This is a genomic window from Acinetobacter parvus DSM 16617 = CIP 108168, assembly GCF_000368025.1.
GTDB lineage: Bacteria > Pseudomonadota > Gammaproteobacteria > Pseudomonadales > Moraxellaceae > Acinetobacter > Acinetobacter parvus.
This window is the reverse complement of record NZ_KB849212.1, coordinates 632,649-747,991: the sequence shown is the minus strand read 5'-3', so window position 1 is coordinate 747,991 and position 115,343 is coordinate 632,649. Positions and strand designations below refer to the sequence as shown.

Annotated in this window: 94 protein-coding genes, 1 tRNA gene, 1 other RNA gene and 17 pseudogenes (2 of these 113 cut by a window edge); 59 read left to right on the top strand and 54 right to left on the bottom strand. The window is 41.7% G+C overall.

The annotated features are described in order from the left end of the window. Positions 1-1,465, top strand: the 3' portion of a protein-coding gene (fusA, locus tag F988_RS10095) for an elongation factor G (protein ID WP_004682813.1). The gene continues 674 nt to the left of window position 1, outside the view; 1,465 of the gene's 2,139 nt are visible here — the last part of the coding sequence; its start codon lies beyond the left edge, outside the window; the stop codon is at positions 1,463-1,465. Positions 1,466-1,558: 93 nt separating this feature from the next. Continuing rightward, positions 1,559-2,749: an elongation factor Tu gene (gene tuf / locus F988_RS10090; protein ID WP_004674338.1), complete on the top strand. Its 1,191-nt coding sequence runs from the start codon at positions 1,559-1,561 to the stop codon at positions 2,747-2,749. Between the two features lie 340 nt (positions 2,750-3,089). Here tuf and F988_RS14725 read toward each other — a convergent pair. Further along, a protein-coding gene (locus tag F988_RS14725) for an IS3-like element ISAba14 family transposase (protein ID WP_228127720.1) occupies positions 3,090-4,222 on the bottom strand; the annotation gives its coding sequence in 2 pieces (ribosomal slippage) (positions 3,090-3,970 and positions 3,970-4,222; 1,134 coding nt in all). Between the two features lie 93 nt (positions 4,223-4,315). Between F988_RS14725 and F988_RS10075 the strand changes: the two genes are divergently transcribed. The 3 genes from F988_RS10075 to rimI all read left to right on the top strand — a co-directional run bounded on the left by F988_RS10075 (position 4,316) and on the right by rimI (position 6,863). Then, positions 4,316-5,197, top strand: coding sequence for a metal-dependent hydrolase (locus F988_RS10075; RefSeq protein WP_004682811.1), 882 nt, complete (start codon positions 4,316-4,318; stop codon positions 5,195-5,197). Between the two features lie 221 nt (positions 5,198-5,418). Next, positions 5,419-6,303, top strand: coding sequence for a metal-dependent hydrolase (locus F988_RS10070; RefSeq protein WP_004682810.1), 885 nt, complete (start codon positions 5,419-5,421; stop codon positions 6,301-6,303). A gap of 101 nt (positions 6,304-6,404) precedes the next feature. Continuing rightward, complete coding sequence (rimI, locus tag F988_RS10065; RefSeq protein ID WP_010589318.1) at positions 6,405-6,863, top strand: ribosomal protein S18-alanine N-acetyltransferase; 459 nt, start codon at positions 6,405-6,407, stop codon at positions 6,861-6,863. A gap of 2 nt (positions 6,864-6,865) precedes the next feature. Here rimI and F988_RS10060 read toward each other — a convergent pair whose 3' ends face one another. From F988_RS10060 to trxB, 4 genes are all read right to left on the bottom strand, one after another. Next, complete coding sequence (locus F988_RS10060; RefSeq protein WP_004682808.1) at positions 6,866-7,681, bottom strand: arginyltransferase; 816 nt, start codon at positions 7,679-7,681, stop codon at positions 6,866-6,868. Between the two features lie 28 nt (positions 7,682-7,709). Then, on the bottom strand, positions 7,710-8,441 hold the full coding sequence (aat, locus tag F988_RS10055) for a leucyl/phenylalanyl-tRNA--protein transferase (protein WP_004682807.1): 732 nt from the start codon (positions 8,439-8,441) through the stop codon (positions 7,710-7,712). A 90-nt stretch (positions 8,442-8,531) separates the two neighbouring features. Beyond that, entirely contained in the window at positions 8,532-10,088 is a 1,557-nt protein-coding gene (locus F988_RS10050; protein ID WP_004757377.1) for a methyltransferase regulatory domain-containing protein, read from the bottom strand. Positions 10,089-10,199: 111 nt separating this feature from the next. Further along, entirely contained in the window at positions 10,200-11,150 is a 951-nt protein-coding gene (gene trxB, locus F988_RS10045) for a thioredoxin-disulfide reductase (protein ID WP_004682805.1), read from the bottom strand. Positions 11,151-11,443: 293 nt separating this feature from the next. On the opposite strand from trxB, the gene F988_RS10040 reads away from it, so the two are divergent. After that, the gene (locus tag F988_RS10040; protein WP_004682804.1) at positions 11,444-14,527 is read left to right on the top strand and encodes a DNA translocase FtsK; all 3,084 of its coding nucleotides are present in this window, start codon (positions 11,444-11,446) and stop codon (positions 14,525-14,527) included. 127 nt (positions 14,528-14,654) lie between these two features. Next, entirely contained in the window at positions 14,655-15,275 is a 621-nt protein-coding gene (gene rhtC / locus F988_RS10035) for a threonine export protein RhtC (RefSeq protein ID WP_004682803.1), read from the top strand. 149 nt (positions 15,276-15,424) lie between these two features. Here the strand turns inward: rhtC and F988_RS10030 are convergent, their stop codons facing one another. The 6 genes from F988_RS10030 to F988_RS10005 all read right to left on the bottom strand — a co-directional run bounded on the left by F988_RS10030 (position 15,425) and on the right by F988_RS10005 (position 19,838). Beyond that, the gene (locus F988_RS10030) at positions 15,425-15,712 is read right to left on the bottom strand and encodes a PA4642 family protein (protein WP_004682802.1); all 288 of its coding nucleotides are present in this window, start codon (positions 15,710-15,712) and stop codon (positions 15,425-15,427) included. 123 nt (positions 15,713-15,835) lie between these two features. After that, on the bottom strand, positions 15,836-16,108 hold the full coding sequence (gene minE / locus F988_RS10025; protein WP_004676585.1) for a cell division topological specificity factor MinE: 273 nt from the start codon (positions 16,106-16,108) through the stop codon (positions 15,836-15,838). 2 nt (positions 16,109-16,110) lie between these two features. Next, positions 16,111-16,923 carry a septum site-determining protein MinD gene (gene minD, locus F988_RS10020; protein WP_004682801.1) on the bottom strand — a complete coding sequence of 271 codons (813 nt, stop codon included), beginning with the start codon at positions 16,921-16,923 and terminating at the stop codon, positions 16,111-16,113. A gap of 73 nt (positions 16,924-16,996) precedes the next feature. Then, on the bottom strand, positions 16,997-17,716 hold the full coding sequence (gene minC / locus F988_RS10015; protein ID WP_004682800.1) for a septum site-determining protein MinC: 720 nt from the start codon (positions 17,714-17,716) through the stop codon (positions 16,997-16,999). 119 nt (positions 17,717-17,835) lie between these two features. Continuing rightward, positions 17,836-18,897, bottom strand: coding sequence for a hypothetical protein (locus F988_RS10010; RefSeq protein ID WP_004682799.1), 1,062 nt, complete (start codon positions 18,895-18,897; stop codon positions 17,836-17,838). Between the two features lie 23 nt (positions 18,898-18,920). Then, positions 18,921-19,838: an acyltransferase gene (locus F988_RS10005; RefSeq protein ID WP_004682798.1), complete on the bottom strand. Its 918-nt coding sequence runs from the start codon at positions 19,836-19,838 to the stop codon at positions 18,921-18,923. 383 nt (positions 19,839-20,221) lie between these two features. On the opposite strand from F988_RS10005, the gene F988_RS10000 reads away from it, so the two are divergent. The 10 genes and pseudogenes from F988_RS10000 (at position 20,222) to F988_RS09955 (ending at position 30,291) form a co-directional block, all read left to right on the top strand. Beyond that, positions 20,222-20,875, top strand: coding sequence for a YiaD family glycine zipper/OmpA-like lipoprotein (locus tag F988_RS10000; RefSeq protein WP_004682797.1), 654 nt, complete (start codon positions 20,222-20,224; stop codon positions 20,873-20,875). A 223-nt stretch (positions 20,876-21,098) separates the two neighbouring features. Next, the gene (locus F988_RS09995) at positions 21,099-23,138 is read left to right on the top strand and encodes a UvrD-helicase domain-containing protein (protein WP_004682796.1); all 2,040 of its coding nucleotides are present in this window, start codon (positions 21,099-21,101) and stop codon (positions 23,136-23,138) included. Positions 23,139-23,161: 23 nt separating this feature from the next. Beyond that, complete coding sequence (gene dut / locus F988_RS09990; protein WP_004682795.1) at positions 23,162-23,614, top strand: dUTP diphosphatase; 453 nt, start codon at positions 23,162-23,164, stop codon at positions 23,612-23,614. 193 nt (positions 23,615-23,807) lie between these two features. After that, positions 23,808-25,226 carry a phosphomannomutase/phosphoglucomutase gene (locus tag F988_RS09985; RefSeq protein WP_004682794.1) on the top strand — a complete coding sequence of 473 codons (1,419 nt, stop codon included), beginning with the start codon at positions 23,808-23,810 and terminating at the stop codon, positions 25,224-25,226. Positions 25,227-25,240: 14 nt separating this feature from the next. Then, complete coding sequence (argB, locus tag F988_RS09980) at positions 25,241-26,140, top strand: acetylglutamate kinase (protein ID WP_004682793.1); 900 nt, start codon at positions 25,241-25,243, stop codon at positions 26,138-26,140. A gap of 123 nt (positions 26,141-26,263) precedes the next feature. Further along, positions 26,264-27,040, top strand: a complete 777-nt coding sequence (locus F988_RS09975) for a GNAT family N-acetyltransferase (RefSeq protein ID WP_004682791.1) — start codon at positions 26,264-26,266, stop codon at positions 27,038-27,040. Between the two features lie 98 nt (positions 27,041-27,138). Continuing rightward, complete coding sequence (locus F988_RS09970; RefSeq protein ID WP_004682790.1) at positions 27,139-27,987, top strand: class II glutamine amidotransferase; 849 nt, start codon at positions 27,139-27,141, stop codon at positions 27,985-27,987. A 417-nt stretch (positions 27,988-28,404) separates the two neighbouring features. Further along, positions 28,405-28,695: pseudogene (locus F988_RS09965) on the top strand (bacteriohemerythrin); the annotation flags it as partial. A 193-nt stretch (positions 28,696-28,888) separates the two neighbouring features. Next, on the top strand, positions 28,889-29,971 hold the full coding sequence (locus tag F988_RS09960) for an SLC5/6 family protein (RefSeq protein WP_004682788.1): 1,083 nt from the start codon (positions 28,889-28,891) through the stop codon (positions 29,969-29,971). Further along, positions 29,971-30,291 carry an RnfH family protein gene (locus tag F988_RS09955; protein ID WP_004682787.1) on the top strand — a complete coding sequence of 107 codons (321 nt, stop codon included), beginning with the start codon at positions 29,971-29,973 and terminating at the stop codon, positions 30,289-30,291. The genes F988_RS09960 and F988_RS09955 overlap by 1 nt, the downstream gene beginning before the upstream one ends. A 325-nt stretch (positions 30,292-30,616) precedes the next feature. Here F988_RS09955 and F988_RS09950 read toward each other — a convergent pair whose 3' ends face one another. Continuing rightward, positions 30,617-31,015, bottom strand: coding sequence for an outer membrane protein assembly factor BamE (locus tag F988_RS09950; RefSeq protein WP_004676608.1), 399 nt, complete (start codon positions 31,013-31,015; stop codon positions 30,617-30,619). A 395-nt stretch (positions 31,016-31,410) separates the two neighbouring features. Here F988_RS09950 and fur point away from each other — a divergent pair, with 395 nt between their 5' ends. Beyond that, on the top strand, positions 31,411-31,848 hold the full coding sequence (gene fur, locus F988_RS09945) for a ferric iron uptake transcriptional regulator (protein WP_004682786.1): 438 nt from the start codon (positions 31,411-31,413) through the stop codon (positions 31,846-31,848). A 103-nt stretch (positions 31,849-31,951) separates the two neighbouring features. Here fur and F988_RS09940 read toward each other — a convergent pair whose 3' ends face one another. Then, the gene (locus tag F988_RS09940) at positions 31,952-33,070 is read right to left on the bottom strand and encodes a PilT/PilU family type 4a pilus ATPase (RefSeq protein WP_004682785.1); all 1,119 of its coding nucleotides are present in this window, start codon (positions 33,068-33,070) and stop codon (positions 31,952-31,954) included. A 24-nt stretch (positions 33,071-33,094) separates the two neighbouring features. Beyond that, positions 33,095-34,132, bottom strand: coding sequence for a type IV pilus twitching motility protein PilT (locus F988_RS09935; RefSeq protein WP_004682784.1), 1,038 nt, complete (start codon positions 34,130-34,132; stop codon positions 33,095-33,097). A gap of 126 nt (positions 34,133-34,258) precedes the next feature. On the opposite strand from F988_RS09935, the gene F988_RS09930 reads away from it, so the two are divergent. Beyond that, positions 34,259-34,945: a YggS family pyridoxal phosphate-dependent enzyme gene (locus F988_RS09930; protein ID WP_004682783.1), complete on the top strand. Its 687-nt coding sequence runs from the start codon at positions 34,259-34,261 to the stop codon at positions 34,943-34,945. Here F988_RS09930 and F988_RS09925 read toward each other — a convergent pair. The 3 genes from F988_RS09925 to F988_RS09915 form a co-directional block, all read right to left on the bottom strand. After that, entirely contained in the window at positions 34,942-35,151 is a 210-nt protein-coding gene (locus F988_RS09925) for a hypothetical protein (protein WP_004682782.1), read from the bottom strand. The two genes, F988_RS09930 and F988_RS09925, sit on opposite strands and share 4 nt — an antisense overlap. Before the next feature lie 128 nt (positions 35,152-35,279). Continuing rightward, on the bottom strand, positions 35,280-38,876 hold the full coding sequence (locus F988_RS09920; RefSeq protein WP_004682781.1) for an AAA family ATPase: 3,597 nt from the start codon (positions 38,874-38,876) through the stop codon (positions 35,280-35,282). Between the two features lie 9 nt (positions 38,877-38,885). Beyond that, positions 38,886-40,136 (bottom strand): exonuclease SbcCD subunit D C-terminal domain-containing protein, encoded by a 1,251-nt coding sequence (locus F988_RS09915; RefSeq protein ID WP_004682780.1) that lies wholly within the window; start codon positions 40,134-40,136, stop codon positions 38,886-38,888. Between the two features lie 211 nt (positions 40,137-40,347). Here F988_RS09915 and F988_RS09910 point away from each other — a divergent pair, with 211 nt between their 5' ends. Beyond that, a complete protein-coding gene (locus tag F988_RS09910) occupies positions 40,348-41,814 on the top strand; it encodes a DUF3375 domain-containing protein (RefSeq protein WP_004682779.1) in 1,467 nt (488 codons plus the stop codon). Positions 41,815-41,826: 12 nt separating this feature from the next. After that, positions 41,827-42,435: pseudogene (locus F988_RS09905) on the top strand (DUF4194 domain-containing protein); the annotation flags it as partial. Between the two features lie 14 nt (positions 42,436-42,449). Here F988_RS09905 and F988_RS14715 read toward each other — a convergent pair. Then, positions 42,450-43,201 (bottom strand): annotated as a pseudogene (locus tag F988_RS14715) (IS5 family transposase). 48 nt (positions 43,202-43,249) lie between these two features. Here F988_RS14715 and F988_RS15615 point away from each other — a divergent pair. The 4 genes and pseudogenes from F988_RS15615 to F988_RS09880 all read left to right on the top strand — a co-directional run. Further along, positions 43,250-43,435 (top strand): annotated as a pseudogene (locus F988_RS15615) (DUF4194 domain-containing protein); the annotation flags it as partial. Next, positions 43,435-46,812, top strand: coding sequence for an ATP-binding protein (locus tag F988_RS09890; protein WP_004682777.1), 3,378 nt, complete (start codon positions 43,435-43,437; stop codon positions 46,810-46,812). The pseudogene F988_RS15615 and the gene F988_RS09890, both read left to right, overlap by 1 nt. Beyond that, positions 46,805-48,019: a Wadjet anti-phage system protein JetD domain-containing protein gene (locus tag F988_RS09885; protein WP_004682776.1), complete on the top strand. Its 1,215-nt coding sequence runs from the start codon at positions 46,805-46,807 to the stop codon at positions 48,017-48,019. The genes F988_RS09890 and F988_RS09885 overlap by 8 nt, the downstream gene beginning before the upstream one ends. Before the next feature lie 12 nt (positions 48,020-48,031). After that, positions 48,032-48,814, top strand: a complete 783-nt coding sequence (locus F988_RS09880; protein WP_004682775.1) for a crotonase/enoyl-CoA hydratase family protein — start codon at positions 48,032-48,034, stop codon at positions 48,812-48,814. Between the two features lie 58 nt (positions 48,815-48,872). Here F988_RS09880 and F988_RS09875 read toward each other — a convergent pair whose 3' ends face one another. Next, positions 48,873-49,526, bottom strand: coding sequence for a hypothetical protein (locus tag F988_RS09875; protein ID WP_004682774.1), 654 nt, complete (start codon positions 49,524-49,526; stop codon positions 48,873-48,875). Positions 49,527-49,916: 390 nt separating this feature from the next. On the opposite strand from F988_RS09875, the gene F988_RS09870 reads away from it, so the two are divergent. Next, positions 49,917-50,363, top strand: a complete 447-nt coding sequence (locus F988_RS09870; protein ID WP_004682773.1) for an ABZJ_00895 family protein — start codon at positions 49,917-49,919, stop codon at positions 50,361-50,363. Positions 50,364-50,438: 75 nt separating this feature from the next. After that, positions 50,439-51,344, top strand: coding sequence for a TIGR01777 family oxidoreductase (locus F988_RS09865; RefSeq protein ID WP_004682772.1), 906 nt, complete (start codon positions 50,439-50,441; stop codon positions 51,342-51,344). On the opposite strand, the gene thiO is transcribed toward F988_RS09865, so the two are convergent. Both thiO and hemB read right to left on the bottom strand, forming a co-directional pair. Then, complete coding sequence (gene thiO / locus F988_RS09860) at positions 51,330-52,451, bottom strand: glycine oxidase ThiO (protein ID WP_004682771.1); 1,122 nt, start codon at positions 52,449-52,451, stop codon at positions 51,330-51,332. The genes F988_RS09865 and thiO overlap by 15 nt on opposite strands. Before the next feature lie 391 nt (positions 52,452-52,842). Beyond that, positions 52,843-53,856 (bottom strand): porphobilinogen synthase, encoded by a 1,014-nt coding sequence (gene hemB / locus F988_RS09855; RefSeq protein WP_004682770.1) that lies wholly within the window; start codon positions 53,854-53,856, stop codon positions 52,843-52,845. A gap of 171 nt (positions 53,857-54,027) precedes the next feature. Between hemB and F988_RS09850 the strand changes: the two genes are divergently transcribed. Next, on the top strand, positions 54,028-54,525 hold the full coding sequence (locus F988_RS09850; protein WP_004676633.1) for a thioesterase family protein: 498 nt from the start codon (positions 54,028-54,030) through the stop codon (positions 54,523-54,525). 35 nt (positions 54,526-54,560) lie between these two features. On the opposite strand, the pseudogene F988_RS09845 reads toward F988_RS09850, so the two are convergent. The 3 genes and pseudogenes from F988_RS09845 to F988_RS14705 form a co-directional block, all read right to left on the bottom strand. Continuing rightward, positions 54,561-54,716 (bottom strand): annotated as a pseudogene (locus F988_RS09845) (Arm DNA-binding domain-containing protein); the annotation flags it as partial. Between the two features lie 178 nt (positions 54,717-54,894). Then, positions 54,895-55,254, bottom strand: a transfer-messenger RNA (tmRNA) gene (gene ssrA / locus F988_RS14710). A 172-nt stretch (positions 55,255-55,426) separates the two neighbouring features. Then, a pseudogene (locus F988_RS14705) lies at positions 55,427-55,743 on the bottom strand (integrase core domain-containing protein); the annotation flags it as partial. On the opposite strand from F988_RS14705, the gene F988_RS09840 reads away from it, so the two are divergent. The 6 genes and pseudogenes from F988_RS09840 (at position 55,729) to F988_RS15230 (ending at position 58,923) form a co-directional block, all read left to right on the top strand. Beyond that, positions 55,729-56,052 (top strand): hypothetical protein, encoded by a 324-nt coding sequence (locus F988_RS09840; protein ID WP_004676637.1) that lies wholly within the window; start codon positions 55,729-55,731, stop codon positions 56,050-56,052. The pseudogene F988_RS14705 and the gene F988_RS09840 overlap by 15 nt on opposite strands. A 63-nt stretch (positions 56,053-56,115) precedes the next feature. After that, on the top strand, positions 56,116-57,579 hold the full coding sequence (locus tag F988_RS09835) for an NAD-dependent succinate-semialdehyde dehydrogenase (protein WP_004682769.1): 1,464 nt from the start codon (positions 56,116-56,118) through the stop codon (positions 57,577-57,579). Positions 57,580-57,901: 322 nt separating this feature from the next. Then, positions 57,902-58,222 (top strand): metalloregulator ArsR/SmtB family transcription factor, encoded by a 321-nt coding sequence (locus F988_RS09830; protein WP_004682768.1) that lies wholly within the window; start codon positions 57,902-57,904, stop codon positions 58,220-58,222. A gap of 6 nt (positions 58,223-58,228) precedes the next feature. Next, positions 58,229-58,438: pseudogene (locus F988_RS09825) on the top strand (arsenate reductase/protein-tyrosine-phosphatase family protein); the annotation flags it as partial. Then, a pseudogene (locus F988_RS15470) lies at positions 58,435-58,632 on the top strand (arsenic resistance protein); the annotation flags it as partial. The pseudogenes F988_RS09825 and F988_RS15470, both read left to right, overlap by 4 nt. A 180-nt stretch (positions 58,633-58,812) precedes the next feature. After that, a complete protein-coding gene (locus F988_RS15230) occupies positions 58,813-58,923 on the top strand; it encodes a hypothetical protein (protein WP_004799650.1) in 111 nt (36 codons plus the stop codon). A 132-nt stretch (positions 58,924-59,055) separates the two neighbouring features. Here F988_RS15230 and F988_RS15465 read toward each other — a convergent pair. The 7 genes and pseudogenes from F988_RS15465 to carA form a co-directional block, all read right to left on the bottom strand. Next, a pseudogene (locus tag F988_RS15465) lies at positions 59,056-59,160 on the bottom strand (metalloprotease); the annotation flags it as partial. Positions 59,161-59,250: 90 nt separating this feature from the next. Further along, positions 59,251-59,688 (bottom strand): universal stress protein, encoded by a 438-nt coding sequence (locus tag F988_RS09820; protein WP_004682766.1) that lies wholly within the window; start codon positions 59,686-59,688, stop codon positions 59,251-59,253. 230 nt (positions 59,689-59,918) lie between these two features. Next, positions 59,919-60,542: a CatB-related O-acetyltransferase gene (locus F988_RS09815; RefSeq protein ID WP_004682765.1), complete on the bottom strand. Its 624-nt coding sequence runs from the start codon at positions 60,540-60,542 to the stop codon at positions 59,919-59,921. Positions 60,543-60,602: 60 nt separating this feature from the next. After that, complete coding sequence (locus tag F988_RS09810; RefSeq protein WP_004676644.1) at positions 60,603-60,818, bottom strand: hypothetical protein; 216 nt, start codon at positions 60,816-60,818, stop codon at positions 60,603-60,605. A 100-nt stretch (positions 60,819-60,918) separates the two neighbouring features. After that, positions 60,919-61,395: a transcription elongation factor GreA gene (greA, locus tag F988_RS09805; protein WP_004660795.1), complete on the bottom strand. Its 477-nt coding sequence runs from the start codon at positions 61,393-61,395 to the stop codon at positions 60,919-60,921. 91 nt (positions 61,396-61,486) lie between these two features. Beyond that, positions 61,487-64,720, bottom strand: coding sequence for a carbamoyl-phosphate synthase large subunit (carB, locus tag F988_RS09800; protein WP_004682764.1), 3,234 nt, complete (start codon positions 64,718-64,720; stop codon positions 61,487-61,489). Positions 64,721-64,816: 96 nt separating this feature from the next. Further along, on the bottom strand, positions 64,817-65,971 hold the full coding sequence (carA, locus tag F988_RS09795; protein ID WP_004682763.1) for a glutamine-hydrolyzing carbamoyl-phosphate synthase small subunit: 1,155 nt from the start codon (positions 65,969-65,971) through the stop codon (positions 64,817-64,819). Positions 65,972-66,331: 360 nt separating this feature from the next. Here carA and F988_RS09790 point away from each other — a divergent pair, with 360 nt between their 5' ends. After that, positions 66,332-66,874 carry a hypothetical protein gene (locus F988_RS09790; RefSeq protein WP_004682762.1) on the top strand — a complete coding sequence of 181 codons (543 nt, stop codon included), beginning with the start codon at positions 66,332-66,334 and terminating at the stop codon, positions 66,872-66,874. A gap of 71 nt (positions 66,875-66,945) precedes the next feature. Here the strand turns inward: F988_RS09790 and F988_RS09785 are convergent, their stop codons facing one another. Together F988_RS09785 and yhbY are read right to left on the bottom strand one after the other, a co-directional pair. Then, positions 66,946-67,482, bottom strand: a complete 537-nt coding sequence (locus F988_RS09785) for a DOMON-like domain-containing protein (protein ID WP_004682761.1) — start codon at positions 67,480-67,482, stop codon at positions 66,946-66,948. Positions 67,483-67,485: 3 nt separating this feature from the next. Beyond that, positions 67,486-67,812, bottom strand: a complete 327-nt coding sequence (gene yhbY / locus F988_RS09780; protein ID WP_010589156.1) for a ribosome assembly RNA-binding protein YhbY — start codon at positions 67,810-67,812, stop codon at positions 67,486-67,488. Between the two features lie 227 nt (positions 67,813-68,039). On the opposite strand from yhbY, the gene rlmE reads away from it, so the two are divergent. The 6 genes from rlmE to F988_RS09750 all read left to right on the top strand — a co-directional run bounded on the left by rlmE (position 68,040) and on the right by F988_RS09750 (position 74,736). Further along, positions 68,040-68,690 carry a 23S rRNA (uridine(2552)-2'-O)-methyltransferase RlmE gene (rlmE, locus tag F988_RS09775; protein ID WP_004676658.1) on the top strand — a complete coding sequence of 217 codons (651 nt, stop codon included), beginning with the start codon at positions 68,040-68,042 and terminating at the stop codon, positions 68,688-68,690. 137 nt (positions 68,691-68,827) lie between these two features. Continuing rightward, positions 68,828-70,723, top strand: coding sequence for an ATP-dependent zinc metalloprotease FtsH (ftsH, locus tag F988_RS09770; protein WP_004682760.1), 1,896 nt, complete (start codon positions 68,828-68,830; stop codon positions 70,721-70,723). Positions 70,724-70,862: 139 nt separating this feature from the next. Next, positions 70,863-71,714 carry a dihydropteroate synthase gene (folP, locus tag F988_RS09765; RefSeq protein WP_004682759.1) on the top strand — a complete coding sequence of 284 codons (852 nt, stop codon included), beginning with the start codon at positions 70,863-70,865 and terminating at the stop codon, positions 71,712-71,714. A gap of 76 nt (positions 71,715-71,790) precedes the next feature. Next, on the top strand, positions 71,791-72,549 hold the full coding sequence (locus F988_RS09760) for an SIMPL domain-containing protein (RefSeq protein ID WP_004682758.1): 759 nt from the start codon (positions 71,791-71,793) through the stop codon (positions 72,547-72,549). A 138-nt stretch (positions 72,550-72,687) separates the two neighbouring features. Continuing rightward, positions 72,688-74,310: a vWA domain-containing protein gene (locus F988_RS09755; protein WP_004682757.1), complete on the top strand. Its 1,623-nt coding sequence runs from the start codon at positions 72,688-72,690 to the stop codon at positions 74,308-74,310. Positions 74,311-74,421: 111 nt separating this feature from the next. Then, the gene (locus tag F988_RS09750) at positions 74,422-74,736 is read left to right on the top strand and encodes a DUF5713 family protein (protein ID WP_004682756.1); all 315 of its coding nucleotides are present in this window, start codon (positions 74,422-74,424) and stop codon (positions 74,734-74,736) included. A 38-nt stretch (positions 74,737-74,774) separates the two neighbouring features. Here F988_RS09750 and F988_RS09745 read toward each other — a convergent pair whose 3' ends face one another. After that, positions 74,775-76,370 carry a CocE/NonD family hydrolase gene (locus tag F988_RS09745; protein WP_004682755.1) on the bottom strand — a complete coding sequence of 532 codons (1,596 nt, stop codon included), beginning with the start codon at positions 76,368-76,370 and terminating at the stop codon, positions 74,775-74,777. Between the two features lie 125 nt (positions 76,371-76,495). Further along, a pseudogene (locus F988_RS15460) lies at positions 76,496-76,651 on the bottom strand (DMT family transporter); the annotation flags it as partial. Between the two features lie 120 nt (positions 76,652-76,771). Here F988_RS15460 and F988_RS14685 point away from each other — a divergent pair. Next, positions 76,772-76,964: pseudogene (locus F988_RS14685) on the top strand (nicotinamide mononucleotide transporter); the annotation flags it as partial. A 44-nt stretch (positions 76,965-77,008) separates the two neighbouring features. On the opposite strand, the gene F988_RS09735 reads toward F988_RS14685, so the two are convergent. Continuing rightward, on the bottom strand, positions 77,009-78,622 hold the full coding sequence (locus tag F988_RS09735) for a phosphoethanolamine transferase (protein WP_004682754.1): 1,614 nt from the start codon (positions 78,620-78,622) through the stop codon (positions 77,009-77,011). Positions 78,623-78,947: 325 nt separating this feature from the next. Here F988_RS09735 and F988_RS09725 point away from each other — a divergent pair, with 325 nt between their 5' ends. Both F988_RS09725 and F988_RS09720 read left to right on the top strand, forming a co-directional pair. Beyond that, complete coding sequence (locus F988_RS09725; protein ID WP_004682753.1) at positions 78,948-82,055, top strand: multidrug efflux RND transporter permease subunit; 3,108 nt, start codon at positions 78,948-78,950, stop codon at positions 82,053-82,055. Positions 82,056-82,210: 155 nt separating this feature from the next. Next, positions 82,211-82,801 carry a DUF4112 domain-containing protein gene (locus tag F988_RS09720; RefSeq protein WP_004682752.1) on the top strand — a complete coding sequence of 197 codons (591 nt, stop codon included), beginning with the start codon at positions 82,211-82,213 and terminating at the stop codon, positions 82,799-82,801. Between the two features lie 59 nt (positions 82,802-82,860). On the opposite strand, the gene htpX is transcribed toward F988_RS09720, so the two are convergent. Continuing rightward, the gene (htpX, locus tag F988_RS09715; RefSeq protein ID WP_004682751.1) at positions 82,861-83,766 is read right to left on the bottom strand and encodes a protease HtpX; all 906 of its coding nucleotides are present in this window, start codon (positions 83,764-83,766) and stop codon (positions 82,861-82,863) included. Positions 83,767-83,981: 215 nt separating this feature from the next. Next, positions 83,982-84,863: a lytic transglycosylase domain-containing protein gene (locus F988_RS09710; RefSeq protein ID WP_004682750.1), complete on the bottom strand. Its 882-nt coding sequence runs from the start codon at positions 84,861-84,863 to the stop codon at positions 83,982-83,984. Positions 84,864-85,359: 496 nt separating this feature from the next. Between F988_RS09710 and ttcA the strand changes: the two genes are divergently transcribed. Both ttcA and F988_RS09700 read left to right on the top strand, forming a co-directional pair. Then, entirely contained in the window at positions 85,360-86,265 is a 906-nt protein-coding gene (gene ttcA, locus F988_RS09705) for a tRNA 2-thiocytidine(32) synthetase TtcA (protein WP_004676692.1), read from the top strand. Positions 86,266-86,554: 289 nt separating this feature from the next. Continuing rightward, positions 86,555-86,938, top strand: a complete 384-nt coding sequence (locus F988_RS09700; protein WP_004682749.1) for an SCP2 sterol-binding domain-containing protein — start codon at positions 86,555-86,557, stop codon at positions 86,936-86,938. A gap of 57 nt (positions 86,939-86,995) precedes the next feature. Here F988_RS09700 and F988_RS09695 read toward each other — a convergent pair whose 3' ends face one another. Next, the gene (locus F988_RS09695; RefSeq protein ID WP_004682748.1) at positions 86,996-88,105 is read right to left on the bottom strand and encodes a transglycosylase SLT domain-containing protein; all 1,110 of its coding nucleotides are present in this window, start codon (positions 88,103-88,105) and stop codon (positions 86,996-86,998) included. 371 nt (positions 88,106-88,476) lie between these two features. Between F988_RS09695 and greB the strand changes: the two genes are divergently transcribed. After that, entirely contained in the window at positions 88,477-88,965 is a 489-nt protein-coding gene (greB, locus tag F988_RS09690) for a transcription elongation factor GreB (RefSeq protein ID WP_004682747.1), read from the top strand. 96 nt (positions 88,966-89,061) lie between these two features. Next, positions 89,062-89,151: transfer RNA gene (locus F988_RS09685), tRNA-Ser, on the top strand. A 16-nt stretch (positions 89,152-89,167) separates the two neighbouring features. Here the strand turns inward: F988_RS09685 and F988_RS09680 are convergent. Beyond that, positions 89,168-90,376, bottom strand: coding sequence for a site-specific integrase (locus F988_RS09680; protein ID WP_004682746.1), 1,209 nt, complete (start codon positions 90,374-90,376; stop codon positions 89,168-89,170). 96 nt (positions 90,377-90,472) lie between these two features. On the opposite strand from F988_RS09680, the pseudogene F988_RS09675 reads away from it, so the two are divergent. The 4 genes and pseudogenes from F988_RS09675 to F988_RS15225 all read left to right on the top strand — a co-directional run. Then, positions 90,473-90,670: pseudogene (locus F988_RS09675) on the top strand (transposase); the annotation flags it as partial. Positions 90,671-90,677: 7 nt separating this feature from the next. Next, positions 90,678-90,911 carry a hypothetical protein gene (locus F988_RS15610; RefSeq protein ID WP_314371664.1) on the top strand — a complete coding sequence of 78 codons (234 nt, stop codon included), beginning with the start codon at positions 90,678-90,680 and terminating at the stop codon, positions 90,909-90,911. Between the two features lie 500 nt (positions 90,912-91,411). Beyond that, positions 91,412-91,621, top strand: coding sequence for a hypothetical protein (locus F988_RS09670; protein WP_004682744.1), 210 nt, complete (start codon positions 91,412-91,414; stop codon positions 91,619-91,621). 141 nt (positions 91,622-91,762) lie between these two features. Continuing rightward, a complete protein-coding gene (locus F988_RS15225) occupies positions 91,763-91,903 on the top strand; it encodes a hypothetical protein (RefSeq protein ID WP_004676713.1) in 141 nt (46 codons plus the stop codon). Between the two features lie 67 nt (positions 91,904-91,970). Here F988_RS15225 and F988_RS09665 read toward each other — a convergent pair whose 3' ends face one another. The 3 genes from F988_RS09665 to F988_RS09655 all read right to left on the bottom strand — a co-directional run bounded on the left by F988_RS09665 (position 91,971) and on the right by F988_RS09655 (position 95,462). Then, positions 91,971-94,049 (bottom strand): catalase, encoded by a 2,079-nt coding sequence (locus tag F988_RS09665; protein ID WP_004682743.1) that lies wholly within the window; start codon positions 94,047-94,049, stop codon positions 91,971-91,973. 291 nt (positions 94,050-94,340) lie between these two features. Further along, positions 94,341-95,024, bottom strand: a complete 684-nt coding sequence (locus F988_RS09660; RefSeq protein WP_004682742.1) for a DUF421 domain-containing protein — start codon at positions 95,022-95,024, stop codon at positions 94,341-94,343. A gap of 54 nt (positions 95,025-95,078) precedes the next feature. Further along, positions 95,079-95,462, bottom strand: coding sequence for a hypothetical protein (locus F988_RS09655; RefSeq protein WP_004682741.1), 384 nt, complete (start codon positions 95,460-95,462; stop codon positions 95,079-95,081). Positions 95,463-95,704: 242 nt separating this feature from the next. Between F988_RS09655 and F988_RS09650 the strand changes: the two genes are divergently transcribed. The 4 genes from F988_RS09650 to F988_RS09635 all read left to right on the top strand — a co-directional run bounded on the left by F988_RS09650 (position 95,705) and on the right by F988_RS09635 (position 102,248). Next, positions 95,705-97,273 carry a type I restriction-modification system subunit M gene (locus tag F988_RS09650; protein ID WP_004682740.1) on the top strand — a complete coding sequence of 523 codons (1,569 nt, stop codon included), beginning with the start codon at positions 95,705-95,707 and terminating at the stop codon, positions 97,271-97,273. Then, positions 97,273-98,481 (top strand): restriction endonuclease subunit S, encoded by a 1,209-nt coding sequence (locus F988_RS09645; protein ID WP_004682739.1) that lies wholly within the window; start codon positions 97,273-97,275, stop codon positions 98,479-98,481. Before F988_RS09650 ends, F988_RS09645 begins: the two co-directional genes overlap by 1 nt. A gap of 216 nt (positions 98,482-98,697) precedes the next feature. Beyond that, positions 98,698-99,072, top strand: coding sequence for an endonuclease domain-containing protein (locus F988_RS09640; protein ID WP_004682738.1), 375 nt, complete (start codon positions 98,698-98,700; stop codon positions 99,070-99,072). 137 nt (positions 99,073-99,209) lie between these two features. Then, positions 99,210-102,248: a type I restriction endonuclease subunit R gene (locus F988_RS09635; protein ID WP_004682737.1), complete on the top strand. Its 3,039-nt coding sequence runs from the start codon at positions 99,210-99,212 to the stop codon at positions 102,246-102,248. Positions 102,249-102,279: 31 nt separating this feature from the next. On the opposite strand, the pseudogene F988_RS09630 reads toward F988_RS09635, so the two are convergent. The 11 genes and pseudogenes from F988_RS09630 to F988_RS09575 form a co-directional block, all read right to left on the bottom strand. Beyond that, positions 102,280-102,528 (bottom strand): annotated as a pseudogene (locus tag F988_RS09630) (transposase domain-containing protein); the annotation flags it as partial. Positions 102,529-102,601: 73 nt separating this feature from the next. Then, positions 102,602-103,945, bottom strand: coding sequence for a chromate efflux transporter (gene chrA, locus F988_RS09625; RefSeq protein WP_004682735.1), 1,344 nt, complete (start codon positions 103,943-103,945; stop codon positions 102,602-102,604). 141 nt (positions 103,946-104,086) lie between these two features. Beyond that, positions 104,087-104,371 carry a gamma-butyrobetaine hydroxylase-like domain-containing protein gene (locus F988_RS09620; protein ID WP_004682734.1) on the bottom strand — a complete coding sequence of 95 codons (285 nt, stop codon included), beginning with the start codon at positions 104,369-104,371 and terminating at the stop codon, positions 104,087-104,089. Further along, positions 104,361-105,353, bottom strand: coding sequence for a HEAT repeat domain-containing protein (locus F988_RS09615; RefSeq protein WP_004682733.1), 993 nt, complete (start codon positions 105,351-105,353; stop codon positions 104,361-104,363). The genes F988_RS09620 and F988_RS09615 overlap by 11 nt, the downstream gene beginning before the upstream one ends. An 11-nt stretch (positions 105,354-105,364) precedes the next feature. Continuing rightward, positions 105,365-105,814, bottom strand: a pseudogene (locus tag F988_RS09610) (ABC transporter ATP-binding protein); the annotation flags it as partial. 118 nt (positions 105,815-105,932) lie between these two features. Then, positions 105,933-107,876, bottom strand: a complete 1,944-nt coding sequence (locus F988_RS09605) for a family 2A encapsulin nanocompartment cargo protein cysteine desulfurase (RefSeq protein ID WP_004682732.1) — start codon at positions 107,874-107,876, stop codon at positions 105,933-105,935. Continuing rightward, on the bottom strand, positions 107,851-108,747 hold the full coding sequence (locus F988_RS09600; RefSeq protein WP_026040015.1) for a family 2A encapsulin nanocompartment shell protein: 897 nt from the start codon (positions 108,745-108,747) through the stop codon (positions 107,851-107,853). The genes F988_RS09605 and F988_RS09600 overlap by 26 nt, the downstream gene beginning before the upstream one ends. Next, a pseudogene (gene epsC / locus F988_RS09595) lies at positions 108,731-109,645 on the bottom strand (serine O-acetyltransferase EpsC); the annotation flags it as partial. The pseudogene epsC and the gene F988_RS09600, both read right to left, overlap by 17 nt. A gap of 41 nt (positions 109,646-109,686) precedes the next feature. Beyond that, complete coding sequence (locus F988_RS09590; RefSeq protein WP_010589149.1) at positions 109,687-110,196, bottom strand: rhodanese-like domain-containing protein; 510 nt, start codon at positions 110,194-110,196, stop codon at positions 109,687-109,689. Between the two features lie 333 nt (positions 110,197-110,529). Beyond that, a pseudogene (locus F988_RS14675) lies at positions 110,530-111,312 on the bottom strand (IS3 family transposase). Between the two features lie 91 nt (positions 111,313-111,403). Then, positions 111,404-111,637 (bottom strand): annotated as a pseudogene (locus F988_RS09575) (AraC family transcriptional regulator); the annotation flags it as partial. A 68-nt stretch (positions 111,638-111,705) separates the two neighbouring features. Between F988_RS09575 and F988_RS09570 the strand changes: the two are divergent. The 3 genes in view from F988_RS09570 to F988_RS09560 are tightly spaced (at most 18 nt apart) and all read left to right on the top strand, a layout consistent with a single transcriptional unit that may run on beyond the window. Then, positions 111,706-113,442, top strand: coding sequence for a neutral/alkaline non-lysosomal ceramidase N-terminal domain-containing protein (locus F988_RS09570; protein WP_004682725.1), 1,737 nt, complete (start codon positions 111,706-111,708; stop codon positions 113,440-113,442). After that, positions 113,439-114,731: a D-arabinono-1,4-lactone oxidase gene (locus F988_RS09565; protein ID WP_004682724.1), complete on the top strand. Its 1,293-nt coding sequence runs from the start codon at positions 113,439-113,441 to the stop codon at positions 114,729-114,731. Before F988_RS09570 ends, F988_RS09565 begins: the two co-directional genes overlap by 4 nt. A gap of 18 nt (positions 114,732-114,749) precedes the next feature. Next, a protein-coding gene (locus F988_RS09560; protein WP_004682723.1) for an alanine racemase crosses the window boundary here: on the top strand, positions 114,750-115,343 show its 5' portion. 570 nt of this gene lie beyond the right edge of the window; 594 of the gene's 1,164 nt are visible here — the first part of the coding sequence; its start codon is at positions 114,750-114,752; its stop codon lies off the right edge, out of view.

The window sequence follows — 115,343 nt, the reverse complement described above, 5'->3', positions numbered from 1 at the left end:
TGCGGCTGAAGCTTCAGAAGAGTTGATGGATAAATATCTTGAAGAAAGTGATCTTTCTAAAGAAGATATTGTTGCGGGTCTTCGTACACGCACATTAGCCTCTGAAATTCAACCGATGTTATGTGGTTCAGCATTTAAGAACAAGGGTGTTCAACGTATGTTGGATGCTGTCATTCAATTCTTGCCTTCTCCTACGGAAGTAAAAGCAATTGAAGGTGTGCTTGATGATAAAGCTGAAACTAAAGCTACGCGTGAAGCATCTGATGATGCACCGTTCTCAGCTTTAGCCTTTAAAATCATGAATGACAAGTTTGTAGGTAACCTAACTTTCGTTCGGGTGTACTCAGGTGTACTTAAACAAGGTGATGCTGTTTATAATCCAGTTAAATCTAAACGTGAGCGTATTGGTCGTATTGTACAAATGCATGCCAATGAACGTCAGGACGTAGAAGAAATCCGTGCAGGTGATATTGCAGCATGTGTGGGTCTTAAAGACGTCACCACGGGTGATACACTGTGTGATGAAAAAAATGTCATTACGCTTGAACGTATGGAATTCCCAGAGCCAGTAATTTCATTGGCTGTTGAACCAAAAACTAAAGCTGACCAAGAAAAAATGTCAATTGCTTTAGGTCGTTTGGCGAAAGAAGATCCATCATTCCGCGTTCGTACAGATGAAGAATCTGGCCAAACGATCATTGCTGGTATGGGTGAGCTTCACCTTGACATCATCGTTGACCGTATGAAGCGTGAATTCAGTGTTGAAGCGAACATTGGTAAACCAATGGTTGCTTACCGTGAAACAATCAAAAAGACTGTTGAGCAAGAAGGTAAGTTTGTTCGTCAAACAGGTGGTAAAGGTAAATTCGGTCATGTATATGTTCGTTTAGAGCCTATGGATGTTGAAGAGGCTGGTAAAGAATATCAATTCGCTGAAGAAGTTGTCGGTGGTACTGTACCTAAAGAATTCTTCGGTGCGGTTGATAAAGGTATTCAGGAACGTATGAAGAATGGTGTATTGGCTGGTTACCCTGTTGTGGGTATCAAAGCGACATTATTCGACGGTTCTTACCACGATGTCGACTCTGATGAATTGTCGTTCAAAATGGCAGGTTCTTATGCATTCCGTGATGGTTTCATGAAAGCAGACCCTGTTCTTCTTGAGCCAATCATGAAAGTTGAAGTGGAAACTCCAGAAGACTACATGGGCGATATCATGGGTGACTTAAACCGTCGTCGTGGTATGGTTCAAGGTATGGACGATCTTCCTGGTGGAACTAAAGCAATTAAAGCAGAAGTTCCATTGGCTGAGATGTTTGGTTACGCGACTCAAATGCGTTCTATGTCTCAAGGTCGTGCGACATACTCGATGGAATTTGCTAAATATGCTGAAACTCCACGTAACGTGGCTGAAGGCATCATCGCTAAGTTCCAAGCTGGCGGTAAAAAAGGTGACGACGAGTAATCTTTCGATTACTATATTACCCAACTAAAATTTAGTTAAAAAACCAAGTGCTCATGGGCGACCCTCATGAGCAGTTTATAAAGGAAGATCATCATGGCTAAAGCCAAGTTTGAACGTAATAAACCACACGTAAACGTGGGTACAATTGGTCACGTTGACCATGGTAAAACAACTTTAACTGCTGCGATTGCAACTATCTGTGCAAAAACTTACGGCGGTGAAGCGAAAGATTACTCACAAATCGACTCTGCTCCTGAAGAAAAAGCACGTGGTATTACCATTAATACATCACACGTAGAATACGATTCTCCAATCCGTCACTACGCTCACGTAGACTGCCCAGGCCACGCCGATTATGTTAAAAACATGATCACTGGTGCTGCTCAGATGGATGGCGCGATCCTTGTATGTGCTGCGACTGATGGTCCAATGCCACAAACTCGTGAACACATCCTGCTTTCTCGTCAGGTAGGTGTACCTTACATCATCGTATTCTTGAACAAGTGTGACCTTGTTGATGATGAAGAATTACTTGAATTAGTAGAAATGGAAGTTCGTGAACTTCTTTCTACTTATGACTTCCCAGGTGATGACACTCCAATCATCCGTGGTTCAGCGCTTCAAGCATTGAACGGCAATGATGGCGAATATGGTGAGAAATCAGTTCTTGCACTTGTAGAAGCGCTTGACTCTTACATCCCAGAACCAGAGCGTGCAATCGATAAAGCATTCTTGATGCCAATCGAAGACGTGTTCTCAATTTCTGGTCGTGGTACAGTAGTGACTGGTCGTGTAGAAGCTGGTATCGTTAAAGTTGGTGAATCTGTTGAAATCGTTGGTATCCGTGATACTCAAACGACTACAGTTACTGGCGTTGAAATGTTCCGTAAACTTCTTGACGAAGGTCGTGCGGGCGAGAACTGTGGTGTTCTTCTACGTGGTACCAAGCGTGAAGACGTACAACGTGGTCAGGTACTTGCTAAGCCAGGTACAATCAAGCCACACACCAAATTCGATGCGGAAGTATACGTACTTTCTAAAGAAGAGGGTGGTCGTCACACTCCATTCCTTAACGGTTACCGTCCACAGTTCTACTTCCGTACAACTGACGTAACTGGCGCGATCAAACTACAAGATGGCGTAGAAATGGTTATGCCTGGTGACAACGTAGAAATGTCAGTAGAGTTAATCCACCCGATCGCAATGGACCCAGGTCTACGTTTTGCAATCCGTGAAGGTGGTCGTACTGTAGGTGCTGGTGTTGTTGCGAAAGTAACTGCATAATCGCCTAGAGTGATAAAAAAACACCCCTTTGGGGTGTTTTTTTTATGTCTATTGCTAGACAAAGTTTCCTTGCGTCGAGAAAAATGATTTCACTCATCATCCTTTTTCTCTCTTGCGTCGAAAAATTTAATACTTAATTAAATTTTCCTCCTCATGTCCTAAACTGATACCTTGCTGTCCTAAACTGCACTTAATTCATCGCAATAAAACCGTAATATAAACACAAGAAAATGAACAAAAGTAGTAAATGGAAATTTTCCATTTAAAAGGAGTCAGTAGAGAGGTGGTCCCACTTGTTTGAACAACTAAAAGCGTATTTATAAGTGATATTCCGCTCTAGTTAAGCCACCTTGTTTTGTTGGGGTAGCTGATCATAGTAAAACTCATTTGGTGTCATTTTGTCTAGACTCGAATGAGGTCGTTTCAAATTATAAAACTCAAAATATGCACTTAATTGCTTTTTCGCATCTGTGACACTGCTATAAGCTTTGAGATACACCTCTTCATATTTAACGCTCCGCCATAATCGTTCAACCATCACATTATCTACCCATCGACCTTTACCATCCATACTGATTTGAATGCCATTTGATTTCAATACATCAATAAATGCATCACTGGTGAACTGACTGCCTTGGTCTGTATTCAATATTTCAGGTGATCCATATTTTTCAATCGCTTCATTTAAAACCGAAATACAAAAATCCACCTCCATACTAATCGATACCCTATGCGCAAGTACCTTGCGGCTATGCCAATCAATCACAGCACATAAATAAACAAAACCTTTTGCCATAGGGATATACGTTATATCCGTAGACCACACTTGATTACTGCGCTGAATAGCCAATCCTTTGAGCAGATATGGATATTTACGGTGAGCTTGATTAGCCTGGCTTAAATTTGGTTTGCAATATAACGCCTGAATACCCATTTTCTTCATTAAAGTACGTGTATGACGTCGTCCTATATGATGTCCTTGACGATTCAACAAATCACGCATCATACGACTGCCTGCAAAAGGATATTGCATATGTAATTCATCAATACACCGCATCAGCTTCAGATCTGATGCACTCACAGGTTTTGGGCGATAATAATAACAACCACGGGAGACTTTCAGCAGCTTAGCTTGTTTAGATACTGAAATCTGAAGTGAGTCGTCGATTAACTTTTGTGGTTGAAGCGGCCCAGTTTCTTCAACACACCTTCTAAAAAATCAATTTCTAATGCCTGCTCACCGATTTTTGCATGTAGTTTTTTTAGATCGATGGGTGGTTCTGTTGGAGCTTTTGATTGATCGAAAGCTTGCGAGGAAGCTGAAATCAATTGATTTTTCCAGTCGATAATTTGGTTTTGATGAACATCAAATTCAGCACTCAATTCAGCAAGTGTTTTTTCTGCTTTAATCGCAGCAAGTGCTACCTTAGCTTTAAAATCATTTGAATGATTTCTTCTTGGTCTACGTGCCATAAAATACTCCTTATATCGATGTTTATAACATCATTTGGGGAGCAAAATATCACTTATAGCTGTTGTTCAAATTTACGGATCCATCTCTGTAGCATGAATGCTAAAGTAAATATTTCAAATCGTGCAGGTGCAAGTTTTCCAGTACGTCGTATGAATTTTGATTTTGATCAAGTACCAGAATATTGGATGGATGGTTCGGCTGGCTTAACTCATTTCATGACTGGTTTGTCTACATTATTCCCAGATGGCGAGAAATTATTTATTGATGCTGTACGTGCTGTACGTTATCACCCAACTATTAAAGATAATGCAGAACTACAAAAAGAAATCAGTGCTTTTATTGGTCAAGAAGCAATGCACACTCAAGAGCATGTAAATTTTAATGCTTCTGCACAAAAGTATGGTCATGATGTTAGATCTTTAGAGCAGATTACGGGACGGTATATCCAATTTGCGCTTAAGAATTTTTCAAAAATCGTCAAACCCTTTGGTATGACAAGAGAGATGGTTGATCTAACGGCGACAACAGCGCTAGAACATTTTACTGCAACGATTGCCTCTGAATTATTACGCAATAAACACATCCAAGATTTAATGACAGATGAGACCATGTCATATATGTGGTTCTGGCATGCGGTTGAAGAAAATGAACATAAAGCAGTGGCTTACGATGTCTATGAGTCGGTATTTGGAACTGGATTAAAAGCATATAGTTTACGTACTACAGCACTTGTATTTGCTATGGTTTTAATCTTTATTCTTCAATCTTATTTTACTTTACGGCTACTTCAACAAGACAAAAAACTAAATCTGAAAGAATTAGGCATGATTTACAAATATGCTTATAGTCCATCAAAAGGGATTATTACAGGTATGGCGGGTGAAATGTTGGCTTACTTTAGACCACATTTTCATCCAAATGATTTAGATACCGTACAATTACTTAAAGATTGGAAGGCAAAATTAGGTTTTTAACTTAAAACTTCCATTAGCTAAACCTATGTAAAAAGAGCAATAAAATTGCTCTTTTTAATTTTGAATATTACATTGAATAGACTTTTTTAAATCATACTGACATGTCCTAAGATGATGCTTTTCTGACCTTATCTGCACTTATTTAATACGTTCAAAGAAGCGTATAAATAAACCATAGATAATTTTTAAGCAAATATATCCATTGGGTAGGAGAAGAAAGTATGAATGCTAAAGTCAATATTTCAAACCGCGCTGGCGCTAGTTTTCCTGTACGCCGAATGGATTTTGAATTTGGCGAAGTGCCACGTTATTGGGCAAATGGAGATGCTGCTTTAACTCATTTTATGACTGCACTTTCAGCACTGTTTCCAGAGGGCGAACAATTTTTTGTGAATAGCACCCGTGCAGTTAGAAATGATCCAAAACTTGCTGATCCTCGATTACAAAAAGAAATTAGTGCTTTTATTGGACAAGAAGCAATGCATTCAAAGGAACACTTGGCTTTTAATGCAGCTGCTCAAGCTTATGGTTATGATGTGCGCAAATTGGAGGCACAAACAGGTAAAGTGATTCAGTATGGAGTTGCTATAAGTACTAAATTATTAAAACCATTTGGTTTTACAAAAGAGATGATTGGTTTAACGGGTACTTGTGCCTTGGAACATTTTACATCAACGATTGCTGAAGAATTATTGTCTAACCCAGATATTCAATCCATGTTTATGGATGAGACCATGTACCATTTATGGATGTGGCATGCAGTTGAAGAAAATGAGCATAAAGCGGTGGTATTTGACGTTTATGAAGCAATGTATGGGCAAGGATTTAAAGCTTATTTTATGCGTTCATTAGCTTTAGTGATTGCAATGGGTTTAATTTTTATTACCCAATCATATTTCACTGCAAAACTTTTGAAAACTGATGGCAAGCTCACATGGCGTGACACCAAATATATGCTCAAGTTCATGTATGGCTATAAAGGTTTTATGACGCGCCAGATTCCTACATTGCTTGCTTTTTTAAGACCTAAATTCCATCCAAATGATGATGATACTACTGAACTGTTAAATAAGTGGCGTGCTGAACTGGGTTTTAACCTGAATTAATGATAAATAGAAAATGGGCAAGCAAAATTGCCCATTTTTTTATTCAAATTTTGCATTAAATTGCTGATAATCTGCACCAGCATTTTATAAGGTAACAGTCCGTGATTCGATTGATGCAGGAAAGTGATATAGACCGTGTAGCTGAGATTGAGCGGTTGGTACAAACACATCCCTGGTCCAGACAGCAGTTTCAGGAATCCTTGACCTCCTACCAATGTACTGTTTATGAAAAAGCCAATCAGGTGGTGGGTTTTTGTATTTTGCAGCCTGTTCTAGATGAGGCCAATTTATTACTGATGGCGATTCATCCAAACCAACAGGGCAAAGGTTTTGGATACGAGTTGCTAGATTATTCAATTCAACAGTTAAAGAACAATCCAGTTCAGATTTTTCTGGAAGTGCGTGAAAGTAATATTCCTGCAATTCACCTATATGAAAAAACAGGTTTTCATCAGATTGATCTACGAAAAAATTATTATCCAAATATTGATGGTTCAAAGGAGCATGCCGTGATTATGGTCAAGACATGCACCGATGATTTTGCAGCCTTATTTCAATAAGGCTATTTAATAATCAGGTTATTCCATTCAGATGGAAGTGTGCTCATCAATGAGTTTCCAAGTTGCTGGATTTCGTTGTCAGAGAGTGGGCGGTTAAGTCTGCGCCATTGTCCATCAAGCAGCAACTCAAGCGGGGTATACTGGGATTTGTAATTCATCTTGGATGAATGCGGCACCCAATAGCCGAGGTAGAGATAATCAAGATTCAGCGTTTTAACGTATTCGATTTGCTTAAGAATCGCAAATACGCCCAAGGAGCGACGTTGTTCATCTGGATCGAAGAAAGTATAAACTGCAGATAAACCATCATCCATTAAATCACAGGTTGAAACACCAATTAATTTTTGGTCTTTCCATAATTCGATGAAAAAACTTTCTGTGCAACTGTGAATGAGGAATTTTTCAAACTGATCTAATGTTGCTGGATACATATCGCCATCTGCATGGCGTTCATTGATATAACGCTCATACAAATCATAATGCTGTTGACTGGCTTGCGAAGTTGGCAAAATACTCATTTTTAAATCTTGATTACGTTTCCATGCTTTCTTCTGGCTACTATTCATTTTAAATTCTTGAATCGGAACGCGACAAGATAAACATTGGCGACATAAGTGGCATTCTGGTCGATAGACAAAATCACCACTACGCCTAAAACCGACACGGGAAAGTTCAGATAAGGTGACGACATCAATCCGATGAATCGGGTCCAGAAACACCATGCGCGCGGACTTGTTATCGAGGTAACTACAGTCGTGCGGTGGCGTGATGTAATACTGTAAGTCATTTAAAAGGGACTTGGGTTGGTATGATTTCATGAATCTGTCCCTCCAAGGTGTTCGTCCATTAACCGTCTAATTTTGCATTAACTGCTATTGTTTTACTTGAAAATACACGTTCCTGATAGTTTTTCCAATTGATAGGGGGGGCAATAATTACATCTTGTAACGATTTTAGATATGTCTGGCGAGAAATTGTACTGGCTCCCAGACTCAGGAGATGATCGTTAACCAGTTGGCAGTCAATCCAAGGCAACTGATTTTCCTGTCCAATCAGCATCAGGGTGTAGAAAGCCATCTTGGAAACATCAGTTTCGGTGCTAAACATGGACTCACCAAAACAGCCTTTGCCGATGGTGACTCCATACAAGCCACCAACCAGTTTGTCCTGTTGCCAGACTTCAACACTATAGGCATAACCCGCCTTAAATAGAGAACAATAGCCTTCGATTATATCTTCACTAATCCAGGTTTCATTGGCATAGCTACGGGGCAGCGAGCAGGAACGAATCACATCTTCAAAGGCGTGATTGATGCTAATGCGATAGTCATGCTTTTTCATATTTCGCAGCAAGGATTTGCTAGGTTTATAGGAGTGTGGCTGAATAATGCAGCGTGGTTCAGGACTCCACCAGCAAATGGGTTCGTCTTCATTAAACCAGGGAAATAATCCGTGTGTATAGGCTTCAAATAAAGTCGATGGAGATAGGTCAGCACCAATGCAGATGAAACCATGACCCTCGGGATCAGCTTCAATAGGATCAGGAAAAATATATTGAGAGGGTGGAAGTTGATGCATAATAAAATGAATATGGAAAGGATTCAGATTAAACTAATCTAAGAAAGGTCGAATGGCAAATATAGTACTTCGCCATTCGATCATCAGTATTTAATTAAATAAACGCAATTGTTTCGCGATTTCCAACTTCTTACTTTCTAAAAATATTTGGGCTTTAGATTGGATAATTTCAATGCTTTTAACTTGATCTGAAACCATTTGACCATCTTTATCTAAAACTAACCACCCAAGCTGTTGGATGACATCTTGCACATAGTAAGCAAAATCTGTTGCAGTCGTTAAACCCTCTATAAAGTGAGCGCGATAAAATAATTGATGAAAATGTTCAGTCGGTATACCAATGCCTGTGATTGGACTAATTAAAACACCATAGTTTTGATGAAAACTCGCTTGTTTTAAAATGTAATGATTCAGATTATGGCAATGCTCGAACATTTTTTGAGATGGTTCATTATTTTGACATGGTTGAGCTAGTCCAAGATGGCACAGGATAACGAGCGCATTTAAGATTTTTGCATAGTGAAGCTCGGGAAAACTAGCTTCTAAATCTGCAATAGTGAGCGGTTGATAGTTAACTTCAGCAAATCGATTGCCAATTGGTTGATAAATTTCCTCTATCAAATTGAATGTCCCCAATAGTCCTGTAATGCTACTCGGTAATTGCTCTTTGGCTGTTAGAAGCACAAATGCTGTTTTTCGGAGTTTTGCTTGGACTTGTAATGGGGTTAAATTATTCTTGCCTCGAATAAATAAATCCCGTCTAAATTGTGTGTTGGCAAAATAATCTCGGCACTGTTCTTTGAAAATCGGGTGTTCAATCGCATTTAGAAATTGCTGATGTTCTTCTGAAAAATTAATGTTATCTAGATGCGTTCCTAAGTCTGTAGACCCAGCATAAGATAATTTAATTTCATCTAGGATTCTGACTACTTGCTGAAATGAAAAGCATTGCCAATCTTGATTCAAATATTCATGAATTAAGTAATTTGGATTTTGTTGTTTGAGATCGATTACTTTTTGCAAAGCATTGGGATTTCTTTGAGCAAAGATTGGATTTTGTTTAAGTAGTTCTTCGCTAAAATTTAATGCTTCATTTACTTTTTGCAGTGGGTTTGTACTTTTGCTATTAAATTTAAAATGACTATGAAATAACTCGCGTATAGGCATATTGGCAGCCCAACCTGTCACGCAGTTATAACTGATATAGACAATACCATTGGGTTTTAAATATTTACGAATGAATTTCAAAATGATGTGTTGGTTTTCATAGCTTATCCAGCTCCATATTCCATGTAGGCTAATTGAATCAAACATGGGTAAATCATTTCGATTTAATAATTCTTCAAAGCTATCATCAAAAAAATAAGGCTTAGTTTGGCTATGTTGTGCTAATTGGTTGGCATGAGCTGCATGTGCAGGGTTAAAGTCAGTACCATAAAAATTGGCATCAGTACTTGCTGCATGTATGTTGATGCTGACACCTTGCCCAAAGCCAAGTTCACAATGTGTTTGATTTGTCTGAATATCTGGACTATCTATCCCATTTAAAAGTAAACAGAATTTTTGGAAGTTAGGGCTAAGATCACGATAATATCCATAGGTGTAATTGACTTCAGTTTGGTAGCCATTGGTCCATGTTGTTGTTATGTATTCATCCAAAATATAATTGTTGTTAAATAAAGCCATGTTTTTGATTGTACATATCATTTAACAAAAAAAGCCACCATAAAAATGGTGGCTTTTTAAACTTAATGTAAATTAGTTTAAATTATCAAGATACTTCTCAGCATCTAATGCTGCCATACAGCCTGAACCTGCTGAGGTAATCGCTTGACGATAGATACTATCAGCTACGTCACCAGCAGCAAAGACGCCTTCAATTGATGCTGCCGTTGCATTACCCGAAGTACCACTTTGAACTTGAATATAACCATCACGTAAGTTCAATTGACCTTCAAACATCTCTGTATTTGGTTTGTGTCCAATCGCAACAAATAGACCTTGTACTTGAACATCTTGTGTACTTGAATCCTGGGTAGATTTGATACGTACAGATGTTACACCAGTATTGTCACCGAGTACTTCATCTACCTGATGGTTCCAGATGATACTGATCTTGCCTTCTTTTTCTTTGGCAAATAAATGATCCTGTAAAATCTTCTCGGAACGCAGGCTGTCACGGCGGTGTACCAGTGTTACATGGGCCGCAATGTTTGAAAGATAAAGTGCTTCCTCAACCGCAGTGTTACCGCCACCCACAACCATGACATTCTGGTTTTTATAGAAGAAACCATCACAGGTTGCACAGGCGCTCACCCCTTTACCCATAAACGCAGCCTCAGATTCCAGACCCAGATATTGTGCAGTTGCACCAGTTGCAATAATCAGCGCATCACAGGTGTATTCTTCCATATCGCCTTTCAGCACAAATGGACGGGTTTTTAAATCGACTTCATTGATGTGGTCATAGACAATTTCTGTACCGAAACGTTCAGCGTGAGCTTGCATGCGTTCCATCAATACAGGACCAGTTAATCCCTCTGGGTCGCCTGGCCAGTTATCCACCTCAGTGGTCGTTGTTAACTGACCGCCAAGCTGCAAACCAGCAATCAGCGTTGGTTTGAGGTTGGCGCGTGCCGCATATACCGCCGCACTATAACCTGCAGGACCAGAACCCAAAATAATTAACCGTGAATGACGAGCGCTCATTAAAGAACATCCTTTTTATATTGAAACTGTTAAAATTATACGTGAATCCACAGGGGAGTGGGTTGGATAATATTGATATACTTAATCGAATTGGGCTATATCATCAATGGGGCTGTTGATATTTCGCCAGTGCTTTGCGATAAAGTCAACACGCCCACGATGTTAACAACAACATTAAACAATCGTGCATCTTTTTTGTAAGAACGAGTGCATAATAGAGAGCGTATTGATTGAAGATTCTTGATGAACTTCATTAATTCTAATGATAAATGAATTGGGTTACAGGACTGTATATGACTGCGGTGTCAAGTGTTTATGCACAACGCTTTTTAATGACATTATTTTTGATTTCTTTTGGCATTTACCTATTTCTTGCCACAGTGACTTATACACCATTTGATCCAGGATGGATGCATATCTCCAGTGATACCCAGCAGGTTTCCAACGCCAGTGGGGTGGCAGGTGCCTGGATTGCGGACCTGTTGTTTGGCTTTCTAGGCTGGGCCAGCCTGTTGATTCCATTATTCCTGTTTATGGAAGCGATTCAGGTCTGGTGGCCAAGAAGTTTTCTAAATCGCCCGTTTCGTTATGCGGCCCAGTTTTTCCTGATTTTATCGTTATCAACCCTGTTGTATTTACACTGGAATATGCCAGCCGACACGCTGGAAAATGCGGCGGGTGGCATTATCGGTTATGAGCTGGGACAGAGTTTATCGCAGTTGCTGACGATTTATGGGGCAACCTTATTCTTACTGATATTTGGCATTGTATTGATTACCTTGGCATTTGGAATCCAGTGGGACAAAACCTGGGTGACATTGAAAAATACGCCCGCTTATTTGCAGGACCTGTTTTATAAAAATGTACCACAGACCGAGTCGGCCTATGACCTCACTGAACAATTGACCAAAGAAACACCTGCCATTAAAAATAAAGTGCAAGCAGAAGCTACAGTTACCAGCCCCCCTGAGATGAAAGCAGTTGATCTAGTACAAAATGATAAAACTGCTACAGCTAAAGTGGAGGATTCACATCATCAACAGGTGGCAGAAAGATTATTTGCGGATGTGGTTGCGAAAGAGCAGCAAAGTGTCCAGTCAGACGAAGCCCATGTCATTGAGGATTTTGAACAAACCCTGCAAAAGGCACATCAACTGGAAGCGGAAAGCCAACGCCTGATTCAGACGGGTGAGGTATGGCGTGCGCTGCAAAGCGATGATATCAGCCATAAACAGGAGATTGATGCGTTGTTAAAGGCTGCCGATGATTCTGATCAGCATGTGGCATCCTACAATACCATGCAGTCTCAACGGATTGAACCTGCTTTGCAAAGAGAAAGCGGTAGCAATTTAGACTGGAATGATGACCAAATTTTTGATGAGTTGCTGGCTGCCGTTCCAAATAATAAAACTGCAACGCATACGCCGTTTACGCAAGATGTTCCAGCACATTCAAACTTTCATGAACAAGTGAATGTGGTGGAGTTTGAAGCCGATATAGAGGCATTGATCGCAGAATCGGCACAAACCATTGTAGTCCAGCCACATGCGTCTTCAGTTCAAAATGTTGTTCAGGAAGAGAAGCACAGTTCTACAAGTGAAGCGTTTGATGAGTTTAACGATCTTCTTGTTGATGAAGAGCAGGAAAATATAAGACCTCAAGCTTCAAGTTATGCTCAGTCCTCTGCTTTTGTAAAAGTGCCAATTGAGGTCGCCGCACCAAAAGAGACACTTTCCAAGGAAGCCTTTATTGAGGCCTGGCAGGAGACCGCAGGTAAGGCTGAACCTGATGCAGAACTGAATATTGAAGATGATTTTGATCTGGATGCGCCATTAACCGATTCGTTTGGTCGTCCAATGTCCCGTGCCATGCAGGTGGCGCAGAAACGCCGTGACTTGCCAACCTTACCAGGTCTGGAACTACTGGATGATGTTGATCCAAATAAAAAGGTGAACTTCACTGCTGAACAATTAGCCCGATTGTCAGAGCTTCTGGAAATCAAGCTACAGGAATTTAACGTTAAGGCACAGGTGGTGGAAGCCCAGCCAGGTCCAGTGGTCACACGTTTTGAACTTGATCTTGCACCAGGGGTCAAGGCATCCAAAGTCACCAATATTTCGCGTGACTTGGCGCGTTCTATGTCGATGGCTTCAGTACGTGTAGTTGAGGTGATTCCAGGGAAACCGTATATCGGCATTGAAGTACCGAACAGTAGCCGTGAAATGGTACGTTTGATCGAATTATTGGAAACACCAACGTATCGTGATCCCAATAATTTAATTAGTATGGCGATGGGTAAGGATATTTCTGGTAATCCTGTACTGACCGATTTAGCCAAGGCGCCACATATGCTGGTTGCGGGTACTACAGGTTCGGGTAAATCGGTTGCGGTCAACTCGATGATCCTTTCGATGTTGCTGAAATATACACCTGATCAGTTGCGCCTGATCCTGATTGACCCGAAACAGCTTGAATTGGCCAACTATAATGATATTCCACACTTGTTAACGCCTGTTGTGACTGACATGAAAGATGCTGTCAGTGCATTAAACTGGTGTGTGAATGAAATGGAACGCCGTTACAAACTAATGTCATTCCTAAAAATCCGTAAACTTAATGACTACAACCGCAAGGTGGAAGAGGCGATTGCCAATGGTGAGGACCTGATTGATCCAACCTGGAAAGCAAGTGATTCGGTTGTGGGGGAGCGCGCACCGCGATTGACCCCACTCCCTTCGATCGTCATCGTTGCCGATGAGTTTGCTGATATGATCATGCAGGTCGGTAAAAAAGCTGAAGAGATGATTACCCGTTTGGCACAGAAATCCCGTGCGGCAGGCATTCATTTACTACTTGCGACACAGCGCCCCTCTGTAGATGTGATTACAGGCCTGATTAAGGCCAATATCCCAACCCGTGTGGCACTGCGTGTCAACAGTAAAATTGACTCCCGTACCATTCTGGATGCGGGTGGGGCAGAAGATCTGCTTGGTCATGGTGATATGCTGTTCCTTGGACCTGGGAAGATTGAACCTGAACGTGTACATGGTGCATTTATCAGTGATGATGAGGTCAACCGTATCTGTGATGCTTGGCGTGAACGTGGTGAGCCTGATTATGTTGATGAAATCCTGACCCCATTTGACGAAGAGCCAACATCCCGTGGTTTTGAGGATGGAGAGGGTGATCCAAGTCGGGATGCATTATATGATCAGTGTGTATCTTTTGTACTGGAAACCCGTAAAGTATCTACTTCATCTATCCAGCGTAAATTTAGTCTGGGCTATAACCGTGCTGCCCGTATTGTTGATCAAATGGAAGAAAATGGGATTGTCAGTGCAATGGGAGCAAATGGCAAACGGGATATTCTGGTTTAACGATCATATTGCATTAACCAAGCCTCTATTCTGAGGCTTTGTCGTTTTTATTTTCTTGTTTTTATATGGTAATAATCACGTTTTTTATTTAAGCTAAACCTTTAAGGTTTTAACACTGGGTTTGGCTATGTGGGTTGCATTATGTACGCTCATCTTTATTCATTTTTGTGCATTGATTACCCCTGGTCCAGATTTTTTCTTAGTTTCCCAAACTGCAATTAGTCGCTCCCGCAAAGATGCGGTATTGGTGGTACTCGGTATTTGTTTGGGTGCGATGTTGTGGTCTTTATTGGCACTCATGGGGCTGAATATTATTTTTGAAAAGATGGCATGGCTAAAGCAGGGCCTTTTAATTGCAGGTGGCCTGTATTTATGCTGGCTCGGTTTCCAGATGCTACGCTCAGCCTTTTCAAAGGGTGATGAAACAGTAAAACAGATGGTCCTACCTCAATCACCTTATCTATTCTTTATGAAAGGTCTGCTCACAAACCTATCGAATCCTAAGGCAATTATTTACTTTGGAAGTGTATTTTCACTGTTTTTAGCCAATCCTTTATTTGACCAGCATCATTCCCTGCTCTTTATCATTGTGTCGATTGAAACATTGCTGTGGTTTTTGCTGGTTGCCTATGTTTTTTCCTTACCTGCATTTAGAAATGCATATCAGAACTTTGCCAAATGGATTGATGGTGTTTCTGGTGGAATATTTACGTTATTGGGTATTTATCTGATTGGTAGTCAATCATAAAAGGACATAAAGTAAAAATAGTCTTGGAACAAAATTTTTTCTGAGTTTTATTTAAAATTCGCCAAAATCAAGCAAATAAAAAACCGAAATATGGGTGTTAAATCCATCATATTTCGGTAATTTTCAATTATATAATAAAAGGCTTTTGATCATGCAAATTTTGCTAAAACTTCCAGAAAACCCTGTTTTTGGCGAGGATACTGTGCGATGACATCATGAATGCGCTGTCCCTCTGGATTGGTCGCATTCAGGTCACGGCCATCTGCTAGAAACTTGGTAATCAAACGCTCATAGTCATGTGGACGCATATGCTTGAACGCGTGATAGAGTATATGGAAGTCAGCATTTACACCTGCTGGCGGAAGCTGGTTGAGGTAGGCAAACACACGCTCATCTGACCATTCTTCATTGAAAGTTGCTGGCTGTGATAATGCCATGACAATCTCCTCAGTTTTATAAAACAATAAAGGCAAAATCCTTGAAGTGGATGAAAGCAATGCTTTCCAAATCCACTCACGTATTCTGCCTTTATTTGTGAAAAATCGCTAATGAAAAAACTTCTAACGTTCTTCAGGTAAATTGATATTCATCTCAAGCATTTCGATATTCGCTTCTGAACGAACCTGCATTTGGATATGCTGTTCATCCACACCACGCACATAACGACTCACGACCTGCATGATTTCTTTCTTCATTTGATCAAGTTTGTCTTGCCCTAAACGACGACCCAAGCCCTGTTCAGATGCAACAATTACTTTCAAGCGATCTTTGGCAGTTTGTGCACTTGATGGTTTTTCATCACCGCTAAACAGTTTACTCCAGAATCCTGCCATAATTACGCTCCAAATAGTCTAGCCAACCAACCTTTTGGCTGCACTGCAATATGTCGATAAGGACGGTCTTCGCCAAGGAAACGGGCAACCAGATCATCATAGGCTTGCCCAGCTTTCGCTTCTGGATAAAGAATCACAGGTTTACCTTCGTTTGATGCCTGTAGCACGCTTGGACACTCTGGAATTACGCCCAAAGTCGGAACACGTAAAATGTCTTTGGAAATGTCATCAATGGTCAGCATTTCCTGCTTATCTGCACGTTCAGGGTTGAAACGTGTGATACACAGGTGCTTACGGATACGGCCTTCATTTTGTTCGACTTTTTTGGTCTTGCTGTCCAGCATGCCAATAATACGGTCAGAGTCACGAACCGATGAAATCTCAGGGTTTGTCACAATGATGGCTTCATCCGCATGATACATGGCTAGAATCGCACCACGCTCAATCCCCGCAGGTGAGTCACAGATGATGTAGTCAAATTCCTGTGAAAGCTCGTCGATCACGCGCGCCACACCTTCATCACTCAGCGCATCTTTATCGCGGGTTTGCGATGCAGGTAAAATGAACAGGTTTTCAATGTCTTTATCACGGATCAGGGCTTGCTGTAGGCGGGCTTCATTATTGATGACATTCACAAAGTCATAAACTACACGGCGTTCACAGCCCATAATCAAATCAAGGTTACGTAAACCCACATCGAAATCAATCACAACAGTTTTATGACCACGTAGGGCTAAACCTGTTGCAAAAGATGCACTTGTTGTAGTTTTACCTACACCACCTTTGCCTGACGTTACGACAACAATTTTGGCCACCGAATCCACTCCTATTTATGGTCATACGCCCCTAAAAGGGCTTTTTGGTGCTTTTTTGACTTAATCAGCTAAGTTAAAACTGTAAGGGTTCAAATTCAAGCTCTTGCTTGGTATTTAAATAAATATGTACAGGTTTTTTGATCATATCTTTTGGGATATCATCCGCCACACAATAGGTTCCTGCAATCGAGATCAGTTCCGCTTCCAGAGAATTGCAGAAAATACGTGCTGAGCCATCTCCACCTGCGCCTGCAATGACTCTACCACGGGCATTGCCATAGATGTGAATATTTCCAGATGCAATCACTTCTGATCCACTATTCATGCCAGCATTCAGGATAATATCGCCCTGATCCTGTACCAAAGACTGACCTGTACGCAAAATCTCATCATGATATGAGGTGACATGGGTAACCGATGTGTTTTTTTGTGGTGTTTGTATTGCAGTGCTATCGACTGTTTTTTCAGGTGCATGGTCAACGACCTGCTCTTTAGAGGCCTTGATGCGTTGCAAGGGCTGATCGGTAGGCAAAACAGGGAACTGGATTGCGCGTGCCTGATCTCCCAAGATACCATCGATCACCGCCATTGGCTGTAAACCCAAATCAATTAACAGTTGGATCAGGGCAATCAGCTCTTGCTCGACGGTACTGTCAATAATGACCAATGTCCCTAAATAAGAACTCTCATTGAGTGTGCTTGTCAGTTGCTGTCGGATTGCAGCATGGTCATTTGTGTCGAAAGTTAGTCGACTAAAATTCACCATTCTGCCCGTAATCCGTATATCAGCCATAATTTATCCTTCAGGGCTTCTTAAGCACTATAAGGGCAATGCCCTGCATATGTTGTAAATAAGAGCAAATGCTAGAACAAATTACAGCAATTCTCTAGCATAATTGGTAAATTTTCTTGTCAACTTTCTGATTTTTTATCCAATTGATCGTATTCCTGCAAAGTTTGCTGCCATTGTTTGATCTTGACCTGCTTTCGTATTGCTTCAAGGCTTTCAAATACCACCGATTCCACCAGCTGTTCCAGATATTGGTTGTCAATGTTCAGTGCACTGACCTTTTCTGCGATAAGTTGATAGTTTTCATTGGGGCGATGCAGGGAACCTGCTGTAAATGGCTCAATTAAACCCGCACTGATATTCTCACCCAGACGTTGTCCAATACTCTGAATCTGCTGTTCAATCCGCCCCCCGACAATTGGAATCAAACGCAGCAGTTGTGTCAGCTCAGGTGTATCCTCAATCGCCTGATTAACGATGATACCCACTTTCTGAGTAATCACAGGCTGTTGCTGCTGTAATGCCTTGGCTAGCGATTCCTGTAGCATGGAGGAAAGCGTAATTGTAAACAATTCACGATGATGATCAACCAGGTCGTGGATAATCTTTTTGTGCGTGGAGCTGGTTTCAAGTTCGTGTCTTATACCATCAATCACGGTGATCACCACACGGTCAGACAGTTCTTCCATGATGACACGGTAATAAAACATCGCCTTAATGCGGATATTGTCTGGAATGACCTTGTAGCCAAGTTCATATAAACGGTAGGCGATGATACCTGCACGAAATAAGCGCAAAAAACGCAGGTGTGGAATAATGGCTAGGATTTCATACCAGTGGATAAAGGGAAAGAACCACCAGCGTGCATGATGTTTTTGCACAATTGAGAGTAGCCAGCGTACCGCCAGCTCAGTGATTAAAAAAATAATAAACCATGCTTCAGTGGTAATCACCCAGGGATGTAAATATGTACGATAGAACTCAAGGACACTGGGAAGATGGATAGTGTTTAAAAACCATTCCCCAATGTTGCTCATGAGGAAAAAGTTCATGCCCAGACAGAATAGATTGAAAACAATAATAAAGACCATGAAAATATCATAGGCGAGGAATAGTTTAAAAAACTTACTATTCGGATTCACATTATTATATTTAGAGTTTTGTCCTGAGTCCTGCTGGGTCATTTCTTGTTTAATCCCTAAAAAAATTATGGCTTATATTTGGATTTCATTGCAGTAATGAGTTGATCTTTTTCAGTCCAGATCTGATCCACCCATCTTTGGAAACGTTCCCGATAAACAGGATCATCTTCATAATTACCGCCAACCACCCAATTAGGAATGTCAATTTGACGCAAATCCACTGCAATGCGTGGAACATCGCCAAGCCAGAAATCTCCATAGTCTGGTACGCCGTCTGGATAGACAATAGTCATGTCAACCAGGGCATCAATCTTATCTCCCAGAATATTCAAGGCCAATGCCAGACCGCCTGCTTTAGGCTTGAGCAGGTTTTTATATGGGGATTGCTGCTGTGCATGCTTTTCTGGAGTGAAACGTGTACCTTCCAGATAGTTTAAAAGGGTAAACGGCTGGCTCAATAACTGTTCGCAGGCTTTGCGCGCCTCATACATATCGCGTGACTTCAGTTCAGGATTTTTTGCAATCTGTTCCTTGGTGTGGCGTTTCATCATCGGGAAACCCAGGATTTTAAATGCCTGACCCACAAACGGAATGAAAATAAGTTCCCATTTGGTAAAGAAACGGGTAAGGGGCATACGGCTTAAACCAAAATACTGGTTCACTGTGGTATCCACCCAGCTTTGATGGTTACAAATCATCATATAGCGGCCCTGTAGATTCAGGTCAAGCTTTTCATCAATGCTGATATCCCACTTTAGGTTTGGCAGCACCTTTTCAATCAGGTGGTTGTTTACACCAATCCAGCTATTGGCCAATTGAATATTGGTTTCGTCTATTTTTTTTGATTTTTTAAACAGCTTGGTAAAACCGAGTGCCAAAACAGGGGGACCATGTAAAAACGTGCTTCCTGTAATGACTGAACCAACTGTGAGTCCTTTACTGACTTTTTGCAATAAGGATGCTTTTTTATGGGCAGTAGACATAAATCTAACCTTGAGTGCAGAGATTTAAAAAGATGTTCCAACTATAAACAACGGAAATTGAAATACAATTGTATATTTGAAGATGTTGACATTTTTTATGGACTTACCTATTTTCTGCAATTTTAATCCACTTTATCATATGTGAAGCACCGAGCATTTATAAAGTTCTTAAAAAACTTTTATTGAAACATATATCTCATATTTTTAGAAATCCGATAAATTGAAAACAATGGAGAGAATATGAGGATTTTATGAAGTAAAATGCATCAAAATATTACAAAAAGATAAATAAATTGTTTATTATTAACAAAATATCAATGGTCTAGCTGAATTTTCTCATTCATTATTTGATCAGACAAAAATACATAGACAGGAGCTACGCAATGCGTGCATTAGTAATTTCAACACTGGTTGGGGCTGGATTGGTACTTTCTGGTTGCCAAACTACAGGTAATAACATTGGTGGCGTAGAGTATGATAAAGCTGCCCTAGGTACAATAATTGGTGCTGCGGCAGGTTATGGCATATCTAAAGGTAATGCAAACAAGGCTTCACAAAACAACCGTGCGGCGGCGATTGGTGCGGTGCTTGGTGGCGCTGGTGGTTTGTATCTTGACAATAAAGAGAAAAAACTGCGTCAACAAATGCAGGGTACTGGCGTAGAAGTGGGCCGTAATGCAGATGGTTCAGTTCAATTGATTATGCCTGGTAGCATTACATTTGACACCAACAAGTCAAACATTAAGCCAAACTTCTATGGTACCTTGAACAAAGTGGCGCAAACTTTGGCTGAAGATAACCAGAGTGCGATTCTTGTAACTGGTTATACAGACAATACAGGTAATGACTCAATCAACATTCCATTGTCTCAAGCGCGTGCTCAGTCAGTAAAAAGCTATTTGGCAAGTCAGGGTGTATCAGCGAGCCGTATCGATGCGCAAGGTTATGGTTCATCAAACCCAATTGCGGACAACAGCACTGCTTCTGGCCGTGAACAAAACCGTCGTGTTGAAATCAGCATTTATGCAAAACAGTAATCTTCTTTACTGATTTGTGGGAAACCAGCTTCGGCTGGTTTTTTATTGCCTAAAATTAGGGTGTTGGAACTTTTAATATAATTAGTGCGACGAGTGGCGACGTATGGGTTGAGCGAGGCATCATAATTTATACATATCCTGAGATTTAGGATTAGGATTCTAAAACGGAGATGTCTATACTTAGTCTCGCAAAATCGGGCTCAAAAATGAGGGGTATGTACAGATGTCGACTGGTAGTCAACTCAATGACAAGCAATATGAAGCCATGAAATATGTTCAAGGGCCTTTGTTGGTGCTTGCAGGAGCAGGTTCTGGTAAAACATCTGTGATTACCCAAAAAATTGCCTATTTGGTGAAGCAATGTGGGATACCTGCCTACTGTATTACCGCGATGACCTTTACCAATAAGGCCGCACGTGAGATGAAAGAGCGTGTGGGGAAACTACTTTCCCGTGAAGAGGCCAAAGGGCTTTCTGTCTCAACGTTTCATACCTTTGGTTTGAATTTATTACGTTTGGAACTTAAACATTTACCGCTTAAAAATAATTTTTCCATTTTAGATGCTGATGACTGCAAACGTATCCTGATGGACTTGATGCAGCGTGACAACCTGTCTGGTGCGGAGAGTAAGGAACTCATTGCCAAGGCGATGAAGAAGATTTCAGACTGGAAGAATGATCTCATCATCCCTGAACAGGCGCATTCTATCTGTGAAACAGTTGAGGATGTTCAACTTGCCCATTTGTATCAACTCTATGAACGTAACCTACGTGCCTATAATGCGGTTGATTTCGATGACTTGATTGTGCTGCCAACCCGCTTGCTTCAGGAAAATGCTGAGGTGCGAGAAAAATGGCAAAACCGTGTCCGTTATTTATTGGTGGATGAGTATCAGGATACCAACACCGCACAATATACCCTGGTTAAGCTTCTGGTTGGAGTGATGGGGCAGTTCACCGCCGTTGGTGATGATGACCAGTCCATTTACGCATGGCGTGGAGCAAAGCCTGAAAACATGGCATTGCTGAAAGAAGATTTTCATAATTTAAACGTGATCAAGCTGGAGCAAAACTATCGCTCCACCAGCCGTATCCTCAAAGCAGCCAATGCCGTGATTGGCAATAATCCCCATATCTTTGACAAGAAATTGTGGAGTGACAAGGGACATGGTGAAACCATTCGGATTATCACCTGTTTAAATGACGATGATGAAGCTGAACGGGTGGTGAAAGACCTGATTACGCATAAACTAATGAATGGCAAAAGCTGGAAAGACTACGCAATTTTATATCGTGGCAACTTTCAGGCACGGGTTTTAGAAACGCAACTGCGCCAAATGCAGATTCCTTATAAACTATCAGGTGGTCAATCATTCTTTGCTCGTGCCGAGATTAAGGATGTGATGAGCTATTTACGCTTAATTATCAATCCAGAAGATGACAGCGCATTCTTGCGTATTATTAATACGCCGAAACGTGCCATTGGACCTGTGACACTGGAAAAGCTTGGCTTATTTGCACAGGAAAATACCTTATCGCTGTTAACTGCTTCTTCGGATCAACGGCTGTCAATGGTGTTGCCAAAGAAAGCGGCCACACAGTTGCATGAGTTTGCAGATTTTATTGCCACCTTTACCTGTGAACTGTTGGATGATGATGAACCTGTGCCTAAGGTTCGTCAGATGATTATGGAAGCGGGTTATATCGACTATGTCCGTGAACAGGCTGCGACTCCTGCACAGGAAAAAACTAAACTCGACAATATAGAAAGTCTATATACCAGTATTCAAAATCTAATTAATCGCACTGATGATGTTGATGAGAAAAATATTGAAAGCGTGATTCGCAAGCTGGTGCTGCTGGATATGTTGGAGCAGCAACAGGAAGAAGAAGACACGGATAAGGTGAATTTGTTGACATTACATGCAGCGAAAGGGCTGGAATTTCCGTATGTGTACATGATTGGCCTAGAAGAAGAAATATTACCACATAAAAACTCGATTGCGGCTGAAACGATTGAGGAAGAACGCCGTTTAATGTATGTAGGAATTACCCGTGCGCGTCAGGGTCTCACCCTGACTTTGGCTGAGCAACGCAAGAATGGTGGGCAGATGCGCCAGATGACCCCAAGCCGTTTTCTGGATGAATTGCCACAGGATGAGTTGGAATGGTTGGGACGCAAAAAGAAACTTGTATCTAATGTTGATCCGAAAGAACAGGCTCAACAGCATCTCGCCAATTTAAGAGCTTTATTGAAACGTTAATAAATCATCAGTAGGAATTTGTCATGAAAGTTCAGGTTAAAGTATTAGATGCCCGTTTAGGTCAGGAGTGGGCAATGCCTGCCTATGCAACTACAGGTTCAGCAGGTCTGGATTTACGTGCCTGTTTAGATGAAGCGATTGAGATTGCAGCGGGTGAAACCGTCCTGGTCAAAACTGGTCTGGCCATTTATATTGAAGATCCAAACTTTGCGGGCTTGATCTTACCACGTTCGGGTTTGGGACATAAGCATGGCATCGTATTGGGTAATTTAGTGGGTTTAATTGACTCGGATTATCAAGGTGAATTGATGGTTTCTGTGTGGAACCGTGGACAAAACACTTTCCGTCTGGAACCAGGTGAACGTTTGGCACAATATGTTTTAGTGCCTGTGGTACAGGCAGAATTTGAACAAGTGGAAGAATTTGTTGCAACTGGGCGTGGTGCAGGTGGTTTTGGACATACTGGGAAACAGTAAGTTTTTCGTTAATTATCACTTTAAATGCAATGTTTTGCTTAAAAACGTTGCATTTTTCATATTGCTTGTTCCTTAAAATTAGATTAAAAAGCAGCTGATTAATTATTTTAATTTTTCTGAATAAGGACTACTCATTTACTTAATAGTCTATATTTTTTAATTATTCTTAAATGTTGAGAATAGAGGGCTTGCTGTGAATATACAACAAACGTTTCCTCTGAATATTTTTCGTGCTTATGATATTCGCGGAAAACTTTCAAATCTTACCCCAGATATTATATGTTCCATTGCATATGCTTTAGCCCAACAATATAAATATGCTGAGCAGACTCAAATTGTGATTGGCTATGACGCACGTTTAACCAGTCCAAGCTATGCCAACATCATTCAAAAAGTATTGGAACAACAAGGCTTGAACGTGACTAATATCGGTTGCTGTTCATCGCCAATGATGTACTACATTGCCCGTGATTTTGTTGGGAATGGCATTATGGTGACTGCCAGCCATAATCCCAAATCGGATAATGGCATCAAGTGGATTCTAAAGGGTGAACCACCAAGTCCAGAAACCATTCAACAGGTGGGGCATTTGGCCCAAGTCTCTTTATCCACGAATGGTGATCTTCATGTAGAGACTGTTTTTCACCAGTTTAATCCGCAACATTGTATGCAATATCAGCAATCACTACTGAATGATATTCAGTTGCTGCGCCCCTTAAAAATTGTTCTGGATGGCTTACATGGTTCAGCAGGACACTGTGCCAAACAGGTCTTGCAGAATTTGGGCTGTGAAGTCATTGCATTGCGTTGTGAGGCGAATGGCCATTTCCCAGACCATGCACCCGATCCATCCCATGCTGCCCATTTGCAGCAATTACAGGCCACGATTATTGCTGAAAAAGCGGATTTGGGTATTGCCCTTGATGGGGATGGTGATCGGGTCGTATTGCTGGATGAACAGGCACATATTATTAGTCCTGACCGCCTCATCTCTTTATTTGCGCAAATATGCTTACAACAACATCCGCATAAAGAAATCGTATTTGATGTGAAATGCTCTCGGATGGTTGCTGATACGGTGGAGCAACTTGATGGTCAGGCCAAAATGATCCGTACGGGCAGCAGTTTCCTGCGTGCCTATATGTCCAAATCACAAGGTACAGCCGTATTTGGTGGTGAATATGCAGGCCACTATGTATTTAATGATGGACGTGGCTTTGGCTACGATGATGGCTTGTATGCCGCATTACGAGTGATGGAATACCTCACTCAGTCCAATGCTCAAAGTCTGTCTGAATTACTGAGTATTTATCCTGAACGATATTGTACCGAAGATACTTATATCAGTACGCATGAGGTCAATTCTAAACAGGTTTTGGATGACATTGAGCTGCTAAGCCATCATTTAGGCGCGCGTTTAAGTAAAATTGATGGGGTAAGGCTTGATTTTGATGATGGTTTTGGCATTATTCGAGCATCCAACACAGGTGAATATTTCACTGTCCGCTTTGATGCAGATCATCCAGATCGGTTAACTGAGATTCGCCAAAAATTTGTTTCTATGCTGCAACATCAATATCCACAAATTGCACAAGAACTTGCACAGGCTTAATAAGGAGAGGGCGCATGCCACACGAGCATATCGGCATTGATAAAGCAAAAATTTTGATTGAAGCTTTGCCGTATATTCAGCGTTTTGCAGGAAAAACGCTGGTGGTCAAATACGGTGGTAATGCCATGACTGATCCAGAGCTGGAAAGCTCATTTGCTCGTGACATCGTGTTGTTGAAAACAGTGGGTTTAAATCCAATTGTAGTACATGGTGGTGGTCCACAGGTCGATTCATTGTTGAAGCGTCTTGGGCAGGAATCTGACCGTATTGATGGGATGCGTGTGACTGATGCTGCCACTATGGAAGTGGTTGAAATGGTTTTGGGTGGTAGCGTCAATAAGTCCATTGTCAACCTGATCAACCAGCATGGTGGCCGTGCCATTGGTTTAACAGGTAAAGATGGTAACTTGCTGCGTGCCCGTAAATTATTGATGGAAAAACAGGAAGCCGACGGTTCAGTCACTCAAATTGATTTGGGGATGGTGGGTGAAGTCACAGGTGTTAAAACAGATGTACTGGAAATGTTTACCCAAGGTGACTTTATTCCAGTGATTGCGCCTTTGGGTGTGGATGAAGAGGGCAATACCTATAACATCAATGCAGACTTGGTTGCGGGGAAAGTGGCTGAAGCCTTGGGTGCTGAAAAATTGATTTTATTGACCAATATCACAGGGGTATTGGATGAGAATAAAAACCTGTTGACTGGACTGAGCACGCAGGAAGTTGATCGCCTGATTGAGACTGGTGTGATCTATGGTGGTATGATTCCTAAAGTGGGTTGTGCACTGGATGCGGTGAAAGGTGGTGTAGTCAGCGCACACATCGTTGATGGTCGTGTACCACATGCCACCTTATTGGAAATCTTTACCGATCATGGGGTGGGTACTTTAATTACCAATCGAGCAAAACACTAGGATTTTGCAAATAAAAAGAGACCTCATACAGGTCTCTTTTTTCGTCATCATCTGTTCATGTTTTATTCATTGAAGTGTCATTGAAGCGATTTAAGGTAACTCTAGTCATAAGGAGCTTTCATTATGCTAGAAAAATTAAATCAGTATCGTCATACACTGACTTCACCTTTACGCCAGAAACCATCACAAAACCAGTTTCGTTTTGACTGGGTGGATAATCTAAAAGAATTACAACAAGTACAACGCTTTAGGGCAGCACAGTTTAGCCACCAGTTTGGACTGTCCTTTGAGGATGGCCTGGATCAGGACCTTTATGATTTTGGCTGCGAACATGCGGTATTACGTGAAAAATGGACAGGTGAAATTGTTGCCTATACTCGCCTCAAGTTGTTTCGGGGGCATGAAATTGGGCAGAGCTACAGCGCTCAGGAATTTGAAATCATCCCTCATTTGTCCCATTTACCAAACGTTTTGGAAATTGGACGTACCTGTGTACATCCACAGTTTCGATCTGGCAAGGCATTATCCATGTTGTGGCTGAATCTTGCCCCTAAAGTGCTCTGGTCGATGCGTGCCAAATATCTCATGGGTTGTGTCAGTATTCATCTGGAGGATAATCTGGCGCGTGCCTATTATACTCACCGCCAGCTTCAGCAGTTGGCGGATCATCAAAGCATTGACATCCGTTCCAAGCGTGCCTTTGAACCAGAACGTCCTGACTACAGCTTTCCGCAGGATGAAAAGATGCCTAAGCTATTTCAAACCTATTTGGGCATGCAGTCCAGACTCTCCAAACAAGCCTTTTATGATGAGGATTTTAAATGTTTGGATTATTTTGTATTTCTGGAAGTGAACAAGATCGCCACCTCATTTGTGATGAATAAAATGGCGCAACGGTAGGAATTATCACACTTCATCCAATAGTGCGCACATATTCAGATTTACAAGGCATCTGAACCTCATGCACAATAGGCATAGATGTTAGCAAGTTAGAAGATATGTGCCAGCTATTAGGAATGAATTGCGCCACCCCTACAGACATTACCTTTTCTTTTCGTGGTTTTTCCCAACGAGCTGGTGTCACGTCTGATCACTGTGATGGTTTTGGTATTGCTTTTTTTGAAGATAAAGCCTGCCGCCTATTTGTCGATAATCAGTCTGCGGTTGAATCGCCAATTGCCGATTTAATTCGCAATTATCCGATTAAATCCCGTAATGTGATTGCACATATCCGAAAAGCAACACAAGGCAAAATTACGCTGGAAAATTCCCATCCATTTTTGCGTGAGTTATGGGGGCGGCATTGGATTTTTGCGCATAATGGCGATTTACATGATTTTAATCCCCAACTCAGTGGTCGTTTTGAACCTGTGGGCAATACCGATAGTGAACGTGCATTCTGTTACTTGCTGGATCAAATGGTTCAAACATTTGGCTATACCGAGCCTTGTATCGAAAAAGTCTTTTCCCTGTTAGAGCGTATTGCGCCACAGATTGCTGAATTCGGCACGTTCAATTTCTGCCTGTCCAATGGCAAGGCACTGTTTAGCTATGCAACCACCAAGCTGCACTGGCTGGTACGTGAATACCCATTTCAGCATGCCCACCTGATTGATCTGGATGTCGAGGTTGACTTTAGTGAGGTGACCACCCCAGAAGATCGTGTGGCTGTGATTACCACTGAACCTTTAACGCATAATGAAGCGTGGAAAGCGTATCAGCCTGGAGAAATGATCTTGTTTGAACATGGTCAACCGACTAAACATGCTTTAACGCGGGTCGAGCGTCTTATGCGGGAAGCTGAAAATCCAGCATTAAAGCGCATAACAAGGGCAGACCAATATTAGAGAAGAGAACAACAGAGTGGCTATTATCTCATTCAGATATTGTAGAGGGTATTCATTTTATAGATTTAAAAACACTTGCTGGTTTTAAAGCAGGTTATGGGTGTGAAACATATATTCCTGATTTAAAGTGATAGAGCCTTATCTTTAAAATCTGAATAATAGGTTTTAATACCAAAGTATAATTTAAAATAATAAAAATTATTTTATTTCAATAAAATAATGCGGTTAATTTTATCATTGGTTAAAAAATACTTGAGTGTTTTGATCGGTAATAATATTAAATTAAATAGAAAACAATAGGTTAGTTGTTTTTAAGTGAAAATTTTTAAAATCTGACAAAAACGCTGTGTTTTTATTTAAAAAATTTGTCGATATGATGTTTTTATTCACTAAATAACGTTGGTTTTCAGGTGGGGTGTGGGGATGAAGTGGTCTGTCGAATATGATACTGGAATAGACGTCATTGATGATCAACATCGTCGTATTCTGGATTATATTAATGAAATTGCTGATTTAAAATATGCCAGTGATCGGGTAAAGATGAAAGGGATTCTGGATAATATTATTGATTATACCCAGTCACATTTTATCTTCGAGGAAAGCTTGCAGGAAGAGGCAAACTATAAATACCGTATACCACACAAGCGCGTACATGACTTATTTATCAAGAAAATAGAGTCCTATCGAGAGCGTTTTGAGTGGGGGCATGATAAATAAGGGATCGAACGAGTAAAATAATAAATGATGCGCGGCAAATCATCTGAATGGGTGATTTGCTTTTTTCTTTCGGCATCTTTTGTTTTGATTTTCAAGCTTGAGAAAGGCAAAATAGATTGAATATTTCATTGTAAGCTCCATAAAGAAGTGCAATGAGTTCAAGGATTTTTTCAAGGAATGCATTATGCAGGACACCGCTCTGTCACGCTGGCTGGCTCCAGTGATGGCATTTTGCTTATCTTTTGTCATGATCACAACATTAGCCCCTACCGTTGGTATCCAGATTGATCGTCAATTTGACTTCTGGCTGTTGTGGTTGGGTACTATGTTTGTGTTGGCATTACCCATTGGCTATCTTGAAATTGCTTTAGCAAAGCGTTCACAGACCACAGCATTACAGGCACTTTCCAGCTTAACACGTGATGCGGATGCCTCACCTAGATGGCGTCTGGTTGGCTGGTTAGCTGTGATTTTTGTTGCCTTTTTTACAGGGAGTGTTTTAACCACAGCAACGCATGTGGTCGCTCTGCAACTTGCAGCAGATATGTCTAGCCAAATTATTTTTGCGGTTTTGGCAATCATCGCTGTTGGCCTGTCCTTTATTCCACGTTTATTTTTAATTGCACTGACAGCAATTGGTGTGATTAGCGCATTTATCCTTGCCAATGTAATGGGAACCCAGCTACAGGCATGGCACTGGACAGGAGTGGAGTTTAGGGAATGGGGCAATGCCACCGTTTTGGCTCTGGTGGCCAGTGGTTTAGGCTTGGGTCTATATTGGCAGAGCAGCTTGTCTACAATTAAAAAGCAGGAAAATGCAACTTCAGCCACATTACCGATCTGGATAGCCCAGTTATTTGCCGTGATTGCTTTTGGATTCTTTTCAATTCAGGCCCAGCTTCCAGCTCTAGCCTGGGTGTTTGCTGCAATCATGTCAGCCGCGTTATTGATTCAATTGGCGAAAGAACAGTTGGCACAACGTCAACTTGCAGTCATTGTGCAGTGGGTGATTATTGTTGCTGCCATTGCAGTTTGGATCATACCTCAGGTTGAGCAAATCTTTAATGTTTTACTGATGTTATGGGGACTGGTAATTTGCCTGATCTATGCCATTTTTGCAGGCTGGATCATGAAGATTAGCCATCTGCGTAAAGCCATGAATTTTAGCAATGAACTGTTTTATAACCTGTGGCGTATTGCCGTGCGTCTGGTGTTGCCACTTTCCATTATTGTTGCGATGGTGGCCGTTATTGGACAAAGTCTATAATGGAACAGGGCAAACAAGTCTGGGTTGCCTTTGCCAGCCCTGAGCATCAATTTCATATCGCCGTTGCCTTTATTGAGGGCATGACTGCATTGCAGGCAATCCAGAACAGTGGCTTGGCTGATCAGGTCAGTTTACCTGAACCTTTGCAGTTGGGCGTTTTTGGTTCAAGAATTGAGGCTGAAACAATATTGCAGGCTGGGGACCGTGTTGAGGTCTATCGCGCTTTAACCATTAATCCCAAAGATATTCGACGTAAGCGAGCTGCAAAGAATCCAGTTGGTCGATTTGTAAAGGGTAATCGCTTTAGGCCATCACAATAAGAGGGGCTGCTGATATTTCAGCCATGCCTTGCGTTATAGGCTAAAACCATACAAACAAGGCATGAAACGCAGGCAATGGCGATACCCTTGTCAAGTTTCATAACGAAGTTTGGGGCAGTTTTAGCCATAACCCTGCGGGACAGGGACATTTTTTGCCGCTACTGCGTTATGCCTTATTCATTTAGAATAGCTAAATCTCATAAGTCATGCCTTGTATCGTCTAAAAAATGTCCTCTGTCGCAAGCATCTGTGAAATATTAGCAGCCCCTCAGAATAAAACCCCTCACGAATGCTTCGATGAGGGGCTTTATTTATGGGAAAGTGGTTATAGTGGGGGCGCAGTCAAGATGGCTTCTTTTGATGCTGGTAAACCAGGCTGTGATTCAGGGATGGTATCCAGGCCCTCAATACGTTGTACATTACCATTTTCGTCAAAGTAAACTTTTAAATGTTGGCCATGGGCTGCTGGTATTTTTGCTTTTTTTGCATAGGTGCCTGGTATATAGTTGTAGATGTAGTCCCAGCGCTGTGGATTTAAAGGATCTGTCACAGTTGGACTACCCAGCAAGAAACGGACTTGCTGAAAGCTCATGCCGACCTGTACTTGAGAGGCCTGTGCTTTGGTTAAGGGTGTTCCCTGTGGAATATCAACTTTATAAACACCAAAGACTGAACAACCGCTAAGTACTGAAGTGACGAACAACGCCAGCATGATTTTTTGCATTTTGCTACACTATCCTGATAAATGATGATGCATTTGATTCAAGGATAGATCATACTGCATTTAAATACTAGGGTCTGCTGCCATTTCAGCCATGCCTTGCGTTATCGGTTAGAACGACATAAACGAGGCATGAAACGCAGGCAATGGCGACTCCCTTGTCAAGTTTCATAACGAAGTTTGGGGAAGTTTTAACCATAACCCTGTGGGACAGGGGCATTTTTTGCCGCTACTGCGTTATATCTTACTTATTTAGAATTGCTAAATTTCGTAAGTTATGCCTTGTATCGTCTAAAAAATGCCCTCTGTCGCAATGAGAGCTGAAAGCTCGCAAGGTGAAATGTCAGCAGACCCTACTTGCCTATTCCAACTTAAGATTTGTTGAGAGACCTTTTTTCATGCCTATTTCCAACCAAGACTTACGTAAAGCTGGACTTAAAGTCACCCTTCCTCGTATTAAGATTTTGGAATTATTAGAAAATTCAAAGCAACACCATTTAAGTGCGGAAGATATTTATAAAACACTGCTAGAGCAAGGTGAAGATGTTGGCTTGGCAACAGTTTACCGTGTGTTAACACAATTTGAGGCTGCTGGAATCATTCAGCGTCATCATTTTGAAAACAACCACTCTGTTTTTGAAATTATGCAGGAAGATCACCACGACCACCTCGTATGCCTGAATTGCAACAAAGTTGTTGAATTTACAAATGATGTGATTGAAAAGGAGCAACATTCAGTTGCAGATCAGCATGGTTTTGCCTTAACTGGCCATTCGCTGAATTTGTATGGTTATTGTAGTGATGCTGAATGTCAGGAAGCTTTTCGTAAGAAATAAGTATTCAAGCTCGTAAAGTTTGTTTAATTGACCAAAATTAAACCAATAAAAAAGAGAAAGTTGCTCACAACTTTCTCTTTTTTAATGGATTAAAAAAAATCGCTTATTGACCATCAAAGGTAATATTTTTGCTGGCACTGAGTAGTTGATCTGCACCTTCTTCTGAAAGTTTGATGGTGAGACGTAAATCGTTTGGCGAGTCTGCATGTTTAAGTGCATCTTTGTAGGTGATTTCACCTGCCTTATAAAGGTCAAATAAGGCTTGGTCAAAGGTCTGCATCCCTAATTCACGTGAACGCTTCATCAGATCTTTAATTTCATGTACTTCACCTTTGCGGATGTAATCTGCCAATAATGGTGTATTGATCAAAATTTCAATGGCAGCACGGCGTGAATTACCGTCAGGGGTTGGAATCAGCTGTTGTGCGACCATTGCTCTCATATTAAGCGACAAGTCCATATAAAGCTGGCTATGGCGATCTGCTTCAAAGAAGTGAATGATACGGTCCAGCGCCTGGTTGGCGTTGTTGGCATGTAGGGTGGCTAATACCAAGTGGCCTGTTTCCGCAAAGGCAATGGCATAGTCCATGGTTTCACGGGAACGGATCTCACCAATCAGGATCACATCAGGTGCCTGACGTAAGGTATTCTTCAATGCAATCTCAAATGAGTCAGTATCAATACCCACTTCACGTTGAGTGACAATACAACCCGCATGTTGATGTACAAATTCAATTGGGTCCTCAATGGTAATAATATGACCCTTTGAATTTTGGTTACGGTAACCAATCATCGAAGCTAATGAGGTTGATTTACCTGTACCTGTTGCGCCTACAAAGATAATAATACCACGTTTGGTCATGGCGAGTTCTTTCAGCACACTAGGGAGCTTGAGTTCATCCATGGTTGGAATAACAGTTTCAATACGACGTAAAACCATTCCAGGCATATCACGCTGTTGAAAGGCGCTTACACGGAAACGAGCTGTTTTCTCACGATTGACGATTGCAAAATTACACTCTCTTGTTTCAGCGAATTCTTTGCGCTGCTTGTCCGTCATCACTGAATGGATCAGTTGACCGACAATTTCACCCGATAGCTTGGTTTTGGCAACAGGCACAATTTGTCCGTTAATTTTCATTGACGGTTCAACATCTGCGGTGACAAACAAGTCCGATGCATTTTGTTGAATCATCAGATTAAGTAAATCATTAAAATCCATATTATTTCTCTAATTCATTTATTTTTATAGGAATGATTCTGGCTGTTTGGCTGCGCTACGAGCAGTTTGAGTATTGATGATTCCCTTGGATACAAGTGTTTTCAGACTCTGATCCAGTGTGGTCATACCGTAGTTTGCACCTGTTTGAATCGCAGAGTACATTTGGGCAACCTTGTTCTCACGGACAAGGTTACGAATTGCTGGAATACCAATCATGATCTCGTGTGCTGCAACACGACCACCACCATTCTTTTTCAAGAGGGTTTGGGAAATCACCGCTTGCAGTGATTCTGAAAGCATGGCACGTACCATGTCTTTTTCTTCAGCAGGGAATACGTCAATCACACGGTCAATGGTTTTTGCCGCAGAGGTGGTATGTAGTGTACCAAACACCAAGTGACCCGTTTCCGCAGCAGTCAATGCCAGACGAATGGTTTCCAGGTCACGCATTTCACCAACCAGGATAATGTCAGGGTCTTCACGCAGTGCTGAACGCAGTGCTTCATTGAAGCCATGTGTATCACGGTGCACTTCACGCTGGTTGATCAGGCATTTTTTAGACTGGTGTACAAATTCGATTGGGTCTTCGACCGTTAAAATGTGGTCATAGCGGTTTTCGTTGATATAGTCGATCATCGCCGCAAGTGTGGTTGACTTACCAGAACCTGTCGGTCCTGTCACCAGTACAATCCCGCGTGGATAATCACAGATTTCCTTGAAGATTGAACCCAGCCCCAGATCTTCCATACTTAAAACCTTTGATGGAATGGTACGGAACACCGCACCCGCACCGCGGTTCTGGTTAAACGCGTTCACACGGAAACGGGCAATGTTGGGCACTTCAAATGAAAAGTCTGTTTCCAGCTTTTCTTCATAGTCACGACGTTGTTTATCGTTCATGATGTCATACACCAGACGGTGTACATCTTTATGCTCAAGTGCTGGCAAGTTGATTCGGCGAACTTCACCATCCACACGAATCATAGGAGGCATACCTGATGAAAGGTGTAAATCCGAAGCACCGTTTTTGACTGAAAAGGCGAGTAGTTCTGTAATATCCATAATTTCCCCGAAACAAACCAAAATGTCTCATTATTTTGTAGAATAATATACGGCTTTCATTCAGGCTTACCAACACCCTGAGTCCTATCAATGTAAAAAAAGATTTTACAAGTGAGAACTGTGTCAATGAATCAATCGCAACAATCCCGTCAATCCGTATTAGATCAGATTCAACTGGCGTGTGAGCGTGTCCAGCGTGATCCTGCATCCGTGCAATTGCTGGCTGTTTCAAAGACCCATCCCAGCCAAAGTCTGCGGGAAATGTATCAGGCTGGACAGCGTAGCTTTGGGGAAAACTATTTGCAGGAAGCGTTGACAAAAATTGATGAACTACAGGATTTAGAGATTGAATGGCATTTTATTGGTCATGTACAGCGCAATAAAACTAAACATTTGGCGGAAAAGTTTGATTGGGTGCATGGCGTAGATCGCCTGATTATTGCTGAGCGATTATCCAGTCAGCGTATGGACAGTCGAAAGCCTTTAAATATCTGTATTCAGGTGAATATTGATGGGCAAGACAGCAAGGATGGCTGCCAGCCTGATGAGGTTGCTGAACTCGTTAAACAGATTAGCCAACTTCCAAACATACGTTTACGTGGGCTAATGGTGATTCCAGCGCCAGAAAATAGTGTCGCATTTGCCGATGCAAAAACCTTGTTTGAGCAAGTAAAATCACTACATGCACGGCCTCAAGATTGGGATACCTTGAGTATGGGAATGTCAGGTGATCTGGACGCTGCTATTGCGGCAGGTTCAACCATGGTCAGAGTCGGGACAGCGCTGTTTGGTGCACGGGACTATCATCATTAGAGCTTGGTAATTTGGGGTTTGATTTTGATCAGTTCGGCTGTTCCAAATAAAGAGGCAAAGGGCACATCTTTAGCATCCAAACCTGTACCAACCCTTACAAACTCATCAATCGCTCCCATATTCGTTGCATCAAACAGTATCCATTCTTGACCCAGATAAACTTCAAAAATGGCATGGAAATCAGGTAGCGCCTTGTAAAAAGGCATATAGCCAAACACGATTTGACATGGTGAAATTCTAAGGTAATGAACGAATCGTAACAGGTTAAGCTAAGCAAAAAAAAATGCCAAGTTGGATTTGCCGGTTTTTAAATAAAGCGTTGGGCTACTGCATATTAACCCACTACTTCAATCCGACTTGAACCAGAACCCATCGGCTGCACCTGAATCTGCACAGGAATCCGTTCATGCATTTCCTGAATATGTGAAATTAAAATGACTTTACGCCCTTGGCTTTGTAATTGATCCAGCGCATTCATCACCATATGCAACGAAGATGCATCCAGCGTCCCAAAACCTTCATCAATAAACAGTGACTCAATTTTCATGGAACCTGAGGCCATATTGGCAATTGCCAGTGAAATTGCAAGGGCAGTGAGGAAAGATTCCCCACCAGAAAGCGAAGCCACTGAACGGGTTTCGCCATCCATATCATGATCGATAATCGCCAGACTAAGCGAGTTATCCAGGCGCTTTAATGTGTAACGTTGCGATAACATCGCCAATTGCTGATTGGCATATTCCAGCAAAATATCCAGATTATATTGTTGGGCCAAATCACGGAAATCTTTGCCCTTAGAATCGCCAATCAAACTGGAAATTTTATTCCAGCGGTATTCCTGCTGTTGTATCTGTTGAATTTGATCTGCAAACTGTTTTTGCTTGGCAAGGTTTTGCTGATGCAATTCAAGCTGAACTTTATATTGATCTCGTTGTTCAAGCTGCTGTTGCAGTTTGTCCTGATTTAGCTGAATCAGTTCGGTCAGTTGTTCATGTTGGATCTCAGGTTGCTGTTGCTGGTGTTCATTGAATAGCTGTTGCGCGGTTTTAAGCGCATAGGCGGCTTCGCTCAAGACACGATCCGCATCTTGTAGCGTTAAGCGGATTTGCTGTTCCTGCGTTGAAGAAATGACTAGCAATTGACTGAGTTGCTGCTCTTCAAAATCTCTGTGCTGCGTCAACCATGCACCGATTTCTGTTGTGCATTGCGTGAATGTTTGTTGGTTGTGCTGGTGCTGTGCTTTGAGTTGCTCTAGTTCATTTTTGTGTTGCTCAAAGCTTTGTCGTGCCTGTTCGAAATTCTGTTTTAGCTGCTGATATTGATGCTGCAGTTGCTGGCGTTGTTGATCATGTTGATGCAACCATTCATTGGCTTTGAGTTCTGTTGAACCTGCCATGGCCAGAATGAGTTGATTGGCATCCTCACTATTTTGTTGACCCTTTTTCGCAATGTCCTGCAACTGCTGATTTAGCTCAGTATGTTGCGTGCTCAAAGCATTGAGATTTGATATTAATAAATTGAGTTGTTGTGTGCTGTGCTGTTGCTGTTTACCTAGTCCGTCCGCATGATCAAGCTGTTGTAGGCGTTGCTTTAAACGCTGCACAATCTGTTTTGATTGTACTAATGGTTGTTCCAGCCAAAGTGTTTTCTCATGTGAATCCAGGCAATCCACAATATGCTGAATCTGTTGTTGTAACTGCTGTACTGTTTCCAGTTGATAGGCCGTGTTCTGGATAGACTGGTTTAAATGAAGCTGCTGTTTGCTGGCATGGCTGAGCTGTTGTAATTCCTGATCAATTTGTTGTTTCGCTTGTGTAGATTGAGCGCTTAAGTGATGTAATTCTGTCTCAAGCTCGTGTTGCGCTAAATTAAAATCGAGTTGAATATGCGTTTGAGTCAAATATTGCTGTAACTCTTGCTGTTGAGTATTTAATTTTTCCTGAGTTTGTTGCAAGGTGGTTTGGCGCTGTTTTTGCTCAGATTGAAGCTGGGTGAATTGTTGCTGTGTAGTCTGCCAAAGCTGGAAGCATTGTTGCTCTTGCCGTAATGCCTGTTGTTCCTGCTGTTGCTGTAATGCATATAAGGCTTTCGAAACAGGACTTTCATCCTCACGATAGGGGTGTTCAGTACTGCCACAGACCAGACAAGCTTCACCTTGTTTCAGTTCAGCACGTAAATGTTCAATATTCTCGGCATGGAGTAAGCGTTGCTGTTGCAAGACCTGCTGTAATTTTTCCCGCTCGGTTTTTGCTGCCTGAAATTCACTTTCTGCTTTTTGAGTATTTTGCTCGAGCTGTTGATACTGGACTTGTATGGTGTTTAATTTGTGTTGCAGCTCTGAGACTTCATTTTTTAATTGAAAATGATGTTGTAGTTTTTGTTGAATCACATCCAGTTGATTTAGCTGAATCAACACTTGCTCTTTCTGTGTCTGTTTCTGCTCAAGGGTGTGATCAATCTGCTGCGTTGTACCAAACTGCGAGATTAATTGATCAAGTTGGCTTTTATCTTGCTCAAGTTTGCTTTGAGCTTGTTGAATATTCCCCAGCGTATTTTCAACTTTTTGATAATGCTGAATAAACTGCTCTAATTGTTGTACATGGGCATGCAGACCCTTATCCAAAGTTGAGAAGTGGGCACTTTGCTGTAATTGCTCAAGGCAGCAGGTCTGTTGTGTGCCTATATTCTGGATGTTCTGCTCAAGCTGTTGCTGCTGTTGTAGCAAAGGTTGTTGCTGGGTTTCGATGTGCGTCAGTCTGCTTTTGGTTTTTTTATAATCTTCGGCAATATAGTCACGTTCCTGAACGTATTTACGTAGCTGACTCAACTCATCTTGATGTTGCAGCTCAAAATTTTGAAATTGTTGCAGCGCCGTTTCCGCTTGCATATAGCAGACTTTTTCCTGCTCAAATTCTGTGGTTAAGCGACTAAAATGTTGCTGTTTTTGTTGAAGCTGCGGCTCAAGTTGTTGCAGTGTTTTTTGGATTTGCTGTTGTTGAAACACAACAGGGCGAATGTCAGAAAAGATGTCCAATTGTTCAAGCAACTGGCGATCTGTTGCGAGGGCAGTATGGGCATTGAGTTGCGTTTCATGCTGCCGCTGTTTGATGGTGATTTCACTTTCTAGCTTTTGTTGTTGTTCAAACCATTGCTGTTGTTGCTTGAGTTGAGTCCGCTCGGTTTCAAGCTGCTGGACCTGTTGTTGTGTCTGTTGGAATTGCACTTGTATGGCTGCAATTTCTTCCTCGGAACGGATTTCAATATGACCTAAAACATTTTCCAGTTGTTTGCGCTGGTTGGTCATTTCACGGGTTTTTTCAAACGCCAGTTGACCAATTTTGGCAAAGATACTTGAGTTGGTCAGGTATTCCAGCAATTCGCCTCGTTCAGTATCACGCGCCTTTAAAAATGCGGTCACTTCCGATTGTGCCAGTAAAACGGCACGAGTGAATTGTTCAAAACTGAGTTGGGTAATTTGCTGGATATGGCTTTCGACGGCTTTACTTTTATCTGCAATCACCACGCCATCGGTCAGACATTTGAGCGAGCGCTGCACACTTTGCAATTTCCCACTGGCATTTTCACGGGCACGCTTAATTTCCCAACGCGCCTGATAATGTTTTTGGTCTTGTGCCACAAAACACAGTTCAGCAAAGCCGTGTCCTGTACCGCGACGTAAAACGGTCAGGGGAGAGTTGGTCAGCAGTTCAGAACCATCTACGTCCAGAAGCTTGCCGTCACTTTCTTTAAGGCGAGGAATTTTATTAAACAGGGCCAGACACATGGCATCTAAAATGGTGGATTTGCCTGCACCAGTTTTGCCGACAATCGCGATCAAGCCTGCATTAGCCAAAGGATCACATTCAAAATCAATAAAGTGCTCACCTGCAAGAGATGCCAGATTTTTTAGTCGAATCGATAAAATTTTCATGGCATGTCCTTAAGAACTTTGATCATCTTCAAGTTTTTTTTGTGCTTCATTGACTAGACTTAAGAAATCTTTGGTGACTTCATCATCGGCGTGATAGCCCTTTTTCTCCCAGATCTGCTGGAATAATTTTTCTGGTGTGGGTGGCTCTAGGCTAATGCTCTGCTTGTTTTCAGCATTATTTTCATTCGATAAATATTGTCTGGAAATACGCACCAGACGGTAGCGATCCTTTGGCAAGGCATCTTCAAATTGTTGGCGCAAATTCGGCTGTGGAGGAATCGCCGTATGATATTCGATATCGACATATTCTCGATGGTCAATATTTTCGATAGGGCCACTGGGTAGGTTTTTAAGCTGCTGCATAACCGCTGTGAGTTCATCTTTAATTTTATGCAGTTGAATACTTCGTGGGATGGCCAATGCTTCAAAATCCAGCTTATTTTCTGGTTTGGTCGAGTCAATCGTGACTTCAACCACTTGGTGCTTATAGTTGATTTCACTAAAGGACAAGGGAATTGGGGAACCGCTATACCGAATATGATCTTGCCCAACTTTCTGCGGTTTATGTAGATGTCCCAGCGCCACATAATCAATGCTGTCATCAAACAGGCTGGTCGAAAGTGCCTCTTCATTGCCAATAATAATTGGCCGTTCTGAATCTGAAGTTTCCCCCCCTTGCATATGGGCATGTGACATCAGGATTAGGGCCTGATCATCTGTTTTGCGGCATTTGGCTTCGGCAATGAGTTGTTGATGTAAGTAGGCAATGGCATTTTGACTATTAGTGGTATGTTCATTAAAGCCTGTTATCTCTGCAGAGCGTAAGAAAGGCAGGGCAATACACCACGCGACAACCTCTTTTTGTTCATCGTAGATTGGCAAAATTAAACGATCTAAATCTAAATTATTTTCTTTATTCGGGCGAATCACCCCAACCGTTTTGGCATTATATTTCGCTAATAATGGCTCAACCTGTTCAATTCGATAGCCTGAATCGTGATTGCCTGCGATCATCAGTGTTTGCATGTGCGGTGCGCGTTCATGCGCATCGGCGAGGAATTGATACAGTTGTTTTTGTGCCTGAGAACTTGGATTGATCACATCAAAAATATCGCCTGCAATCAGCAAGGCATGCGGTTGTTTCTGTTTGATTTGTTCAAGTAACCATGTCAGAAATTGTTCATGTTCATAATGGCGGGAATGATTATAAAAGAATTGCCCCAAATGCCAGTCAGACGTATGAAAAAAACGCACGGTCATGAAATAGAAAATCCCTATTTTTGTATGGGAATAAGGTAGCATAAAATTGTACATGACAATTTGCAAAAGAATGGTTAAAGATAAAAGTGATGCTTAAAAATGTATTTTTTATAACTACGACATCTTGAGTCGTTGAGTTTATTCAGTTAACTATAGAGTTGACTGAATTATTGATATGATAAGTTTTTATATTCATGATGTATGAGAAAATATGAATATTCAGGGGATACAGGCAACTTACCGCCGTTTATATCATGAAAGTCCAGTCTGGAAATTATTAAGAGCAGAAAATGCGCCACACATTTTAGCATTTATTGCCGATTTATTTGTCGAAGAAACCGAAGTTCCCTATGGTCGTGCCCGAAGCTTACTGGATGAATTTATTAAATATAGTCGCGAACAGGGATTGTGGCAAACCGAAAATAATGCAGCCTATTATTTAAATAGCTGGATTAAGGCAGGCTGGTTGCGTGAAATGGATGACATGCTCAGCAAGACTGATGCCAGTGAAACAGTATTGCGTTTTTGTCGCAATCTAGACGAGCGTCATAGCAGTACTACTGCCTCACATTTGAGAATTGTACAGGATGCAGTACGGGATTTCGTGGTTGCCATTAGCGACAGTATTGATGATCGTGTCAACTTATTAGAACAAAAGAAAGCCCAGATTCAACAAGAAATTGATGACTTGCATGCAGGGGTGGTGACGCAGCTCAATGAAGCGGAACAACGGGAACGGATTCGGGAAATTTATCAACTGGCTTCTATTTTAACAGGTGATTTTAGGCGAGTTGAAGATGAAATTCGTCAGTTAGATAAAGAGTTAAGAATTGATATGATTGAGGGCAACGCTTCACGAGGTGAAGTGTTACTGGCATTGATGCAAAAAGAGCAATTACTTGCCAAAAGCGATGCTGGCAGTGCTTTTGATGGTTTCTGTCAATTATTACAGGATCAGGATCGTTCCACTGAGTTTCGGGAACAACTACGCAGTATTCTCAATCACCCTGTAGCACAGCAACTTAGTGAAGCACAAAAGAAATATCTAGGACAGCTCATGCGTGAACTGGCGCGGGAAAGTGGTCGGGTATTTCAGGTGCGTCGCCGTACTGAAGAGGGATTGCGGGCATATATTGAAAGTGGAGCTGCACTGGAAAATCGTATGATCGAGCGTTTGCTATCGCAACTGGAAAAACAGGCAGTGAATTTAACACTGGAACAGCAGTGTGATTTAAAAACCGAAATGCAGGTGTATTTGGCAGTCGGTTCGGTTCAGATCAGCTCACCTGAAAATTTTGCTTTGAAAAGTCCGAATGAACACATGGATACACGTGGCGTACAGCAACAACAAAATCGTAAAGAACCGAGTAATCAAATGCTGCACTATCTGGACAGTGTACAGGTACGAGAGGTTGCTGAGAAAGCACGCCATACATTGCTGAAAAAAGGGGTTATGAGTATTGCACATTTAACCCAAGAACATCCATTACAGGCAGGTCTGGAGGAATTGGTGGCATACTTACGAATTGCCAAAGCCATTAAAGCGCCGCAATTAACAGAACAAAATGAGCAGATTCAATTTCAGGATCAACATGGCGTGAATCTACAAGCCCGTATCCCGACCTATTATTTAAGTGCAGAATTATTCCCTGAAAATTTAGATGAATTGGCATTATAAGAGTGTAGAGACATGCAACCACAAGAGAGCAGTTTTTTTGATAGGGTGCGTCGCCCAACATCAGACGAAAATCATGATATTCAACCGCAGCGCATCGCCGAAGTCGAAGTCGAAGATGAACTGATAGAAGTTGAAGCAGATCAAGAGGTGGAGAACGATTTACAGCTAAGTGATGAACTATCTAGTATGCCGCATGAAGCCAGACGGGTTTTGGTCTATTTGATGCGACAGGGAACGATTCTGGCAGCTGAAAATCTAAAACTGTTTGATGTGTTATGTCGTTATGAAACAGTGATTCGCCAGCATCTTGCCGAAGTATATATTCAACTGGTTTTAGATGCCAAACAGGGCGTGGCGTATATTATTAATACTGAAAACATCAATGATGAAAATGACGATACAGCATTATCGGATGATTTCCCTACGCTGATTCGAAAGCGTACCTTAACCTTATATGACACTTTGGTATTACTCATTTTACGGAAATATTATCAGGAGCGGGAAACCGCAGGTGAGCAAAAAATTATTATTGATCTGGAACGAATTCAGGCAAGTTTGACCCCTTTTATTCCGATTACCAATCATGACAGTAAAGACCGTAAAAAACTAAGTGGCACACTAGGGTCTGTTGAGAATTACCGAGAGTTAATTACACTCGCACACAATTGAATCATGGCTTCAAAACTCGTATCTGTTTTACAACTACGCATCGCTATACGTTTAAATTCTTTTAACTTACAGAAATAGTTTTCAATGAGATGACGCCATTTATACATAGTCGTATCAAATGCTCTCATTACTTTTCGATTAGATTTGGGTGGGATCACCACTTTCACTTTACGTTCATTGAGTTCTTGGATGAGCCAATCTGCATCAAATGCTTTATCCGCTAGTAATGCTTGAAAATCAACATCTTCGATTAAAGGTTTGGTTTCTACTAAATCGTGATATTGACCAGGCATTAATCGAAACTTAATGAGGTTACCTAGACTATCCACTAAGGCAAGAATTTTACAGGTCATTCCACCTCGAGATTTACCTATAGACTGTTTGAAAGTCCCCCTTTTGCACCTTGCCCATGTCGATGAACTTTAACAATCGTTCCATCAATCATGGCGTATTCCAAATCAACATCTTCATTTACAGATGCAAAAATAGTTTCAAATACACCAGCTTTAACCCAGTCACGGTATCTTTTAAAGACGGTATTCCATTTACCAAAATGAGCAGGTAGATCACGCCATGGACTGCCCGTACGGGCAATCCATAGGACTGCTTCTAAAAATAATCGATTATCTTTTCCACTACGACCTCGATCGGTCACTTTACCTAGGCAAAAAGGTTCCATTTTTGCCCATTGGGCATCAGTAAGTATGTATCTATCCATAGTACTATTATAAATTAATCAGTAGCCTTTGTTAATTCTCAACAAGCCCTAGATAAATTCAGTGAAAAGAAAATTCTCAGTGTAATACGAGGTGAGGATGGGCGTTATGAAATTACACCGATTATCCGTTATGTGGTCAATGCTGAATTTCTACAAAGTTTATTGACCGAATATGAGCAACTGGCAGATAAAGCAGCTATGCATCAATGCGAGCAGAATAAAGGAAAGGTATAATGCAAGAAATGACTTTGGATACTTTATTTGCTCAGGGACAAATTCGTCTGGCTGAGATTTCCGTGTTTAACTGGGGCTCATTCCATAATTTACATACAGCCCGAATTGATCCTGAAGGGACGTTGATTACAGGTGACAATGGTGCTGGTAAATCTACCTTTATTGATGGACTGATGGCATTGTTACAACCTGCCAGCAAAGCCAGTTTTAACGTAGCAGCCGCACAGGGTGACCGTTCAGATCGTTCTTTAGTGACCTATATGCGTGGCAGTTACGGCTCTGAACATGATGGTTCCACTACCAAAGTCAAAAGTAAACGAGAAAAAGCTGTAACCACGGCACTACGAGCCTTGTATATTGCAGAGGATGGTTCTCAGATTACCCTGATTGGCTTGTTTTGGCTTGGACAAGGCAAAAATTCACTCAGTGATGTCAATCGTTTATATATGATAGCCAGTCGCAATGTGTTACTGACTGAAGTATTAGAGATTTTTGCCGATGGTAATACACGCCAACTGAAACAGCATTTTAATCCCAAGACAGATCAGCGTATTCATTATTTTGAAAGTGATTTTAAAAGCTATCAGGATATGTACCGTAAATATTTATTTATGGACAATCAGAATGCACCTGCATTACTTTCCCGAGCATTGGGTTTAAAGAAAATTGATGATTTAACCAAGCTGATTCGGGAATTGGTGTTAGAGCCGAGTAATTTACGAGAAACTGCACAAACGGCGGTGAATGAATTTGCTGATTTAGAAGCCAATTATAAGCATCTGGTGGATACGCGTGAACAGGTGGAGCATTTAGAGCGTTTGCCACAATGTGCTGAACAAATTGCCGAATTGACGCAGCGTTTAGCGCAGCTTCATTTGGAAAAACAATCGATTGCTGCTTATTTTGGTGAATTATTTGCCGCATTATGGACTGAAAAGTTACAGCAGCTTGAACAGGAATTGCTACAACTCAAACAACAATTTCAGCAGATTGAACAACTGGAACAGGATGCAGAGACACGGCAGGAACGTCGTCATGAGGAATATTTACAGTTGGGTGGTCATCAGATTGAAAATCTGCACAAAGAACTGGGTTTTATTACAGATAAACTCAAAAGTCTGGTTATAGAAGCATCTCGTTATCAGGACGATGCCCGACAGTTACAACTTGCGGATGATTTAACCGAGCATGCTTTGCTGGAAAATCAGGGTATTGCGACTGAAAAATTGGTCAATACTGAACAGGATACCAAGCAACGTCAGGATGAATTTGCTGAAATCAGTGGAAAATACGCACAAACCCAACAACAGCTCAAAGATATTCAGGAAGATATTCAGGAAATTGAAGCCAGACCCGATAGTAATATTCATGATGTGCATTTATTGCGTTTACGTGATGAATTAAAACAGCATTTATCTTTTGATGAACATGAACTGATGTTTATTGGGGAATTAATTGATGTTAAAGAGCACGAAAAAGCATGGCAAGGCGCGATTGAGCGAGCATTAGGTGGACTCAAAACCACATTACTTGTGCCACAGCATCGTTATTCGATGGTGACCAAATGGGTCAATGCGCGTAATAATAAAACCCATGTGCGTTTACAGGTGGTTAATCTAGAACAAGTGGAGCATGTCCATTTTAAGGACAATGGTTTTCTTGGGAAGTTGCTTTGGCGAGAACACGCCTATCGTGACTGGTTAAAACAGCATTTACAGCGTTTTGATTTAAATTGCGTGAGTAATACCCAAATACTGGATCATATGCCATTTTCCATGACTCAACAGGGCTTAATTCATTTAGAACGAGGACGCTTTGAGAAAAAAGACCAACAACGTGTTGATGATCGTAAAGCATGGTGTCTGGGCTTTTCCAATACCTCTCGTCTGAGCTTGCTTAAACATGAATATAGTCAGTTAGAACAACAGCTTAAACAGCTATACCAACAGATTGAACAGGCTCGGCAGTTACTTAATAATGTGAATCAGCAAAAAGGCATGTGGGAAAGATTGCAGCGTTATCAATGGGATACTATTAATTTACCGTATTGGCAACAACGTCAGCAACAAACCCAACAGGACTTGCAGCGTTTACAGCAGGCAGATTCTGATGCTGAACAGGCTCGCCAGCGTTGGGAAGATGCAAAAAATGAGCTCAAACAGATTCGCTTACAAAAAGGTGAGTCACAAAAAATCCGAGGTCAGTTAGAACAGCAACATCGTGATACCCAGTTAAAACAGCAAAAAGCACAACAAGCAGCTGAGCAGGGAATCAGTGATGATGCCCGACAATTATTGAAACAACGGATAGGCGAAGTCAAACAACTAGATGATGCGTTGCAAGGCAAATTCGAAAAAGAGCTAGATGAACTGGTTGGACAAGCGAATGATCAGAAAGCAAAGGCAAGTAATACGGCAATAGGAATTATTGGAGCATTTCGTGGTAAAGATAAATGGGCACATATTCCCTTACAACGAGAATGGGCGACAGGGCTGGCTGCTTTAGAGGATTATGTTGCCTATTTGCAGGAATTACAGCAGGAGGGTTTGCCGAATCTGGTTGAGCAATTCCAGCAACGTTTGCATAAACACACCGCTCAGTCTTTAAGTGTGATTCAGGATAAATTGAATGCAAATCGGGAAGAAATCATTGACCGAATTGACATGATTAATCAGGTATTACAACGCACGGAATTTAAGCTCGGCAGCTATTTAAGACTGGGCTATAAGAAAGAAAAATATCCACATGTACACGATTTCGAACAACGTTTAAAACAGGTTTTATCTGGCGTGAATAGTGAAGAATATGAACGTCGTTTTAAACACTTGGCGGAGTTAATGGCGATTTTGGACAGAGCCAGTAGCTCGGCAACTGCCAATAATCAGGAAAGTTTACGTTTGCTTGATCCTCGTTATCAAATGTCATTCCATGCCGAAGAAGTGGATGCGCAAACAAGTGAAATAAGGGATGTGTTGGAATCCTCTAGTGGAAAATCAGGCGGTGAAAAAGAATCCTTTGCAGGTACGATTGTCGCAGCAAGTTTAGCTTATGTATTGACACCTGATGGTTATGATTACCCGATTTATAGCACTGTATTTTTAGATGAAGCTTTTTCCAATACCGCTGAAGCAGTCAGTCGCCGTGTGCTAAAAGTATTTAAGGCACTCAAAATACATGTCAATCTGATTACACCCTATAAAAACCTGAATCTGGCACGTGAATCTGCCCGATCATTACTGATTGCTGAACGTGATATTGACCAACATGAAAGCCATTTATGTGAAGTCACATGGCAAGAGATTGATGAACGGATGCAGCAACGCAAACAGACCATAGCCATCGAGGCGCAGCAACTTGGAATTGAGCTTCATGGCTAAAACAGTAGCATGGGGAATTTTGCCTGATGATGCCATCGCTCAGTTACGCAAGAAAGAATGGGATCATCCACGGCATTTAAAACAACGTTTGCGCCATCAACGTCCATTCCCGATTGTACTTTCACTCAAAGCCCCGACAGGTCAGCAGGCATTTGCAGATATGGATCATTTCCATACATTTTTTAAGACATGGAAAAATTTTGGCTATCCTGATCTGGTGGAATGGCAACAACGTCAATTTAAACAGTTGGCAACACAGCATGTCCCTGTCAAACTGGTCATTCCTACATTGGATGTCATGGTGGAGTTGTTAGGACAGCAACAGCGATTTAAAAAAATTTCAGACAAAATTTCCTTTCTGTTGCAACAGCTATTTGTAGAGCCACATATAGAATATGCACTATTTTCTACATTAATTGAATATTTAGAACAGATTGAACAATACCCTGAACATGATTGGCAATTACTGATCCACTTGATTGCCCAGCTTAAAGCAAATATGGGCGCAGGGCATTATTTAAGAGCATTGCCTTTACAGCATGTCGATACCAAATTTTTAGAAAAAAATCTGATTTTTGTGGAAGCTATTTGTGATGTCTTGCATCAAGGCGAAATACAAGCAACAGGGGGATTACTCAGTTGGCTTAATTGTCTGGATCATCCTAAAGGCTGGCTAATGATCAAACCCTTATGTGCCAAAGTGCAACAATCATTGGGTGGATTTCCAGTCTTTCAGCTTTCGACTGATGTATTGACAGAATTTGAATTGCCTGCCCAACATATTATTGTGGTTGAAAATATTCAGTCAGGTTTAGCCTTACCTATGTTGGAAAACAGTATCGTGGTCTGTGGCGGCGGTAAAAATATCAAATGGCTGGATGCGGCTTGGCTACAACATAAAAAAGTTTATTACTGGGGTGATCTGGATTCAGAGGGTTTAAATATCCTGAGCATGGTACGCCAAAAAATTCCGGATGTTATTCCTTTAATGATGGATGAAGCCACAGTACTGCAATTTCAGGATAAAATGGTCGATGAACCTGATTCTGTCTTTAGCGAACCGCAATATTTAACAGCAGAAGAGTTGAGTTTGTTTCATGCTTTAAGAAAGAATTGCTATAAAAATAAGCGACTGGAACAGGAACGAATCAGCAATGACTGGATAAATTTATATTTGACAGTAGAATCGAAGTTATTAAAAAAATGAGGAAATACAAAAATGAGTTCAGGAAAAGTAAGCCGCGAAATTATTGATCGCATGATGTTGATTGGTTTGGATCGGGTCGCAAAACGAAATGCCTTTGATAGTCATATGATTGAGGATTTATCTCTGGCTTTAACCGAATATGAGAACAATCCTGAATTACGTTGCGCCGTGATTTTTGCACATGGTGATCATTTCACGGCAGGTCTGGACTTGGTGGAATTACAACCCAAAATTCCACAGGGCATTTTTAATTTTGGGGAAAGCCAAATTAATCCCTGGGGTGTTGGTGGGCGGCACAGAACAAAGCCTGTCGTTGTCGCAGTACAAGGGATTTGTTATACCGCTGGGGTGGAGTTGATGCTGAATGCTGATGTGGTGATTGCCAGTGAAAATACGGTATTTGGTCAGCTTGAAGTGCTACGCGGAATTATGCCTTTTGGAGGCGCAACCGTACGTTTTGTACAAGCGGCAGGTTGGCAAAAGGCCATGCCGTATTTGTTAACAGGTAAGACCTTTAATAGCAAAACGGCTGATCAACTGAATCTTGTGTCTGAGATTGTTGAAAATGGTAAACAATTGCAACGTGCCATCGAAATTGCCAAAGAAATTTGTATTGCTGCACCGCTTGCTGTACAGGCCTTATTGGCTTCGGCAACCGATGCGGTGACACAGGGGCAGACTTTTGCATTCCAGAACATGGACAGTTATCTCAAACCACTGTTTGTATCAGAAGATGCACAAGAGGGAGTACGTGCCATGCTGGAGAGACGTTTGCCACAGTTTAAAGGGCAATAAAAACCAGAATTGACAATTCATGCCATGAGGGAGTGTCGGTGAATAATTTTAAATCGGTTTATCTTCGTTCAGGTTTATATTGTGACTGGATTTTTTTGAGGGCATGGAACAGGTAGAAATGTCGTTCCTGAGAAAGCCCTAGACCGAAACGGATGGGTTGAGCCGCATCAATAAAGATTTGCCCTTGCTGTTTGTTGGATGAGTTGGCGACATAATTCTCACGGATTCTGGTCACTTCATGCCATTGGAAAGATTTGGATTTTCCTATTTTTCCAATGCCTGTAAAAACACGTCCTCCTTGACGGTCAATGCTTAGTTCCACTTTGCCGAATGTCATCATGAGGGTCATGAATCCAAAAAATAATGTGCCAAGCAGAAATGGAATCCCAAATAGGCTTTGTAAAAGGCTGAACTGCTGCTTTGCGATTTGAGTACCATAAATACCACCCAATGACCCACCTGACCAAATCAGCATAAATGGCACAAGAAAGAACGCGATTGGACTTCTTAGCGTTGCCCCAAGCCTAATTTCCTGCATATTGTTTTTATACCAGGCCCCTTTAGGAGGCTGGTTCAGGTCAAATGCAAATGCAGGCATGTCGAAATGTTCTGAAACACGAAACAGGTGATTGCATGCCTGGCATTTTCCCATATCATTTTGAATATTGATATTGTCGTTTGCCACTTCTGTTTGACAGTTTGGACATTTCATTTTTAAAACTTAACTATTTTAATTTTATGAAATTTTAGTATAACACTGACATTTTACATTCATATTCATTTCTTAAATATTAATGAAATGATGATCTTAAATATTTTAAGGCTATCTAAAAAAATAAAACCGACGATTCGAGTGATGAGGAATCGTCGGTCAAAATCTTAATCTGCATTTTGGCTGCTAACAAAAGCACAGACAAAGATTGGAGAGTCATAATGAAAGGTCACCGAAAACGTTGCGGATGCCGTGCAATGTCCAATCGGTTGCTGCGACCTAATACCCTATATAACGGTGATAGTTGAGGATTGGTTGACATAAAAATGAAAAAAAAGTGAAAAAAAATTATAATTATTTCTCGAAACCGCTCTAGCTAGGTTTATGTTAATGATTTCATTGCGTTTGTACTATATTTGGTTTTTTATTATTTGTCTGGTTTCAACTTTGATTGCTGGGGTATTGGCAGCAATTCTACCCAATAGTATTGGTGGTGTGCTTACCGCTGTTCCTTATTTAATCGCGATTATTTTTGTCTTATTCAGGTTTTTAAAGCAACAGCGCCGCGCCCCAACTGCGCAGGAAAAGAAATGCCTAGCTTTTGGATTTACCCTGATTTTTTGGGGATATAACATTTGTGGTTTATTACTTGGTTTATTTATGTTTTCGGGTAAAGACCCTGAAATCTGGCAGAATTTCTTACTCTATTTAAAACAGCCACAGTTCCTTATCACGGTGTTAGGCATGTGGTTGGTGATTGCCTTACCCTTATTTTTAATTACTTACTGGTTTTATGGACCACAAGCACAAAGAATGGCAAACAAGATGTTTAATTAGGATAAAAAACTTCACTTGTAATTCATGCCAATTTTGCCAAGACTAGGATGCATATCATTTTATAAAGGTTGTGTGATGCAAAAATTAACTGTCCTGGTCACGGGCGCCAGTGGTTTTATCGGTTCCTATCTGTTGCCATTTTTATTGGAAAGGCAATACAAGGTCATTGCGCTCACTCGGCAAAAGAATAAAGTTTCTGATCATCCAGATTTAACTTGGGTAAATGACTTTGAACAGATGAGCTCCCAAAAGATTGATTATGTGATCAATCTAGCTGGAGAAAATATTGGGCAAAAACGCTGGACGGAACAGAGGAAGCAACAACTCATTGAAAGTAGGGTTTCTATGACCCAAAGGTTGTACGAGTGGCTGGAGCAAAAGCAGATTTTCCCACAATGCATTCTTTCAGGTTCAGCGATTGGCTATTACGGCATTGATCCACAAGAACAATGGACAGCCATCTGTGATGAAAACACACCACCGCAAACCATTTTTATGTCTGAGCTTTGTCAGGCATGGGAACAAACTGCACTAAAATTTACCCAGCAAAATACCAAGATTATTCGATTGGGCGTTGTGTTTGGAAATGGAGGGATTTTACCGCAAATGCTGTTACCCATTCGCTTAAATGCGGTAGGCAAGATTGGTTCAGGACGGCAGCCAATTGTCTGGATTCATATTCAGGATGTACTCAATGCAATGGTTTTTCTGCTGCAATCGAACAATAAGCAACAGGTTTATAATCTGGTTGCGCCTGAGCAATCCAATCAGCAAGAATTTGTTCAGGTCGCAGGGCAGGTTTTAAAACGTAGGCCTTTTATTCGAATGCCGAAATGTGTCTTTGAACTGGCTTTGGGGGAGCAATCCCAGTTGATTTTAAATGGTCAGTATGTAAAACCGAAAGCATTGCTGGACCAAGGTTTCCAGTTTCAATATCCCGACCTGAAATCGGCCTTGAGCGAAATTTTAGGAAGAGATTAAATCCTGTTTTTTTAAGCGTTCTGGTGAATAGGCGATTGGCGAAACAAGGGTTTCTTGTCCTAGCATTAACTGGCGCAGTAAACGTGCTGAACCTGCTCCCATACACAGTCCGTTACGGAAATGTCCAAAATTGGCCCATAGGTTTTCTATTTCAGGCATTGCGCCAATATACGGAATGCCATGAGGGGAGCTAGGACGTAACCCAGCCCAGCGTTGCACAATCGGGAACTGTTCCAGCTTAGGCACCATTTCCAGACAGGCTGTTAAAATATCTTGTTGTGTTTGTTCATCCACTGTGGTGCTAAAGCCACAATCTGCCATGCTTGAACCGCAAACAATGTGACCATCCTGACGTGGAATCAGATACATTACCCGATTCATACACATGGTGGGCAACCAGTTTTCAGGCGTTTTAAACAGTAGCATTTGGCCTTGTACAGGATGCACAGAGATTTTTCGTTGAACCTGTTCTGACCAGTGCTGGCTCCATGCGCCACAACTCATCACAACATGATCTGCACTAAAGTTTCTGCCATCTTCGGTCTGTACACCTTGTACCTTTTTATTTTGAATGATCAGTTTTTCAATCGGGCAATGTTCAAAAAAACGCACTGAGGAATGCTGTTTTAAATAGCCAATCAGCGATTGTAATAGACGGGGATTACGTACATTGGAGAGCTGTGGAAAATAAATCGCTTGCTGGAATTGTGCTGAAATATGCGGATTAACCCGTTCAAGTTGCTTGCGATTGAGCAGGTCGCATTGCTGCATCGGTTCATTGAATTGGGCTGCGTAACTTAACCCTATGTCGAAATCTTCTCGGTCAAAAATCAGCATGCCTGTATCGTGGATTTGAAAATCAATGCCTGTGATCGGCAGCAGTTTTTCATTCCACATTTGATACAGCGATTTGCCATATTGCGCGAGTTGGTTGACCTCAGGTGCATATCGCCACGGATACATGGGGGAGAGGATACCGCCACCCGCCCATGAAGCAGCCTGACCCGCTTGATGCTGATCAAAAATATCAACTGAGCAGCCTTGTTCAGCAAGCTCCAGTGCAGTCATTAAGCCACTAATGCCTGCACCAATGATGGCGATATGCATAAAAATCTAAACCAAAGTCATAGTTTAATTTCAGCTTAATTTAAACTATTTTAGAATTACTATTAATGATATGCATGGTGGAGTCTTGCCGAGTTCTCATTATATTTCAGGATAAGCCACTTCGTCTTGCGCTTCACCAAAGCTTTAGTCGCTTTGGCTTGCTCAGGCTGGACTTACTTTGGTTTCGCCCAAATGAGAAGCAACGCTTCGCAAGAAAGGCATCTTGCGCTGCTATAATCGCAGCTCACCACAAAACTCGTTGACTACCATCAGCTTGTTGAATGGGTCGCAGAAACGGCATTCTTTTAGTGTCGTCCTGTCTCGAACAATTGTGGATGACGTTTCCGTGTATCCAGTTTCAACATAAGTTCTTATATTGAACTAGCAATAATTATTTCATCTCTTTCAGTTTACGTGCTGCTTCTTCTGCAAAATACGTCCAGATGCCATCTGCACCTGCACGACGGCAGCACATCAAGGATTCCAGAATCACACTGTCCGATAACCAGCCATTTTGAATTGCGCCCGCAAGCATCGCATATTCACCACTGACTTGATAGATAAAGGTTGGGACACCAAAGGTATCTTTGACTTCACGCACAATATCCAGATATGGCATACCAGGCTTTACAATCACCATGTCCGCACCCTCCTGAATATCAAGGGCGATTTCATGCAGGGCTTCGGCACGGTTGCCTATATCCATCTGGTAGTTATATTTATTGCCCCCTTTGAGGTTGCTGGCTGAACCGACTGCATCACGGAATGGGCCATAAAAGCTGGATGCATATTTGGCTGAATAGGCCATGATATTGGTATAAATAAAACCATTTTGCTCAAGTGCCTGACGAATCGCACCAATACGGCCATCCATCATGTCACTTGGTGCGACCACATCCGCGCCTGCTGCGGCATGGCTCAATGCCTGTTTGATCAGGCATTCCACCGTTTCATCATTCAGTACATAGCCTGTATTATCAATAATACCGTCCTGACCATGTGTGGTGTATGGATCAAGTGCGCCATCGGTGATCAGCACCATTTCAGGCAATTCTTTTTTAAGCAGGCGGCAGGTGTTTTGAACCAGACCATCTTCATGCCAGGCCGCTTCCGCCATTAAACTTTTATCTTGTTGTGGTGTTACGGGGAATAGGGCAAGTTTTGATACGCCAAGTTCCAGCAGGCTTTCCGCCTTTTTGAGCAATAAATCGGCAGACAGGCGCTGCACATTTGGCATGCTTGGAATATCCTGGCTTTGTTGTTGGCCCGGTAGTACAAATACTGGATAAATCAAGTGATTAGCTGTGAGTTGTGTTTCGCTGACCATGGCACGGAGCTGGTCATTTTTACGGATACGGCGCATGCGAGTCGCAGGGAAAGCTGGACGATTGAACGTATAAGTCATAACAATCTCGATGTTCAGTATTACACTATAGAAATAATTGGCTCATTTAAGGCATGCTGGGGAGAGCTTGGCAGCCTGAACCAATGAAAGAACCTCGCTATTGTAGCCCCATAATTTTAGATTTGTACAAAATAGTGGGATGTTTATCGTTCCTTTGGATGTTGGCAGCGTATGAATGATGTAAAGAAAAACTGGACGGGTAATATTCAGTTGGGTGTGGAAGTAGATCATGCTGTGGTGTTAAAGCAACTTTGTAAATCCTTTAATGCCTGTCCATTCTTTAAATACAGTGGTATGGAGATGCGTGTGGTCGATGACCAGATTGAAGCCTATGTGGAAATGAAGCCTGAACTGGTGGGGAATCTGGCCTTTCAAATCCTGCATGGCGGCGTGGCTGCAACCATACTGGATAGTATTGGTGGAATTGTCGCGATGGAGCAGCTTTACCGTCATTCAACCCCTGAGAATTTGCCTGATACCATCAAAAAAGTTTCCCGTTTGGCAACAGTCGATATGCGTGTTGATTATCTGGCACCAGGGCGTGGCCAGTTCTTTATTGCGCGTGCTGAAACATTACGTTTAGGCCGTAAGGGCTGCACCATGCGTATGACCATGGTCAATGATGAAGATAAACCAATCGCAACCGCAATTGCCTCTTATGCGTACTAGGGCATTGAGCAAACATTTAAAGCGTCATTGGACGCTTTTTTATATCTGAATAACCATGCTTTCTTACCATCAGGTTTGACACGAAAATATAAGCCTTTACCGTCAAGCTCTCTATATTCTTTTGATTCAGGTTCAAGGTTCGCAAGAGCAGTATCTGATAATGGCCTGCGTTTAATTTCTGTTCTTTTCATGGCTTGTACACCAGCGGATTCAATAAATCTTGCAATGTACAAGGCAGTGTACACGGTGCATGTACACTATAGCTGGTTATATTTGGTTATGTTTAGGGATTAAAAAAGCCCTAACCATTTCTGGCTAAGGCTTTCAGTCTTATGTATCGTGATAAATCTTGATACATTTTTCGGAATTTGGTGGAGGTGGCGGGAGTTGAACCCGCGTCCGCCAGCACTACACTCGAGAATACTACATGCTTAGATATCGTCTATTGTTTTAACACCAAGCGACCCGACGAACAGGGTACAAGGCGCGATCCTCTAAGTTTGGTATAAAGCCCCGAGGCTTGACTTTATACGGACTTGTGTGCGTGCGCTTCGATCGGGTTCACTGACCACAAGTATTCAGTGAAGCGGACAAGCTGCCCTTAGGCAGCTAGAGCGTAAGTTTCGTCGTTTGCGACTATTAAAATGCAAATTTTATTTACGAGAGAAAATGCGCTCTCGGCATGCATCTATGAGCTTCATCACCAGCGTCGAAGCCAATAACACCCCCATATATGAACGAGCATCATAACATACTTATTGAAAATTGACATCTAAATCTATAAATCAGGGTGTTAATGATTGAAATATAAGCAAGTGTAGTCGCTGGATAAAGATTAAAAAGACTTGTACTAGCTCAAAACTGATCTGACAGTTACCCATTTTTTATTGTGCCTGTCAGGTTAAATTTGAGCTAAATTCTTCTCAGCCCAAATCCGTTTTCCATCAAGTAAAGTTTCAAGTGGTGTACGACCCCAACACATTTTTCCTTGATGAGTCCGTTCAGTATTATAGGATTTCAGCCAATCGTCTAGATCAACTTGTAATTCTTCCAATGAGCTATAAAGCTTCTTTCTAAACGTAATTTGATAGAACTCCTGCAAAATCGTTTTATGGAAACGCTCACATATACCATTTTTTGCGGGGAAGCTGCTTTTCTCTTCGTGTGATCAATATCATTGACTGCCAGATACAACTCATAGTCATGTTGTTCTACCTTATCGCGTTCCGTAAAGCCCCATTGTCTTCACTTTCTGACCAGACCTGCCAGTTCTGGCAAAGCCGCAATACCCGTTTTATTCAGGTCAACCGTTCCAAAAGTGGCCTAAACCGCAACCAGCCTTTAACAGCTTCAGATCAACCCATCCGTAATTATTTATGGCTGGTTCGAACTTTATTGGCACAGCATAAAAAGCTGCAAGCAGGTGAGGTGATTCTCACAGGTTCAATCATTCGCCCAATGGATTTAAAGGCTGGGCAATATCAGTTTCAAATGCTTGGACAACAAGTTTCACTAAAGGTAACTTGAATCAGTCAGGATTGCTGTTAAAAATAAGAAAAGCTCAATGTTTGATAATAGGGAAACAAGAAAATGGCACAGTTGAATGATCACGGGTTATTAAAGTCACAGGCATTGATCAACGGTCGGTGGCGGGATGCACTCTCTGGTCAGACCCTAAGCGTGACCAATCCAGCTACAGGCGAAAGTATTGGTACTGTACCCAAAATGGGCAAACAGGAAGCACTAGATGCGGTTGCCGCCGCTGAGCAGGCATTGCCATTGTGGCGTAAAAAAAGTGCCAAGGAACGCAGTAAGATTTTACGCCAGTGGTTTGACCTGATCATGCAGCATCAGGATGATCTGGCCTATATTCTCACCTTGGAACAAGGTAAACCCTTGAGTGAAGCCAAAGGCGAGATTGCTTATGGTGCGGCTTATATTGAATGGTTTGCCGAAGAAGCCAAACGGGTATATGGCGATATTATTCCCGCAAATGGTTCTGATCAAAAGATTCTTGTGAATAAGCAGCCGATTGGGGTTTGTGCTGCAATTACCCCGTGGAATTTCCCGAATGCCATGATCACCCGTAAGGTTGCGCCAGCATTGGCGGCAGGTTGTACCATCGTTGTCCGTCCAGCTTCGCAAACCCCATTATCTGCCTTTGCGATTGCAGAGCTTGCCTTGCGTGCAGGTATTCCAGCAGGGGTATTTAACGTCATCACAGGCGGTTCCACTGAAATCGGTGAAGTGCTGACTACCGATGACCGAGTGCAGAAGTTTAGTTTCACAGGTTCAACCGAGGTGGGTAAAAAACTGATTGCCCAATGCGCCTCAACGGTGAAAAAGGTGTCGATGGAACTGGGTGGTAATGCACCGTTTATGGTGTTTGATGATGCCGATCTTGATGCTGCGGTAAAAGGCGCGATTGCCAGCAAATTCCGTAATGCAGGCCAGACCTGCGTCTGTGCCAACCGTATTTATGTACAGTCAGGAATTTATGACCTGTTTATAGAAAAACTCTCTGAGGCAGTAAGACAGTTCAAGATCGGCAATGGCTTGGAGGCTGGAGTAGACTTTGGCCCAGTGATTGACAGTGCAGCCATGCAGAAAGTGGAAGAACATATTGAGGATGCGGTCAGCAAGGGCGCTCAGGTGGTGCTGGGTGGAAAACCCCATCCTTTGGGCCAATTGTTCTTTGAACCAACCATTGTCAAAGATGTCACGGCTGACATGAAAGTGGCCAAAGAAGAAACCTTTGGACCTTTGGCACCTATATTTAAATTTGAAACTGAGGACGAGGTGGTGGGCTATGCCAATGATACCGAGTTTGGTTTGGCATCCTATTTCTACAGTCAGGATTTAGGCAGGGCGATGCGAGTTTCCGATGCGCTGGAATACGGCATGGTGGCGCTCAATACAGGAATCTTATCCAATGAGGTCGCGCCGTTTGGTGGGGTCAAGCAGTCAGGTCTGGGACGTGAAGGCTCCAAATATGGCATTGAGGATTATCTGGAAATTAAATATGTGTTGCTGGCTGGTTTAGACAATAGATAACTATTGTATTGTTCAGTTTTATGGGAGGAAAGATATTGCATTTTTCCTCTCAGCTATTCTTCATTGTTTTAGATAACAGTAAATTGACCTAACTTTCTATACAGACTATATGGATGAAACTATTATTCAGCAAATAAAATCGATCAAAAAAATAAATCCGATATATGAAGTTGCATATATATGAAAAATCATATATAAATGCATATAAGCAACATCCATGAAAGGATTTTTTATTCATGCGGAAGATGATGATCAGAGAATGACTTTAACAATTTACTTATCATATATGTTTATCTATATATCCAAATAAATGGGAGTGAATATGGATCAGGTGACTTTCTTTAAATGCTTGTCAGATGAGACCCGTCTTAACATTGTGACTTTAGTTGCTGAAAATAAGGAGCTGTGTGTCTGTGACCTCACGGAAAAATTACAGTTAAGCCAACCCAAGATTTCAAGGCATCTTGCGTTGTTACGTGCTTCAGGATTGTTGCAAGATAGGCGACAAAGCCAATGGGTGTATTACAGCATCAATTCACAGTTGCCAGCGTGGTGTCATGACATTTTAACGATCTTGGTTGCTCATCCATCAAAAAACCTCTCTACATTAGCAGCATGTCATACCCCAAATTATTGTGAGTAATCCCCAATGAAATTTCTCTTTTTATGCACTGGAAACAGTTGTCGTAGTATTTTGTCTGAAGTACTGTTTAACAGTCGTGCGCCTGAGAGCTGGAAAGCGTACAGTGCAGGCAGCAAACCCTCTGGACAGGTACATCCATTGACCATTGAAACTTTACAGAATCTGGGCCTTTCGACCAATGGTTTGTGGAGCAAAACCATTGCTGACTGTGAGCAATCTCTTTTACGGCTGCTGGCAATAATTTCGAGCTGGCTTTGGCGGTTGCAATTGCCACTTTTGGCTTGGCTTCACCTGTTGCGTTTACAACGGTAATCGGACCTTTGGTGGAAGTTCCCGTATTGATTTCACTTGTGACCGTCTCGCTGTGGTTAAGAAAGAAGTATTTTCCAAAGGAGTCGAGTGAGATATGACTTCAAAAATAATATTTCTGCTGATCGGGCAAAATCATTTTTTATTATCCCAAGGCAGAATTTTTATAACAGATCAGTTTGGCTGAACTGATCTGTTATATTTTTTAAAGGTATTTTGTGTCTATTCTTGTTTTGTATATTCATACAGAATCTAGCTTAGACAAGATTTGGGAGCAGAATATGAGTTTTTTAAAAAAGAAAAATAATGCCGCTTTTGTATTCTTTATTATCACACTTTACGCATTCCTAGGCTTTGGACTTGGCTTTATCATTTGGGAATATGTTTTATAAGTAGAGCAAGGCTTTATGTAGGTTGATCTTTATGGATCGATCAATCGCATTAGCAAGCTAATCGTCAAGTCTTAATCGTACAGAACTGATCGTTATCGTTGAGTTAGCGCAATAGACCCCATATGCGATCTGCACAATGGGTTGAGGTTGGTTAAGAAAATTGGCCAAATCGCAGCGACGCTTACTGAAATTCTGATAGGAATAATGGCGATAAGCCTTGAATCTAAAGATTTTATTAACGTGAATTCGGTTTAAGCAGATTTTAATTTAATCATTTGAATCAAACAGGTATTAGACCAATGTTTTGATCCAATACCTGACTGGAATTTAACGAACAATCAACACTGGAATATGGCTTTCACCCAATACTTTTTGCGCTACACTACCTAAAATAAATTTCTTGAAACCTGTTCTACCATGTGAACCCATAATGATCAGGTCTGCACCTAGGTTTTGTGCAGCCCCAATAATTTCCTGAGGGATAGAAAAACCCTCCAGAACCTGGGTGGCAACCGTTAAGCCCAGCTCTTCAAATTTCTGCTCGGCTTTTGCCAGATTTTCTTCCACATAACCACGCACACGCTCAATTAAATCATTGCTCTGACCAAATCGAACATAGGTATCGGCTAAATATGGGTCCAATGCCATCACCTCAACCACAGTAATTTCACTGTTGAGCGCTTTGGCAAGTTGAGCTGCTTGCTGAATGACATTGACCGAAATTTCTGAGTCATCAATCGCAACGAGGATTTTTTGATAAGTCATGTTTATTACTCCTTATAATTCCATTTTAAGATTCAGCAGGTTTATAAATATTTGTATAAAATAAGATTTATACTTTTATGGTAACCCTATTCTTGAAAGAATAAAACCTAGTATTTTTATAGGGATAGGTAAGTTACTTATCTGTATTTAGGGAAAATGGCTAAAATAAAATTATGTGAAATTTCTATGAATATAAGAAGTGCAGGATATCAATAAGTTATCTTCATCATTTATAAGTTTTCTTGAAGAAAACTCTTTAGATGATCAATATTATCTGTTTGTAACAGTTCACGTATTTTTAAAATTTGCCTTTCATCTAAATCATAAAGTTTGAGTGCAAGCAGTTTTTCTATATCTTGTGGAGAAAAGCGGTACTTCATTACTTTGGCGGGAACACCAGCAACAATCGCATAGGGTGGCACATCCTGGGTAACCACGGCACCTGTTGCGACCACCGCTCCCTCACCAAGTTTTACTCCCTGCATAATCATGGCGAGACTGCCAATCCAGCAACCATCTTCAATGATGGTATCTCCAGCAGGCAAAAAACTACGTGTATCAAAGGGAAAGGTTGAAATCCAGTCTGGTCGATGCAACTGATTGCCACCCATCATAATCACGCATTCAGCCCCAAAGCAGACAAAATTGCCAATATGCAGTTGATCAATTGGTTTTTCAGGTGTAGCAGGTTTGTCATGCAAATAACGCACCACGCAACGTTCAAAACCTTGATCCCAATAGGCTGAATAATAAGAATAATTACCTTTGATATGGATATTTGGATTGTTTACTGTTTTAGCAATAAATTCGAACTCGCACCAGTGTTTAACAGGTGAGTTGATTAATGGATCCATATCTTGACAAAATATTAAAAGAAAGCCGTGACATTATAGCTTTTATATCAGGAGAGAGTGCTAGTTGGAGAAAAATTTCCAAAGCCAAGTAAACAAACGTTGAATTTGATTGGGAAATACAAAGCCGAGAACTGCACAAAGTAGAGCCGTATTAAAAATAATGAGCGCAGAGCTGGTCGTAGAATTCACATGAACCCCCCATGTGATGGCAATCCCAATACCCAGAATAATTCCTGCAATTGCATACATAAATGCACTTATGAGTCGATCTTGCATTCTTTATCTCATTGTTATTGTATTTAGAAATAGCATGCCTGAAACAAAAGAACTCTTCAAATGATGAAGAGTTCTTTAATTACTTAATCAGGTGGATGAATTAGATATATTCCACACTGACGATTTCGTATTCAACTTCACCTTGTGGTGTTTGAATTTTTGCTTCGTCGCCTTCGCTTTTACCTAAAAGACCACGGGCAATCGGTGAGTTCACTGAGATTTTATTGATTTTAAAATCTGCCTCATCATCACCTACAATTTTATAAGTTTTACGCTCTTCAGTGTCTAGGTTTTCGATAGTTACTGTAACGCCAAACACAACACGGCCGTTTTGTTCAAGTGTTTTGACATCAATCTCTTGAGCTGCACCCAGTTTGCCTTCGATGTCCTGGATACGGCCTTCACAAAAACCTTGCTGTTCACGTGCAGCGTGATATTCAGCATTTTCCTTTAAATCACCGTGCTCACGAGCTTCTGCAATCGCTTGGATAATACGTGGGCGATCCACTGTTTTTAGCTGTTGTAATTCTTTCTCTAAGGCAACCTTGCCTTCAGGAGTCATAGGATAACGTTGCATTTCAGTCCCTCTAAATTGGTTGGGAAAATACAGGATTAAAAAAAGAAAAAGCCCGCCACCGATAAGGTGACGGGACTTTATCGGTAGAGAATTAACCTACAGTTTGTAAATCTTGCAAGCGGTATACATCCATTGGCAATTTCACAGCAAATGCTTGGCAAACAGCCTCAGCACCATTAATGGTCGTAGTGTAATACACTTTACCTTGTAGGGCAGCACGACGAATCATGGCAGAGTCATATTGAGCTTGTTTGCCTTCAGTTGTGTTGACAATAAGATGAATTTCACCATTTTTCAAGCGGTCTACAATATGTGGACGACCTTCGGTGACTTTATTCACAGCTTCACATTCCAAACCTGCTTCTTTAAGCACGCGATAGGTACCACCTGTTGCAACCAGTTTAAAGCCATACTGGATTAACTGCTTGGCAATGTTTGCAATGTGTTTCTTGTCCGATTCACGAACTGACAGGAATGCATGCTTCACTTCACCTTCAGTCGGCAAACCTGGTAAACGTTCATTTGAGCCAAGTACAGCCTTATAGAAAGCTTCACCAAATGTTGTACCAACACCCATCACTTCGCCTGTAGACTTCATCTCAGGGCCAAGAATTGGGTCAACACCCTGGAATTTAGCAAACGGGAACACCGCTTCTTTCACTGCAAAGTGGGTCGGAATGATTTCCTTGGTGAAACCTTGTGACTCAAGGGATTGACCCGCCATACAACGTGCAGCAACTTTTGCTAAAGACTCACCAATACATTTTGATACGAATGGAACAGTACGGGATGCACGTGGGTTCACTTCAAGGATGTAAATATCATCACCCTTTACTGCAAACTGAACGTTCATCAAGCCGATTACGCCAAGTTCTTTTGCCATTGCAACAGTTTGGCGACGCATTTCATCCTGAACTTCTTGTGAAAGCGAGTAAGGAGGAATCGAACATGCTGAGTCACCTGAGTGAATCCCTGCTTGTTCAATGTGCTGCATGATACCGCCGATCACAACATCTTTACCGTCAGATACGCAGTCAACGTCAACTTCAGTTGCATCGTCAAGGAAACGGTCAAGTAGAACAGGGGCTTCATTCGATGCCTGAACCGCTTCACGAAGATAACGTTTTAACTCGTCTTCGTTATACACGATTTCCATTGCACGACCACCCAATACATAAGATGGACGAACAACCAATGGATAACCGACTTTAGCCGCTTCTGAAATACCTTCTTCAGCAGATTTAACGATGCTGTTGTTTGGTTGGCGAAGCTGTAGACGTTGAATCATTTGCTGGAAACGTTCACGGTCTTCTGCACGGTCAATCGCATCAGGTGAAGTTCCAATAATCGGTGTACCTGCTTCTTCTAAAGCACGCGCCAATTTCAATGGTGTTTGACCACCGTACTGTACGATTACGCCTTTAGGCTTCTCTGTACGTACGATTTCAAGTACATCTTCCAGTGTTACAGGTTCGAAGTACAAACGGTCTGATGTGTCATAGTCAGTTGAAACCGTTTCAGGGTTACAGTTCACCATGATGGTTTCATAACCGTCATCACGCATTGCAAGCGCAGCGTGTACACAGCAGTAATCAAACTCAATGCCTTGACCAATACGGTTCGGACCACCACCAATCACCATGATTTTGTCACGGTTCGATGGATTGGCTTCACATTCCTCATCATAAGTTGAGTACATATATGCCGTACCAGATTCAAACTCGGCAGCACAAGTATCAACACGCTTGTAAACTGGATAGACACCCAAGTTCCAACGTTGTTTACGGAATTGTTTTTGTGAAATACCCATTAAGTCAGCAATACGAAGGTCAGATAAACCTTTGCGTTTGAATGAACGAATATTATCAGCGTTTAAATCACCAAAACCTAAAGTTTTTACTTGAGCTTCAGTTTTAACGATATCTTCAATTTGGATCAAGAACCAACGATCGATCTTAGTTGCTTCGAATACGTCATCTAATGAGAAACCATGACGGAATGCATCAGCTACATACCAAATTCGCTCAGGGCCTGGAACTTTAAGTTCTTTTAAGATGATATCTTTGGCATTAGCCGTACCAACTTCGATTTTTTCATCAAAGCCGCTGACACCTACTTCAAGACCACGAAGTGCTTTTTGAACAGATTCTTGGAAGTTACGACCAATTGCCATCACTTCGCCCACAGATTTCATCTGAGTTGTCAATACAGGCTCAGCTTGTGGGAATTTTTCGAAGTTGAAGCGAGGAATCTTGGTGACAACATAGTCAATTGCTGGTTCGAAGCTTGCAGGAGTGATACCACCAGTGATGTCATTTTTCAATTCATCAAGGGTATAGCCAACTGCAAGTTTTGCTGCGATTTTCGCAATCGGGAAACCTGTTGCTTTCGATGCAAGCGCAGATGAACGAGAAACACGAGGGTTCATCTCGATCACAACCATACGACCATCTTTCGGATTAATACCGAATTGAACGTTTGAACCACCTGTTTCAACACCGATTTCACGAAGAACAGCAACCGATGCATTACGCATGATTTGATATTCTTTATCTGTCAGTGTTTGCGCAGGGGCAACAGTGATTGAGTCACCAGTGTGTACGCCCATTGGGTCAAAGTTTTCAATCGCACATACGATAATACAGTTGTCGTTTTTGTCACGAACAACTTCCATTTCGTATTCTTTCCAGCCAATTAAAGATTCGTCGATCAATAATTGTTTAGTTGGAGAAAGATCGAAACCACGTTCACAGATTTCAATAAATTCTTCTTTATTGTATGCGATACCGCCACCAGAACCACCCATGGTAAATGATGGACGAATGATCACTGGGAAGCCAAAACGTGACTGAATTTCCAGTGCATGTTCCATACTTTCAGCAACATCGGCACGAGGACATTCCAAGCCGATTTTACGCATGGCGATGTCAAACAGTTTACGATCTTCTGCTTTTTCAATCGCTTCTTTTGATGCACCAATTAATTCAACATTGTATTTTTCTAAAACACCGTTGGCATCTAATGCAAGCGCACAGTTCAATGCAGTTTGACCGCCCATGGTTGGGAGGACTGCATCTGGACGTTCTTTTTCAATGATCTGTGCAACTGTCTGCCAGGTGATTGGCTCGATATAGGTTGCATCTGCCATTGAAGGGTCAGTCATGATGGTCGCTGGATTCGAGTTGACCAAAATAACACGGTAGCCTTCTTCACGAAGCGCCTTACATGCTTGTGCACCTGAGTAGTCAAACTCACACGCCTGACCAATAACAATAGGACCAGCACCAATAATTAAGATGCTTTTAATATCCGTGCGTTTAGGCATTATTCGCTCCTGAGTGAGGGTAAAGCGGAGCGAAGCTCCGTCCGAACGCAAGACGAGAAGCTATGCTTCGAGTAGTCGCAATATTCATCTTAAACATCATTTTTTAGCCTGCTCAATCAAGTGAATAAAATGATCGAACAATGGTGCGCAGTCATGCGGACCAGGGCTTGCTTCAGGGTGACCTTGGAAGCTGAACGCTGGTTTGTCAGTACGATGAATACCTTGGTTTGTACCATCAAACAGTGAACGATGTGTCACCTTTAAGTTTGCAGGTAAAGTACTTTCATCGACAGCAAAGCCGTGGTTCTGCGAAGTGATCATCACTGTACCGTGATGTTCGCTGAGAGGGTCAAGATTTTGTACAGGATGGTTCGCACCATGATGTCCATGATTCATTTTCATGGTTTTCGCGCCAGAAGCGAGCGCCAAAATCTGGTGACCTAAACAAATACCAAATACAGGTAAAGTCGTAGTTTCAACAATCGTTTTTACTGCTTCAATGGCATAGTCACATGCTGCTGGATCACCAGGACCATTTGACAAGAACACGCCATCTGGATTCAAGGCAAGCACTTTTTCAGCAGGAGTTTGTGCAGGAACAACTGTTAATTTACAACCGCGGTCTGCGAGCATACGTAAGATGTTGGTTTTGACACCATAATCGTATGCAACGACATGAAATTTAAATTCAGGTTGGGTAAAGCCCTGACCTAAAGCCCAGGAACCCTCGGTCCATTCAAAACCTTCAGGATCACAGCATTCTTTTGCGAGGTCCAGGCCATTTAAGCCGCCGAATGCACGCGCTTTTGCAATGGCTTCTTCTTCTGTAATATTTTCGCCAGCAAGGATACAGCCATTTTGCGCGCCCTTGTCACGTAAAATACGTGTCAATTTACGCGTGTCAATATCAGCGATGGCAACAACATTATGTTGTTCTAGATATTCACTTAAAGATTGTTCTGAACGGAAATTACTATGTAATAAAGGAAGATCACGAATAATTAAACCGTTGGCCCATACTTTATGGATGCGACCAGATTCAACGTCTTCGCTATTACAGCCTGTATTTCCAATATGGGGATAAGTCAGCGTCACAATTTGTTGCGCATAACTTGGGTCAGTCAAAATTTCCTGGTAGCCAGTCATGGCTGTATTAAAAACGACTTCACCAGTCGTACTACCCGATGCACCGATAGACGTTCCTTTAAAGATCGTTCCATCTGCGAGGGCTAAAATGGCGGGGGTGCTCAAACCAAAGCTCCTGAACTAAAACCACAAAAATAGGGCTGTAAAAAAGCGAGAAGACATAAAAAAAGGCAGGCTGTCTTTAAAAACATGCCCCTCCTTCCAGTCTGCTCGCTTGTAACTTAACAGCGCATTATACGCATGAGTAGGTGAAAAGTCTATGTGTTTTGTCTATTAAACTCAGGAATTGGTGTTTTTCTTTTATAAGTTTAAATGGACAGGTGTCTATTGCAAAATCAGTCATTCTTATAAATATATCATGAGATATTATGCAAATTGTCTAACAATTTTTTAGGGCTTTAGGTGGAAAGCGCTTTATCTTATATATAGCCAAAAAATCAACGATCAATATAGAGGGGAATCAAGATGGCTGAGACAAAAACCGCACCTGCAACTGAAGAAGTGAAAGATGTTGTTGTTGAAAAAACTGCAAAAGCTAAAGAAGCTGTGGCGGAAAAGACGGCAGAAGTCAAAGAAGCTGTAGCTGAGAAAACGGCAAAGGCGAAAGAGGTTGTTGCTGAAAAAACCGCAAAGGCGAAAGAAGTGATTGCTGAGACTCAGGAACAGGCGAAAGAAGTCATTGCTGAAACTCAGGAAAAAATTGAAGCTGAAGCAAAAGAACTCAATGATGCTGTTCAAAATCAGTTTGCACAAATCAAGCAAGACATTTTACAGCGTATTGAAGTGATCAAGGGCCAGTTTAACTTGTCTCAAGAAGACTTGGTTGAATTTAAGAATGCCTTGAAAACTGAGTTAAACGCTTTGGTTGAAGACTTAAGCAAAGTCAGCAAAGAACTGAAAGATGACATTAGCCAGATTTCAGTAAAACACAAAGACACTTTGACTGAGAGCTTTAAACGTACCAAAGAACAAGCAGTTGAAGCCTGGAATAAGGTGCGTGCAAGCTAAGTCATCGCTTGCCAATAAAAAAGCGAGAATTGAGTTCTCGCTTTTTTGTTTTTTAGACTTATTAAAAAAAGTTAAAACTTATGCAGCCAATCCCGTTTGTTATGGAAATCGGCCTGAGGGCTGCTATGCTGCATTGCAAAGTAATGCATGCCTTGAGTGGTATTTAACACTGCAGTTAAACCAAGATACAGGTCAGCCCATTTCAATTTATTTTGCTGCATAAACTGGGATAAATCCACACTGACATTTAAGCCATAGTGGGTACGTTGTAAATGGTTCAACTCAATATCATAGGCAGCTATAGGCGGCATATTTTCTGGAAAGCGATATTCTTCAAATTGATAGGCCTGCCATGCCTGAGAGGGAGAAAGATTGATTTCACGATAGAAATCTTCATCTTTCACACCAATAAAAATCTCAAAACAAGTCTGTTCCCATAAAAAGTCAAGGCGGGGATGTTCCGAAACCTGATCGGGATAAATCAGAAACTGATTTGGGTCACGCACCCAGAAACCAACATTCACAGTTGCTGGTGTTTGCTGCTCAATCGCCCCAACCACCGTAATGGCGTTAAAGCGATCAAAAGCCGACAATTCATAACTTGCCATTGCTTAGTTATTACTGAGGTGAGCAAAACGAACGAGGTTGGAAAGATGCTGGTTTTGTTTGGCTGCCTTTTTATAAAGCAAAACAATTTTACCAATTTTCTGTACCGATTCCGCACCAGTCGCCTCAACAAGGGCATCAATCACTGCCGCACGCGCCTCACGGTCTTCACCCGCAACTTTCACCTTAATCAGTTCATGGTCATTTAGCGCACGATTCGTTTCTTCAATGACGTTTTCTGTAAGACCGTGGCTACCAACCATTACAACTGGGTTAAGTGCATGACCAATTTGACGCAAACGCTTACGTTCATGGATAGATAAAGCCGCCATTAAAAATACCTGATTTGAAAAACGACCTAGTATAGCCTGCATCCCAAACCTAAGATAGATTCAGTAGGCAGACTGATCATAAATATTCAGAAAACTGTTGAAATAACCAATGATGTTGATCGAAAAAAATCTGTAAAAGTTCGTGTGATTACGCTACATCCGTACTGTAATGAGAGTAATTTTCACGTACAATGACCAATCAGAAGTGTTTTGAAATTTAGTGAGTTATGGCGACACGCATTACCAATCAAAAATTGTCGAAAAGCAGTCGTGCGTGGATGAGAGAGCATCTGGATGATCCTTTTGTTAAAAAGGCGCAGAAAGAGGGGTATCGCGCACGCGCAGCATATAAGTTACTCGAAATCCAAGAAAAATATAAACTGATTAAACCTGGTATGACGGTTGTCGATCTGGGCGCGGCACCTGGTAGCTGGTCACAGATCGCAGGTAAGCTGGTCGGTGCCAATGGTTTGGTGATTGCATCGGATATCCTGCCAATGGATGCGCTTCCAGATGTGACCTTTTTACAGGGTGACTTTAGGGAAGAGGAAGTCTTCGAAAAATTGTTAAATATTTTAAATGGTCGTCAGGTAGATATTGTAATTTCTGATATGGCCCCCAATACATCAGGTAATAGGGCTGTCGACCAGCCACGCCAAATTTATTTGTGTGAGTTGGCACTGGATTTTGCTCAGAAAGTTTTAGGACCAAATGGACAGTTTGTGGTTAAGGTGTTCCAGGGTTCAGGATTTGATGAGTTTAGAAAACAGGTGGTTGATGGTTTTGATGTATTAAAAACAGCCAAACCTGCGGCGTCACGCGCTCGGTCAAAAGAGGTTTTTTTGATTGGACAGGGTCGTAAAAAGGCATTGCAATAAAAAGTGTACTTGCCAAGATGTTAAAAATTGTGCATTTTGTACCTTTTAAGTTTTTTGCAACGCAAATTCATTGCTGTTTTTGTGAAGGTCAGCCAAGATTAGGTATGATCAAATTAGATTGATATGGGAATAAAGCCTTGAGCGATTACTTCAAGAATGCCGTATTGTGGCTCATCATACTCGGTGTTCTGATTTTGATTTTTAGCAACGTCAGTGACCGCAATAAGCCTGCAGCGATGAAATATTCAGATTTCGTTGCAGCGGTAAATGCTGGGCAAATTAAACAGGTCACCATTGATGGATTGAATATCAGTGGTGAGAAAACCAATGGTTCTTCATTTGAGACGGTTCGCCCACAAGTAGAAGACACTGAGTTGCTACCAAGCTTGAACAAACAAAATGTAGTGGTTGAGGGCACAGCACCACAACGCCAGGGCATTTTGATGCAACTTCTTATTGCGAGTTTCCCTGTATTGCTGATCATCCTGTTGTTCATGTTCTTCATGCGTAATATGGGCGGTGGTGCTGGTGGTAAAAACGGTCCGATGAGCTTTGGTAAGTCAAAGGCAAAAATGCTGTCTGAAGACCAGATCAAGGTCACATTTAGTGATGTTGCAGGCTGTGACGAAGCAAAACAGGAAGTGGTTGAAATTGTAGATTTCCTGAAAGACCCTGCTAAATTTAAGCGTCTTGGTGCAACCATTCCTCGTGGTGTATTGATGGTGGGTCCTCCAGGTACAGGTAAAACATTATTGGCAAAAGCCATTGCTGGTGAAGCCAAGGTTCCTTTCTTCAGTATCTCTGGTTCTGACTTTGTTGAGATGTTTGTTGGTGTGGGTGCATCACGTGTCCGTGATATGTTTGAACAGGCAAAACGCCATGCACCATGTATCATCTTTATTGATGAGATTGATGCGGTGGGTCGTCACCGTGGTTCAGGTACAGGGGGTGGTCATGATGAGCGTGAACAAACCCTGAACCAGATGCTTGTTGAGATGGATGGTTTTGAGGGTAATGAAGGCGTGATCGTCATTGCCGCAACCAACCGTGTCGATGTGCTTGATAAAGCCTTGCTTCGTCCAGGTCGTTTTGACCGTCAGGTGATGGTTGGCTTGCCAGACATCCGTGGTCGTGAGCAAATCCTGAATGTTCACTTGAAGAAACTTCCTTCAGTGACTGGTGTGGATGTTAAGATTCTTGCCCGTGGTACGCCTGGTTTCTCTGGTGCGCAACTTGCGAATTTGGTGAATGAAGCTGCATTGTTTGCTGCCCGCCGTAATAAAAATACGGTTGACATGCATGACTTTGAAGATGCAAAAGACAAGATCTACATGGGTCCTGAGCGTAAGTCGATGGTGATCCGTGAAGAAGAGCGTCGCGCAACGGCCTACCATGAAGCTGGACATGCGATTGTTGCTGAAATCCTACCAGGTACAGATCCTGTGCATAAAGTCACGATCATGCCGCGTGGTTGGGCATTGGGCGTGACTTGGCAGCTTCCCGAACAAGACCAGACCAGCCATTATAAAGACAAGATGTTGAATGAACTTTCAATCCTGTTTGGTGGTCGTATTGCGGAAGAAATCTTCATCAACCGCATGTCAACGGGTGCATCCAATGACTTTGAACGTGCAACTAAGATGGCACGTGCAATGGTCACCAAATATGGTATGTCAGATGCGCTTGGTGTCATGGTGTATGAGGACGAAAACCAGAGTGGTTTCTTCGGCAATGTTGGTAGTCGTACCATTTCAGAAGCGACTCAACAAAAAGTAGATGAAGAAGTACGTCGTATTTTGGATGAGCAATATACCGTTGCACGTAATATCTTGGAAAATAATAAAGATATCGCGCATGCAATGGTGAAAGCACTGATGGATTGGGAAACGATTGATCGTGATCAAATCCGTGACATTATGGAAGGTCGTGAACCACAACCACCTAAGGTCTATATTCCTGAAAATCCAGTGGCTGCATTTGAACCACCGAAAGATGGTCCATCTACACCACCACCATTACCAGCAATGGGCTAATGGTTGAAATCAAGAAGAGTCGCTAAAAGCGGCTCTTTTTTTGTCCTTATTTTAGCCAAGCTGAAAATAAATCAACAATGTTCTTAGGACAGTCTTGTTAAAATAAAGTGATTCGTAAAGTGTTAAGAGTTTTTTGATAATGCAGTTGATGCCATTACCACAGTGCCAGTTACACTGTGGTCGTTTTATACTGGATTTATCCCAGCCACAGATTATGGGTATTCTCAATGTCACCCCTGATTCTTTCAGTGATGGTGGACAGCATCATCATAAGGAACAGGCCGTTCAACGTGCTTTACAGATGATAGAAGAGGGTGCAAGCATTATTGATATTGGTGGAGAATCCACGCGCCCCAATGCGTCACCTGTTGAGCTTGAGGAAGAAATTCAGCGTGTGATTCCTGTGGTGGAAGCATTGGCAAAATATGATGTTGTTATTTCAATAGATACCAGCCAGCCAGAAGTAATTCGTGCTGCTGTAAAAGCGGGCGCACATATCTGGAATGATGTTCGTGCCTTAACCCGTCCGCAAGCATTGGAAACGGCTGCTGAGTTGAATATTCCTGTGATATTGATGCATATGCGTGGTGAACCAACCAATATGAACCAGCTTGATCAATATACAAATGTCACAGAAGATGTGATGTATGAGTTAGAGCAACGCTTGGATCAGGCACTCGAAATGGGAATCAAAAAATACAATATCATCCTTGATCCTGGTTTTGGTTTTGCTAAAAATGCTCAACAGAATTTTCAATTATTAAATGAATTCTGGAAGCTGAACCAGATGGGCTATCCGATCTTGTCAGGTTTGTCCCGTAAGCGTTTTATTGGTGAAGCCTTAAATGGTATACCTGCACAAGAACGTGCAGTGGGCAGTGTTGCAGGACATCTAATGAGTATTCAGCAGGGTGCCAGTATTGTCCGTGCGCACGATGTCAAAGCGACCAGTGATGCCATTAACGTCTGGAAAATGATGTTCAATCAATAATAGTTTAGGGTATTGATACAACCGTAAGATTCTATTGGCTTGCTCCATAAATATATCAGATGAGTAATTTTTAAAAATGGAAAATAAAACAATTACATATAAAAGCTTGTGGGTGTTTGCACTCATTCTCAGTCTAGGATTTATTGTTTCGGCTGCGGTGATTGGCTATGCCGTGAAGCAGTTTAATAACAGCAGTAATTCAATTACCGTCAAGGGACTGGCAGAAAAACCGATTCAGGCAGATTCGGCCCGTTGGGAAATTAACCTGCAAACCAGCCACACTTCAGAAAGTATTCCACAGGCCTATCAGTTACTTGATCAGCAAATGAAAACCTTGCAGGGTTTCTTTGTTGAGCATGGGTTTAAAGCCGCTGATATGCAATTGGGTAATAAGAGTTCCCAGTCTTATTATGAAGAGGTGGAGACGGATGAGGGACGAACCCGACGTGAGTTTAAAGGCTATATTGCAATGCAGTCTTTGGTGATCAACAGTCGTGATATTCAAAAGATTGAAAAGGCAGCCAAAGATGCGTATTTGCTGGATGAAAAAGGCATTGCAATTGCCCAAAAACCTGATTATCTGGTGTCTAATTTAGAAGAAATTAAAATGTCATTGATTGCCAATGCCACCAAAAATGCCTATAGCCGTGCCAATGAATTTGCCAAGGTCGGTGGTGCGAAAGTGGGTAGCATGCGTTCAGCCAGTCAGGGTGCATTTTATATTTTGCCTGAAAGTGGTTCGGATGAAGATAGTGATTATGGTGGAGCCTATGATAAAGCTACCATTAATAAAATTGCCCGTGTGGTGGTGACCATTAATTATGCGATTGAATAATCAATCAAAATAAGACAGCAAAGTGCGATTATGAAGATCAGGATACATTCAAATACGGTGTATCTTTCTTTTTTTGCATACAATGATTGTGATCTAGCCATACATTTGAAAAGATAAATAAAATTGGGGAAATGAAAAATGCATCATCTTGCAAAAATATTTGCTTTAACCGTACTTGGCAGCATGATTGCCGCTTGTCAATCAGTTGAATCACAGCATCGTGAAGTTGCAATGAAAGCCCATGATCGCGCGATGGCCGCAAATATGAAACGTATGGTTGCACCACGTCCTGTATTGGCAATTGCAGCCATGCCCGCACCTGCAATGGAACGCCAGCGTTTGCAACAAAACACCGAAAAATATCAGAAAAATGATGTGAATCCTGTGCATCGGGTTGCAGATCAGGCAGTTTCAACCTTTAGCATTGATGTTGATACAGGCAGTTATAGCAATACTCGCCGTTTCCTGAATGATGGGCGTTTACCGCCAATCGATGCGGTTCGTGCTGAGGAAATGATCAATTATTTTGATTATCAATATCCACAGCCAAATAGTATTCACCCATTCTCGGTCACGACTGAAACTGTTGATTCACCCTGGAAACAACATGCCAAACTGATCAAGATCGGGATTCAAGCCAAAGACTTGGCAACCAAACAGTTAGCACCAGCCAATCTGGTTTTCCTTGTCGATGTCTCAGGCAGTATGGATGCACCAGATAAATTGCCCTTGGTTAAGCAAACTCTACGTTTATTGACTGAGCAACTACGTCCGCAAGATAAGGTCACGATTATTACCTATGCCAGTGGTGAAAAACTGGTTTTGGAACCTACTTCGGGCGATCAAAAAGACAAGATTTTGCGTGTGATTGATGCTTTGCAGGCGAGTGGTGCAACCGCAGGCGAGCAGGCGATTCAACTGGCTTATCAACAGGCAGAAAAAGCCATGCTGAAAAATGGCATCAATCGAATTTTGCTGGCAACGGATGGTGACTTTAATGTCGGGATCACCGATTTTAGTACCCTAAAAGGCATGGTGGCGGAAAAACGAAAAAGTGGTATTTCACTCACCACGTTGGGTTTCGGCACAGGCAACTATAATGAGCAACTGATGGAGCAGCTTGCTGATGCGGGCGATGGTAATTACAGTTATATCGACAATAAGAATGAAGCCAAGAAAGTGGTGCAGCGTCAGCTTTCATCCACACTTGCGACAGTAGCGCAGGATGTCAAGATTCAGGTCGAGTTTAATCCAGCGACTGTAAAAGAATACCGTTTGGTCGGCTATGAAAATCGGATGCTGAAACAGGAAGATTTTAATAACGACAAGGTTGATGCAGGTGATATTGGGGCGGGGCATAATGTCACTGCCATTTATGAGATCATTCCAGTCGGGCAGCAAGGCTGGCTCAATGATTCACGCTACCAAACCCCGACAAAAACCAGTGCAGGAAATACCTCGGAATATGCTTTTGTCAATGTGCGTTATAAATTACCGAATCAGGATAAAAGTATTTTATTGAATCATTCTGTGCCAGTAGGTCGTAAATCTTTATCCCAAGCCAGTAATGATACCCGTTTTGCGATTGCAGTGGCTTCCTATGCCCAGCAGTTAAAAGGTGGAGAATATAATGGTGCAATGGGCTGGGATCAGATTATTCAACTGGCGCAGCAGTCAGCCAAACCCGATCCTTATTTAATGCGAGAGGAATTTGTTGAATTGGCAAAAATCGCAAAAAATCTCAGTGCTAAAAAGGACTAGAGATTAAATTGATGAAAAGCGGTCGGAAAAACCGCTTTTTTAATGCCTAAATCTCGTGATTTGCAGCAGATTATGCTATAAGCATGGCGTTTTATTGACATCTTATTGTGTATGTTTGAAGATTTACTCCTCCCCATGTTTGATGATGAATATTATCCCGATATTCTGGTGGCCGAAGTCAAACAGCATATTCAGCAATTCTCAAAAAAAGTAACTGGTTCAGGCGTATCTGAGTCGGATATTTATCGTTTCGCCCATCAAACCCTGATTGAAATTAACGAAATGAAACCGCAGTTTGATGATCTGGATTCAAGCCTGGATGATACGGCTGCCGATTATATTGCTGAAGCCATGATGATGATTGTGCAGGAGGCGGGATATTTGGAGATTGAAATGGAAGAGTTGATTGCCAATCGGGAGTGGTAAGCTACACTCCCGAGCTAAAGTTTCTCTTTAAAAAGTGATTATTGCGCTGTTTCACTCCAAAGTTTGGGTAAAATAATTTGCCCTGAAATCTCTGCCTCAATTTTAGGCTGTCTGATTTTTTGATAATAGATACTTTCACTATTGATCAATAAACCCAAAGTATCATTTTTATGCAATTTTGCATTGACACTTGAAAGTTCAATATTTTGACCCTCACCATCTTGCTGTGATGAACCCTGTATCACCTGATCATAAAGACGTTTTTTTGCTGGATTCAAGGGTGTAGTCTGTTCATTTAGAATCTGGTATTTGCCCGTCCTGGCTGATTTTACTGCAACGGAAATAAACAGGGTTGGGGCGATTTGCCCAGACTTTGACTCAATGTTGAGTGTCAACTGTGGTGAACCCGTCATATAAGTGGTTTGGGTTGCGCTATGAATGGGAATAAACACCGCCTGTTTTGGTGTTGCTGCAATCCACGTTTTGGCAATGCTGTAGTGTGTGCTAGGCGTTAAATCACTCAGATGATTTACAGGGCTATGATCAATACATAATTCAGGCAATGTTATGGGTGTCTGATCTTTAAGCTTCTGGTTAAACCACGCCATAATCGTATCTTGTAAATTATAGTGTTGTTTATTGCCACAACTGACTGACTTGCCAATATACCAAAATGGTGTGTTGCCCAATGGTGAATGTTGGGCAAAAGGCTGTAAATGACCACCTTGAACACCGATTAAATGTACCTCATGCTGGGCATGCTGAATACATTGTGCAGCTTTGACTCCCTCATTAAATGGAAACAATACATCCCGAAATCCCTGAATAATCAGGGCATCTGCTTTTGGTGCCTGGGCATGTTCACAAAACCAGCTGGCCTGATGGGTTTTAAGGAAGTTATAGGTAGAATCCTTTAATTGACCTTGCTGGGTATCGACATAGGCCTGCTTGAGTTCAGGATGAAACTTGTTCCAGTTCCACCAGTCACCAATCAGGTTCAGGAATGTAATCCAGTTAGTTTTGGGAATGCCATTTGGGGCAAGGCTATTCATAATGTCATACCATGTTGTGATCGGTACAATCGCCTGTAGACGGGGATCTAAAGCGGAAACCAAATACTGTATGCCACCCGCATAGGACTCACCAATCATACCTGCACGGACACCGTTCTGATTTTTTGCCAATTGAGGAAGATTCTGTTCAGCCCAGTTCATAATGCTGATCACGTCCTGAGCTTCCTTTTCAGGATCGGCAAGGCGAATTTTACCCTGACTATTGCCATGCCCACGCTGGTCATAACTAATCACCCAATAACCATTTTGCCAGGCTTTTTTTGCCACTTGTCCAGTCGGTAGCAGAAAACCATACAGGCTCAGGCTAGGGCGTTTCATACGGGACAAGCCAAAACCATGCGTATGCAATAACAAAGGCGCAGTTTGGCCGATCTTTAAATGTGGCTGATAAACAGTAAACGCCAGTACCGTGCCATCAGGAGCGATGGTTTTTGCCTGATAATAACGCTGTTTTAATTCACTGGCCTTGACTTGAGTAGGGATAGGTTGAACAGCGGCATGCATACAACCTTGTAATGCCAGAACTAAGCCAAACCATAGCCATAAAAGGTAGGTACGCATCGATTTTTTTCATCCTTGAGCAAATCTTTGGGAGTTCACAATGTGAGTGGCTATAGTTTAACGTGGCTCATCAATGGATACCATCCACTGATAGATCATTTTGGCTGACCTATCAGTTTTAATCGTTACAACACACGGGCTTTGTTGCGATAGGCATATAGAGACAGGCCTAGGCATAAAAAAATTAAACCTATAATCAAGTGTGAGCTAAGAGATTCATGGTTAAAAAATACACCCCAAAAGGTGGCCAATACAGGTGTAAGGATCGTGATCAGCATCGAATTGACCGACTGTAGCAAGCCGAGGGTGGGCAGGGACGACAGTCGGTTGTACCTGCGTGGTCCGTAAAGAATTTGTGATTGCTTAACATGAGAATCTTTCCATAATGATGTCATCCAGTTAGCCTGCTGGCAACCTACTGGACCAGCCGTAAGCATATTGCGACTTGGGTGTTGTGGGTGTTTGTGGATATTGTCTATGTGGGTATGTTTATCTACAAGGAACTGTTCCTGACCGCAGGTTTATATGCTGCCTTTGTGTTACTGGTGGCAATGGCAACAGGTTAAACGCAAGCAATTGGTAGGATCACTATAAAAAAATCCAGTTTTACCCTATGGTCAAACTGGATATTCAGTGTGTTATGACTTATGTTTCCAATAAGGCCAATTTTCTTCAGGGCTAAACTGATAATTGTCATCCAGCCAGTACGTCCGTTTGGGTGCTGACTTTTCCTTAAGTCCCATGATATGCATCAGGTTATTATCCAGTTCTGCCGTGTTCAGTGTCCTGGTTTTATCCACCCCAGTTGAGGGGATATGGTCATACCACATGATCACGGGAACCTGATAACCTGCCTTGGTATTTGGGCTGTGGCCTGCATAGTCGATTTCATGCCCAACTTCATTGCCATGATCCGATACCACCATGAATGACCTGAAGTCTGGCACATGATCGGCCTGTAACTCATCCAGAAATTTGGCCAATAAGGAATCTTCATATAACACGGCGTTGTCATAATCGTTGCGTAGCGAACGAATCCACGGGTCAATATCCCTGTTTTTAAGGTCATTTTCCACCGCATCATTACTGGCGCTGGTAAAGCGGTTAAAGACTGCTGGGTAACGTTCCTGATAGTTGGGGTGGGCACCAATCAAATGCAGGATAATCAATTTTTTCGGTTCAGGATCAGCCAGTGCCTGCTGATAATCAGGGAACAGGTTTTCATCAAGAGAACTGCTGCTACGCCCTGAACGCCTGTTTTTATAAATGGCTTTATCTGTATAGGAACCAAAAAGGGAGGAGAGATAAACATCGTCCTGATTGCTGATCCAGTAAATTTTATAGCCTGCCGCTCGGGCATAGGCCAACACACTTTCAGGGGAATATTTATCATGTTCCGATGCGGGACTTTTCGTCAATAAAACCCGTAAGGCATTGATGGTGGAAGGAACAGGTGAAAAGGCGTTGCAAAAAACCTTAAGCTGATCCAGTCGTTTACTGAGTTCTGGTGTGGTATCTCTTGGATACCCACATACACCATAATTTAGGCTGGTGATACTTTCTGAAAGTACCAGCACATGGGTTTGTTTGCCCTTTGCCTGATCAGTTAAGACCAGATTTTGTTTTGCGCTGAGATCCCATTGCTGATGTACAGCTTTATGTTGCTTGATCCTGTTTTTAAAGTTCTGGATTTTGGCATGATGGTCTTGCCAAAATACCACAGGATGAACTTTGCGCGAGGGCTTCATTAAATAACTGGTTACAGTTAACAGCATCAGAAAAATGATGCAAATCCGATAGATGCGACTATTCCAGAGCTGGCTAAAATGTACAGGTTTAACTAATTTAAAAACAGCATAGCTATAAATGCCAAGCAACACCACAAGACTGAACAGTACAGCAGCCAGCAAGGCGAGATGAAGCTGGAAAAACTCCAGAATTTCATGTTTGTTGGTGTTGGCAACTGCCTCGATAATAAAATAGGCTTCATTATCACTGTTGAATAAAAACCATGTACTTGAGCGTAGCAAGGCGTCTAGCCAGGAAACCAGCCACCAGAGGATAGACAGGATATACCAGTAATTTTTATGACGCGTAATCGCAAGATACGTGAAAACAACACCAAGCAAGGATAGGAAGCCCAGTCGTAAACCATCGGTTAAATTTCCAGCAAAACTCAACAGGCCACCCGTGATTAATGCAGGCAGCACAATAAGCAGCAAAATCTTAAAATTTTTTAAGCTGGCTTTCATATGGTTCTAATGCAGTGGGAGAGAGTAACAAGCGTGCTAATATCGGTTTAAGTGGAGGATGTGTCAATTCAAAATTGGGAAGTGTTTGATTGCACAGCAAATTAAATTGATTAGCCCAGCTTAATTTCTAATGGGAATGAACATTAAAATTATTTCCCTTAAGTCTCCAAAATCCATTATTTCTCCGCAATTTCCTTTTTTTTGCAATGATATGTTAATAGAGATGGTGTTTGCTGGAAAGCTCGGTAACGATCATAGGCTGAAAGTCACCATATTTGTTTATGTTTTTGAAAAATTGACTGTTTCAACCATGGAATGAACAGCCGTGCTATCTAAGTTTTTTATTGAGCGACCCATTTTTGCAGGTGTACTTGCCATTATCGTCATGGCTTTAGGGATACTCGCGATTCTCAACTTACCTGTGGAACGTTATCCTGATATTGCACCTCCCAAAATTACCGTCTCAACAAACTATAGTGGCGCAGATGCCAAAACTGTTGAGCAGAGCGTCACTCAGGTGTTGGAACAGCAAATCCAGGGGCTTGACCATTTACTGTATTTTAGTTCAACCAGTGATGCCTCAGGCCGTAGCCGTATTACCATCAGTTTTGAAAATGGCACCAATCCAGATACCGCACAGGTTCAGGTACAAAATAAAATCAGTGGTGTGATTCGACGTTTACCCGATGCCGTACAGCGTCAGGGTGTCAATGTCAGCAAATCACTTGGCGATACTTTCATGGTGGTGGGGTTATATGACAGTACAGGAAAATCAACCAACATCACCTTATCTGATTATCTTTCAACCCATGTACTGGATAATTTAAATCGTATTGATGGGGTGGGTGAAACCGATGTGTTTGGTTCACAGTATGCCATGCGAATTTGGCTGGATCCCAATAAACTGATCCAGTACCACCTCATCCCCAATGACATTGTTGCAGCGATTAGCACCCAAAATACGCAGGTTGCCGCGGGTGCAATTGGTGACTTGCCTGTGGTGGATGGACAATATCTCAATGCAAAGGTGACTTCAGGTTCCCGATTAAAAACCATTCAGGACTTCGAGCAAATCGTGGTTAAATCCAATGTCTCGGGCAGCTTTGTTTTACTCAAGGATATTGCGCGTATTGAGTTGGGTGCGGAAAACTACCAGTCTTTTAACACCATCAATGGCTATCCAGCGGCAGGTTTGGGAATTTCGCTTTCTTCGGGCGCCAATGCCATCCAGACCTCTAAACTGATTCACCAGACGCTGGATGAGTTATCCAGCCAACTGCCTGCTGGCTATAAAATCGTTTATCCACGGGACAACACACCTTTTGTTCAGGAATCCATCAAGGAAGTGGTCAAGACACTGGTTGAGGCCATTGCTCTGGTGATTCTGGTGATGTTCCTGTTCCTGCAAAGCTGGCGTGCCACGCTGATTCCCAGTATTACTGTACCGATTGTGATTCTCGGTACTTTTGCTGTGCTGGAGCTGCTTGGGTTTAGTATCAATACCTTAACCTTATTTGCTTTGGTCCTTGCCATTGGTCTGTTGGTGGATGATGCCATTGTGGTGGTGGAAAACGTGGAAAGATTAATGCATGAGCAGCATCTCTCTCCCAAGCAGGCCGCCACTGAGTCGATGCAGGAAATCAGCGGGGCACTGATCGGGATTACGTTGGTGCTGACTGCGGTCTTTATTCCAATGTCTTTCTTTGCAGGTTCAATTGGCGTGATCTATCGCCAGTTCTCCATTACTCTGGTTGCTGCCATGATATTGTCACTGCTGGTGGCATTGGTATTGACGCCTGCATTGTGTGCCTTGATTCTAAAACCGAACCATCAACCTAAAAAATGGGCAGTTCACTTCAATAACGGAATTGAACGCTTAAAAACCAAATACCTGAATTTAGTCCAGACCACATTGCGCTATAAAGCCCCTGTTTTGGTGATATTTATTGCATTGATTGCGGTATTTGCCCTGTTTTATAAAGGCTTGCAAAGCAGTTTCCTGCCGAAAGAGGATCAGGGAATCTTAAGTGTGCAATTTAGGCTGGTGGATAGCGCACCGTTGTCCAAAAGTCAGGAAGTGGGTGAGTTGATTCGACAATATTTTCTCCAGAATGAACAACACAACGTCAAGCTAGTACTGATTCGTTATGGACGCAATAACTCAGGTACAGGGCAAAACTTAGGACAGGGTTTTATTGCACTGAAACATTGGGATGAACGCACGGGACAGAAAAACTCTGCCGAAGCCATTCGTAAACGGGCACTTAAATATTTTAGCCAATTTCCGAATGCCCAGATTAATGTGAGCTTACCTGCTTCGGTAAATGGTCTGGGTTCAACTGATGGACTTGATTTCTGGATTCAGGACCTGAATGGTCAGGGCGACCAATTCCTTGATCAAAGCTTTAAGCAACTACAGCTGCTCGGTCAGAAATTTTCCAGCTTTGAAAATCTGGACAAGCAGTCAACCGACAGTAAAGCCACCCTGAATGTGAAGATTGACCATAAACAGGCGTTGGCAAATGGCCTGAACCTGAATGATATCAATAGCACCTTGTCAACGGCATGGGGTGGAACCTATGTAAATGACTTTATTGATCGGGGGCGGATTAAGCAGGTGATTCTACAGGGTGATGCGCCATTCCGTTCCAAACCAGAAGATTTATATCAATGGTCAGTCCGCAACAGTCAAAACCAGATGGTACCATTCAGTTCATTCTCAAATACTGCCTGGGCAGGGAATCCAAGTATTGTGCAGCGTTATATGGGCTATAGCGCCTTGCAACTACAGGCCAATGTGGGCAGTGGCCAATCGTCTGGACAGGCCATGAAAGATATTGAGCAGTTGGTGGGCCAGCAACAGGGACTGGGATTATTGTGGACAGGACTTTCCTATCAGGAAAAGCAGTCAACCAATCAGGCCATCTGGTTATATTTAATCTCCATTGCATTTATTTTCCTATGCTTGGCCGCCCTATATGAGAGCTTGCGTATCCCAATGGCGGTGATGACTGCAATTCCCTTGGGGGTTGGAGGCAGTATTATCTTTGCGCATAGTTTTGGTTTGCCGAATGATGTGTATTTCCAGATAGCCTTGCTGACCACCATTGGCCTGTCCTGTAAAAATGCGATTCTGATTGTTGAGTTTGCGGCAATGGCACAGGCACAAGGGAAAAATGCCATTCAGGCCGCATTACAGGGTGCAGGCTTGCGTTTACGCCCGATTCTGATGACATCCTTTGCTTTTGGCGTGGGGGTGATTCCCTTGGTTTTTGCTTTTGGTGCGGGTGCGGTCAGCCGTCAGGAAATCGGGATCAGTGTTTTGGGTGGAGTGGTCTTTGGAACGGTCTTGGTGCTGATCTTTATTCCATTTATGTTTGTACTGGTTGCCAATATGTTTAAACCTAAACACAAACTGGAAACCATTGAATAAGACAGTCTTTAAAATTCAGGTCTATGAGTTAAGCTCATAGACCTGAATTATTAATTGCTTCAACGATTTTATTCTGAACTGTAATAATAATTGTACCGACAAAGCTTAAAAACTACTTTATTCTCAAGCATAAACAAGGTTTTTAGGTTGAGTGAATGACTGGTCCAACACAAAAAAAATTAACCCAGCAGCAGGCGATTGCGGTGGAACGTGATCTGGCAAAATTTGCCAATACCATGGATAGTCTGGTCAGAATTCCATTTACCAAGCAGGGCTTGGGAGCCGATGCTGCGCTCAGTACCATTCCCTTTGCGGGCGATGTTGCAGGTTTTGTCCTGACGCTCTACGCCTTTAAAAAGGCAAGGGAAGTGGGTGTTCCACAATATAAACTGAAAGGTGTGGTCAGACTGGCGATTATGGATATGCTGGTGGGTTTTGTGCCGATTGTTGGTACCCTGTTTGATGTGTTTATTCGTCCGAGCCGCAAGACACTGGACATTGTGCATGAGCATATCCGTGAGGAATATCAAGTATACAATGACATCCATGTGGTGCATCCATTCCTGCATGAATCACTTGAGCAAAAGCAGAAAACCTCGGCATTTTGGCGTAATCCAATCGTCAGCTGGATTTGGTTAAGGATTCCTGATCTGCTGGGTATTGCGGTACTTATTCTATTGGTGATTGCCGTGTGGGCGGGCTTTAGCTATCTATGGCAACTGTATCAGTCTTTCAAGGCTGGTTAGATGAAGCAGGTAAAAACAAAGCCTCCATTTTGGAGGCTTTATCGTTTATCTGGTTTAGATTATTGAACATTTAATTGCTGTAACGCAGCAACACGTTGTTCAATGGTTGGGTGAGTGTGAAATAAAGCCGCCAAGCTAAAGCCTTGTTCCTTACCTTCCGCAATCGCAAAAGCTTTCATTTCTTTCGGCATCTGGTCTGGCATTTCAGATTCCGCCTGTAAACGAAGCAGGGCAGAGATCATCGCCTGTTTACCTGCCAAACGTGCACCAGCCTCATCTGCACGGTATTCACGTTGACGGGAGAACCACATCACAATGGCAGAGGCCAAAATACCGAATAGAATGTCAAGCACAATGGTAATGGCAAAATAGGCCAGGCCTGGGGCTTCACCATCTTCACGACCAAACACGTTACGGTCGATAAAGTCACCTGCAACACGTGCAAAGAACATCACGAAAGCGTTGACCACACCTTGAATCAAAGCTAGTGTCACCATGTCACCATTGGCAACGTGTCCGATTTCGTGGGCAAGTACGGCACGAAGTTCATCTTTATTCATGCGCTCAAGTAAGCCCGTGGAAACGGCAACCAGCGCATCGTTTTTATTCCAACCTGTTGCAAATGCATTGGATTGGTACGATGGGAAAATACCAACTTCAGGCATTTTAATGCCTACACGTTGCGATAATTGCGCGACTTCCTGCAATAACCATGCTTCCGCCTGATTACGAGGTGCATTTGGGTCGATTAATTCAGTCCCAGTGGTTTTTTTAGCCATCCACTTCGACATGAAAAGGGAAATAATAGAACCCACCATACCAAAGACAAAACAGATGACCATCAGGTTGCCTAGATTCAAGCCACCCGCGCCATGGTAACTACCGACACCGAAGAGTGACAGGATAATGCCAGCTACAACCAGTACCGCGAGGTTGGTTAGCAAGAACAAACCAATCCGCATCATTGAGAAAACCCTCTTATAAAGAAAAAGTGATCTGATTTATAAATTATAAATCATAATGCTAATATGCAGGGTGAACCCCAAAAATTCAAGAAAAAAATGGGGATGGATACATTTAATCAATAAAAGGATGAACTGACGCTTAAACAGAGACTTAAAAGAAAATTTTTTATAAAAAAACAGCTAAAATCATAAAATGAGAATAGATGAGTAAATTGCTAGTCACTCAAGCGGATTCGGGCAGATGCAGTGGCATTGCTGGTGGTATAGGTTCCCATTGGTGCATCGGTGAAAGTACCATCCGACAAGGTGATAATTTGACGGCTGTACTGTTTGGCCGTTGGTACGGATTCAGTACTATTGCTGATATTCGGGGAGTAATTGGTGGATTGCGCCAGCACTTGTCCGCTTGGAGTATTGCTTTTTGATTCAGAAAGCGGGGTGCCCAGACCTGATGCATAGAGATTTTGATAGCGACTGGTCACTCGTTTTACATAATCACGAGTTTCTCGGAAAGGTGGTACATCGCCATATTTATCCACATTGCCTTCACCCGCATTATAGGCGGCAATCGCAAGACGGGTGTCGCCGTTAAAACGTTTTAATAGCCAGCTTAGATATTTAACCCCACCAAAAATATTCTGCTGTGGATCGTAGGCATTACTGACATTAAAGCGACGGGCTGTTGCAGGCATGAGTTGCATCAGGCCCTGTGCCCCGACAGGTGAGCGTGCATGAATGTTAAAGCCAGATTCGGTATGCATGATGGCCTTAACCAAACCCTCTGAAACGCCATGATGCTGGGCGGCCTGCCGAATCAGTTGGTCAAATGCGTTTTTATTACGGCTGTAACTTGGCAGAACAGAAGCTTCGCTCGCGCCCCAGTTACTATAACTGTGAATGTTACTATCAGGATAATAGGTGGCTTTCACCACTTTTAAATGATTATATTCTGCTTTCTTGCGGTTGGTCAGCAGAGTGGTGCCATTGGTATCTTTAAATTGATAAATGGTCTGCCCAGCATACGAGGTCGATACTGTGCTATGAAAAAAACCAATTGACCCCAAACAAAGAGCAAAAAAATAAGTTGTTTTGTCCATCGTTATAATATTCACAAAAGATGAGCTTAAGTTCTTCACAGTAGTTTAACAAAAAAAAGCATAAAAAATACTTTGGCTACAATTTTTTTATTTTTCAGTGTCTGACAAAAATCAAGTCATTTTGTGCGAATGTTCAGCAAAAAAAATTAAAATATTTTTTTTAAAATCGAAGTATTGACTTATGTAACATGTTGATTTTATTTTAATAAAAACATTGGTTAAAAAATGATCAATCTAATCGAACGCCTTATTTTAAGATAAAAACAGTTTGTCAATAGCGTAGAAATCCACAATTTTATCCACAGGTTTTGTGGAAAACTGTGGAGAAGTTTGAAATATAAGCAATCCAGCCCATTTTTACTTATCGGGGCCAGAATTTTATCAGTATGAAACTCTAATATGACGATTCAGGGAAATTGGAAAATTCTTTAGGTGCGGATTTTTTCGGAATCAGATAAAATCTTGCGGTATTTTTGTTTATGGGTAAATCACGTCTATGTACGCGCCAGTCGAGTCCAACCAAGGATTTAATTTCAAGCCTGAACTTCCGACCAGTTCGGCATATTATCGCCTGTTGAAAAAGCTGCGTCGTCAAGTTGGACATGCGATTCGTGATTACAACATGATCGAGGATGGCGACAAGGTCATGGTCTGTGTTTCGGGCGGTAAGGACAGCTACACCTTGCTGGATATCCTGTTGCAGTTCAAGCGTATTGCACCCATCAATTTTGATATTGTTGCGGTCAACCTGGACCAGAAACAACCTGGCTTCCCAGAAGACGTTTTGCCACGTTATATGGAAGAGAACAACATTCCCTACTACATTCTTGAAAAAGACACCTATACCATCACCAAGCGTTTAACGCCTGAGGGCAAGACCTATTGTGCCGTGTGTTCACGCCTGCGCCGTGGTTCGCTGTATGGCTTTGCGCAGGAGATTGGTGCGACCAAGGTCGCGTTGGGACACCATCGTGATGACATCATGGCCACGTTCTTCCTGAACCTGTTTCATGGTGGTAGTTTGAAAGCGATGCCACCGAAATTACTGTCTTCAGATAAAAAGAATATCCTGATTCGTCCTTTGGCCTATGTTGAGGAAAAAGACATTATCAAGTATGCAGAATTGCGTAAGTTTCCCATCATTCCGTGTAACCTGTGTGGTTCACAGGAAAACTTACAGCGAGCCATCATCAATGACATGCTGCGTGAGTGGGATAGACAATATCCGAAACGCCTGCACAGCATCTTTGGCGCATTACAGAACGTTTCTCCATCACAGTTGGCTGACCGTGAGCTATTCGACTTTGAAGCGTTGGATGGGCAACGTGAGTTTGACATGAAAGATCCTGAAGAAATGAAGAAGCGTCTTGATGTGGTGAACCTCAGCTTTGCTGCGGAATAATTCCTCCATTCATAACTAAGACAAATAATGCCGCCGCAATATATGATGAATATCTGTATTGCGGTTTTTATGTTTTTATTGGAAATGGATTTGCACTCAAACAATTCAAATTTTGACCAATAAGCGATAAAGCTAGCAATAAGCATCTAAAAAATTCGGTTCGATGTACAAAAAAGCATAGCCTAAACTAAAAATTACATGCTATAACAGGGCACAAGCAAATTGCTTCATTTGATGTCGTCTGGATAGATGGCACAAGAAATTGAACAAATACATTTGAGGAAGAATCATGGCTGCATTTTTAACTGATGATTGGTTTGCAACTGTTGAAAAACTTACTGCGGAAGCAGGTGATTTAAACTTACCACCAGCACTTGCGAATTTAGCGATTAACTTGGTTGTTACAGATGCGGCTGGTAATACAGAGTTGGCTTTAGATGCGGGTAAAATCCAAAAGGGTTTATCTCCAAACGCTAAAACCACTTTGAACATGGATGCGGAAACTTTACGTAAAGTATTCCTTGAGTTTGACATGGCTGCTGCGATGCAGGCATTCATGACAGGTAAAATCAAGGTTCAAGGCGATATGTCCCAGCTTATGGCTTTACAGACGGCTAAACCAAGCCAAGAACAAAAAGACCTATTCAAGAAAGTACTTGAGCAAACTACTTAATTGTTTTCTGAACAAAAAAGCTTACCCAATGGTAAGCTTTTTTTTGCCTGTCTGGATTCAGACATCGATGCGGTTGCTGGTTTTGAGGTGTTCTAGATAGGTGCGGATACGGGTAACGTATTGAACCGCTTGCTTATATCGACCATTGCGTGCCTGATTGCGCTGTAAATAGTCATATAGGTTCACCCACTGATTTGGGTCCTTGCCTTGAGCCTTGATCTGTTTCTGAATCTGGTTCACTGCACCAGGTCCCATGTTGTATGCCACCAGTGCATACCAGTTACGGTCTGGGTAGGGTACATTGGCAAATTGATCCAGCATTAGATCATAATATTTCGCGCCACCCTGAATACTCTGTATTGGATCAGATCGGTTACTGACACCCATTGCCTGTGCTGTGCTGTTGGTCAGCATCATTAAGCCGCGGACACCCGTGGGAGACACCGAGCTAGGCTTTAGGTAAGACTCCTGATAGCCAATTGCTGCCAACAGGTGCCAATCCAGATTGTATTTTGCGGCACTTTGCTTAAAGCTCGCCTTATAAATCGGTAAGCGTTGATTCAGGTCTTTTTGAATCGTAGACCATGCTTCAGGTTTAACCACATTGCGATTATAAAAGGAAGCAAGTTGTTGGGTTGTACCAAGCTGTTTGCTTTGACAAACAAAACCACTCGCAGTTAAAGTCAGTGGATCGTCAGCTTGTTTAAACACCCAGTTAAGCTGGGGATTTAGCCCGTTCTTACTCAGGCTTGCCTGATCACCACAGCTTGCCGAGAAAGAAACCAGTTGTTTGCTCTCAATTGTGGCAAGCGCTGCTGTGGTCATGGCTAGGTTGGCCTTGCCTTGGCTAACCCATTTCAATGCAGTTGCATTGTCTGGAACAGTTTTAAAATCGAGTTTTACGTTGAGGCTTTGTGCATAGTTGCGGGCTAAATCATAGCCGAAACCATGCAGAAACTGACCGTCTTTAAAAACAGTAGTTGGGTTTTCAACTGCAACCACTGTTAAAACATTGGTTGTGACAACCGTGTTGTATTGATGTGATTTTTCTGCATTCAAGCTATTGAATGGCATAATGACGATGCCTAAAGCAAGGGCCTGAAATGGTAACTTGGAAGATAAAGAGTTAAGGCCAGGCCTAGACCCAGAACTTGAATTACTGTGCATGTTGTCTCCGCTACAGGTAATTTATGCCCTAAAAATTGAGGCAAAACTTCACCACAACTTCTAAAAGTTGATAAATTAAATCGGGGTGGGCAATTCATGAACGTCATTCAAAATGACATTGGGTTAATGGAAAAATGATGAAAATGTTTCACATCATTTACAAAGTGTATAAAAAGTAAACAAAAACCAACTTAGGGGCGCATATTAAGCGTCAAAAAGGAGCTTGTCAAATTTTGATCAGTAAAAATATGATAAATACATCACAAACACATGATTTGAAAAAGAATAAAATTTATACACTTTAGTCGTGTTGAAATAAGGAATACAATGCAAAAACTTGTAAATGGATTGTTGTTGTAGCGTTTTTAAATATGAAATCGAACTTGATCACACGTACTGGACATGACTTGCTGGTTGCCGAATTAAAAAAACTGTGGCATGACGAACGTCCAGAAATTACCAAAAAGGTAAACTGGGCCGCAAGTTTGGGAGACCGTTCAGAAAATGCAGATTATTTATATAATAAACAATTACTTAGAAAGATAGACCGCCGTGTTCGCTACTTGGGTAAGCGTTTAGAGGAGTTGAAAATTGTTGACTTTGTGCCTGAGCAGGAGGGAAAAGTCTATTTTGGGGCCTGGGTTGAAATAGAGAATGATGATGGTGAACAGAAAATCTTGCGTATTGTGGGGGTGGATGAAATCTATGACCATCATCCTCAGCATATCTCAATTGAATCTCCGATGGCACGGGCACTGTTGAGCAAACAGGTGGATGATGAGGTTGAGGTGCATACCCCATTAGGTAAAAAAATCTGGTATATCAACTCAATTCGATATGAAAAACTTGGAAATACTTAAAATAATAGGATTTTGCTTTTATTTTGAACATTTAGTGTGGGCTTTTAAATAAAATATTTGCCAAGTTGAGCTTTTATTTATATGATAGCCGCCATTGGAAGCGTGGCAGAGCGGTTTAATGCACCGGTCTTGAAAACCGACGAGGGTGTGAGTCCTCCGTGAGTTCGAATCTCACCGCTTCCGCCAAATATCTTAAAGGGAATCAAACACATAGTTTGATTCCCTTTTTATTTGGCACAATTTTGGCACTATTGGAAATTTTAGCAATCTCTTCTTTGTTCTTATCTGAATTAATCCACTTGGCATAACGCATCGTTAGCATCACTAAACTATGCCCTAGCTGTGAAGCCACATAAACTGGATTAAGTCCATTCATTAAGCATACAGTCGCATATGTATGACGAGTGTTATAGGCAGGACGATAACGTATGCCATTCGCTTTCAGTGAGGCTACAAACTTTTCGCTCAATGATTTTTGCGTAGTAAATTCTTTACCTGTCTCATCACAGATAAATACGTGCTCATATTTGAGGTAGGTTAGTAATCTGAGTTGTTGAAATGCCTCGAAAGCAAAATCATTTAAATCTACAAATCTAGCTTTATTTGTTTTAGTGGTTTCTTGCTGAACGCCGTTCACACGACCTTTATTGATGTAAATCTGCTTATTTAAAAAATCTACATCCTGCCAAGTGAGTGCGATAATTTCTGATGGACGGCAACCTGTCCAGAATGCCACCACAAAATACCAATACACAGTTGGGTAGTCTGCAATATATTTCTCTTTTAACCAGTTCAGTATTATTTCCTTTTCCATTTCATTGAATGGATCAGGTTCATCCTCCTGAGTTTTCTGATTTTTCAATCGGTCACATGGATTCTTATCAATCACCTCATCATCACAAGCTAATTCGAATACGCCACGTAATGGAATCAAAGCATCATTTCGAGTTTTAGCCGATGACCATTCACGTCCATTGACGGCTGTACGCAACATTTGACTGGTGATCGTATTAATCGGCATATCTTCGAATAATGGCATCCAGAGCCTTTCCAAAATTGATAGATATTTTTTCTTGGTGCCTTGCTTATGATCTGAAAGGTTATAAAGGTATTCTTGGGCATAGTGAGCAAATGTCGGAGCATTTGACGCTGGCAATGTTTTTTGCGCAGCGTCAGCTTTTTTGATGGGTTTGGCGGTGACAGCTTCGATATCCTCGATTTTTAATATCCCGTATTTAGCCTTGTTTACAAAATCTTCTCTAATCTTAGCCGCCTTAATGAAGTTGGCTGGGGTATCGATGAGGTCGAGGGTGAACCACTCGCGCTTGTCGTTCCATTTAAAGTTAATCTGTATTTTTCCCGATCTTGCTCTTGTGCCTTTTGGTAGACCTGAGCTGCTTGTTCGACCCATGCGTTATAACCTTTCAAACTATATAGGTAATCCCCCCAAAAAATAATTGAGTTTAAAAGTAGAAAATGGAATAACCTTGATTTAAGGAGATTTTCTATGAAAACATCTAAGTATTCAGACAGCCTAATCATGAGTATTTTGAAGCAAGTTGAAGCAGGAACACCCATACCGAACTTGTGCAGCGAACATGGTATGAGCTCTGCCTACAAATGGAAGTCCAAATATGGCGACATGGATCTTTCAATGATGACGCGGCTTAAAGAACTTGATGCTGAAAATGCCCGTTTAAAACGTTAGCCAGATCTATGACTTTTTAGTTCAAAGAGAGGCGTTTACCTCACTAAACCTTGATCGGAAAGTTATGGAATTTTTTCGGGAAGTACATGTAGGGCAAGAAGAAGATTTTACAATTCTTGTATCAAATAAAATCTCAGGAAACTTTGGTGAAGTTTCCTATATAAATTTATTGAAGGTCCCTAATTTCAACGATAAAGATAAATTTCTGAAATGGGCACATAAAGCTTTAAATTTATAAGTTGTAATAACTCAGTGTAGTTTGATAGGAATTGTTTCATTATTTAACAAATTCAATTACATAAGTAATAATGTGATTACATTATGAACAGTAATTCATCAGAAGGCGGTTAGATAAATACAAATCACAGTGATATGTTTGAATCATAAGTTATACATGGATGGAATTAAAGATGAAATTATTAACATTGGTGAGCATAGGTACGGTAGCAAGTTTCTGTTTATTGTCAAAGCGTCACACTACTGAAAATTTATTTCATTCAAACTTCGATAAAGTTGTTCGAAATGCTGTCTTACAGGGATTCATATAAATATAGATGCCTAAGATATATAGCTTTTAAGTACTTAAAGAAGGAATAAGATGATCAGATTATTAATGTGTATATATGGCCTTCATGGTGCTAGAGAGATTGATTACACCAATGCCCAAAAGAAATTTGTGTATGCCGCGAGTGCTTGAAGAAAATCAAGAGTCCTCATGATTAGGTATAATTTCTTTTTATGAAAAGACAGTCTAAAAAATCTGAGCATATAACCTCAAATTGGACAACCGAGCAAGATAGTTTCTTAATTGAAAATAGTTTTATGGTGATTGAGCAGCTTATCAATCATCTGCCTTTTACTGAAGATGAAATTATTAAGCGTAAAGATGTACTAGGTCTCACTAGAAGACATAGACAGATGCGTAAATTTTTAAGCAATCCATCTTAAGAGAGTTCTAAGCCTCTATTTTTTTTAAAACGGATCAGTGCTAATTATTTTACAGGGTAGTATTGCGTAACATATCTATTATTGATAGATAGAGCCTGATGTCATATCTATTATTATAGTATTTCACGTGATGGAACCGACATGATCAATAAGCAAAATCCAGAATCAAAACCTCAAAAAGAATCAAACGATGACAAGGGTGATCAGAAAACCTATCAGAATCCAGATCCCCAAAAAAAACCAAATCAAGAACCTGAGAATCCACTTAAAGAGCAAAAGTAGATCAAAAAGCCCTCGATGAGGGCTTTTTGAAATCATATGCTTACACTACTTTTAAGCTCAAATAAAGTCATGCTGGAATAGCTGCGACAACTTTTTCTCTATCCCACAAACGGTGATTTTGAATAGCTTGTTTGAATTGATCTTGGATCTCTTTAAAATTTTGAGTAGAGAATAGAGCTGCATCCTTAGTGAGCTGAAACTCATCTATTAAAGCGCATTTATCACCCAGGAAAACAATGGGCTTGAGATGTTTATATGTCTCTAATACATAATGTTTAGAAACTCCATCAGCCTTAAATACTTCTAAATTATTCCCATCAACCACGATTACGGCATCATAAGTCACTGAAGGCTCGCCATTTTGTCTTCCATCTACTGGTATTTCATTGCCATCACTAGATTTAACAGGGGCTGCGTTCGGTGCTAAAGTTTCCACAATAGCTTTTTCTGCTTCAGCCCATATTTTAATATCATCTATTGATGACGTATTTACACCGTCATGAACGAGCAAGGCAATTTTTCGCTGTTTAATATCAGATGCAGGAAAAGATGAGGTACTTAATCTTTTCGAAGATGCAATTACGGGTTGGTGCAGACTATCTTGCTGTTTAGGGGGAGTTTTAATACCTAACTCTTTCGCAACATATTCAGCTAAGTCCAAGTCAATATTAGCTAAGACAGCGTAAACTACACGTCTGCGGATATCTTCCGATTTAACCTTAGATAATTCAAAAGAATATGCATCCTTAATATGCTGTTGTTCATGTTTTTCCAAACTATGGTAGTGCATTGTGGCTTGCGAGAAATGATCAGCGAAACTTTCTGGTCGAACTCTTAGTTTGCTGCCTTGTACTTCTTCAGGATGTGTCTTGAAAGCACCACTGTCATTAGGTGATTCTCTTGGCCAATTTTCATCAACAGAATTAGGTTCATAATTTGCCTTTCCTTTATAAACTTCGTGATTAGCATAACCACCTCGTCTATTCGTATGAAAAGGACAAACGGGTTTGTTAATTGGAATTTGATTAAAATTTACCGTACCTAGTCTGTGTAAGTGAGTATCCGTATAGCTAAACAGCCGTCCTTGTAAAAGGGGATCGTTACTAAAATCTATACCTGAGACAATATTTGCAGGACTAAAAGCAACTTGTTCTGTTTCTGCGAAAAAATCATCTGTATTTTTGTTTAAAACAAATTTACCTAGTGGAGTAACTGGTACAAGTTCTTCTGGAATTAATTTTGTGGCATCTAAGACATCAAAGTCCCATTGTTTTGCATCTTCTTCAGAGAAAATTTGTGCGCCTAATTCCCATTCCGGGTAATTGCCACGCTCAATAGCATCCCACAGATCACGTCTGTGAAAATCGGGATCTTTGCCATTAATTTTTAGAGCTTCATCCCAGACGACTTGAGCTACCCCTTGCTTTGGAGTCCAATGGAATTTCACTAAGAATGCTTCATTATTCTTATTAATCAATCTAAATGTATGGACACCAAAACCTTGTATAGAGCGTAGATTTCTTGGAATTGCTCTATCAGACATTATCCAAGTAGTCATATGTGATGCTTCGGTGTTTAAAGAAATAAAATCCCAGAAAGTATCATGGGCAGATTGACCAGTTGGAACTTCATTGGCATCTTCTGGTTTTACTGCATGAACAAAGTCCGGAAATTTAATAGCATCCTGAATGAAGAAGACAGGGATATTATTCCCCACCAAATCATAATTTCCTTCTTCAGTATAAAATTTTATAGAAAAACCTCGTACATCTCGAACGACATCAGCCGAACCTCGCCCACCTTGAACTGTAGAAATACGGACAAAGATAGGAGTTCGATTATTTGTGTCCGTTAGGAACTTAGCTTTAGTCCATTTTTCATTACCTGCATAAGCTTGAAAGTAACCATGAGCACCGACCCCTCGAGCATGTACAACACGTTCTGGAATACGCTCACGATCAAAATGAATAAGTTTATCCCTTAGAAGAAAATCCTCGAGAAGAGTAGGGCCTTTCTCATTAATTTTTAGACTATTTTGATTATCAGCTACGGGAACACCTAAAGAAGAGGTAAGGGTTTTACCTATAGGATCCACGTATGCTTCCTCAGAAAGTTGGTCGATTTTTGGTGTATTTGGTTCTTTCATATCACATTCTCTTATACATTTGCTTTATAACGTTTTGTGAAATTAAGTATTTGTTTTCACTTAAGTTAATGGCTTGTTTGTTGACGGATATTGTGTGCTTATACAATTTAATTAGGTTATCTACAATCGAATATGAGTTACTTGCAAGAAAACTCTTTTTTGGATCAAAGATACCCATATAAACTTTAAGTATTTATGCTTTGAGTAAGGTAAAGAAATGTGTATTTTTTGTTCGCTTAAACTATTCATTTTAAATAATATTGAATTAATCTAAGTCAAAACAAAAGCTTATTAATTTTGATATTCCTCGCAATACAAACAGGATTTAGCCCATTTTGTATTTTGACAGCGAGGGCATTCTTCATTTAAATGATTTAAAAGTTGGGTTTGACCACACAACATACAAGAATAAAAGTGATTGACATTATGATGATCTGCGATTTGGTATTCATCGGGAAACAAAGGAAGACCCCATTTTATATTTTCTTTAGAATATGGGATCACGCTTAGGCAGCCATCAGTCTCAAGCAGTGCCATTTTAACTTGTCCAAGGTGCTCTATTTTCTTTTGGCGCATTTCAGCAAAGAACTCATCATATGAATACTTTTCTCGGTTAATATCCTCAACAATCAGTAAACCATTTTTGACGATGTATATTGGTCGACCTTCCAATACGGTCTCAATAGCATCGGATTTCATCATTAAATAAGTTGTTAAGCGATATAAAGCCATAATTACTGCAAAAACGATGACAGCATGAATGATCGGAACTTCTTCATAGAACATAGAATCGCCAGCAGCAGATCCTAAACTAAGAATAATTGCGATTTCAAAGATGGAAAGTTGCCTAACACCACGTTTACCAGAAAATCTTAAAACTAAGATAATCAGGAAGTACATCAAGACACTACGAAGTACAATTTCTGCTGCAAAAGTAAATGTAGTATCAGCTAATAGTATTTTTATAAAGTCCATTTTACACCTATTTAATTTTCTTTTTAGTAAAACTTCAAAGTATTTTCAGTAAGATTACCTTTCCTCTATTAATTGACACTTAATATTTACAAGTCTAGATAATATTCCCTCTACACAGCTTTTATGCCGCTCAAACAATGGATCTTCTGTATTTTTCCAGTTATTAAGAATTTCTTGACCAACTTTGAGTTCTTTTTCTAGTTCACTAATTCTCTGTTGAAGTGCCATTTTTTTGTTCCATTGAAGTAATAACTCAGCTTCCACTTCTGCTCGTGTGACCTCTCCACTAACGATTCTCTCAAAGTCTTCCTCAGATCGCTTTTCTGCAGCCTCTATGACATTTTGAGGGTAAGAGTGACCCATGATACTTTTTGCTAACATATGGGCTGTACGGAGCTCTACAGCTTCTTCATCTGTATATACACGCTCTACATTCATTTAGATTCTCCAAACCTCTTCGGAATATCCTACCTCTACTACAGAAAACATGGAATACTTGATCACTCTGATTTTATTGATACTTTACTCAACCATGCAGAAATGATTTCTGATCCTAGACAGTATCGTGGACAACCAGCCCCTCTAAACTTTTAATATATTTCTGTTCAAAGGCTGCTGAAAAAACTTTAATTTTCGGTACACTAGTCATGTTTTATTCATTTCATCGGACTCCTATAACAATGACCCACGTACAACTGCAACAATTACAAAAACAACTTTGGAATATTGCCAATACTTTGCGTGGCACCATGGGCGCCGATGAATTCCGTGATTACATTCTGGGTTTTATTTTCTTTAAATATTTATCGGAAAAGTCGGTTAATTTTGCTAATGAATTGCTCGATGGAGAAGACCTCAGCTTTTTAGAATTAGATGAAAATAATGCTGAGCATGTGCCATACATCGAAGAAATTAAAAAGAATGCCATTGCCGAAGTGGGTTATGCGCTTACACCAAAACAGCTATTCCATACCTTAGCCGAGCGTGGTCGTCAGGGCGAATTCATTCTAGATGATTTAACTGCGACCTTAAAATCAATTGAACAAAGCACTTTAGGCACCGACTCTGCCGATGACTTTGCCAATCTGTTTGAAGATTTAGATCTAAACTCGACCAAGCTTGGCAATAATGCCAGCGACCGTAATGCACTGGTGGCGAAAGTCCTGAGCCATTTAGATGATATTGATTTTGATATTTCCAATACCGAAGCCGATGTACTGGGGGATGCTTACGAATACCTGATTGGTGAGTTTGCATCAGGCGCGGGCAAAAAAGCGGGGGAATTCTATACGCCGCAAACGGTATCGACTTTACTGGCAAAGATTGTCACCCAAGGCAAAGAGCGTTTACGTTCAGTCTATGACCCGACTTGTGGTTCAGGTTCGTTATTGCTACGGGTAAAACGTGAAGTAAAAGATGTCGATATGATTTACGGTCAGGAAATGAACCGTACCACCTACAACTTGGCGCGCATGAACATGATTCTGCATGACGTGCATTTTGCCAAGTTCGACATCAAGCAGGAAAATACTTTAACCCGTCCGCAGCATTTAGATAAAAAGTTTGATGCGGTGGTGGCGAATCCGCCATTCTCTGCCAACTGGTCAGCCGATCCGTTATTTTTACAAGATGAACGCTTTGCTGCGTATGGCAAACTGGCGCCAAGTTCTAAAGCCGATATGGCTTTTGTACAGCACATGCTGTATCAACTCGATGACAATGGCACGATGGCGGTGGTGTTACCGCATGGCGTATTGTTCCGTGGTTCGAGTGAGGGCGTGATTCGTCAGTATTTGATTGAACAGATGAATGTGGTGGATGCCATTATTGGTCTGCCCGCCAATATTTTCTATGGTACGTCGATTCCGACCTGTATTTTGGTGTTGAAGAAAAACCGTGAGCAGAGCGGCAATATTCTGTTTATTGATGCCAGCAATGAGTTTGAAAAGCAGAAGAACCAAAACAAGTTATTGCCTGAGCATTTGGATAAGATTGTTGCGGCATTTGAACAGCGTAAAAATATTGAAAAATATGCGCATGTGGCGACTTTGCAGGAAGTGAAAGATAACGATTACAACCTGAATATTCCGCGTTATGTGGATACTTTTGAAGCGGAAGCCGAGATTGATTTAGATGTGATTGCAAAACAGCTTCAAGCTTTGGAACACGACAGCCAAAAAACCGATGCCATCATTGCAGATTTCTGCAAAGAGCTAGGTATTGTTTCACCTTTTGCGGAGGTGAAGTAATGGCTACGCCAAAGTTAAGATTTAAAGAGTTTGATGGGGATTGGAGTTCTCAGACATTAGGAAACATAGCTAAATTTATTTCAGGGTATGCTTTTGATAGTGAAAAATTTGATGAAAATGGTAGAAAACTTATAACACCTAGAAACTTCACGACATATGGGCGTGCATTATTTACTGAACAAAATACCAAATTCACAATTGAATCTTGTGATGAGAAATTTGTATGTCGAGGAAATGATCTATTAATATTACTTACTGATTTGACACAATCATGTGAATTATTAGGTAAACCTATTTTATTGCCGCATCTGAATGAAGAAATTTTATTAAATCAGCGAATTTTAAAAGTTGAACCAAACCAAGATGTAATCGGTAAGGTATTCTTATTGAATTTCTTTTTAACTGAAAACTATTTAAAGCATATTAAAGAGACTTCAACTGGAACAACAGTACGACATTCATCTCATAAGATTTTGTCTAAATATGAAGTTTTTTATCCATCCAAAGCAGAACAAACCAAAATTGCCTCTTTCCTTTCCGCAGTCGATGAAAAGATTAGCCAACTGACTCAAAAACATGAGCTACTTAGCCAATATAAACAAGGCATGATGCAGAAGTTGTTTAGCCAGCAGATTCGTTTTAAAGCGGATGATGGCAGTGAATTTGGGGAGTGGGAAATAAATATAATTCGTGATGTTTTCACAAATAAATCTAAAAATTTTAATCCTCAGAACGAGGGGAATTTACCCTGTATTGAATTAGAGCATTTATCTCAAAATACTGGGAAAATATTAGGCACTATTGAAAGTTGTGAACAGCAAAGTACAAAAAATTTGTTTGAAAAGAACAGTGTTTTGTTTGGGAAGCTACGACCATATTTAAGAAAATTTGCTAAACCTAAATTTAAAGGCGTTTGCTCTAGTGAAATTTGGGTACTAACAGGTTTGAAAATATCGAATGATTACTTATTCCAGTTTGTTCAAAGTGAGCAATTTACCGAACTAACGAATATTCAATCTGGTTCTAAAATGCCAAGAGCTGATTGGAATGTAATAGCAGATTCAGAGATTGAATTTCCTTGCCTAGAAGAACAAACCAAAATCGCCAACTTCTTATCTGCCATTGATCAAAAAATTGAAGTTGTGGCAGAGCAAATAGAACAAGCAAAAACTTGGAAAAAAGGCTTATTGCAGCAGATGTTTGTCTGATTTACCCCCCTAAATCCCCCCTTTGCAAGGGAGGACTTTCCACGAAATTAAAGGCTGAATATGATTCGTGGAGTTCCTCCCCATATTAAGGGGAAGTTAGGTGGGGTTGCACTTGACGACCATGTCCTGACAAGGGGGGTAGGTGGGGAGGGGGTAAATTTTTCAGCCCTCACCATCAAAAGGGGAAGTTAGGTTGAGAATAAATTGAGAAAAACCATGACACAAAAAATATTTAACAAAATAGAATATAAGCAACGCCGTCAAACATTACGCAATAACATGACCGAACCTGAAAAACGGTTATGGGGGATTTTAAGAAATAGCCAGTTTGGAGTGAAATTCCGTAGGCAACATGGTATTGGGCATTATATTGTCGATTTTTATTGTCCAGAATTAAAATTGATTATTGAGGTCGATGGTGAAAGCCATTTTTTCGAAGATGCCCAAGCTTATGATAAAATTAGAGATAAATTTATGCTAGAGTTGGGTTTAACGACCATTCGATTTAGCAACCATGAAGTTATGACGAATATTGATGGTATATGTCAATTAATACAGCAGGTTGTAAAAACCCCCTCTAACTCCCCCTAAAATAGGGGGAGAACAGCACGAATCCCATGACTTATAAGATTCGTGGTAAGTCTCCCCTTAATAAGGGGAGATTTAGAGGGGTTTAGATTTAGCAGGTTAAAATTAGGGCGATTAATCATGGATAAATTGAGTTTTAAATGACAGTACAAAGCGAATACCAACTTGAAAATAAACTGATTAGCCAGCTCAAGCAATTGGGATATGCTGCGGTGACCATCAAGGATGAACGCCAACTACTGTCTAATCTCAAAACCCAGATTGAACGTGCCAACGGACTTGCGCCACTGTCAGAAACTGAATGGAAGCAGGTCATTAGCTTTCTAAATACAGGTACGGTATTTGAACGGGCTAAAAATTTACGTGACCAGTTTCCTGTTAAATTTGATGACGGCAGCAGCAAACACATCTTTTTTCTCTCGGATGACCCAAGCAAGAACATCTATCAGGTGACCAATCAAATCACCATCGACCACCGCGACTATAATGGCAGAACCAGCCGTTTTGATGTGACTTTACTGGTCAATGGTTTGCCTTTAGTTCAAATTGAATTGAAAAAACGAGGCATGGAAATTGCCGAAGCCTTTAATCAAACCCAACGCTATATTCGTGAAGCATATTGGGCAGGGCAAGGGCTATTTGGTTTTATTCAGCTTTTTGTCATTAGTAATGGTGCAAATACTCGCTATTACTCAAATGGTACGACTGGGATTGAGTTTGCCTTTCCATGGGCAGATGTTGCCAATAAACACATCAATGAAATTGTCGACTTTGCCGAAGTATTTTTAAATCATCAGCATCTTACAGACATGCTGACTCAATACATGGTAATGCTGGAAACCACCAAAAGCCTGATGGTGCTGCGTCCCTATCAGATTTATGCGGTGCAGAAAATTGTGGAGCATGTGCAAAACTCCGATCAGAACGGCTATATCTGGCACACTACAGGTTCAGGTAAAACCCTGACTTCATTTAAAGCCAGTCAGATCATCATGAATATGCCTGATGTAGAAAAGGTCTTGTTTGTGGTGGATCGTAACGACCTCGACACACAAACCTCACGTGAGTTTAATGCTTTTAAAGCGGAGAGTGTGGATAGCACAGACAGCACGCATACTTTGGTAAAACAACTCGATCAACGCCACGACAAACTGATTGTGACCACCATCCAAAAGTTAAATCGTGCGATTAGCACAGACCGCTATTTAGAATCGATTGATTATCTTAAAAATAAAAAAGTGGTGTTTATCTTTGATGAGTGTCACCGTAGCCAATTTGGTGAGACTCATCAGAACATTAAAAAGTTCTTTAGTAATGCACAGATGTTTGGATTCACGGGAACACCGATCTTTGAGGAAAATAGTCAATCTAAAGCAGGTTTGAAACTCACCACAGATTATTTATTCAATCAATGTTTGCATCAATATGTCATTGTGGATGCAATTCGAGACCGCAATGTATTGCAGTTCCAGATTGATTACCGTGGCAAATATACTGCTAAAGGCATGGCAAGCAATGACCAGTTTGATGAGGCGAGCTCGGCTGGGGTTTTTGACCCCCTAAATCCCCCTTATCAGGGGAACTTGCCAACACTTAATTCCCTCCCTGCAAAGGAAGGAGAGGCTTTACCCCTTCCCCTTTTAAAGGGGAAGGTCGGGATGGGGTTAATAGAAAATCATGAGCAATTTGACGAAGATGTCGAGGGGATTGATACCCAAGAGCTATATGACAATCCGCAGCGATTAGAAATGATTGCCCGTTATATCGTTGATACGCATGATACCAAAACCAAAAACCGTGAATTTACCGCAATGTTTTGTGTCAGTTCAGTGGATACCTTAACGCAGTATTATGAGTTATTTGAAAAGGTACAAGCTGAGAAGCAACAACAAGACGAAGCGGAGGGGCGATTATTTAAACCTCTCACCATTGCGACCATTTTCTCCTACGGTGCGAATGAAGCTGTTGAGAACAACGACCAAAATGGATTGATTCAAGAAGAATCAACGGATACTCCGAACCAAATAAATCAGTCTAGTCGTGATAAATTGGATCGCTATATTGCCAATTATAATGCTCAGTTCGGCACGAATTATAACTCTGGTGATGGATTCTATGCCTATTACCGTGATATTGCAGATCGGGTAAAGAAAAAGCAGATTGATATTTTACTGGTCGTAAATATGTTCCTCACGGGCTTTGACTCAAAGCCGTTAAATACCTTGTATGTCGATAAGAACCTTAAATATCATGGTCTAATTCAGGCTTTTTCACGGACTAACCGTGTCTACAATGATAAAAAACCATTCGGGAATATTATTAGCTTCCGTAACCTAAAACGTGCCACCGATGAAGCATTGGCATTATTTTCAAATAAAGAAGCACGCAAGACTGTACTTGTCCCAAGTTTTGATGAAATCAAACAAGATTATGAGCAAGCGGTTGAAAAGCTACTCAGTATTACGCCTGATTATCAAACAGTAGATGATTTAGTCACAGAAGATCAACAACTAGAGTTCATCAAGGCATTCCGTGAAGTGATGCGCTACAACGCCCAGCTACAAACTTTCATTGAGTATGATCAAGACGACACTAAGCTTGATAAGCAGCACTTTGCGAATTTTGCATCCAAATATGCCGATCTCTGTCGAGCAATTCGTAAGACCACCAAGAAAGAAAAAGTCTCTGTGTTGGATGATGTCGATTTCCAATTGGACCTACTGCACAGTGACCGCATTAATGTGGGGTATATCCTGACACTGCTACAGATGGCAGTGAATGCTGAAACTGATGAGCAGCGTAAGAAATACGAAGCTCAAGTACATGATCTGATTGGTAGTGATATTAGCTTGCATGACAAGCAAGATTTGATTCAAAAGTTCATCGAAGAAAATATGCCTAAGATGATCAACGGGCAAAGCGTCCAAGTGGCTTTTGCTCAGTTCTGGGATGCGGAAAAAGAGCAAGCCTATCAGCATTTCTGTGAGCAAGAAAATTTAAAACCTGATGTGATGAAACAGGTTTTAGATAATTATGAGTTTAATAAACGTCTTCCACGCAAAGAGGAGATGAAAGAACTGCCAAACTATAAAGTCAAGTTATTTGAACGGGATAACGTGTTGACCAATTTATTGGTGAAAACACGTCAATTGATTGAGAAGTTTTATGTGGGGTTGTAGTGTAAGCGTCCGCTGAACCCCATGGTATTTTTTAATTTTGGTCGGATTTCCAGCGGTGTGGTAGCAATTCTTCTATTTGGGTCACTTTATGCGTCGGCAGTTTTTTCAGCTCATCACTGAGATAGGCATACGGATCCAGCCCATTCAGCTTTGCTGACTGGATTAAAGTCATGATATTGGCCGCTCGTTGACCACTACGCAGCGAACCTGCAAATAACCAGTTCTTGCGTCCCAACCCCCAGGGACGCATCTGATTCTCTATCCAATTGTTACAAAGCGGCGCTGTTCTGCTATACCGTCAGTCTTTTTCCTGATCCACCTCTCTTATAATTGCTTAAGTTGTGTATGCATGTTTAAACACCCATATAGAGGATTAAACCACAAAAGGCCGAAGCAAAAATCACATACACCACATTGAGCTGAAATTTGAATAGTGCAATACATGCAGCCAAAGTAATAAATGCCGCTTCATAATTAAAAGGGTGATGAAAGCCGTTTGGCCAGAGCACATGATAACTAAAGAACAAGGCAAGATTGAGAATGACACCGACCACAGCAGCAGTAATCGCCGTGAGTGGCGCAGTAAATTTAAGTTCATTATGCGTGGATTCAATCATCGGAGCACCTGCGAGAATGAACACAAAGGAAAACAGGAATGTAAACCATGTGACAATAACTGCTCCAATTGTCCCAGCTAAAAATAAATGATCAGCACCCAATAATGCATGGTTATATGCGCCTAGAAAGCCAACAAAAGCCACCACCATAATCAGTGGGCCTGGGGTACTTTCACCCAGTGCCAGACCATCAATCATCTGGGTTGGATCCAGCCATGCATAATGATTGACCGCACCTTGATAGACATAGGGTAAAACCGCATACGCACCGCCAAAAGTCAGCAAGGCAGCTTTGGTAAAGAACCATGCCATTTGGGTATAGGCATGTTGCCATCCCAGTCCCAGAGTCAAAACCAGCATTGGAACAAACCAGAGTAATGCTGCAATGCTCAGGATTTTGGCGAGTCTGGCCCAATGGAAAACTGCATGTGCAGGCGTCGGGGTATCATCATCTATCAGGGCTGCCCCATAACTTTTATGATCATTTTGATGGGAAGCCTGAGCGTTAAATAAATCTGGTTTTTGCTTACTCAGCACATAGCCAGCAATCGCAGCCGCTAAAATGATTAAGGGAAAAGGGGTGTTGAACACAAAGATGGCAATAAACGCAGCCACCGCAATCAACCAAAGATAAGCATTTTTTAGTGAGCGGCTGCCAATGCGGTAAGTTGCATGGAATACAATTGCGGTTACGGCAGGTTTAATCCCGTAAAACAGGCCTGCAATAATCGGTACATCACCAAACTGAACATAAATCCATGATAGGGCAATCAGGATAAATAATGATGGCAGAACAAACAAAATGCCAGCAACTAAGCCACCTGCGGTTCGGTGCATGAGCCAGCCAATATAAATGGCAAGTTGTTGTGCTTCTGGGCCAGGGAGTAACATGCAATAGTTGAGTGCGTGCAAAAATCTTTTTTCAGAAATCCAGCGTTTATTTTCCACAAGTTCCTGATGCATTACCGCTATTTGGCCAGCAGGCCCGCCAAAGCTGATAAACCCCAATTTAAGCCAGAAGCGAAAAGCATCCCAGAAGGAGACAGATTGAATCGGAGGTAGGGTATCTGATGGTTGCATGGAAATTTCCAAAGAATTTGTTTTTATGGCGAATGATGAATAGCTGGACTGATTTAACCTCGATATTTTAAGGAGTGAATCATTCAAAATGATGAAATGGCAGAGTTGTTAAAGATATTTTCATCACTTTGAATGTTTTTATTAAACCATAAGTTCTTTCAAAAATGCCCACGGAAATATGCCTTTATCATGTCCATCATCAAAGCAGATTTGAATGCCGTAGCCTTGTGAGTAAATCGCTGAAATGGCAACATTTTCAGGATACTGAATCTCTTTCTGTCGTAAACGACTGGCACGGCAAAATCCGCAGGGGCAATTGGCTCTCAATTGCTCATGGCTAAAATTCTTATGCTGACCATCTGCCCAACTCAGCAATAAAAGTTGTTGTTCAACATTGACCTTGATTTCAGTTGGTTCAAGCTGCATTAAGTTTCTCCTGAATCAAGGCCAGTCCAATACGAATCGATTTACGTACTTCTGGATCGGGGTCTTCGGCGTGTTGTAATAAAATATTCTGTGCTTGTTCGCCGCCAATTTCACCTAATGCAATTGCCACTTCCTTACGCAAGTTGCTGATGTCATGCTGGAAATTTTCCTGTAATTTTGTAATCGCAGATTTGGCTTTCAGTAAGCCCAGACTACGCGTCACTGCAATTCGCACTTGCCAATAGCTGTCATCCAGTTGTTGCAACAGGATATTTTCCAGTTCGATCGCTTTCAGCTTGCCAATGGTCAAGGCGGCTTCTACACGCAATTGCCATTCTTTCGCAGTCAATGAACTTTCTAAAGCGGCTAATATTTCAGGGCTTAAACTTTGGCTTGCACCCAAGCCACCTGTGGCAATGCGCCGAATTTCGGCATCATGATCATTTTTAGCAATTTCAGCCAAAGCCACCAAACCTTGTTGTTTTTGCAGCCAGCTTAAGGTACTGACAGCTTCCTTACGCACTAAAGGGTTGGCATGCTGAACATGCTGTAAAATATCAGTAAATAACTGTTCAGCACGTAATTCCCTGATGGCTCGCAAGATTGAAGCAATCACAAAATCATCCTGATGTTGTAAATAAGTCGCTAAATGCTCAGCAGATTCAGCTATTTTAATTTCACTCAGGCTTTGTGCCGCAGCCAAGCGTACATTGTGATGCGAATCGGTGAGGGCTTGGGCTAAGGTGTGCAGCGAGGTGGTATCTTCCCAGCCCTCTAAACGGGTGGCTGCCAGTTCACGTACTTTGGACGCTGGGTCATGTATTGCCGCATGATGCAGCCAAGCCAATAATTCAGGCTGTTCTTCATCGGCAATATTCATAATCGCCACGAAACGGATATTTTCATCGTCCTGATTAAGCTGCAATATATAATCAGCATAATCTTCATCAAGATCAGGCAGTGTTGGGTAATCTATACTCATTTTTAATCTTCCTAAACAGCGATTCTCTGATTCAGACCCAACGGATTCAGTCGGCTGAGTTCAGCTTGTGTGGCGTGTTTTAATACTTGAATGCAATGTTTTTTAATCTGGGTAAATTCAGGTGAGGTGACCAGGTCGACATGACGAGGACGGGCAAAATCCAGCTTGATTTCCTCAATGATCCGTCCAGGCCGATGGCTCATGATCAGTACTCGATCTGCAAGAAATAAGGCTTCATCAATATCATGGGTGATAAATAGCACTGAGGTTTGAATGTTCTGCCAAATCTCCAGTAATAGTTCCTGCATCTTTAAACGGGTCTGGGCATCCAGTGCGCCAAAGGGTTCATCCATCAGCAACACGCGAGGCTGATTAATCAGCACACGCGCAATCTCGACCCGTTGCTGCATGCCACCTGAAAGTTCAGCAGGATATTTATGTTCAAAGCCTTTCAGCCCGACCGCAAACTTAGCTCAAATTTCGACCAAATAAAATCTCCTTAAAAGAGAGCATTTGTATAGATTGTTCTTGTCAACACAAAAAAGCCGCCATTGGCAGCTTCCTTGTAATAGTGAAACATTAAACTGTGCGTTTATTTCTGGAGAGCTGATGCAACACCGATACCAGTAAATCAATTTCCTCAGTGGTATTATAGAACGCCAGAGAGGGGCGGACAGTTTGTTCCACACCGAAACGTCTTAAAATCGGCTGGGCACAGTGATGGCCTGATCGAACCGCAATGCCATGCTGATTCAGCGTCTTACCGACTTGCTCAGTCGAATAACCATCAAGCACAAAGGACATCACGCTGGCTTTGTTTTTGGCCGTGCCAATCGGGCGTAAACCCTTGACACTGCTTAGCGCGTGTTGACCATATTCCAGCAAGTCATGCTCATAACGGGCAATATTGTGAATCCCAATGCGTTCCACATATTCCAGTGCAGCCCCTAAACCCACCGCATCGGCAATATTGCCTGTACCTGCTTCAAACTTATTTGGGGCAGGCTGGTAAACCACCTGCTCAAAGGTGACATCCTCAATCATGTTGCCACCGCCTTCCCAGACAGGCATGGTTTCGAGCAGCTCAGGCTTGGCATAAACCGCACCAATGCCTGTGGGGCCAAACACCTTATGGCCAGAAAACACGAAAAAGTCAGCATCCAGTGCCTGTACATCGGTGGGCATATGCGACACCGACTGGGCACCATCGACCAGTACTCGTATACCTTTGGCATGGGCAATCTGAATCACTTCAGGAACAGGTGTCACTGTACCCAAAGCATTGGATACCTGAGTGATGGAAATCAGCTTGGTACGCTCATTAATTAACTTGGGTAATTCAGCCAAGATAATCTGTCCCGTATCATCCACAGGAATGACACGCAGTTTTGCCCCGACTTTTTTAGTCAACTGGAACCACGGCACAATATTGGCGTGATGCTCCAGATGAGAGACAATGATTTCATCACCCTCACCAATATTCTGCTCGCCCCATGTCTTGGCAATCAGGTTGATACCCTCAGTTGTGCCACGGACAAAAATGATTTCTTTGGATGATTTTGCTCCAATAAAACGAGCCACCACATTACGGGCATGTTCATAGGCATCGGTGGCACGGGCTGCCAGTTCATGCGCTGCACGATGAATATTGGAATTTTCATGCTGGTAGAAATAGGAAATCCGATCAATCACGCTTTGCGGTTTTTGTGTGGTCGCTGCATTGTCAAACCAGACCAGAGGACGGCCATTGACCCGTTCTTGCAAGATGGGAAAGTCACGGCGTATGGCATGTACATCCAGTGGCTGTGCCGAGCTGGCAAGAAACTGCGGTTGTGACGGTTGATAATTGCCATAGGCCTGATGGCTTGATGGAATATCCAGAAAGTAAAACCCCGAAGATGACTGACTTGGTGACTGTGGCTTTTGCTCATCCTGCAATAAACTTTTTAATCCATCACCTTGAGGTAACTGGAATGATTGTGCTGTGGCAAAACGAGTAGCGTCAAATTCAGCACTTGACGTTTTGGGTGCGGCTAAATCATTTAAAAAATAAAATGGTGAAGCATCACTGGATGAAGGGCGTGATGGCTCAACCAATGCCACATTGGGCGCACTATGAACCGCTTGTGGAAAAGTCGGCTCAAAGGGTGGCTTAGGCAGGTTTGCACCACCGACCACTGGCGCAGAAGCCACCGCACGGCGTTCAGGATAATCAGGATAGTTCGGAATATGCTCAGGATACTCAGGGTTTAAACTTTTTTCATAGGCAATATTGGGCGCACGACCACTCAGGGCTGCCAATGGTTCAGCAGGCTGTGGCGGATGTGGTGGCGTAGCAACGGGTAAATCCAGATTCAGTCCAGATGGATGACCACTCCCAGAACTGGGCAATGCCGCAAAAAACTCTGAGGCAAGCCGTGAAAGTGTTGCTTCATCTGGGAAGCTGGACGGTGGCTGAACACCGACCACTTCAGAACCCGTTGGACTACTGTTTGGATTATTTGTAGTTAACTGGGTAGTCATGATACTTGTCCACCTCCACATCTTCGAGTACCGCAAGGGCATCATCAGTTAAAACCGCGAGTGAGCAATACAGTGAGATCAGGTAAGACGCAATGGCATTGCGGTTAATGCCCATAAAACGTACCGAAAGCCCAGGAGATTGTTCACCTGCCAGACCTGGCTGGAACAAGCCGACCACGCCCTGACGTTTTTCCCCAACACGCAGTAACAGGATCTTGGTTTTGCCATCTTCCACAGGGATTTTATTGGATGGAATCAAAGGTACACCACGCCATGTGATGAACTGAGAACCAAACAGGCTGACCGTTGGTGGTGGAACGCCACGGCGAGTACATTCACGGCCAAATGCGGCAATCGCATCTGGATGGGCAAGGAAAAACCCTGGCTCTTTCCAGACCTTGCGCAACAGGTCGTCAAAATCATCTGGAGTTGGTGGGCCACTCAGGGTTGAGAGACGCTGCTCGTCTGCCACACTGGCCAATAAACCATATTCTGGGTTATTGATCAGCTCGCTTTCTTGGCGTTCTTTAATGGTTTCAATGGTTAAGCGTAATTGTTCTTTAATTTGATCGTGTGGGCTGCTGTAAAGATCGGCAACACGGGTATGGATATCTAAAACGGTAGATACTCCATTTAGGAAATATTCGCGCGGTTGTGCATCATAATCCACAAAGGTTTGGGGTAAAGTAGCCTCGTCACGTTGTGTGCAAGCAACTTGAATGTCATCAGTGTTGCTGACACGGTTAACGCGATAAATACCCGCTTCTACAGGTAACCATTGTAGTAAATGGGTCAGCCAGCGTGGTGTAATGGTCGAAAGTTGTGGAACAGTCTTGGTGGCATTCGCAAGCTGTCTGGCTGCCTGCCGCAACGCTGTGGGTCAACCAGACATTTCCGCCAATAATTGAACCTCGGCCAATAGTGATGCGACCTAGAATGGTTGCTCCTGCATAAATCACCACATGATCTTCCACAATTGGGTGACGGGCATAATCTTTTTTCAATGCACCATCATCATTCAGCTCAAAACGCTTGGCACCGAGAGTAACCGCCTGATAAATGCGGACATATTCCCCAATTACAGAGGTTTCCCCAATCACCACACCTGTGCCGTGGTCGATAAAGAAGCCCTTGCCAATTTGTGCGCCAGGATGAATATCAATGCCTGTGGCAGAATGGGCCAGTTCGGAAATAATGCGTGAGAGCAGGGGAACGCTATGATAAAGCTGGTGTGCAACCCGATGATAAATAATGGCAAAAATACCTGGATAGCATAGCAGCACCTCATCCACGCTATGTGCTGCTGGATCACCCTCATAGGCAGCACAGACATCAGCATCCAGCAAACGGCGAATCTCAGGCAGGGTATTGGCAAAATCCTGCACAATGGTCTTGGCCAAAGCAATTTGCTGCTCGTAGAGCAAATGGTCATTACTGGAGACAGGAACTTGCTTTACCCGACTTTTGGCCTCGTAATTCAAGGCCAGCTTAACCTGTGAGAACAGCTCATTCAGCACACGATCAAGCGTATAGGCAATGTAATAGTCCTCCGTTTCCTGACGCAGGTCACTTGGTCCTAGTCGCATTGGAAATAAAATGCCACACAAGTCATCCAGTATGGATTTAAGAGATTCCCTGGAAGGCAGTTCACGTCCGCCAAACTCCTTGATGCGATGTTGACGTTCACGCCATTCATGACGTGCTTGTTGTAAGCCCTCAACAACAGGCTGGATTTTCCATTTGCTCACGCTGATTCCTTGCAAAACCAAGTATTAAATTAATCTGAAAATCGCTGGGTGAAAAAACAGCATCAATCTTGTAACCACGGTAACTGGTGGGTACGCCAGCCATTGCTTTGGTTGCGTTGCTGCAATTCATTCAGGTCACCCTCAAAACCCTCAAGCACATTGTAGACCTGGGCAAAACCCACGCTAAATGCAGCAGTTGCGGCCAGAGCCGAACGTTTGCCACTTCGGCAGAGCAACAGAATGGTTTTATCCTTGCCGACCTTGCTTTCAAGTTCTTTCAGGAAGCGCGGATTGCGGTTGAATGAGGTGCCAGTTGCCCATGCAACATGGATACTTTCAGGTACATAACCGACAAATTTGCGTTCCTCACTGGTACGCACATCAACTAAAACAGCATGACCCTGTTCAACCAGACACCATGCTTCGACAGGCGGCACACTGCCCGTAAAATCGAGTTCATTTTCATCAGCATAGTGGTGGGCACGCTGTAATATTTCTTGTGGGTTTGCAGATAAACCGTGAATTGTAGTTGTGGATTCTACGGCTTGGGTAGAATCAAATTGAGCATTCATTTTTTTATAACCTTTATACATCAGCTGGATGATGTTTTTATCTTAGGACTGTTTTTATATTCAGGAAAATAATCAAAATTTATTTATATATCTATTTTTGATAAATAGAAGGATTTTATTAAATGAGTGTGGATATGGATTTTAAAACTAAAAATCTTATTTTAAGTGGATTGTATGATTAGAGATTTATTTATCACAATTAAATATTTTAAATTTACATCAAACCCACACCTATATAAGTTAACCTTAAATCGAATTCAAGGTTAATGTATATAAGGTGGATCAAGTAAAACCTGAACCGTATCGGGTTTGTCGGAGACTTTTTTATTTAAGTTAGGCCAACTGACCTAACGGATTAATCTTATCATAGTAGATTTCTTCAAACTCAAAAGGCGATACATAACCCAGTGCACTGTGTACACGCTTTTTGTTGAACCAATCTACCCAATTTAATGTCGCAAGTTGTACATCTGCTAAACCTTGCCAATCTGCTTTTAAATATTCAATCACCTCTGTTTTGTATAAGCCATTCACCGTTTTAGCCAAAGCATTATCGTATGAATCACCCGTTGTACCGACTGATGCTCGTAAATTTGCTGCTTCTAAACGATGGGTATAGCGAATAGAAAGATATTAAACACCTCTATCGGAATGATGAATCACATTCTTTGGCATGCCTCGATCGTGCAATGCTTGCTCCAGTGCATCGAGCACCATATCTGTATTCATGCGTGTCGATACTTTCCATCCAACAATTGCTCGTGAGAACACATCAATAATAAAGGCGGTATAGACCCAGCATTTGTGTGGGCGGTCGAGCTCCGCCTGGATGAAAAAAGCGGCTGCTTTACGTAGAATTTCATTGGCACGCTTTAATTCTTTAATTTCACGTTCCATTTGCTTCATTTTTTCTTGGTCAGATATCTGTTGTACTTTAATGGGATTTTGCTGATCTAAATGCTTTTGATACCAAACATGTAGAGTTTCAGGAGTACAGCCAATTTTAGGCGCAATTGCAGAAACTGCTGCCCAGTTCGATGGATAATCTTTTTTAGATTCAATCAATAATTGAACCGCTCTTTCTCTGATTTCAGGGGTATATTTTAATTTTGTCATCGGGACCCTACGCTTCGCTACGTCTTGCGAAGCAATGCTTCTCATCTCAGAATATTGACTCTCCGACAGACTCGGTACGGTTCTCTTCATACATTTGGGTAAAACGAACGACACCATTTGTTTGCTGGATTTGCCCTATATCCAGACCTGAATCTTTAAACCATGTTAGATAATCCCAATGCTGTTGTTCCGCATAGTGGATCAGGCTGGCCAGAATGGTCGGTGGTGTAAATTGTTGCGCACCAGTTGTATGAATGATTCGTTTAGGCATAAGTCCGTTTTGCCCTCCAAAATAAACTCTTTTTAACCCTTTTGGATATCGTATAATTTTGTTTAACTTTCAACATGCTTTATAACAGACAGCTAGAAAAAGAACTTAAAAGGAAAATACCAATGTATCAGGTTGGTTGGGATAAACAGGAAATTAAAATTACACCAAAAGGCTATGCCATGTTTGGCTATGGACAATGGTCACATCGTGCCTATGAAAAACGTACGGCGTTATATGCACGTAGCTTTAGTATTATTGATCAGCAACAGCATCGGCTCATTATCTGCTGTCTGGATTTAGGTTGTATTACCCATGCCATGCGCAGTCAATCTATGCAGCGATTACAGCAAATATTGGGTTCCCAGTTTGATGAAAATCAATTGGTACTGATGGCAACCCATACCCATTCTGGGCCAGGTGGTTGCGCACATGAAGCCTTATATAACATGCCAACCCCAGGTTTTGTGCCCGAACATTTAAATGCAATTGTGGATGCCATTGTACTGAGTATTCAAACTTGCATTAATACTGAACAAGACACTGAGATTTGTCTTAGCACCCAGCATTTTGCCGCAGATACACCTGTGGCATGGAATCGCTCGATTAAGGCTTATAACCGTAATCCAGAGGTGAAGCCATATTCAGAGCGTGAAACACATTTGGCTTTAAACCGTGAAATGCAACTGATCGGTTTTTATCGGGAACAAAAGTTACAATCCTTTATTTCATTGTTTGGTGTCCATGCTACTTGTCTTGGTAATAAATTAAAGGCTTATGATGGGGACAATAAAGGTTATGCCGCTGCATTTTCTGAGCAGGCTTTAATTGAGCAAGGTATTCAAAATCCAGTCACGATTTTTGCTCAAGCCACTGCAGGCGATGTCTCTCCGCATTTTCATGGAAAAGATCAGCTTAAAATTCGTAACAAGATTAAAGGCGAACAGGAATACCAATATGCACAGCAAAATGGACGCTATCAAAGTGAACTGGCTTTGGCTGCATTCCAGCAATCTTTAAAGCCAATACAAGGAAAAATTGATGCGATATGTTCCTATGTGGATTTAAGCAATATTGAGATTCCACCTGAATTTGCACAAGGGCAGATTGGCGCAAAAACCAGTCAACCCTGTCATGGCACCGCTTTTTTTGCTGGTACGCCTGTCGATGGATTAGGCGCACCAAAGCCATTAATTAAAGTTATGCAGTTTTTGGCAGACCAATTGCGTAAACAAAAGAGCAAAAATCCCAAGGCAGCAGATTTTGTCAACTATCAACAACTCTATGCTTCACAGGGGCCGAAACAGATTGTATTAGAGGCAGGCTCTAAAAAGATTTTGGGTCAGCCGATTGGTTTTCCGCCCAGTATTCTTGATCCTCTCATTGCAGAGATGAACCGACAGGTCAAGGCGGGCGCGATTCAGCAGAGTCCATTGGTGCCAAACGTTGTGCCATTACAGATGATTCGATTGGGGAATTTGGCAATAGTCTGTTGTCCAGGCGAGTTCACCACCATTGCAGGACAACGGGTTGTGGATACGGTAAAACAGGTATTTGCTGATCAGTCTGATATAGAGCGCGTTTGGTTGGCCTCCTACTGCAATGATTATATGGGCTATGTCACCACCTATGAAGAATATCAGGAACAGGCCTATGAGGGTGGACATACCCTGTTTGGGCAATGGACACTGGCAGCTTGCCAAAGCAAATTCAAGTTATTGGCTGAACAATTATTGCTGGATAAAAATCAGCGTAATTATGATCAAGTCACACGACCAAAACCGATTCCAGAACAGGAACTCGCAAAACGAAGCAATTATGGTAATTTAAAAACTGCGACAAGCCAGGGAGAGGCAGTATGAGTGATTTAAAACAAGGCATCTGGTCGAACTGGTCGGGCTTCCAAAAAGCCAAGCCGCAACAGATTCTACAACCCACCAATATTCAGGAATTGCAGTCTATTGTTCGGGATCATGCAAAAATACGGGTGGTCGGGGCAGGGCATTCCTTTACCCCGTTAGTGTGTACCGATGCAACCTTAGTATTTTTAGATCGAATTTCAGGTGTTGCATCTTTCGATCTAGAACGTTGTCAAAGCAATATTTATGCGGGCACACGGTTATACGATTTAGATCAGTATTTACAGCAGCAATCCATTAATCAGGCTTTGATGAATCAGGGTGATATTGATCAGCAAAGTCTGGCAGGTGCGGTGTCAACGGGAACACATGGGACAGGAGCCGATTTGCACTGTATTTCGGCTTATGTGGAGGGGTTTGAATTACTTACCGCTTCGGGTGAAATTTTAAAATGTAGTCGAACCGAAAACCCTGAAATCTTTGTCGCTGGGCGTGTTTCCCTAGGAAGTCTGGGAATATTGACCAAGATCACCATGCAAAATCGTCCACGCTATAAACTCAGGGAACACATTGAGCTGTGTCCTGTTGAGGACATGATGCAACACATCCAGCAATGGAAACATCAGCATCGGCATATTGAGTGTTTTGTATTTTCCTATGAAAAACAGCTGATGCTGAAAACGCTGGATGAAACCGATGAGGAGATTTTGCCACGCAAGGAAAATTTCCCCTCGGATGATACCTTGCTGACCATGTGTTCTGAACTGACCAAAAGCTTTCCCTCACTGAATCCGTATTTACAGAAATTGTTGGGTGTTTTTGTCAAACCAAGCACCTATATTGACTGGTCGAGCAAGATATTTCCAACACCGCGTAATACCAAGTTTAATGAAATGGAATACCATGTTCCCGTTGATCAGGGCATTGCATGTCTGGATGAGGTGTTGCGTGCCTTAAGAAAGCATCAGGTTGCCACCTTTTTTCCACTGGAATTTCGCTTTGTCAAAGCTGATGATATTTGGCTCAGTCCGTTTTATCAGCAGGATTCAATTTCGATTTCAGTACATCAATATCATAAACAGGACCCACGTTTAATCTTTGATGTGGTTGAGCCAATTTTGCAGAAATATCAGGGACGCCCACATTGGGGTAAAATGCATACGATGAGCACCGTACAGCTTCGGGCATTATACCCAAAGTGGGATGATTTTATGGCCTTGCGTCAGCAGCTTGACCCACAGGCCAAGTTTTTAAATCCATATCTGGAAAAGTTATTTTTAGCAAAAGATTAAAACAACAAGGACATCAGTATGCTGGATTATTTTTTTAAACAACTCAATCTTGATCTAAAAAAGCAGGGGATGGCGACACCGCAACTCATCGTGGACGAGGCTGCCTTAAAACAAAATATCCAGCATGTTCAAGTAAGACTTACCCATGCCCAACACTTAAAACCACGTCTGGTGGTAAAATCTCTGGCGTGCTTAGACTTATTAAAAATGCTGTCTGAACAGATCAATACCCAGCGATTTATGCTATTCCATCAACCGCATATCATTGCAATATTAGAAAACTTTGCCGAAGCGGATATTTTGCTGGGCAAGCCGATGCCAGCCCAAGCGGTACATCATTTCTATGAACAGCACTCGCAATGGTCTGATGCAAAGATTCAATGGCTGGTGGATACCACGCAGCGTTTAAAACAATATTTAGAGATTGCACAGGCGTATTCAATCTGCTTGCAAATGAATATTGAAATTGATGTCGGCTTGCATCGTGGTGGGGTGCAGTCAACCCAGCAACTCACTGAAATATTAAAGCTGATTCAGCAATATCCACAGTATTTAAAACTGTCGGGTTTAATGGGCTACGATGCGCATGTCACCAAGATTCCAGCCTTAATT

What these genes read in the sequence shown, in the direction of transcription:
- F988_RS09970 (WP_004682790.1), top strand. Translation starts at nt 27,139, where the DNA reads ATGTGCCAGCTATTAGGAATGAATTGCGCCACCCCTACAGACATTACC.
- F988_RS10075 (WP_004682811.1), top strand. Translation starts at nt 4,316, where the DNA reads ATGAATGCTAAAGTAAATATTTCAAATCGTGCAGGTGCAAGTTTTCCA.
- yhbY (WP_010589156.1), bottom strand. Translation starts at nt 67,812, where the DNA reads ATGGCGGCTTTATCTATCCATGAACGTAAGCGTTTGCGTCAAATTGGT.
- F988_RS09750 (WP_004682756.1), top strand. Translation starts at nt 74,422, where the DNA reads ATGTTTGAAGATTTACTCCTCCCCATGTTTGATGATGAATATTATCCC.
- F988_RS09850 (WP_004676633.1), top strand. Translation starts at nt 54,028, where the DNA reads ATGAATGATGTAAAGAAAAACTGGACGGGTAATATTCAGTTGGGTGTG.
- F988_RS09920 (WP_004682781.1), bottom strand. Translation starts at nt 38,876, where the DNA reads ATGAAAATTTTATCGATTCGACTAAAAAATCTGGCATCTCTTGCAGGT.
- F988_RS15230 (WP_004799650.1), top strand. Translation starts at nt 58,813, where the DNA reads ATGAGTTTTTTAAAAAAGAAAAATAATGCCGCTTTTGTATTCTTTATT.
- carB (WP_004682764.1), bottom strand. Translation starts at nt 64,720, where the DNA reads ATGCCTAAACGCACGGATATTAAAAGCATCTTAATTATTGGTGCTGGT.
- F988_RS09820 (WP_004682766.1), bottom strand. Translation starts at nt 59,688, where the DNA reads ATGACTTATCAAAAAATCCTCGTTGCGATTGATGACTCAGAAATTTCG.
- greB (WP_004682747.1), top strand. Translation starts at nt 88,477, where the DNA reads ATGAAATCGAACTTGATCACACGTACTGGACATGACTTGCTGGTTGCC.
- F988_RS09830 (WP_004682768.1), top strand. Translation starts at nt 57,902, where the DNA reads ATGGATCAGGTGACTTTCTTTAAATGCTTGTCAGATGAGACCCGTCTT.
- F988_RS09655 (WP_004682741.1), bottom strand. Translation starts at nt 95,462, where the DNA reads ATGAATGTAGAGCGTGTATATACAGATGAAGAAGCTGTAGAGCTCCGT.
- F988_RS09960 (WP_004682788.1), top strand. Translation starts at nt 28,889, where the DNA reads ATGCAGGACACCGCTCTGTCACGCTGGCTGGCTCCAGTGATGGCATTT.
- F988_RS09700 (WP_004682749.1), top strand. Translation starts at nt 86,555, where the DNA reads ATGGCTGCATTTTTAACTGATGATTGGTTTGCAACTGTTGAAAAACTT.
- F988_RS09865 (WP_004682772.1), top strand. Translation starts at nt 50,439, where the DNA reads ATGCAAAAATTAACTGTCCTGGTCACGGGCGCCAGTGGTTTTATCGGT.
- ttcA (WP_004676692.1), top strand. Translation starts at nt 85,360, where the DNA reads ATGTACGCGCCAGTCGAGTCCAACCAAGGATTTAATTTCAAGCCTGAA.
- aat (WP_004682807.1), bottom strand. Translation starts at nt 8,441, where the DNA reads ATGCATCAACTTCCACCCTCTCAATATATTTTTCCTGATCCTATTGAA.
- F988_RS09695 (WP_004682748.1), bottom strand. Translation starts at nt 88,105, where the DNA reads ATGCACAGTAATTCAAGTTCTGGGTCTAGGCCTGGCCTTAACTCTTTA.
- F988_RS09745 (WP_004682755.1), bottom strand. Translation starts at nt 76,370, where the DNA reads ATGCGTACCTACCTTTTATGGCTATGGTTTGGCTTAGTTCTGGCATTA.
- hemB (WP_004682770.1), bottom strand. Translation starts at nt 53,856, where the DNA reads ATGACTTATACGTTCAATCGTCCAGCTTTCCCTGCGACTCGCATGCGC.
- F988_RS09645 (WP_004682739.1), top strand. Translation starts at nt 97,273, where the DNA reads ATGGCTACGCCAAAGTTAAGATTTAAAGAGTTTGATGGGGATTGGAGT.
- minE (WP_004676585.1), bottom strand. Translation starts at nt 16,108, where the DNA reads ATGGCAGGATTCTGGAGTAAACTGTTTAGCGGTGATGAAAAACCATCA.
- argB (WP_004682793.1), top strand. Translation starts at nt 25,241, where the DNA reads ATGCCACACGAGCATATCGGCATTGATAAAGCAAAAATTTTGATTGAA.
- F988_RS09930 (WP_004682783.1), top strand. Translation starts at nt 34,259, where the DNA reads ATGAATCAATCGCAACAATCCCGTCAATCCGTATTAGATCAGATTCAA.
- F988_RS09915 (WP_004682780.1), bottom strand. Translation starts at nt 40,136, where the DNA reads ATGACCGTGCGTTTTTTTCATACGTCTGACTGGCATTTGGGGCAATTC.
- F988_RS10070 (WP_004682810.1), top strand. Translation starts at nt 5,419, where the DNA reads ATGAATGCTAAAGTCAATATTTCAAACCGCGCTGGCGCTAGTTTTCCT.
- F988_RS09840 (WP_004676637.1), top strand. Translation starts at nt 55,729, where the DNA reads ATGTTGTTCTACCTTATCGCGTTCCGTAAAGCCCCATTGTCTTCACTT.
- F988_RS09885 (WP_004682776.1), top strand. Translation starts at nt 46,805, where the DNA reads ATGGCTAAAACAGTAGCATGGGGAATTTTGCCTGATGATGCCATCGCT.
- F988_RS09660 (WP_004682742.1), bottom strand. Translation starts at nt 95,024, where the DNA reads ATGGACTTTATAAAAATACTATTAGCTGATACTACATTTACTTTTGCA.
- F988_RS09710 (WP_004682750.1), bottom strand. Translation starts at nt 84,863, where the DNA reads ATGGACAAAACAACTTATTTTTTTGCTCTTTGTTTGGGGTCAATTGGT.
- thiO (WP_004682771.1), bottom strand. Translation starts at nt 52,451, where the DNA reads ATGCATATCGCCATCATTGGTGCAGGCATTAGTGGCTTAATGACTGCA.
- F988_RS09925 (WP_004682782.1), bottom strand. Translation starts at nt 35,151, where the DNA reads ATGCCTTTTTACAAGGCGCTACCTGATTTCCATGCCATTTTTGAAGTT.
- F988_RS10030 (WP_004682802.1), bottom strand. Translation starts at nt 15,712, where the DNA reads ATGGCATTATCACAGCCAGCAACTTTCAATGAAGAATGGTCAGATGAG.
- F988_RS10010 (WP_004682799.1), bottom strand. Translation starts at nt 18,897, where the DNA reads ATGACCCAGCAGGACTCAGGACAAAACTCTAAATATAATAATGTGAAT.
- F988_RS10060 (WP_004682808.1), bottom strand. Translation starts at nt 7,681, where the DNA reads ATGAAATCATACCAACCCAAGTCCCTTTTAAATGACTTACAGTATTAC.
- trxB (WP_004682805.1), bottom strand. Translation starts at nt 11,150, where the DNA reads ATGAGCGCTCGTCATTCACGGTTAATTATTTTGGGTTCTGGTCCTGCA.
- F988_RS09870 (WP_004682773.1), top strand. Translation starts at nt 49,917, where the DNA reads ATGATTTCATTGCGTTTGTACTATATTTGGTTTTTTATTATTTGTCTG.
- F988_RS10005 (WP_004682798.1), bottom strand. Translation starts at nt 19,838, where the DNA reads ATGTCTACTGCCCATAAAAAAGCATCCTTATTGCAAAAAGTCAGTAAA.
- F988_RS10040 (WP_004682804.1), top strand. Translation starts at nt 11,444, where the DNA reads ATGACTGCGGTGTCAAGTGTTTATGCACAACGCTTTTTAATGACATTA.
- F988_RS09940 (WP_004682785.1), bottom strand. Translation starts at nt 33,070, where the DNA reads ATGGATTTTAATGATTTACTTAATCTGATGATTCAACAAAATGCATCG.
- greA (WP_004660795.1), bottom strand. Translation starts at nt 61,395, where the DNA reads ATGCAACGTTATCCTATGACTCCTGAAGGCAAGGTTGCCTTAGAGAAA.
- F988_RS09955 (WP_004682787.1), top strand. Translation starts at nt 29,971, where the DNA reads ATGGAACAGGGCAAACAAGTCTGGGTTGCCTTTGCCAGCCCTGAGCAT.
- tuf (WP_004674338.1), top strand. Translation starts at nt 1,559, where the DNA reads ATGGCTAAAGCCAAGTTTGAACGTAATAAACCACACGTAAACGTGGGT.
- F988_RS09910 (WP_004682779.1), top strand. Translation starts at nt 40,348, where the DNA reads ATGAATATTCAGGGGATACAGGCAACTTACCGCCGTTTATATCATGAA.
- F988_RS09615 (WP_004682733.1), bottom strand. Translation starts at nt 105,353, where the DNA reads ATGAGTATAGATTACCCAACACTGCCTGATCTTGATGAAGATTATGCT.
- F988_RS15225 (WP_004676713.1), top strand. Translation starts at nt 91,763, where the DNA reads ATGATCAATAAGCAAAATCCAGAATCAAAACCTCAAAAAGAATCAAAC.
- chrA (WP_004682735.1), bottom strand. Translation starts at nt 103,945, where the DNA reads ATGCAACCATCAGATACCCTACCTCCGATTCAATCTGTCTCCTTCTGG.
- F988_RS10000 (WP_004682797.1), top strand. Translation starts at nt 20,222, where the DNA reads ATGCGTGCATTAGTAATTTCAACACTGGTTGGGGCTGGATTGGTACTT.
- F988_RS09790 (WP_004682762.1), top strand. Translation starts at nt 66,332, where the DNA reads ATGGCTGAGACAAAAACCGCACCTGCAACTGAAGAAGTGAAAGATGTT.
- F988_RS09620 (WP_004682734.1), bottom strand. Translation starts at nt 104,371, where the DNA reads ATGCAGCTTGAACCAACTGAAATCAAGGTCAATGTTGAACAACAACTT.
- F988_RS09890 (WP_004682777.1), top strand. Translation starts at nt 43,435, where the DNA reads ATGCAAGAAATGACTTTGGATACTTTATTTGCTCAGGGACAAATTCGT.
- fur (WP_004682786.1), top strand. Translation starts at nt 31,411, where the DNA reads ATGCCTATTTCCAACCAAGACTTACGTAAAGCTGGACTTAAAGTCACC.
- F988_RS09995 (WP_004682796.1), top strand. Translation starts at nt 21,099, where the DNA reads ATGTCGACTGGTAGTCAACTCAATGACAAGCAATATGAAGCCATGAAA.
- F988_RS09880 (WP_004682775.1), top strand. Translation starts at nt 48,032, where the DNA reads ATGAGTTCAGGAAAAGTAAGCCGCGAAATTATTGATCGCATGATGTTG.
- F988_RS09590 (WP_010589149.1), bottom strand. Translation starts at nt 110,196, where the DNA reads ATGAATGCTCAATTTGATTCTACCCAAGCCGTAGAATCCACAACTACA.
- F988_RS09835 (WP_004682769.1), top strand. Translation starts at nt 56,116, where the DNA reads ATGGCACAGTTGAATGATCACGGGTTATTAAAGTCACAGGCATTGATC.
- F988_RS09605 (WP_004682732.1), bottom strand. Translation starts at nt 107,876, where the DNA reads ATGACTACCCAGTTAACTACAAATAATCCAAACAGTAGTCCAACGGGT.
- F988_RS09785 (WP_004682761.1), bottom strand. Translation starts at nt 67,482, where the DNA reads ATGGCAAGTTATGAATTGTCGGCTTTTGATCGCTTTAACGCCATTACG.
- folP (WP_004682759.1), top strand. Translation starts at nt 70,863, where the DNA reads ATGCAGTTGATGCCATTACCACAGTGCCAGTTACACTGTGGTCGTTTT.
- htpX (WP_004682751.1), bottom strand. Translation starts at nt 83,766, where the DNA reads ATGATGCGGATTGGTTTGTTCTTGCTAACCAACCTCGCGGTACTGGTT.
- minC (WP_004682800.1), bottom strand. Translation starts at nt 17,716, where the DNA reads ATGGCTGATATACGGATTACGGGCAGAATGGTGAATTTTAGTCGACTA.
- F988_RS09735 (WP_004682754.1), bottom strand. Translation starts at nt 78,622, where the DNA reads ATGAAAGCCAGCTTAAAAAATTTTAAGATTTTGCTGCTTATTGTGCTG.
- F988_RS09650 (WP_004682740.1), top strand. Translation starts at nt 95,705, where the DNA reads ATGACCCACGTACAACTGCAACAATTACAAAAACAACTTTGGAATATT.
- F988_RS09635 (WP_004682737.1), top strand. Translation starts at nt 99,210, where the DNA reads ATGACAGTACAAAGCGAATACCAACTTGAAAATAAACTGATTAGCCAG.
- F988_RS09935 (WP_004682784.1), bottom strand. Translation starts at nt 34,132, where the DNA reads ATGGATATTACAGAACTACTCGCCTTTTCAGTCAAAAACGGTGCTTCG.
- F988_RS09640 (WP_004682738.1), top strand. Translation starts at nt 98,698, where the DNA reads ATGACACAAAAAATATTTAACAAAATAGAATATAAGCAACGCCGTCAA.
- F988_RS09875 (WP_004682774.1), bottom strand. Translation starts at nt 49,526, where the DNA reads ATGAAATGTCCAAACTGTCAAACAGAAGTGGCAAACGACAATATCAAT.
- F988_RS09975 (WP_004682791.1), top strand. Translation starts at nt 26,264, where the DNA reads ATGCTAGAAAAATTAAATCAGTATCGTCATACACTGACTTCACCTTTA.
- dut (WP_004682795.1), top strand. Translation starts at nt 23,162, where the DNA reads ATGAAAGTTCAGGTTAAAGTATTAGATGCCCGTTTAGGTCAGGAGTGG.
- F988_RS09760 (WP_004682758.1), top strand. Translation starts at nt 71,791, where the DNA reads ATGGAAAATAAAACAATTACATATAAAAGCTTGTGGGTGTTTGCACTC.
- F988_RS09565 (WP_004682724.1), top strand. Translation starts at nt 113,439, where the DNA reads ATGAGTGATTTAAAACAAGGCATCTGGTCGAACTGGTCGGGCTTCCAA.
- rhtC (WP_004682803.1), top strand. Translation starts at nt 14,655, where the DNA reads ATGTGGGTTGCATTATGTACGCTCATCTTTATTCATTTTTGTGCATTG.
- F988_RS09810 (WP_004676644.1), bottom strand. Translation starts at nt 60,818, where the DNA reads ATGCAAGATCGACTCATAAGTGCATTTATGTATGCAATTGCAGGAATT.
- F988_RS09755 (WP_004682757.1), top strand. Translation starts at nt 72,688, where the DNA reads ATGCATCATCTTGCAAAAATATTTGCTTTAACCGTACTTGGCAGCATG.
- F988_RS09950 (WP_004676608.1), bottom strand. Translation starts at nt 31,015, where the DNA reads ATGCAAAAAATCATGCTGGCGTTGTTCGTCACTTCAGTACTTAGCGGT.
- F988_RS09570 (WP_004682725.1), top strand. Translation starts at nt 111,706, where the DNA reads ATGTATCAGGTTGGTTGGGATAAACAGGAAATTAAAATTACACCAAAA.
- F988_RS09720 (WP_004682752.1), top strand. Translation starts at nt 82,211, where the DNA reads ATGACTGGTCCAACACAAAAAAAATTAACCCAGCAGCAGGCGATTGCG.
- F988_RS09680 (WP_004682746.1), bottom strand. Translation starts at nt 90,376, where the DNA reads ATGGGTCGAACAAGCAGCTCAGGTCTACCAAAAGGCACAAGAGCAAGA.
- F988_RS09670 (WP_004682744.1), top strand. Translation starts at nt 91,412, where the DNA reads ATGAAAAGACAGTCTAAAAAATCTGAGCATATAACCTCAAATTGGACA.
- F988_RS09815 (WP_004682765.1), bottom strand. Translation starts at nt 60,542, where the DNA reads ATGGATCCATTAATCAACTCACCTGTTAAACACTGGTGCGAGTTCGAA.
- F988_RS09665 (WP_004682743.1), bottom strand. Translation starts at nt 94,049, where the DNA reads ATGAAAGAACCAAATACACCAAAAATCGACCAACTTTCTGAGGAAGCA.
- rlmE (WP_004676658.1), top strand. Translation starts at nt 68,040, where the DNA reads ATGGCGACACGCATTACCAATCAAAAATTGTCGAAAAGCAGTCGTGCG.